This window comes from Azospirillum oryzae (genome assembly GCF_008364795.1).
Taxonomy (GTDB): Bacteria; Pseudomonadota; Alphaproteobacteria; order Azospirillales; family Azospirillaceae; genus Azospirillum; species Azospirillum oryzae.
Genome location: NZ_VTTM01000001.1, coordinates 449,788 through 562,060, shown reverse-complemented (window position 1 = coordinate 562,060; position 112,273 = coordinate 449,788). Strand labels below are relative to the sequence as shown.

Annotated in this window: 105 protein-coding genes and 5 tRNA genes (2 of these 110 running past the window's edge); 66 read left to right on the top strand and 44 right to left on the bottom strand. The window is 67.9% G+C overall.

The window, feature by feature from the left end; all coding sequences use genetic code 11:
* The 5 genes from FZ938_RS02655 to FZ938_RS02635 all read right to left on the bottom strand — a co-directional run.
* Positions 1-375: the beginning of a sulfurtransferase gene (locus FZ938_RS02655; RefSeq protein WP_149197120.1), read on the bottom strand. 528 nt of this gene lie to the left of the window's left edge; 375 of the gene's 903 nt are visible here — the first part of the coding sequence; the start codon lies at positions 373-375; the stop codon falls past the left edge of the window.
* A gap of 65 nt (positions 376-440) precedes the next feature.
* Positions 441-1,148: an alanyl-tRNA editing protein gene (locus FZ938_RS02650; RefSeq protein WP_149197119.1), complete on the bottom strand. Its 708-nt coding sequence runs from the start codon at positions 1,146-1,148 to the stop codon at positions 441-443.
* A gap of 17 nt (positions 1,149-1,165) precedes the next feature.
* Positions 1,166-2,167, bottom strand: a complete 1,002-nt coding sequence (locus FZ938_RS02645) for a cysteine synthase A (RefSeq protein ID WP_149197118.1) — start codon at positions 2,165-2,167, stop codon at positions 1,166-1,168.
* A gap of 156 nt (positions 2,168-2,323) precedes the next feature.
* Entirely contained in the window at positions 2,324-2,935 is a 612-nt protein-coding gene (locus FZ938_RS02640) for an NUDIX domain-containing protein (RefSeq protein ID WP_149197117.1), read from the bottom strand.
* A 92-nt stretch (positions 2,936-3,027) separates the two neighbouring features.
* A complete protein-coding gene (locus FZ938_RS02635) occupies positions 3,028-4,056 on the bottom strand; it encodes a S1C family serine protease (RefSeq protein ID WP_149197116.1) in 1,029 nt (342 codons plus the stop codon).
* 229 nt (positions 4,057-4,285) lie between these two features.
* On the opposite strand from FZ938_RS02635, the gene FZ938_RS02630 reads away from it, so the two are divergent.
* On the top strand, positions 4,286-4,465 hold the full coding sequence (locus FZ938_RS02630) for a hypothetical protein (RefSeq protein ID WP_149197115.1): 180 nt from the start codon (positions 4,286-4,288) through the stop codon (positions 4,463-4,465).
* 105 nt (positions 4,466-4,570) lie between these two features.
* Positions 4,571-4,813 carry a hypothetical protein gene (locus FZ938_RS02625; RefSeq protein WP_085089261.1) on the top strand — a complete coding sequence of 81 codons (243 nt, stop codon included), beginning with the start codon at positions 4,571-4,573 and terminating at the stop codon, positions 4,811-4,813.
* A gap of 7 nt (positions 4,814-4,820) precedes the next feature.
* Here the strand turns inward: FZ938_RS02625 and FZ938_RS02620 are convergent, their stop codons facing one another.
* The 3 genes from FZ938_RS02620 to FZ938_RS02610 all read right to left on the bottom strand — a co-directional run bounded on the left by FZ938_RS02620 (position 4,821) and on the right by FZ938_RS02610 (position 5,716).
* A complete protein-coding gene (locus FZ938_RS02620) occupies positions 4,821-5,066 on the bottom strand; it encodes a hypothetical protein (protein WP_246457462.1) in 246 nt (81 codons plus the stop codon).
* 268 nt (positions 5,067-5,334) lie between these two features.
* A tRNA-Asn gene (locus FZ938_RS02615) sits at positions 5,335-5,410 on the bottom strand.
* 232 nt (positions 5,411-5,642) lie between these two features.
* Positions 5,643-5,716, bottom strand: a tRNA-Cys gene (locus tag FZ938_RS02610).
* A gap of 320 nt (positions 5,717-6,036) precedes the next feature.
* On the opposite strand from FZ938_RS02610, the gene FZ938_RS02605 reads away from it, so the two are divergent.
* From FZ938_RS02605 to FZ938_RS02585, 5 genes are all read left to right on the top strand, one after another.
* Positions 6,037-6,693, top strand: coding sequence for a protein-L-isoaspartate O-methyltransferase family protein (locus FZ938_RS02605; RefSeq protein WP_149197113.1), 657 nt, complete (start codon positions 6,037-6,039; stop codon positions 6,691-6,693).
* A 102-nt stretch (positions 6,694-6,795) separates the two neighbouring features.
* Complete coding sequence (locus FZ938_RS02600; protein WP_085089264.1) at positions 6,796-7,122, top strand: rhodanese-like domain-containing protein; 327 nt, start codon at positions 6,796-6,798, stop codon at positions 7,120-7,122.
* 2 nt (positions 7,123-7,124) lie between these two features.
* Positions 7,125-8,528: a TolC family outer membrane protein gene (locus FZ938_RS02595; RefSeq protein WP_149197112.1), complete on the top strand. Its 1,404-nt coding sequence runs from the start codon at positions 7,125-7,127 to the stop codon at positions 8,526-8,528.
* Positions 8,529-8,624: 96 nt separating this feature from the next.
* The gene (locus FZ938_RS02590; RefSeq protein ID WP_149197111.1) at positions 8,625-9,314 is read left to right on the top strand and encodes a DUF2497 domain-containing protein; all 690 of its coding nucleotides are present in this window, start codon (positions 8,625-8,627) and stop codon (positions 9,312-9,314) included.
* 66 nt (positions 9,315-9,380) lie between these two features.
* On the top strand, positions 9,381-12,029 hold the full coding sequence (locus FZ938_RS02585; protein WP_174757294.1) for a valine--tRNA ligase: 2,649 nt from the start codon (positions 9,381-9,383) through the stop codon (positions 12,027-12,029).
* 52 nt (positions 12,030-12,081) lie between these two features.
* On the opposite strand, the gene FZ938_RS30415 is transcribed toward FZ938_RS02585, so the two are convergent.
* From FZ938_RS30415 to purM, 3 genes are all read right to left on the bottom strand, one after another.
* Positions 12,082-12,225, bottom strand: a complete 144-nt coding sequence (locus FZ938_RS30415; protein ID WP_158282093.1) for a hypothetical protein — start codon at positions 12,223-12,225, stop codon at positions 12,082-12,084.
* Positions 12,226-12,350: 125 nt separating this feature from the next.
* A complete protein-coding gene (purN, locus tag FZ938_RS02580) occupies positions 12,351-13,004 on the bottom strand; it encodes a phosphoribosylglycinamide formyltransferase (RefSeq protein ID WP_149197109.1) in 654 nt (217 codons plus the stop codon).
* Positions 13,005-13,038: 34 nt separating this feature from the next.
* A complete protein-coding gene (gene purM, locus FZ938_RS02575) occupies positions 13,039-14,100 on the bottom strand; it encodes a phosphoribosylformylglycinamidine cyclo-ligase (RefSeq protein WP_149197108.1) in 1,062 nt (353 codons plus the stop codon).
* A 142-nt stretch (positions 14,101-14,242) separates the two neighbouring features.
* Between purM and FZ938_RS02570 the strand changes: the two genes are divergently transcribed.
* From FZ938_RS02570 to FZ938_RS02540, 7 genes are all read left to right on the top strand, one after another.
* Positions 14,243-15,544 carry a DUF2066 domain-containing protein gene (locus FZ938_RS02570; RefSeq protein ID WP_246798988.1) on the top strand — a complete coding sequence of 434 codons (1,302 nt, stop codon included), beginning with the start codon at positions 14,243-14,245 and terminating at the stop codon, positions 15,542-15,544.
* A complete protein-coding gene (locus tag FZ938_RS02565) occupies positions 15,541-16,101 on the top strand; it encodes a CDP-alcohol phosphatidyltransferase family protein (protein ID WP_149197106.1) in 561 nt (186 codons plus the stop codon). The genes FZ938_RS02570 and FZ938_RS02565 overlap by 4 nt, the downstream gene beginning before the upstream one ends.
* A complete protein-coding gene (locus FZ938_RS02560; protein ID WP_149197105.1) occupies positions 16,098-17,165 on the top strand; it encodes an AI-2E family transporter in 1,068 nt (355 codons plus the stop codon). The genes FZ938_RS02565 and FZ938_RS02560 overlap by 4 nt, the downstream gene beginning before the upstream one ends.
* A 13-nt stretch (positions 17,166-17,178) precedes the next feature.
* Positions 17,179-17,901: an HdaA/DnaA family protein gene (locus FZ938_RS02555; protein ID WP_149197104.1), complete on the top strand. Its 723-nt coding sequence runs from the start codon at positions 17,179-17,181 to the stop codon at positions 17,899-17,901.
* Between the two features lie 40 nt (positions 17,902-17,941).
* Complete coding sequence (locus FZ938_RS02550; RefSeq protein ID WP_149197103.1) at positions 17,942-18,721, top strand: SDR family oxidoreductase; 780 nt, start codon at positions 17,942-17,944, stop codon at positions 18,719-18,721.
* 242 nt (positions 18,722-18,963) lie between these two features.
* Positions 18,964-19,446: a MarR family transcriptional regulator gene (locus tag FZ938_RS02545; RefSeq protein ID WP_246457460.1), complete on the top strand. Its 483-nt coding sequence runs from the start codon at positions 18,964-18,966 to the stop codon at positions 19,444-19,446.
* Between the two features lie 633 nt (positions 19,447-20,079).
* Positions 20,080-21,612, top strand: coding sequence for an ATP-binding protein (locus FZ938_RS02540; RefSeq protein ID WP_246457457.1), 1,533 nt, complete (start codon positions 20,080-20,082; stop codon positions 21,610-21,612).
* A 93-nt stretch (positions 21,613-21,705) separates the two neighbouring features.
* On the opposite strand, the gene hutG is transcribed toward FZ938_RS02540, so the two are convergent.
* The gene (gene hutG, locus FZ938_RS02535) at positions 21,706-22,530 is read right to left on the bottom strand and encodes an N-formylglutamate deformylase (protein ID WP_149197102.1); all 825 of its coding nucleotides are present in this window, start codon (positions 22,528-22,530) and stop codon (positions 21,706-21,708) included.
* Positions 22,531-22,898: 368 nt separating this feature from the next.
* Between hutG and FZ938_RS02530 the strand changes: the two genes are divergently transcribed.
* From FZ938_RS02530 to FZ938_RS02510, 5 genes are read left to right on the top strand one after another with little or no spacing between them, the layout of a single operon-like run.
* Complete coding sequence (locus FZ938_RS02530; RefSeq protein WP_149197101.1) at positions 22,899-23,414, top strand: hypothetical protein; 516 nt, start codon at positions 22,899-22,901, stop codon at positions 23,412-23,414.
* A gap of 31 nt (positions 23,415-23,445) precedes the next feature.
* Complete coding sequence (locus FZ938_RS02525) at positions 23,446-24,678, top strand: hypothetical protein (RefSeq protein ID WP_246457454.1); 1,233 nt, start codon at positions 23,446-23,448, stop codon at positions 24,676-24,678.
* Positions 24,679-24,721: 43 nt separating this feature from the next.
* Positions 24,722-25,975, top strand: coding sequence for a glycosyltransferase family 4 protein (locus FZ938_RS02520; protein WP_246457452.1), 1,254 nt, complete (start codon positions 24,722-24,724; stop codon positions 25,973-25,975).
* Positions 25,968-26,969: a GumC domain-containing protein gene (locus tag FZ938_RS02515; RefSeq protein ID WP_149197099.1), complete on the top strand. Its 1,002-nt coding sequence runs from the start codon at positions 25,968-25,970 to the stop codon at positions 26,967-26,969. The genes FZ938_RS02520 and FZ938_RS02515 overlap by 8 nt, the downstream gene beginning before the upstream one ends.
* Positions 26,966-28,027: a glycosyltransferase family 2 protein gene (locus FZ938_RS02510; RefSeq protein WP_246457449.1), complete on the top strand. Its 1,062-nt coding sequence runs from the start codon at positions 26,966-26,968 to the stop codon at positions 28,025-28,027. Before FZ938_RS02515 ends, FZ938_RS02510 begins: the two co-directional genes overlap by 4 nt.
* Here FZ938_RS02510 and FZ938_RS02505 read toward each other — a convergent pair.
* The 3 genes from FZ938_RS02505 to FZ938_RS02495 all read right to left on the bottom strand — a co-directional run bounded on the left by FZ938_RS02505 (position 27,937) and on the right by FZ938_RS02495 (position 31,990).
* Positions 27,937-28,404: a helix-turn-helix domain-containing protein gene (locus tag FZ938_RS02505; protein WP_085089280.1), complete on the bottom strand. Its 468-nt coding sequence runs from the start codon at positions 28,402-28,404 to the stop codon at positions 27,937-27,939. The genes FZ938_RS02510 and FZ938_RS02505 overlap by 91 nt on opposite strands.
* Positions 28,405-28,538: 134 nt before the next feature.
* Positions 28,539-29,333, bottom strand: coding sequence for a glycosyltransferase (locus FZ938_RS02500; RefSeq protein ID WP_149197098.1), 795 nt, complete (start codon positions 29,331-29,333; stop codon positions 28,539-28,541).
* Positions 29,330-31,990, bottom strand: a complete 2,661-nt coding sequence (locus FZ938_RS02495) for an SLBB domain-containing protein (RefSeq protein WP_246457447.1) — start codon at positions 31,988-31,990, stop codon at positions 29,330-29,332. Before FZ938_RS02495 ends, FZ938_RS02500 begins: the two co-directional genes overlap by 4 nt.
* Positions 31,991-32,490: 500 nt before the next feature.
* Between FZ938_RS02495 and FZ938_RS02490 the strand changes: the two genes are divergently transcribed.
* Both FZ938_RS02490 and FZ938_RS02485 read left to right on the top strand, forming a co-directional pair.
* Entirely contained in the window at positions 32,491-33,525 is a 1,035-nt protein-coding gene (locus FZ938_RS02490) for a histone deacetylase family protein (RefSeq protein ID WP_149197096.1), read from the top strand.
* A gap of 116 nt (positions 33,526-33,641) precedes the next feature.
* Positions 33,642-34,226 carry a putative metalloprotease CJM1_0395 family protein gene (locus FZ938_RS02485; protein WP_246457443.1) on the top strand — a complete coding sequence of 195 codons (585 nt, stop codon included), beginning with the start codon at positions 33,642-33,644 and terminating at the stop codon, positions 34,224-34,226.
* Between the two features lie 53 nt (positions 34,227-34,279).
* On the opposite strand, the gene aguB is transcribed toward FZ938_RS02485, so the two are convergent.
* Positions 34,280-35,188 (bottom strand): N-carbamoylputrescine amidase, encoded by a 909-nt coding sequence (gene aguB / locus FZ938_RS02480; protein WP_149197094.1) that lies wholly within the window; start codon positions 35,186-35,188, stop codon positions 34,280-34,282.
* 536 nt (positions 35,189-35,724) lie between these two features.
* On the opposite strand from aguB, the gene FZ938_RS02475 reads away from it, so the two are divergent.
* Positions 35,725-36,240, top strand: a complete 516-nt coding sequence (locus tag FZ938_RS02475) for a MarR family winged helix-turn-helix transcriptional regulator (protein ID WP_149197093.1) — start codon at positions 35,725-35,727, stop codon at positions 36,238-36,240.
* A 99-nt stretch (positions 36,241-36,339) separates the two neighbouring features.
* Here FZ938_RS02475 and FZ938_RS02470 read toward each other — a convergent pair whose 3' ends face one another.
* Positions 36,340-37,653, bottom strand: coding sequence for a pentapeptide repeat-containing protein (locus FZ938_RS02470; RefSeq protein WP_149197092.1), 1,314 nt, complete (start codon positions 37,651-37,653; stop codon positions 36,340-36,342).
* Between the two features lie 188 nt (positions 37,654-37,841).
* Here FZ938_RS02470 and phoU point away from each other — a divergent pair, with 188 nt between their 5' ends.
* On the top strand, positions 37,842-38,561 hold the full coding sequence (gene phoU / locus FZ938_RS02465; protein WP_149197091.1) for a phosphate signaling complex protein PhoU: 720 nt from the start codon (positions 37,842-37,844) through the stop codon (positions 38,559-38,561).
* Positions 38,562-38,837: 276 nt separating this feature from the next.
* Entirely contained in the window at positions 38,838-41,084 is a 2,247-nt protein-coding gene (locus tag FZ938_RS02460) for an anthranilate synthase (protein WP_149197090.1), read from the top strand.
* A gap of 51 nt (positions 41,085-41,135) precedes the next feature.
* Here the strand turns inward: FZ938_RS02460 and FZ938_RS02455 are convergent, their stop codons facing one another.
* Positions 41,136-41,384, bottom strand: coding sequence for a DUF2312 domain-containing protein (locus FZ938_RS02455; protein WP_012973951.1), 249 nt, complete (start codon positions 41,382-41,384; stop codon positions 41,136-41,138).
* A 385-nt stretch (positions 41,385-41,769) separates the two neighbouring features.
* On the opposite strand from FZ938_RS02455, the gene FZ938_RS02450 reads away from it, so the two are divergent.
* The 8 genes from FZ938_RS02450 (at position 41,770) to FZ938_RS02420 (ending at position 48,169) form a co-directional block, all read left to right on the top strand.
* Entirely contained in the window at positions 41,770-42,918 is a 1,149-nt protein-coding gene (locus FZ938_RS02450; protein ID WP_149197089.1) for a Re/Si-specific NAD(P)(+) transhydrogenase subunit alpha, read from the top strand.
* Between the two features lie 26 nt (positions 42,919-42,944).
* Positions 42,945-43,364 carry an NAD(P) transhydrogenase subunit alpha part 2 gene (locus tag FZ938_RS02445; RefSeq protein WP_149197088.1) on the top strand — a complete coding sequence of 140 codons (420 nt, stop codon included), beginning with the start codon at positions 42,945-42,947 and terminating at the stop codon, positions 43,362-43,364.
* A gap of 4 nt (positions 43,365-43,368) precedes the next feature.
* Positions 43,369-44,763, top strand: a complete 1,395-nt coding sequence (locus FZ938_RS02440; protein ID WP_149197087.1) for an NAD(P)(+) transhydrogenase (Re/Si-specific) subunit beta — start codon at positions 43,369-43,371, stop codon at positions 44,761-44,763.
* Positions 44,764-44,862: 99 nt separating this feature from the next.
* A complete protein-coding gene (locus tag FZ938_RS02435; protein WP_149197086.1) occupies positions 44,863-45,150 on the top strand; it encodes a DUF1330 domain-containing protein in 288 nt (95 codons plus the stop codon).
* A gap of 143 nt (positions 45,151-45,293) precedes the next feature.
* Positions 45,294-45,422, top strand: coding sequence for a hypothetical protein (locus FZ938_RS31295; RefSeq protein WP_256379244.1), 129 nt, complete (start codon positions 45,294-45,296; stop codon positions 45,420-45,422).
* A gap of 183 nt (positions 45,423-45,605) precedes the next feature.
* Positions 45,606-46,631, top strand: coding sequence for an ABC transporter substrate-binding protein (locus FZ938_RS02430; protein WP_149197085.1), 1,026 nt, complete (start codon positions 45,606-45,608; stop codon positions 46,629-46,631).
* Between the two features lie 12 nt (positions 46,632-46,643).
* Positions 46,644-47,414 (top strand): ABC transporter permease, encoded by a 771-nt coding sequence (locus tag FZ938_RS02425; protein WP_413340217.1) that lies wholly within the window; start codon positions 46,644-46,646, stop codon positions 47,412-47,414.
* Complete coding sequence (locus FZ938_RS02420; RefSeq protein ID WP_149197084.1) at positions 47,402-48,169, top strand: ABC transporter ATP-binding protein; 768 nt, start codon at positions 47,402-47,404, stop codon at positions 48,167-48,169. Before FZ938_RS02425 ends, FZ938_RS02420 begins: the two co-directional genes overlap by 13 nt.
* Positions 48,170-48,181: 12 nt before the next feature.
* Here the strand turns inward: FZ938_RS02420 and FZ938_RS02415 are convergent, their stop codons facing one another.
* The 3 genes from FZ938_RS02415 to FZ938_RS02405 form a co-directional block, all read right to left on the bottom strand.
* Entirely contained in the window at positions 48,182-49,396 is a 1,215-nt protein-coding gene (locus tag FZ938_RS02415; protein WP_149197083.1) for a threonine ammonia-lyase, read from the bottom strand.
* A complete protein-coding gene (locus FZ938_RS02410) occupies positions 49,393-52,197 on the bottom strand; it encodes a penicillin acylase family protein (RefSeq protein WP_149197082.1) in 2,805 nt (934 codons plus the stop codon). The genes FZ938_RS02415 and FZ938_RS02410 overlap by 4 nt, the downstream gene beginning before the upstream one ends.
* Before the next feature lie 142 nt (positions 52,198-52,339).
* Positions 52,340-54,655 (bottom strand): hybrid sensor histidine kinase/response regulator, encoded by a 2,316-nt coding sequence (locus tag FZ938_RS02405; RefSeq protein ID WP_246457442.1) that lies wholly within the window; start codon positions 54,653-54,655, stop codon positions 52,340-52,342.
* A 209-nt stretch (positions 54,656-54,864) separates the two neighbouring features.
* Between FZ938_RS02405 and FZ938_RS02400 the strand changes: the two genes are divergently transcribed.
* Positions 54,865-55,458, top strand: a complete 594-nt coding sequence (locus tag FZ938_RS02400) for a hypothetical protein (RefSeq protein WP_246457441.1) — start codon at positions 54,865-54,867, stop codon at positions 55,456-55,458.
* A gap of 4 nt (positions 55,459-55,462) precedes the next feature.
* Here FZ938_RS02400 and cbiB read toward each other — a convergent pair whose 3' ends face one another.
* A complete protein-coding gene (gene cbiB / locus FZ938_RS02395) occupies positions 55,463-56,425 on the bottom strand; it encodes an adenosylcobinamide-phosphate synthase CbiB (protein WP_149197080.1) in 963 nt (320 codons plus the stop codon).
* A 68-nt stretch (positions 56,426-56,493) separates the two neighbouring features.
* On the opposite strand from cbiB, the gene cobD reads away from it, so the two are divergent.
* The 4 genes from cobD (at position 56,494) to FZ938_RS02375 (ending at position 60,884) form a co-directional block, all read left to right on the top strand.
* Positions 56,494-57,588: a threonine-phosphate decarboxylase CobD gene (gene cobD / locus FZ938_RS02390; RefSeq protein ID WP_149197079.1), complete on the top strand. Its 1,095-nt coding sequence runs from the start codon at positions 56,494-56,496 to the stop codon at positions 57,586-57,588.
* A gap of 136 nt (positions 57,589-57,724) precedes the next feature.
* Positions 57,725-59,356 (top strand): diguanylate cyclase, encoded by a 1,632-nt coding sequence (locus FZ938_RS02385; RefSeq protein ID WP_149197078.1) that lies wholly within the window; start codon positions 57,725-57,727, stop codon positions 59,354-59,356.
* Positions 59,357-59,387: 31 nt separating this feature from the next.
* On the top strand, positions 59,388-59,693 hold the full coding sequence (locus tag FZ938_RS02380) for an STAS domain-containing protein (protein ID WP_149197077.1): 306 nt from the start codon (positions 59,388-59,390) through the stop codon (positions 59,691-59,693).
* Positions 59,694-59,696: 3 nt separating this feature from the next.
* Positions 59,697-60,884 (top strand): PP2C family protein-serine/threonine phosphatase, encoded by a 1,188-nt coding sequence (locus FZ938_RS02375; RefSeq protein WP_149197076.1) that lies wholly within the window; start codon positions 59,697-59,699, stop codon positions 60,882-60,884.
* On the opposite strand, the gene FZ938_RS02370 is transcribed toward FZ938_RS02375, so the two are convergent.
* Both FZ938_RS02370 and FZ938_RS02365 read right to left on the bottom strand, forming a co-directional pair.
* A complete protein-coding gene (locus FZ938_RS02370; protein ID WP_149197075.1) occupies positions 60,847-61,767 on the bottom strand; it encodes an ATP-binding response regulator in 921 nt (306 codons plus the stop codon). The genes FZ938_RS02375 and FZ938_RS02370 overlap by 38 nt on opposite strands.
* Before the next feature lie 132 nt (positions 61,768-61,899).
* Positions 61,900-65,547 (bottom strand): response regulator, encoded by a 3,648-nt coding sequence (locus FZ938_RS02365; protein ID WP_246457440.1) that lies wholly within the window; start codon positions 65,545-65,547, stop codon positions 61,900-61,902.
* A 280-nt stretch (positions 65,548-65,827) separates the two neighbouring features.
* On the opposite strand from FZ938_RS02365, the gene FZ938_RS02360 reads away from it, so the two are divergent.
* A complete protein-coding gene (locus FZ938_RS02360) occupies positions 65,828-66,562 on the top strand; it encodes a substrate-binding periplasmic protein (protein ID WP_149197074.1) in 735 nt (244 codons plus the stop codon).
* An 82-nt stretch (positions 66,563-66,644) separates the two neighbouring features.
* Entirely contained in the window at positions 66,645-67,271 is a 627-nt protein-coding gene (locus FZ938_RS02355; protein ID WP_149197073.1) for a glutathione S-transferase family protein, read from the top strand.
* 67 nt (positions 67,272-67,338) lie between these two features.
* Here FZ938_RS02355 and FZ938_RS02350 read toward each other — a convergent pair whose 3' ends face one another.
* Genes FZ938_RS02350 through FZ938_RS30905 form a run of 3 tightly spaced genes read right to left on the bottom strand, consistent with a single transcriptional unit; the run spans position 67,339 to position 69,420 of the window.
* Positions 67,339-67,665: a DUF1244 domain-containing protein gene (locus tag FZ938_RS02350; protein WP_149197072.1), complete on the bottom strand. Its 327-nt coding sequence runs from the start codon at positions 67,663-67,665 to the stop codon at positions 67,339-67,341.
* Positions 67,666-67,697: 32 nt separating this feature from the next.
* On the bottom strand, positions 67,698-68,924 hold the full coding sequence (locus FZ938_RS02345) for a DUF2478 domain-containing protein (protein WP_149197071.1): 1,227 nt from the start codon (positions 68,922-68,924) through the stop codon (positions 67,698-67,700).
* Positions 68,925-68,970: 46 nt separating this feature from the next.
* Complete coding sequence (locus FZ938_RS30905; RefSeq protein ID WP_246457885.1) at positions 68,971-69,420, bottom strand: sulfurtransferase TusA family protein; 450 nt, start codon at positions 69,418-69,420, stop codon at positions 68,971-68,973.
* Between FZ938_RS30905 and FZ938_RS02335 the strand changes: the two genes are divergently transcribed.
* Both FZ938_RS02335 and FZ938_RS02330 read left to right on the top strand, forming a co-directional pair.
* Positions 69,383-70,405, top strand: coding sequence for an SDR family oxidoreductase (locus FZ938_RS02335; protein WP_149197070.1), 1,023 nt, complete (start codon positions 69,383-69,385; stop codon positions 70,403-70,405). The genes FZ938_RS30905 and FZ938_RS02335 overlap by 38 nt on opposite strands.
* A 104-nt stretch (positions 70,406-70,509) precedes the next feature.
* The gene (locus tag FZ938_RS02330) at positions 70,510-71,760 is read left to right on the top strand and encodes an Hsp70 family protein (RefSeq protein ID WP_149197069.1); all 1,251 of its coding nucleotides are present in this window, start codon (positions 70,510-70,512) and stop codon (positions 71,758-71,760) included.
* Between the two features lie 39 nt (positions 71,761-71,799).
* Here FZ938_RS02330 and apbC read toward each other — a convergent pair whose 3' ends face one another.
* The gene (apbC, locus tag FZ938_RS02325; protein ID WP_149197068.1) at positions 71,800-72,954 is read right to left on the bottom strand and encodes an iron-sulfur cluster carrier protein ApbC; all 1,155 of its coding nucleotides are present in this window, start codon (positions 72,952-72,954) and stop codon (positions 71,800-71,802) included.
* 172 nt (positions 72,955-73,126) lie between these two features.
* Here apbC and hflK point away from each other — a divergent pair, with 172 nt between their 5' ends.
* From hflK to FZ938_RS02310, 3 genes are all read left to right on the top strand, one after another.
* On the top strand, positions 73,127-74,380 hold the full coding sequence (hflK, locus tag FZ938_RS02320; protein ID WP_149197067.1) for an FtsH protease activity modulator HflK: 1,254 nt from the start codon (positions 73,127-73,129) through the stop codon (positions 74,378-74,380).
* A gap of 13 nt (positions 74,381-74,393) precedes the next feature.
* Positions 74,394-75,329 carry a protease modulator HflC gene (gene hflC / locus FZ938_RS02315; protein WP_149197066.1) on the top strand — a complete coding sequence of 312 codons (936 nt, stop codon included), beginning with the start codon at positions 74,394-74,396 and terminating at the stop codon, positions 75,327-75,329.
* Positions 75,330-75,532: 203 nt separating this feature from the next.
* Entirely contained in the window at positions 75,533-77,185 is a 1,653-nt protein-coding gene (locus FZ938_RS02310; protein WP_246457439.1) for a DegQ family serine endoprotease, read from the top strand.
* Between the two features lie 113 nt (positions 77,186-77,298).
* On the opposite strand, the gene FZ938_RS02305 is transcribed toward FZ938_RS02310, so the two are convergent.
* Entirely contained in the window at positions 77,299-77,526 is a 228-nt protein-coding gene (locus tag FZ938_RS02305; protein WP_149197065.1) for a hypothetical protein, read from the bottom strand.
* A 473-nt stretch (positions 77,527-77,999) separates the two neighbouring features.
* On the opposite strand from FZ938_RS02305, the gene FZ938_RS02300 reads away from it, so the two are divergent.
* Complete coding sequence (locus FZ938_RS02300) at positions 78,000-78,689, top strand: LuxR C-terminal-related transcriptional regulator (RefSeq protein WP_149197064.1); 690 nt, start codon at positions 78,000-78,002, stop codon at positions 78,687-78,689.
* Between the two features lie 131 nt (positions 78,690-78,820).
* On the opposite strand, the gene FZ938_RS02295 is transcribed toward FZ938_RS02300, so the two are convergent.
* Together FZ938_RS02295 and FZ938_RS02290 are read right to left on the bottom strand one after the other, a co-directional pair.
* Positions 78,821-80,131, bottom strand: a complete 1,311-nt coding sequence (locus FZ938_RS02295; RefSeq protein WP_246457883.1) for an ATP-binding protein — start codon at positions 80,129-80,131, stop codon at positions 78,821-78,823.
* A gap of 72 nt (positions 80,132-80,203) precedes the next feature.
* Positions 80,204-80,905, bottom strand: coding sequence for a response regulator (locus tag FZ938_RS02290; RefSeq protein ID WP_109074764.1), 702 nt, complete (start codon positions 80,903-80,905; stop codon positions 80,204-80,206).
* A 168-nt stretch (positions 80,906-81,073) separates the two neighbouring features.
* Between FZ938_RS02290 and FZ938_RS02285 the strand changes: the two genes are divergently transcribed.
* Entirely contained in the window at positions 81,074-81,349 is a 276-nt protein-coding gene (locus FZ938_RS02285) for a hypothetical protein (protein ID WP_246457438.1), read from the top strand.
* Positions 81,350-81,384: 35 nt separating this feature from the next.
* Here the strand turns inward: FZ938_RS02285 and FZ938_RS02280 are convergent, their stop codons facing one another.
* Together FZ938_RS02280 and mbfA are read right to left on the bottom strand one after the other, a co-directional pair.
* Positions 81,385-81,897 carry a MarR family winged helix-turn-helix transcriptional regulator gene (locus tag FZ938_RS02280; protein ID WP_149197063.1) on the bottom strand — a complete coding sequence of 171 codons (513 nt, stop codon included), beginning with the start codon at positions 81,895-81,897 and terminating at the stop codon, positions 81,385-81,387.
* A gap of 113 nt (positions 81,898-82,010) precedes the next feature.
* The gene (gene mbfA / locus FZ938_RS02275; protein WP_149197062.1) at positions 82,011-82,967 is read right to left on the bottom strand and encodes an iron exporter MbfA; all 957 of its coding nucleotides are present in this window, start codon (positions 82,965-82,967) and stop codon (positions 82,011-82,013) included.
* Positions 82,968-83,247: 280 nt separating this feature from the next.
* Between mbfA and tpiA the strand changes: the two genes are divergently transcribed.
* The 10 genes from tpiA (at position 83,248) to FZ938_RS02225 (ending at position 94,404) form a co-directional block, all read left to right on the top strand.
* Complete coding sequence (tpiA, locus tag FZ938_RS02270) at positions 83,248-84,003, top strand: triose-phosphate isomerase (RefSeq protein WP_149197061.1); 756 nt, start codon at positions 83,248-83,250, stop codon at positions 84,001-84,003.
* Between the two features lie 167 nt (positions 84,004-84,170).
* Positions 84,171-84,494 carry a preprotein translocase subunit SecG gene (gene secG / locus FZ938_RS02265; RefSeq protein WP_085089319.1) on the top strand — a complete coding sequence of 108 codons (324 nt, stop codon included), beginning with the start codon at positions 84,171-84,173 and terminating at the stop codon, positions 84,492-84,494.
* 202 nt (positions 84,495-84,696) lie between these two features.
* Positions 84,697-86,328, top strand: a complete 1,632-nt coding sequence (gene pyrG / locus FZ938_RS02260) for a CTP synthase (RefSeq protein WP_149197060.1) — start codon at positions 84,697-84,699, stop codon at positions 86,326-86,328.
* Between the two features lie 168 nt (positions 86,329-86,496).
* The gene (locus FZ938_RS02255; protein ID WP_174757293.1) at positions 86,497-88,326 is read left to right on the top strand and encodes an autotransporter domain-containing protein; all 1,830 of its coding nucleotides are present in this window, start codon (positions 86,497-86,499) and stop codon (positions 88,324-88,326) included.
* Between the two features lie 74 nt (positions 88,327-88,400).
* Positions 88,401-89,096: a dienelactone hydrolase family protein gene (locus FZ938_RS02250; protein WP_149197058.1), complete on the top strand. Its 696-nt coding sequence runs from the start codon at positions 88,401-88,403 to the stop codon at positions 89,094-89,096.
* A gap of 250 nt (positions 89,097-89,346) precedes the next feature.
* The gene (gene kdsA, locus FZ938_RS02245) at positions 89,347-90,174 is read left to right on the top strand and encodes a 3-deoxy-8-phosphooctulonate synthase (protein WP_136705560.1); all 828 of its coding nucleotides are present in this window, start codon (positions 89,347-89,349) and stop codon (positions 90,172-90,174) included.
* Positions 90,175-90,294: 120 nt separating this feature from the next.
* On the top strand, positions 90,295-90,732 hold the full coding sequence (locus tag FZ938_RS02240) for a DUF192 domain-containing protein (RefSeq protein ID WP_246457437.1): 438 nt from the start codon (positions 90,295-90,297) through the stop codon (positions 90,730-90,732).
* An 84-nt stretch (positions 90,733-90,816) separates the two neighbouring features.
* Positions 90,817-92,463, top strand: a complete 1,647-nt coding sequence (locus FZ938_RS02235) for an efflux RND transporter periplasmic adaptor subunit (RefSeq protein ID WP_149197057.1) — start codon at positions 90,817-90,819, stop codon at positions 92,461-92,463.
* Entirely contained in the window at positions 92,453-93,175 is a 723-nt protein-coding gene (locus tag FZ938_RS02230) for an ABC transporter ATP-binding protein (RefSeq protein WP_281399604.1), read from the top strand. The genes FZ938_RS02235 and FZ938_RS02230 overlap by 11 nt, the downstream gene beginning before the upstream one ends.
* Positions 93,172-94,404, top strand: a complete 1,233-nt coding sequence (locus FZ938_RS02225; RefSeq protein ID WP_149197056.1) for an ABC transporter permease — start codon at positions 93,172-93,174, stop codon at positions 94,402-94,404. Before FZ938_RS02230 ends, FZ938_RS02225 begins: the two co-directional genes overlap by 4 nt.
* Here the strand turns inward: FZ938_RS02225 and FZ938_RS02220 are convergent.
* A complete protein-coding gene (locus FZ938_RS02220; RefSeq protein WP_149197055.1) occupies positions 94,373-94,777 on the bottom strand; it encodes a hypothetical protein in 405 nt (134 codons plus the stop codon). The two genes, FZ938_RS02225 and FZ938_RS02220, sit on opposite strands and share 32 nt — an antisense overlap.
* Positions 94,778-94,932: 155 nt before the next feature.
* On the opposite strand from FZ938_RS02220, the gene FZ938_RS02215 reads away from it, so the two are divergent.
* The 4 genes from FZ938_RS02215 (at position 94,933) to FZ938_RS02200 (ending at position 97,248) form a co-directional block, all read left to right on the top strand.
* A tRNA-Pro gene (locus FZ938_RS02215) sits at positions 94,933-95,010 on the top strand.
* 77 nt (positions 95,011-95,087) lie between these two features.
* Positions 95,088-95,384 (top strand): ETC complex I subunit, encoded by a 297-nt coding sequence (locus FZ938_RS02210; RefSeq protein WP_014247573.1) that lies wholly within the window; start codon positions 95,088-95,090, stop codon positions 95,382-95,384.
* Between the two features lie 29 nt (positions 95,385-95,413).
* Positions 95,414-95,490 (top strand) — tRNA-Arg (locus tag FZ938_RS02205).
* 198 nt (positions 95,491-95,688) lie between these two features.
* On the top strand, positions 95,689-97,248 hold the full coding sequence (locus FZ938_RS02200; RefSeq protein ID WP_149197054.1) for a calcium-binding protein: 1,560 nt from the start codon (positions 95,689-95,691) through the stop codon (positions 97,246-97,248).
* Positions 97,249-97,276: 28 nt separating this feature from the next.
* On the opposite strand, the gene FZ938_RS02195 is transcribed toward FZ938_RS02200, so the two are convergent.
* From FZ938_RS02195 to FZ938_RS02180, 4 genes are all read right to left on the bottom strand, one after another.
* Positions 97,277-97,352 (bottom strand) — tRNA-Lys (locus tag FZ938_RS02195).
* A 142-nt stretch (positions 97,353-97,494) separates the two neighbouring features.
* Entirely contained in the window at positions 97,495-98,058 is a 564-nt protein-coding gene (gene coaD / locus FZ938_RS02190) for a pantetheine-phosphate adenylyltransferase (RefSeq protein ID WP_149197053.1), read from the bottom strand.
* A gap of 23 nt (positions 98,059-98,081) precedes the next feature.
* The gene (gyrA, locus tag FZ938_RS02185; RefSeq protein ID WP_149197052.1) at positions 98,082-100,865 is read right to left on the bottom strand and encodes a DNA gyrase subunit A; all 2,784 of its coding nucleotides are present in this window, start codon (positions 100,863-100,865) and stop codon (positions 98,082-98,084) included.
* Positions 100,866-101,011: 146 nt separating this feature from the next.
* Entirely contained in the window at positions 101,012-102,370 is a 1,359-nt protein-coding gene (locus FZ938_RS02180) for an MATE family efflux transporter (protein ID WP_149197051.1), read from the bottom strand.
* A 295-nt stretch (positions 102,371-102,665) separates the two neighbouring features.
* Here FZ938_RS02180 and FZ938_RS30775 point away from each other — a divergent pair, with 295 nt between their 5' ends.
* Both FZ938_RS30775 and FZ938_RS02170 read left to right on the top strand, forming a co-directional pair.
* Positions 102,666-102,851 carry an entericidin A/B family lipoprotein gene (locus FZ938_RS30775; RefSeq protein WP_085089334.1) on the top strand — a complete coding sequence of 62 codons (186 nt, stop codon included), beginning with the start codon at positions 102,666-102,668 and terminating at the stop codon, positions 102,849-102,851.
* Between the two features lie 39 nt (positions 102,852-102,890).
* Entirely contained in the window at positions 102,891-103,079 is a 189-nt protein-coding gene (locus FZ938_RS02170; protein WP_149197050.1) for a hypothetical protein, read from the top strand.
* A 61-nt stretch (positions 103,080-103,140) separates the two neighbouring features.
* Here the strand turns inward: FZ938_RS02170 and FZ938_RS02165 are convergent, their stop codons facing one another.
* Positions 103,141-105,126, bottom strand: coding sequence for a lytic transglycosylase domain-containing protein (locus FZ938_RS02165; RefSeq protein ID WP_246457436.1), 1,986 nt, complete (start codon positions 105,124-105,126; stop codon positions 103,141-103,143).
* A 36-nt stretch (positions 105,127-105,162) separates the two neighbouring features.
* On the opposite strand from FZ938_RS02165, the gene dapA reads away from it, so the two are divergent.
* Genes dapA through FZ938_RS02150 form a run of 3 tightly spaced genes read left to right on the top strand, consistent with a single transcriptional unit; the run spans position 105,163 to position 107,569 of the window.
* On the top strand, positions 105,163-106,038 hold the full coding sequence (gene dapA, locus FZ938_RS02160) for a 4-hydroxy-tetrahydrodipicolinate synthase (RefSeq protein WP_149197048.1): 876 nt from the start codon (positions 105,163-105,165) through the stop codon (positions 106,036-106,038).
* A 30-nt stretch (positions 106,039-106,068) separates the two neighbouring features.
* Complete coding sequence (gene smpB / locus FZ938_RS02155; RefSeq protein WP_042704640.1) at positions 106,069-106,542, top strand: SsrA-binding protein SmpB; 474 nt, start codon at positions 106,069-106,071, stop codon at positions 106,540-106,542.
* Between the two features lie 4 nt (positions 106,543-106,546).
* Positions 106,547-107,569 carry a class I SAM-dependent methyltransferase gene (locus FZ938_RS02150; RefSeq protein ID WP_149197047.1) on the top strand — a complete coding sequence of 341 codons (1,023 nt, stop codon included), beginning with the start codon at positions 106,547-106,549 and terminating at the stop codon, positions 107,567-107,569.
* Positions 107,570-107,607: 38 nt separating this feature from the next.
* Here the strand turns inward: FZ938_RS02150 and FZ938_RS02145 are convergent, their stop codons facing one another.
* Positions 107,608-108,591 (bottom strand): aldo/keto reductase, encoded by a 984-nt coding sequence (locus FZ938_RS02145; RefSeq protein WP_149197046.1) that lies wholly within the window; start codon positions 108,589-108,591, stop codon positions 107,608-107,610.
* 95 nt (positions 108,592-108,686) lie between these two features.
* Here FZ938_RS02145 and FZ938_RS02140 point away from each other — a divergent pair, with 95 nt between their 5' ends.
* The gene (locus FZ938_RS02140) at positions 108,687-109,337 is read left to right on the top strand and encodes a TetR/AcrR family transcriptional regulator (RefSeq protein ID WP_149197045.1); all 651 of its coding nucleotides are present in this window, start codon (positions 108,687-108,689) and stop codon (positions 109,335-109,337) included.
* On the opposite strand, the gene FZ938_RS02135 is transcribed toward FZ938_RS02140, so the two are convergent.
* The 4 genes from FZ938_RS02135 to FZ938_RS02120 form a co-directional block, all read right to left on the bottom strand.
* On the bottom strand, positions 109,309-110,178 hold the full coding sequence (locus FZ938_RS02135; protein WP_149197044.1) for a helix-turn-helix transcriptional regulator: 870 nt from the start codon (positions 110,176-110,178) through the stop codon (positions 109,309-109,311). The genes FZ938_RS02140 and FZ938_RS02135 overlap by 29 nt on opposite strands.
* A 43-nt stretch (positions 110,179-110,221) precedes the next feature.
* Positions 110,222-110,779 (bottom strand): YbhB/YbcL family Raf kinase inhibitor-like protein, encoded by a 558-nt coding sequence (locus FZ938_RS02130; RefSeq protein ID WP_425492007.1) that lies wholly within the window; start codon positions 110,777-110,779, stop codon positions 110,222-110,224.
* A gap of 91 nt (positions 110,780-110,870) precedes the next feature.
* Positions 110,871-111,875, bottom strand: a complete 1,005-nt coding sequence (gene hemB / locus FZ938_RS02125; RefSeq protein ID WP_246457435.1) for a porphobilinogen synthase — start codon at positions 111,873-111,875, stop codon at positions 110,871-110,873.
* A gap of 117 nt (positions 111,876-111,992) precedes the next feature.
* A protein-coding gene (locus FZ938_RS02120) for a metallophosphoesterase family protein (protein ID WP_246457434.1) crosses the window boundary here: on the bottom strand, positions 111,993-112,273 show its end. The gene runs 643 nt beyond the window's last position; 281 of the gene's 924 nt are visible here — the last part of the coding sequence; its start codon lies beyond the right edge, outside the window — the gene reads right to left on this strand; its stop codon occupies positions 111,993-111,995.

The following is a 112,273-nucleotide window of genomic DNA, read 5'->3' as shown; positions in this document are numbered from 1 at the left end:
CGCCACCCGGTCGAAGCCGAACAGCCGGAACAGCCACCAGACGCGCGCCGCCGCGGTGGCCATGCCGGCGCTGTCATAGACCACCACCGTATCGCCGTCACCGATGCCCAGTGCGCCGATCTTCGCGGCGAAAGTCGCCTCGTCGGGGGCCATGTGGGGCAGGGGGGCGGTGTTCGGCGCCGCGACCTCGTCGACATCGCACAGCCGGGCGCCGGGGATATGGCAGGCGGCGAAGTCCGCCCGGATGTCGCGCTTCAGGGCCGGCATATGCCAGGACCCGTCGAGAATCTTCAGGCCGGGCCGGCTCAGATTGCGGGCCAGCCAGTCGGTGGAGACGACGGGGCCGGTCAGCGATTCCACAGTGCTGTCGCTCATTCTGCGCGTCCTTAAATGGGGTCCGTCAGCTGGATCCGCCGGTCGGAAGATCGGGGGTGACGGGATCAGTCCTTCAGCGCGATGACGACGCGCCGGTTCTGCTTTCCCTTGTTTTCGATCTTCGTCACCTCGATTCCGCCGATCTCGCCGGTGCGGGCGACATGGGTGCCGCCGCAGGGCTGCAGATCGACGCCCTCGACATTCAACAGGCGCACCCGGCCGCTGCCGGTCGGCGGCTTCACCGACATGGTGCGGACCAGTTCCGGCTGCGCCGCCATCTCCTCGTCGGAGATCCAGCGGGTGTCGACCGCCGTGTCGGCAACGATCAGCCGGTTGACGGCCTCGGCGATGGCATCCTTGTCGAGGGATTCGGCGGGGACGTTGAAGTCGAGCCGGCTCTTGTCCGCTCCGATCTGGCCGCCGGTGACCGACCCCGGCACCACGGCGCACAGCAGGTGCAGGGCGGTGTGCATGCGCATGTGGCGATAGCGGCGGTCCCAGTCGATCTCCGCCTCCACCGCGGTGCCGGGGCCGGGCAGCTCCTGCCCGTCCTCCGGCACATGGATGACGTCGTCGGGGCCGCCGTCGCCCTTCACCGTGTCCTTGATGCGGACTTCGAACCCGTCGAAGCGCAGGACCCCGCTGTCACCCGGCTGGCCGCCGCCGGTCGGGTAGAAGACGGTGCGGTCGAGCCGGATGCCACGCTCGTCCACCGCCGTGACGGTGGCGATGCAGTTGCGGGCGTAGGCGTCCTCGCGAAAAAGCGCGTCCATATCCCCCTCGAGAAGAATCAGGCCAGCCAGTCTGGCACCGGAAGATTCTTCTCACGGAGGAAGTCAGGATTGAAGAGCTTCGATTGGTAACGCTGCCCCCCGTCGCACAGGATGGTCACCACGGTGTGCCCGGGGCCGAGGTCGCGCGCCACCCGCATCGCCGCGGCGATGTTGATGCCCGACGAGCCGCCCAGCACCAGGCCCTGGGTCTTGATCAGGTCGAAGATGATCGGCAGCGCCTCTTCATCCGGGATCTGCAGGGCATCGTCGATCGGCGCCTGTTCCAGGTTGGCGGTGATGCGGCCCTGGCCGATGCCTTCGGTGATGGAGCTGCCTTCCGACTTCAGCTCGCCCTTGGTGTAGTAGCTGAACAGCGCGGCGCCCATCGGATCGGCGAGGGTGATGCGGATGTTGGGGTTACGCTCCTTCAAGGCCATGGCGATGCCGGCCAGCGTGCCGCCGCTGCCCACCGCGCAGGTGAAGGCGTCGACCTTGCCGCCGGTCTGCTCCCAGATCTCCGGGCCGGTGGTGGTGCGGTGGCCTTCGCGGTTTGCGGTGTTGTCGAACTGGTTGGCCCAGACGACGCCATTCGGCTCGGTCTTCGACAACTCCTCGGCCAGCCGGCCGGAATAGCGGACGTAGTTGTCGGGGTTGGAATAGGGGACCGCCGGAACCAGCCGCAGGTCGGCGCCGATCAGGCGCAGCATGTCCTTCTTTTCCTGGCTCTGCGTCTCCGGCATCACGATGACGGTGCGATAGCCAAGCGCATTGCCGACCAGCGCCAGCCCGATGCCGGTGTTGCCGGCCGTCCCCTCGACAATGGTGCCGCCGGGGCGTAGCAGGCCGCGCTTTTCCGCGTCGCGCACGATGGCGAGAGCCGCGCGGTCCTTGACCGATCCGCCGGGATTCAGGAACTCCGCCTTGCCCAGGATCTCGCAGCCCGTCGCCTTCGATGGCCCTTCCAGGCGAATCAGCGGCGTGTTGCCGATGGCGCCGATAAAGCCGTTGCGGATGTCCAAGACGGGTACTCCCAAGGTCAGGTGTGGATTGCTGACGATACTATCAGGTCGGGGAGCGGCGGTTTCAAGGCGGCGGTGTGAAATGCAGCATTGAACGAGTTATGCATGTGAATTCGGTGATGGCGGGAGGACGTCGATTGCCGACGCCCGTCACATTCACCCCTGACCGAGCCAGCGCTTGCGCAAACCCTCGCGGTGGCGGGCGAGCCAGCCGACGGCGATGATGGCGACGGAGTTGCGCAGGCGGTTCTCGTCCATCAGGCGGATCGCCTCGTCGGCCGGCAGGGCGAAAATCCGGATGTCCTCATGCTCCTCCTCCAGGCCGCCGGTGGCGGCGAGGTTGCGGCTGTCGACCCGGCCGCAGAAGACGGTGACGACTTCGGTGAAGGCGCCTGGGCTGACGTAGTAATCGCAGATCTGCTCGATCTCCTGGATGGCGCAGCCGGCCTCCTCCAGCGACTCGCGGCGTGCCACCTCCTCGGGGCTCTCGCCCTCGCCGACCATGCCGGCGACGATCTCCGTCATCCAGGCCGGTCCGCCGGCCGCGGCGGAGCCGACGCGGAACTGCTCGATCATCACGACGGTGTCGAGATCGGGGTCGTACAGCAGCACGGCCACCGCCGCGCCACGGTCGCACACCTCGCGCGGCGGCAGCACGTCGGTCCAGCTTCCGTCGAACTTCTTGTGGCGCAGGCGGTAGACGTCGATGGTGAGGAAGCCCTTGTAGGGGGTCTTCTTGTCGACGATCTCGATGTCGGGATGGTTCATGGTCGGCGCGGTCCCACGGATGGCTGTTTTCGACAAGGTGCTACGCCGCCGCGCCCACCACAAGCGCCCACCCACAGGCGCAGGTGCGGGTGTCACAGCGTCGGGTTCAGCCGCAGGAAGCGCACGCGGTCGGCCGAGGTCACCGGGACGGGGGTCAGAGTGGCGCCGCGCATCACCTCCAGCGGCACGACGACGCCGGCCGGCCCCAGGCCCCAGAGCTTGCGGTAGAAATCCGCCAGTCCGCTGAAGCGCTGGCCGCCGACTCCGACGATCCAGTCGCCCGGACGCAGGCCGGCCGACTCGGCGGGACTGCGCGGCGACACCTTTTCCACCATCAGCCGGCCCAACTCCTCGCGCAGGGTAACGCCCAACCACGGCCGGGCCGGCTCCTGGCGGCGGCCATAGGCGAGCAGGTCGGCGAGGATCGGCTCCAGCGCCGACACCGGGACGAACATGTTGCCGGGCAGGCCGCGGCCCTCCACCGCCTCCATCACCAGAAGCGATCCGATGCCGACCAGCCGGCCTTCGCGGTTGACCAGCGCGGCGCCGTTGAAGGCGCGGATCGGCGGGAAGGTGAACAGGGCCTCGTCCAGCAGATATTCCCAGTAGCCGGCGAACTCGCGCTTGCTGACCAGCTTCACGGCGGTGGCACTGCGATTGTCGCCGCCGCTGAGCGCCAGCAGCGTGTCGCCTTCCTTGACCGCATCGGCGGTGGCCAGCCGCAGCCAGGGGGCCGTGAACCCCATCTCCGCCCGCAGCAGACCGAAGCCGCTGACCGGGTCGTAGGCGACCATGCTGGCGGGATAGCTGCGCCCGTCGGCGGCGGTGACCTCTATCTGCGAGGCCTCCATCACCGTATAGCCGATGGTCAGGATCAGGCCGGACCCGTCGATGACCACGCCGCTGCCCTCGCGGTCGGTTCCCAGCGTACGCGCGCTCTGGCTGTCCGGCGGCACCACGGCGCTGATGCCGACGACGGAGCGGACGACGCGATCCGGATCAAGTTGCTCGGGGTCCGCCGCCTGCGCCGGGCGGGCGCCGAGCACGCCCAACTGAATACCGACAAGGACAAGGATGGCGGCCGCCAACCGCGGCACGACCGGTGCTGAGATGACCCGCATGACACCGCACTCCCGCGCAAGGCAGGGCCAAGGGCACCCCCGCGGTCGCGCGGCCCTGTCCGTCGCGACTCGGGTGACACTGACATGACATTGCGCTCGAGTCGCGGCTCATCAAGCGGCTGGGAGGCGCTGGCTGGGCCTTCGAGGGAGGAAACATACCGCCGCCGGGCGGTGTTGTGCTGTCCGAGACCGGAATTCGGTCCGGACAATGAAGAGGAAAGGCGACAGCATGCCCATCAACAGCGAGCAGGAACTGGAACAGGCCGTCCAGGAATTCCAGCGCCTGACCGACGCTCCGGAGGGCTCGGAGGACGGACGCCGCCGCAGTGTTCTGGACGCGGACATCAAGGCGTATTACGCCAGATGCGCCGACACGATGCGGCCGGGCAAGCCGCCCTCCACCAACTGACGGAGGACGGGCGCGGATCCGGGTGGTCTGGCGGTGGAGGGCGGCCCAGTGGGGGGCGGCATGGCCGGCCGGCAGAAACGGCGATTATGAGGAGACCGGTCCGCGATGAAGCGACTCGACACCTGTTACACCTGCCGCTTCTGGGAGGGGCAGGGGCTCCGCCAGCGCGGGCCGAAGGGGACCTGCCGGCGCTATCCGCCGGTGGTGACCCCGCGCAGTCCCGAAGGCGACTTCCCCATCACCCTGTCCACCGACTGGTGCGGGGAATGGAAACGCGTGGCCGTTGCCGCGGTCGGGGGCGATCCGTCGGAGTCCGGCGATACCATCTATGACGATCTGGTGGAATAAGGCCGCCTCACCGCGGGTGGGGCGGAATTACCAGGACCGGGGTGTTCTCGTAGGCCTGCGGCCGGCTGTCGGTGGCCGGACCGTTCCAATCGGTGCTGAAAGCCAGCAGGGCGACAAGCACCGCCGCCAGGAACAGCAGGACCGCGGTCACGCAATCCACCGTCCGCACCGGATGGTCGTCGGGTTCGGGCGAACCGCGCCCGGTTCCGTCGACCGGTGGAGCGGTGCGAAGACGTTCTGACTGGAATGGCATAAGCACGGCGATCCTCCATGGCTGGAGACGCCCGGTCCAAGACTGGGTCCGGATTGTTATCAAGTCTAACGCCGTGCGGCCGGGGGCGGCATTTCGCTTCCGGCAAATCAGGATCGTCTTTTGGGACTAGTTCTTGTCACATTGGGCGACCGTCGGTCCTAGCCCGACTGCTTTAAACCGAATTCGGTTACTTAACCGCCACAGTCAAGGCGCAATGACGCGAAAAGAAGAAAAGGCCGGATGCGTGTGGCATCCGGCCTTTTCGATCTGGCTCCCGGTGCTGGACTCGAACCAGCGACAAGCGGATTAACAGTCCGCTGCTCTACCAACTGAGCTAACCGGGATCGGTGACTGACCTTTCGGCCGCCGCCGTTGTTGGCGTGGCGGGTGTATAGCCGAACCATCCGGCCCTGCCAAGCCAATTCCGACAGGAAAATGAATTTTCTTGCCGCAAGGATCGAAGGGGCGTGCGGGGGCAATCCGTCAACGAAAACAAGGCCCAAACGCAAAAAACCCCGCCGGGGGGGCGGGGCTGCGTTCGAACCGGTTGGTCGTCTGCCAAACTGTCGTCAGGTATGGAGGCACGGGCGGGAATCGAACCCACGTACACGGATTTGCAGTCCGCTGCATCACCACTCTGCCACCGCGCCATCCTGACCGGCACCGGCGCGCCGTTTCCGGTGCGCCCTCGGTGTGGAGCGGTGGTATAGCGGCACGGAACGGAGCGGTCAAGGCGAATGGTGACGATTTTTGAACATCATTGATCGGGCCGTCCAGGCAGCATCCTGCCGGGAGTTCGGCCGACAGTTTTCCCGGTACACGGCAAAGGCCGGACGCCCATCGCTCGTGGCCCCATCGCTCGTGGCGTTGTGTTCGCCGAGCCTTTGCGGCTATATACCGCCATGGCAGGAAGCCGTTCGCTGTTCGGCTTGGTGCCGGTGTCGTCACAACACATCAATAAGCGACCGCCATGACCGATTTCGCCGCCGCACGCTATTTCATGGTCGAGGGACAGATCCGCCCCAACAAGGTGACCGATCAACGTCTCGTCGATGTCCTGTCGGAGCTTCCGCGCGAAGCCTTCGTTCCTGAGACGGCGCGCGGCGTCGCTTATGTCGATGACGACCTCCCCATCGGCAAGGGCCGTTTCCTGCTAGAGCCGATGGTCTTCGCCCGCATGCTGCAGGCCGTCGCCGTGCAGGAGACCGACCGGGTGCTCGACGTCGGCGCCGCCGGCGGCTACTCCACCGCGGTGCTGGCCCGCCTCGCCTCGTCGGTGGTCGGCATCGACTGCGACGAAGGGCTGACCGCCGCTGCCACCGCCGCGCTGGCCGGGCAGGGCATCACCAATGCCAAGGCCGTCACCGGCCCGCTGGCGGAGGGGTACGCCCAAAACGCCCCTTACGATGTCATCGTCGTCGAAGGTACCGTGCCGGAGGTGCCGGCGTCGCTGACCGACCAGTTGGCGGAGGGCGGACGCCTCGTCGCCATCGTCCACGGCAAGGGCGCCGTCGGGGAGGTCCGCCTGTTCCAGCGGGCCGCCGGCGTGGTGTCGAGCCGCATCCTGTTCGAGGCCCAGCCGCATGCGCTGCCGGGCTTCGAAAAGAAGGCGTCCTTCGTGTTCTGACCGGATTCGCCGGTTGGACAGGTCTTGAACTGAACCGTGCAGTTTACCTCTGCGCGGTTCTGCGCTACCGTCGCCGTCGCCCTTGCACGAAAGTGAGCACCCATGGCCGCGCCGTTTGAGATCGAGGTGGAAGAGCTGGACCGCCGCCGCAAGGCCGGCGACGATCCGGTCGTCCTCGACGTGCGCGAGCCGTGGGAGTTTGCGCTGTGCGCCATCGACGACAGCCTGCACATCCCGATGAACGGGCTTCCCGGCCGGGTGGATGAGCTGCCGAAGGACCGCGACATAGTCGTCGTGTGCCATCACGGTGGCCGCAGCGCGCAGGTCACCATGTGGCTGCGTTCCAGGGGCTTCGACCGCGCCATCAACCTGGATGGCGGTGTCGATGCCTGGGCGCGCCGAATCGACCCGAACATGAAGGTCTACTGAACATGACCGTGCGAAGCCGTTTTGCGCGCCGCTGGCTGCTGGCGACGGCCCTGACCCTGACCGCCACGATGGGCACAGCAGTGACCGGCGGTGGTACGGCCCAGGCGCAGTCCCTGGAACAGGCCCTCGCCCAGGCCTATGCAAACAACCCGACCATCGGCGCCCAGCGCGCCCGTCTGCGCGCCGTCGACGAAGGCGTGCCGCAGGCGCTGTCCGGCTACCGCCCGACGGCCCGCGTGACCGCCGGCATCTCGCGCTCGACGGGCGAGAGCAAGTATGACGGCGGTTCGACGGGGTCCGAGAGCAATCCCAAAAGCGTCGGCATCACCGCCACCCAGCCGATCTACGACGCCACCGTCGCCCCGGCCGTCCGCCGCGCCGAGCGGCTGGTCGAGGCGCAGCGCGCCACCCTGATCGCGTCGGAACAGTCGGTGCTGCTGGCCGCCGCCCAGGCCTATCTGGACATCGTCCAGAACCAGGCCATCCTGCAGCTGCAGATGAACAACGAGCAGGTGCTGCGCCGTCAGCTGGACGCCGCCCGCGACCGCTTCCGCGTCGGCGAATACACCCGCACCGACGTCAGCCAGTCCGAGTCGCGCCTGTCGGCCGCCATCGCTTCCAAGATTTCGGCCGAAGGCACGCTGCGTGCCTCGCGCGCGACCTACGAGCGTCTGGTGGGCTCCGCCCCCGGCGAGCTGAAGGCGCCGAAGCCGGCCTTCCGCCTGCCGAAGAACCTGGACGAGCTGGTCGAGCTGGCCCGCGCCAACAACCCGAACGTCCTGTCCGCCTCCTATAGCGAAGCGGCGCAGCGCGAGGCGGTGGATCAGCAGTACGGCCGCCTGCTGCCGTCGGTGAACCTGTCGGCCTCCGGCAGCCGCACCTATGATCCCGGCCGCTCCTCCGGCATCGACCTGAACCGCTCCGACAGCGCGCAGATCACCGCCCAGGTGACCATCCCGCTCTATCAGGCCGGTCAGCCCGAAGCACTGGTCCGCGAGGCCAAGCAGACGGCCAATCAGGCCCGCCTGCAGATCGAGGAGGCCCGCCGTCAGGTGACCGAATCGGCGGTCAGCGCCTGGCAGTCCCTGCAGACCGCGCGCGCCAGCATCGAGTCCTACTCGGCGCAGATCAAGGCGGCGCAGATCGCCTTGGAAGGTGTCCGTCAGGAGGCGCAGGTCGGCTCGCGCACCGTGCTCGACGTGCTGAACCAGGAACAGGAACTGCTGAACGCCCGCGTTTTCCTGGTCCGCGCCCAGCACGACGAAATGGTGGCGGCCTTCAATGTTCTGGCGTCCAGCGGACAGTTGACCGCCGACCGGCTCAACCTGCCGGTCCAGAAATACGACCCGCAATCGAATTACGACAAGACGCGGGGCAAGTGGTTCGGAACTTCGGTGACCGAATGAACGAGACGGCCCGCGAAAGCGGGCCGTTTTTGTATTATGGCTTTTTTGTCAGCACTGCCCTAGGTTTGGGTCAGGTTGACGTCTCGGGTTGCCACGATGAGCGATAAGGGCCAGCAAGAACCTTCGATGGAGGAAATCCTCGCCTCCATCCGGCGGATCATTTCCGAGGACGGCGAGCCTGCCAAATCGGAAACCCAGGCGCCTTCGCCGCCTCCACCGCCGCCACCCCCTCCGCCGCCGCCTCCGCTACCCCCAATGGTGGAGGAGGACGACGACGTCCTGGAATTGACCCAGATGGTGGAGGATGAGCCGGACGAGCGGCCCGACTTCGGTCAGCAGGACCCCGACCCGTGGCCGGAGGAACCCGCCTTTCCGGAACCGTCGCCTCCGCCGCCGCCGCCCCGTTGGGACGAGCCGGAGCCCGAGCCGATGCCGCCGCCGCGTCCCGCCGCCCGGCGGCCGGCGCCGGTATTTGACGATTTCGAGGATGACGAGCCGCCCCCCCCGCCGCGGCCGCGCCGCCGCGTGGTCGATCCGGATGACGGGCTGATCTCCCGCCGGACGGCGGAGGATGCCTCGCACCACCTGACCCATCTGGCGCGCGAATTGGGCGACGACCTGTCCATCGGCCCGATGCCCATCGGCATCCGCACGGTGGAAGAGGTCGTGCGCGAGCTGCTGAAGCCGCTGCTGAAGGAATGGCTGGACGAGAACCTGCCGACGGTGGTCGAGCGGCTCGTGCAGCAGGAAATCGACCGCATGATCCGGCGGTCGCAGAAGTTCTGATCCTGTCTTCCTGAGCCCCGCCTTTTTGAGCCCCGGTTGAGACGTTTCTAGCGAAAGTTCGTGGTGATGTTGGAAAAGACGTACCGGCCCGCCGAGGTCGAGGAGAAGCACTACCGCCTGTGGGAAGAGTCGGGCGCCTTCGCCGCCCAGCCGCAGGGGAACGGCAAGCCCTACACCATCATGATGCCGCCGCCGAACGTAACCGGCAGCCTGCACATGGGCCATGCGCTGACCTTCACCATCCAGGACGTGCTGACCCGCTACAACCGCATGCGCGGCCGTGACGCTCTGTGGCAGCCGGGGACCGACCATGCCGGCATCGCCACCCAGATGGTGGTGGAGCGCAACCTGGCGAAGGACGGCAAGACCCGTCACGATTTCGGCCGCGACGCCTTCATCGACAAGGTGTGGGAATGGAAGGCCGAATCAGGCGGCACCATCACCCGCCAGCTGCGCCGCCTGGGTGCCTCGCCGGATTGGCCGCGCGAGCGTTTCACCATGGACGAAGGGCTGAGCCGCGCCGTCCGCAAGGTGTTCGTCGAACTACACCGCCAGGGGCTGATCTACAAGGACAAGCGTCTGGTCAACTGGGACCCGAAGCTGCACACCGCGATCTCCGACCTCGAGGTCGAGCAGAAGGAGATCAAGGGCAACCTCTGGCACTTCCGCTACCCGATCGACGGGGAGGAGGGCCGCTTCATCGTGGTCGCCACCACCCGTCCGGAAACCATGCTGGGCGATACCGGCGTCGCGGTGCATCCGGAGGATGATCGTTACAAGGACCTGATCGGCAAGATGGTCCGGTTGCCGCTGGTCGGCCGCCTGATCCCCATCGTCGGCGACGAATATGCCGATCCGGAGACCGGTTCGGGCGCCGTGAAGATCACGCCGGCCCACGACTTCAACGATTTCGAGGTCGGCAAGCGCTGCGGGCTCGAGCAGATCAACATCATGGACCGCGACGCCCGGCTGAACGACAACGTTCCCGAGGCCTATCGCGGGCTGGACCGCTACGAGGCGCGCAAGAAGGTCGTTGCCGAACTGGAAGCGCTGGAGCTTCTGGAGAAGATCGAGCCGCACACCCACATGGTCCCGCATGGCGACCGTTCCGGCGTCGCCATCGAGCCGTGGCTGACCGACCAGTGGTACGTCGACGCCGCGACTCTGGCCAAGCCGGCGATCGAGGCGGTGGAGACCGGCAAGACGGTGTTCGTGCCCAAGCAGTGGGAGAACACCTATTTCGAATGGATGCGCAACATCCAGCCCTGGTGCATCAGCCGCCAGATCTGGTGGGGCCATCAGATTCCGGCCTGGTACGGCCCGGACGGCACCTTCTTCGTCGAGGAGACGGAAGAGGAGGCCCGCGCCGCGGCCCGGACGCATTACGGCCGGGACGTCGAACTGACGCGCGACGCCGACGTGCTCGACACCTGGTTCTCGTCGGCGCTGTGGCCGTTCTCGACGCTGGGCTGGCCGGACCAGACGCCGGAACTGGACCGCTATTACCCGACCGACGTGCTGGTGACCGGCTTCGACATCATCTTCTTCTGGGTCGCCCGGATGATGATGATGGGCCTGCACTTCATGAAGGATGTGCCCTTCCGCACCGTCTACATCCACGCCCTTGTCCGTGACGAGAAGGGCCAGAAGATGTCGAAGTCGAAGGGCAACGTCATCGATCCGCTGGAGATCATCGACCAGTACGGCACCGATGCGCTGCGCTTCACCCTGTCGGCGATGGCGGCCCAGGGCCGCGACATCAAGCTGGCGGTGAACCGGGTCGAGGGCTACCGCAACTTCGCCACCAAGCTGTGGAACGCCGCACGCTATTGCCAGATGAACGGTTGCGAGCCGATCGCCGGCTACAAGCCGGTCGGGCTGACGCAGACGGTCAACCGCTGGATCGTCGGCGCGCTCGCCGATGCGGCGAAGAAGGTCGCCGAGTCGATCGACGCCTACAAGTTCAACGAGGCCGCCGGTGCCGCCTACCAGTTCACCTGGGGCACCTTCTGCGACTGGTACATGGAGTTCACCAAGCCGATCCTCGCCGGCACGGACGAGGCGGCGAAGGCCGAGACGCGGGCGACCACCGCCTGGGTGCTGGACCAGATTCTGCACATCCTGCACCCGCTGATGCCCTTCATCACCGAAGAGCTGTGGGAGCAGCTTTCTCCGGCCCGCGCCAACCGCCTGATCTCGGCGGAATGGCCGGAATTCGCCGCCGACGTCATCGATCCGGCGTCCCGCGACGAGATGGATTGGGTGGTGCGGCTGATCTCCTCGGTCCGCTCCATGCGGTCGGAGATGAACGTTCCGCCGGCAGCGCAGATCGAACTGAAGCTGAAGGATCCGAACGCGGTCAGCCTGAAGCGGCTGGACACCCACCGCGACCTGATCCTGCGCATGGCCCGCCTGTCGAGCGTCGATCCGCTGCAGGGCGACGTGCCGAAGAGCAGCGTCCAGGCGGTGCTGGACGAGACCACGCTGGTTCTGCCGCTGGAAGGCATCGTCGATCTCGACAAGGAGAAGGCGCGCCTGTCCAAGGAGATCGACAAGCTGACCGGCGAGATCAAGAAGATCGACGCCAAGCTGTCGAACGAGCAATTCGTCGCGAAGGCTCCGGAAGAGGTGATCGAGGAGCAGCGCGACCGCCGCGAGGCCGCCGACCAGGCCCGCGACAAGCTGCAGAAGGCGCTGGAGATGCTGGCTGGGTGAGTTTGGGGGGAGGGGGCGGCTTTGAACGCCCCCTCCCTAACTTCCTCGTGTTCTACAGCGTAAAGATCGCCAGCAGCACCAGCACCGCGATGACTCCGGCGATGCTGAGCTTCATGAACTTGGTAAAGGCGATCCAGTTCGCCTGATGTGCGCGGACGGTCTCTTCACTGACCGGGTTCGGACTGACGGCCGCCATTTCGATCAACCCTCCAACAGTTTCTTTTGCCCGCAATTTTTGACGCGGACGCACGGAAACGCAACAGATTCCGAGCGGAACCGTCAACTATGCCGGAAGAGGAATGATCGGAAGGAAGAGCGCGCCTAGAGCGGCGGGTTCACCACGGCCGCAAGGTCCGGAACCGTGCCTTCGATCCGCACCAGATCGCCGTCGACTCGGGCGCGGCCCTCGGCGATCAGACGAACGGCGTGCGGGTAGAGGCGATGTTCCGATTCCAGCACGCGGTCGGCCAGACGGTGGGCATCGTCACCGGGAAGGACCGGAACGGCGGCCTGGGCGATGATCGGGCCTTCATCCATCTCCGGCCGCACATAGTGCACGGTGCAGCCATGGAAACGAACGCCGCTGTCCAGCGCCCGCTGATGGGTGTCCAGCCCCTTGAAGGAGGGCAGCAGCGACGGGTGGATGTTGATGAGCGCGTTGTGCCACTGCCCGACGAACCAGGGCGACAGCAGGCGCATGAATCCGGCGAGGCAGACCAGATCGACACCCGACTCGCGCAGGGTGGCGTCCATCGCCGCCTCAAAGGCCGGCTTGTCGCCGGGATAGTCGCGGTGGCTGACCACCGCCGTGGCGATGCCGGCCTTGGCCGCCCGCTCCAGGCCGAAGGCATCGGCCTTGTTGGACAGGACCAGCGCGATCTCGGCCGGGAAATCGGGCGCGGCGCAGGCGTCGATCAACGCCTGCAGATTGCTGCCGCGCCCCGAGATCAGGACGCCGAGCTTCAACTTGCTCATCTAACGATCCTTGGGACTTTTCCGGGGGCGTCCCTTACGCGGTCCAGGCCGCGTCCATGCCATTGACGGTCACACGGGCCTCGCCGTCCTTCAGCGCGGTGACGGTGCCGACGGTGTAGACCGTCTCGCCGCCCTCGCGGAGGATGTCGATGGCATCCTGCGCCTTGTCGGCGGGAACCACGACGACCATGCCGAGGCCGACGTTGAAGGTGCGCGCCATCTCGTACGGGGCGATGCCGCCGGTCTTCATCAGCCAGGAGAAGACGGGGGGCAGGGTCCAGGTCGAGGCGTCGAGCACCACGCCCAGCCCATCGGGCAGGACGCGCGGAATGTTCTCGATCAGGCCGCCGCCGGTGATGTGGGCCATGGCACGGACCGTGCCGGCGCGCACCGCCTTCAGCGTGCTCTTCACATAGATGCGGGTCGGCGTCAGCAGCGCCTCGCCCAGCGTCTTCGACTCGTCCCACGGGCAGGCGGAGTCGTAGCCGAGGCCCGACTTCTCGACCAGCTTGCGAACCAGCGAATAACCGTTGGAATGCACGCCGGTGGAGGCGAGGCCGAGAACCACGTCGCCCGCCTGGACGGCGGAACCGGTCAGGGCATGCTGGCGTTCCACAGCACCGACGGAAAAGCCCGCGAGGTCGTAATCGCCTTCCGAATACATTCCCGGCATCTCGGCGGTCTCGCCGCCGACCAGCGCGCAGCCGGCCTGACGGCAGCCTTCGGCGATGCCGGCGACGATGTCGCGGCCGGCGGCCACGTCGAGCTTGCCGGTGGCGTAGTAATCCAGGAACAGCAGCGGCTCGGCGCCCTGCACGACCAGATCGTTGACGCACATGGCGACGAGGTCGATGCCGACCGTGTCATGACGGTTGGCGAGAATCGCTACCTTCAGCTTGGTGCCGACACCGTCGGTCGTCGCGACCAGAAGCGGATCCTGGTAGCCGGCGGCGCGCAGATCGAACAGCGCGCCGAAACCGCCCAGGCCCGCGTCGGAGCCTGAACGCGCGGTGGAGCGGGCAAGGGGCTTGATCGCTTCGACAAGCGCGTTGCCCGCATCGATGTCCACACCGGCCTGCTTGTAGGCGTCGGACATGTTATAGGACTGGGTGCTGATGGTATCCTCGCTTGGGCTGAGCTATATACCGGGCCTTGGGCTCGGGCCGAACATACTCGAATCGGAAGGCTTTGCAATGCTCCACCGCCGCCGCGCGCCGCTCCTCGCCGGTCTTGCTGCCATGTCCACCGCTCTGGTCCTGACCATGACCGGGCCGGCGGGGGCGCAGACCGGTACCCTGCCGCCGGCCGCCGTCTCGTCCGCCGCCGATCCCTTCGCCGTGTCCGGCGTGAATGTCGACATCAGCGGCGGCAATCCGACCACGATCCGCGATCAGGCGATCCGCGAGGCGCAGGCCAAGGCCTGGGCCGAACTGTACCGGCGCCTCGTTCCCGGCGGAGGCAATCCGCCGCGCCTGTCGGACAACGAGATCGCCAGGATGGTCCAGGGATTCGAGATCGACGAGGAGAAGGTGTCGGGCAGCCGATACGTCGGCGCCATCACCGTGCGCTTCCGTCCGAACGCGGTGCGCGACGCGCTCGGCCAGAGCGGCGGCGCCGCCCAATATGTCGAGCCGCCGTCGCGCCCGTTCGTCATCCTGCCGGTGACCCAGAGCGACGGCCGCACCATCCTGTGGCAGGACCGCACCCCCTGGCGCGCGGCATGGGAGGCGCGGCAGTCCGCCGCGTCGCTGGTGCCGCTGGTGGTGCCGGACGGCGAGCTGTCCGACGCCCAGGCGATCAGCGGCGAGGACGCGATCGCCGGCAATTCGGAAGCGCTTTCCCGCATCGCCCAGGCCTATAAGGCCGGCGGAGTCGTGGTCGCCCGCACCGACATGCCGGCGAACGGGCCGGACCCGGCGCGCGGCCTGACGGTGGACGTCACCCGCTATGGGCTGGACGGCACCCGCGACAGCCAGACGGTTCAGGTGAAGAGCGGCGGCAGTGCCGACGAGCTGATGAACCGTGCTGTCGCGGCGGTCGGTACCCAGATCGACGACTCGTGGCGGCGCCAGCACACCACCGCCACCGGGCCGGAGCAGAACACCATCGTCAGCGTTCCGCTGACCGCGGTGAACGATTGGGTGGAGACGCGTAAGCGGCTGTCCGCCGTTGCCGCGGTGAGCCGCACCAGCCTGATGTCGATCAGCCGCAACGAGGCGCTCATCACCCTGACCTATCGCGGCGATCCCGATCAGCTGGCTCAGGCGCTCGCCCGCCAGGATCTCGGATTCGCGCGGTCGGCCGCCGCGCCCGCCGGCTATCCGGGGGCGCCGCTGCCGGTGCAGTCGGCCGATTGGCAGCTGACCCTGCTGCCGCGCGGGTCGGGTGCGGCCTCCGCCGGTGCGGTTCCTTCCGCTGCCTCGCCGATGGCGTCGCCGACGTCGCTGGCGCCGTCGGCGCCGATGGATGCCGGCGGTCCGGCCACCATGGGCGCACCGCCGCGCAACCTGGGCACGCTGCCGGCCAAGAGCATCCCGTGAGCGTTCCCAACATCATCACGTTCCTGCGCATCGTGGCGGTTCCGGCCGCGATGTACATGATCCTGACCGGCAACATGGAATGGGCCTTCGCCCTGTTCGTCGCCGCCGGTCTGTCCGATGCGCTGGACGGCGCCATCGCCCGCATGTTCCGCGCGCGTACGGTGCTGGGGGGATATCTCGATCCGCTGGCCGACAAGGCGCTGATCGTCGGGGTGTATGTGGCGCTGGCCTGGGTCGGCGCGATTCCGCTGTGGCTGGCAATGATGGTGGTGTTCCGCGACATCATGATCATCGGTGGAGTCATCCTGCTGTTCACCCTGAAGGAGACGCTGGCGATGCAGCCGCTCTACGTCAGCAAGGTGAACACGGTGGTGCAGATCGCGCTGGCCGCCGCGATTCTGGCGCCGCCGGCGCTGGGGCTGCCGGACATCCGCCTGTACGGGTGGGAACTGGTCGATGTGCTGGTGTACGCCTGCACGGTGACGACGGTGCTGTCCGGCGTGCTGTACGCGCGGCGCGGCGCCCTGCTGTTCAACCGGCTCGGCGGCGTTCCGTGACGGCGGCCAAGCAGCTCCGCTTCTGGCTGATCGGGCTGGGGCTGTTCGTCCTGGCGCTTTGGCTGCTGTCGGACATGCTGCTGCCCTTCGTGGTCGGGCTGGCCATCGCCTATCTGCTCGACCCGGCGGTCGACCGGCTGGAGGCGGCGAGGCTGCCGCGCTGGCTCGGCACCACGCTGGTGCTGCTGGGATTCGTCCTGGTCATGGTGCTGATGGCCCTGCTCCTGCTGCCGCTGGTGCAGGGGCAGGTCTCCCATCTGCTGGAGGTGCTGCCGACCTACGCCACGCTGGTGAAGGAGCGGTTGATCCCGGCGCTCGACCGCTTCATCCACCGCCTGCCGGCCGACGATGTCGAGCGGCTGCGCGCCGCCGCCGGCACCTATGCCGGGGAGGTGGCCGGGCTGGTCGGCCGCATCGTCACCCGCATCCTGTCGGGCGGGCTGGCGCTGTTCGACATCGTCACGCTGATGTTCATCACGCCAATCGTCGCCTTCTACATGATGCGCGACTGGGACCTGATGGTGGGGAAGGTCGATTCGTGGCTGCCGCGCCAGCATGCCGAGACGGTGCGCGAGCAGGCGCGCGAGGTGAACGTCACCCTGTCCGGATTCGTGCGCGGGCAGGCGACGGTCTGCGTCGTGCTGGGCGTCTTCTATGCGCTGGCGCTGTCGGCGGCCGGGCTGGACTTCGGTCTGGTGATCGGTCTCGTCGCCGGGTTGCTGTCCTTCATCCCCTATGTCGGCAGCCTGTTCGGCTTCGTCGCCAGCACCGGTCTCGCCCTGCTGCAATTCGACGAGTTCTGGCGCGTCGCCATCGTGGTCGGCATCTTCCTGTTCGGCCAGACGGTGGAAGGCAATGTGCTGACGCCGAAGCTGGTCGGCGACAAGGTTGGACTGCATGCGGTCTGGGTGATGTTCGCGCTGCTGGCCGGCGGCAGCCTGTTCGGCTTCGTCGGCGTGCTGCTGGCGGTGCCGGTGGCCGCGGTGATCGGCGTGTTGACCCGCTTCGCGTTGCGACAGTATCTCTCGAGCCCGTACTACCGCGGCACCGACGCGGAACGCTGATGGGTGTGTCCGCATGAGCTTGCCGGCGCAGATACCGCTCGACCTCGGGCACCGGACGGCGATGGGCTGCGAGGATTTCCTCGTGGCGCCCAGCAACGCCGATGCCGTGGCGTGGCTGGACCGCTGGCCGTCCTGGCCGGCCCCGGCGCTGACCCTGTTCGGCCCCGCCGGCTGCGGCAAGACCCATCTCTCCCAGGTCTGGCGCGCCCGCAGCCATGCGGTGGTGACCCGTGGCGATGCCCTCGATTCGGGCGTTGTGCCGTCCCTGCTGGCCCCCGCCAACGCCGTTGTGGTCGAGGATGCAGACGCCGTCACCGGCAAGCCCGAGCGGGAAGAAGCGCTGTTCCACCTCTACAACCTCGCCCGTGAACAGCAGGGGCATCTGCTTCTGCTGTCGCGCAAGGCGCCGTCGCGCTGGCGCACCCGGCTGCCCGACCTGCGCTCGCGCATCAAGGGCGCACCGGCGGTGGAGGTCCGGCCGCCCGACGATGCGCTGCTGGCCGCGGTGCTGGTGAAGCTGTTCGCAGACCGCCAGCTGCGGCCGGGGATGGAGGTCATCACCTATCTGCTGGCGCGGATGGAGCGGTCACTGGATTTCGCCCGCCGTCTGGTGGCGGCGCTGGACCATGCATCGCTGGCCGCCCATCGTGGCGTGACCGTGCCGCTGGCGCGCGAAGTCCTTTCGGATCTGCAACGGACGGAACCGCAACGATCCGGTTCCAAAACGACCCTCTGATGCCAATAGGCCATCAGATTCAGTAAGGGAAGAGACGACCATGGATTTGGGAATCGCCGGCCGCCGTGCCATCGTCTGCGCCGCCAGCAAGGGGCTGGGCCGCGCCTGCGCCTTCGCGCTGGCCCGCGAGGGCGTTCACGTCACCCTGACCGCCCGCAATGCCGAGGCCCTGGAGGCGACCGCCGAGGATATCCGCAAGGCCACCGGCGTCGCCGTCACCACCGCCCCCGGAGACATCGCGACGGAGGAGGGGCGGGCCGCGGCGCTGGCCGCCTGCCCGGAACCCGACATCCTCGTCAACAATGCCGGCGGTCCGCCGCCGGGCGATTTCCACGATTGGGACCGCGACGACTGGATTCGCGCGCTGGACGCCAACATGCTGGCGCCGATCTTCCTGATCAAGGCGACGGTGGACGGCATGATGTCCCGCCGCTTCGGCCGGATCGTCAACATCACCTCCGCCGCGGTGAAGGCGCCGATCCCGATTCTCGGTCTGTCGAACGGCGCGCGCACCGGCCTGACCGGCTTCGTCGCCGGCCTGTCGCGGCAGACGGTGAAGCACAACGTCACGATCAACAACCTGCTGCCCGGTCCCTTCGAGACCGACCGTCTGCGCAAGACGATGGAAGGCGGAGCCAAGGCCGCCGGCCGCAGCATTGACGAAGAGATGGATCTGCGCCGCAAGACGAACCCGTCCGGCCGATTCGGCGATCCGGAGGAATTCGGGGCCGCCTGTGCCTTTCTCTGTGGCGCCCAGTCCGGATTCATGACCGGGCAGAACATCCTTCTGGATGGCGGAGCCTTTCCGGGCACCATGTAATCTGCCGGTTATTGCAGGCGGCGGGGGCCGGAACACCCCCGCGTCTCAAGTTTGTCCCTCCAATTCGCTACAAAATCCGCCCATCGTCACAGGCCATTAAGAAACGGCGACGGGAAGGGGTGTCGAGGCACCCTTTCCCCGGTCCGCCGGTCGGCAGGCACGGGACAGTGCCGCGCCAACCGGATAACGGCGTTTGCAAAGCATTTGGGCTTTTGCAGGCCACTGGCACAGGAATGATGAGCATGCAGCAGAGTGTGGCGGCCCCCGCGGTCTACACCGACCTTGGCCGCGTCATGGAAAGCATCACCCGGCGCTTCCTGGACGTGCTTCGGATGGAACTGGCCCGTATCGGCGTGACCGACCTCAGCCCGACGCAGGCGCTGATGCTGCTGCACATCGGAACCGAGGAGCTTTCGGTCCGCGACCTGCTGGAGCGCGGCTATTACCTCGGCTCCAACGCCTCCTACAATCTGAAGCATCTGGTGGAGGCCGGCTATGTCGACCGCAGCCCGTCCCAGCGCGACCGCCGGGCCGCCCGGCTCAGGCTGTCCGACCAGGGGCTGGCGACCTGCGAGGCGCTGAAGAAGCTGGAAGCGATGCGTGCCGACAGTCTTTTGCGCACCGACAGCGACGGTGCCGATTTCGAAACCACCTATCGCACGCTGCGCCGGCTGGAACGCGCCTGGACCGACCTGATCCGCTACGACGACGCCGATCCCGCCTGAAACTCCTCGCTTTCGACACGTAACTTTCTGACCACCTGTCCGTTCGATCTGTGTCCGGAATGGAACACCTGAGTCCATAACAGGAACATAGGCGGAACTGTGCGGTTGCCGTTCCGCGTCCGTTCTGGTAGCTCTATCGGAACAAGACGCGAACAATGGAGGGTGGCATGTCGGTTCTGGCTTTCCTGCGTGAGTGCGTGACTCTCGCCCTGTTCCTGGCGGTGCTCTATGGCTGGGCCACGGTCGGACCGATCCTGATCGGTTGAGGATGGTCGAAGCGCCCAATATGCGGTCCACGGCAGGGTGGGGCGGCGCAACCCTTCGGAAGAGGTCTCCGGACGGAGGATGCCGCGTCGGTATTATATCCGAAATCCCAGCCCACCCCGGCCGGCACAACGCTTACATCGGGAACACGCGGAACCGTCCCTGGCCCATCAGAGAAGCCGAAAGGGGGCCGGTTCCGCGAACGCCGACAACGCGTGGGGATTGGGACGGATGCGGAATTTCTTTCGAAAGCGTCGATCGGCCGCCATGGCGGACGAGCGACTGCCGGCTGCCGGCGCTGCCGGCATGGGTAGTCCCGGCATCACCGGCGGGGGTCTCGGGTCTGGCCCGTTGACCGGAGGACCCGGCATGACCGCCGGGAGTATGAACGGACCGGGAGCCGGCGGATTTTCCAACGCGCCGGGAATTGCCCGGCCCGGCGGGCTCCATCTGCGTCCGGTCGACGGCAATGCGGGTGGAAATCCTGTTGGTGGGCCTGTCGGTGGACGGGCAGGGTTCGAGGCGATGCGAGGCCCTGCCGCCCCGCGTCTGCCCGACGTCATCGACAACGAGGCCACCGGCGACCGCCGCGGCTACATGTTCCCGCAGCCCGGCGGCCGTGATGCCGACGGCGAGCACGACCTGCCGCGCTTCACCATGTCGGTCAATGGCGGCTACCGCGGCGGCTTCGGGGCCAATGGCGGCGCCAACGCGCCGGCGATGCTGAAGGGCCTGACGCCGGAGCTGAACGGACTTCTGCGCGAAGCCTTCACCCCGACCCGGCCGAAGCAGCAGCTGAACGGCCTGTTCATCGGCCGCAACGACACCCTGCGCCGCATCATCTCGGCCATCGAGGAAGAACGGGCGCACGTCATCCTCTATGGCGACCGTGGCCGCGGAAAGACCTCCGTCGCCAACGCGATCGAGAAGATCGCAGGGCAGGCGGGCTATCTGTCGCTGAAGCTGACCTGCAGCGGCGAACTGAGCTTCGAGGATATCTTCCGGCACTTCCTGAAGAAGATTCCCTCGACCTATTACCGCTCGGCGCTCGACAACCCGTTCGCGGCGCGGCGCAACTTCGCCAGCTTCAACGAGTTGCTGCCGGAGGGCGCCTTCAGCGTCACCGAACTGAACGAGGTGCTGTCGGGGATTCACGCCACCCATGTGCTGCTGATCCTCGACGAATATGACCGCGTCACCGACGAGGATTTCCGCAACAAGCTGGCGGAGCTGTTCAAGAACCTGACCGACAGTTCGATCCCCGTCACGCTGCTGGTGGTCGGCGTCGCCGAGAATCTCGACCAGCTGCTGGGCAAGCATCCGTCGATCCAGCGCTCCCTGGTGCCGGTGCATCTGCCTTTGATGACCGATCAGGAAATCGGCCGCCTGATCCAGGCGGGGGCGCAGAATGCCGGAATCGAGTTCGCCGCCGACGTGGTGCGGCGGATCGCCGAATTCGTGCGCGGCCTGCCGTACTATGCGCAGCTGCTGGGCCTGCATGCGGCGCGCAGTGCCGTCAGCCGCGGCAGCAAGCTGGTGGAGCGGCCGGATCTCGGCTACGCCGTCGCCCGCTGCCTGCAGGAGGCCGAACGCGGCATCGTCGAAAGCTATGCCCGCGCGCTGGCCGCCGACCGCCGGGCCGAGTTGGAGGATGCGCTGCTGGCTGCGGCGCTGTGCCCGGCCGACGCCTATGGCGTGTTCGATCCCAACGATCTGGCGGGCGACAGCGGCGAGTTGCCGAGCGCCGCGACGCTCGACCTGCTGAAGCGCCTGACGCGGGAAGACCATGGCGGCATCCTGGCCCCGGTGGTGGAGCCGGGACTGGAGCGCTACCGCTTCCGCAACCAGATGATGCGCCAATATGTCCTGATGCGTCAGGCCAGCGAGCGCGGCCAGATCTGATCCATCCCCGATCAGGCCGTCCTTCGGCCCTTCCCCGGCGACGGGGAAGGGCCACTCTTTGGTGGAAGCCGAACGGTCGAGTCGTGGGTGGTGTTACAGGTACGCCGCACGCCGCTGTCCGCTGGCCTTCTGCCACGCCCACTCGACGACGACGCTCAGCAGCCGCTCCAGCGACGGCTTCACCTCAGCCGCCAGATCGGGACGGAACTGATAGGGCGCATCCTCGTCCATATAAGTGGACTGGGTCAGTTCCAACTGGATGGCGTGGATGTTCTCTTCCGGCTGGCCGTAGCTGCGGATGATGAAGCCGCCGCGCAGGCGGCCATTCAGCGCGGCCGAATAGCGTTCCGACGCCGAAAGCACGTTCATCAGCCGGACGACCAGCGGCTGGGCGGTGCTGCTGCCGTCGCCGGTGCCCAGGTTGAAGTCGGGCAGGGTGCCGTCGAAAAAGCGCGGGACCCGGCTGCGCACCGAATGGGCATCGAACAGGACGGCGACGCCGTATCGGTCGCGGAGCGCACGCAGCTCGCTGCGCAGCTGCTCGTGGTAGGGGCGCCAATAGGCGCCGACCCGCCGGTCGATCTCCGCCTGGTCGGGTTCCCGCCCCGGCTGATAGATCGGCTGATGGTCGAAGGTGGTCAGCGGGCAGATTTCGGTCGGGTCGAGGCCCGGCTGCGCCATCGCACCGTCGGGGTCGCGATTCAGGTCCACCACGTAACGCGAACACAGCGCCGTCAGAAAACCGATTCCGAGCGCGGGGGCGAAGTGGTACAACCGGTCCAGGTGGCGGTCGACGTCGGGCTGGGTCAGCCCTTCCGGCGTCATCGTGGCTGCGATGTCCGGCGGAATCATCGTCCCGACATGCGGAATGCTGAGCAGGACCGGGGTTTCGCCCGGCTGGAAGCGAAAGGTTTCCATGGCTCGTCTCGTCATCGGAACGGCTTGCGCGGGACTGTGTGCAGTGCGGCACGGCCAGTGCTGGGACTATGGAGTGCGGTGCCGCACCCCGTCAAACAGATTGCGTTTTTTTGAATGCGCCGGGATAGCGTGCCGCGAGAAACCTGTCCTAACGCGCCTGTATTCCGCGAGCGTTCCAGAGAATTGCCGGTTGACCGCGGGCCGCGCTTGCCGGAGACTTTCGCGCAATCGGCGACCGCCCGGCAGAAGGCGTCGCCCCGCACCGGACAAAGCTGTTCCCTGGCGACCGGACCAAAGACTTCCACAACACACGGCGCCCCGATTTCGCAGCCCCGGTGACGAAGCAACGCAGCAGGGGAGAAGCGACCATGAACACCGCCACCCGTTTTGGTGCGGCCCTGGGCACGGCCATGCCCGGCCGGCGCCAGATTCTGTTGCCGCTTGCGCTCGCTCCCGTCGCCGGCTGGGCCGTTTGGGCCGCCGGATCGGCGGATGCGCCGAGCCATCCCGCCGGCCCCTTCCACCTGCCGCTGGACGAAACAACGGCGATCTGGCGCGATCTGGGCACCGTGCGGTTCGGCGGCCTTGCCGGCAATCCGCAATTTCCCGTGAAGGTTTCGGCACTGGACGGCCGGCCGGTCACCGTTCGCGGCTTCATGGTGCCGCTGACCGACGGCGCCACCCACAACCGCTTCATCCTGTCCGCCAATCCGCTGGGGTGTCCCGCCTGCGAGAATCCCGGGCCGGCGACCATGATTCACGTCCACACCGCCATCGCCCTGCCGGCGACGCGGGAACCGCTGACCCTGACCGGAACGCTGCGCCTGCGCCCGCAGGAAGGGCTGTTCTACCGCCTGGACCGCGCCGAGCAGCGCTGGGCCTGAGCCCACCAGGCTCTCGTTCCGGAGTCCAGTCGTGACGGTGGTCGCCGGCAGACTCGGCTCGCTGTCAATGGTGGCTGCCCTGCTGCTCTATGGCGGCCTCAGCGTGCCGGCGCCGCCCGCCTTGCGCGGGGTCGAACTGTCCATCGGCCTTCTGATCCTGGCCGCCGTCGGCTGGAAATGGCCGCTGGCGGTGGCGAGCGGTCATGCATTGCGGACGCCGTCGGGCGTCGTGCAGCCGGATGTGCGCTGGATGCCGGTGGCGGTCGCCGCGTTCACTTGGCTTCTGTGGGTGCCGCTGCTGCGCGGGGCGGCGCTGGGATGGGAGGCGGCCGACATCCTGCGTGACGTCGTGCCGCTGGTCTTTCTGTTCCTTCCCGTGCTTCTGGTGCCGGCATTGCGGAGCGGCGGCGACAGGGCGGTGCGTGCGCTGGCGGGCGGGCTGACCATGGCCGGGCTGCTGCTGGCCTTGCGCTGGTGGCGGCAGGCCGATTGGGGATTCGGCGCCATCGGACGGCGGGCGATGGCCGATGGCGGCGTCTATCTGCTGAACGCGCCGTCGGTGCTGTTCGCCGCGGTGCTGCTGCCTGCGTTGTCGTTGTCGCTGGTGGCCGTCGGCGGGCGGATCCGGTACTGGATGGCGGCGATTCCCTGTGCCGCCGGTGGTGCGCTTTGCCTTGGCGCGCTGGCCGGCGCGGTCCATCGCACGGCTTTGGGACTGGCGGTGCTGTCGCTCGCTCTGACGGCCCTGTGGTGGGCGCGGCGGCGGCCGTGGTTGGCCTTGCCGCTGCTGCTGGGATTCGGCTTGCTGACGGTGGCCGGCGGCGATGCCCTGGTCGGCGCATGGCAGCAAGCGGCGGAGAAGACGCGGCTGACCGGCGCCAATGCCCGTTGGGAGGAAGCCGCGGCGGTGATCGACCATGTCGTCGCCACTCCCTGGGCCCTGCTGTTCGGCGACGGCTGGGGGGCGCGCATCGCCAACCCGGCGGTGGGCGGCTGGCGGGTCAGCTACACCCACACGCTGGCCAGCTACAGCCTGCTGAAGACCGGGCTTTTCGGCATGATTGCCCTAGGGGCCTATCTGGCGGCGCTGGTCTGGCCCTGGTGCCGGCTGCTGGGGGCCGATCCGCCGCTGGCCCTTGCGGTGGTGCCGCCCCTGCTGATGGCGCTCTGCCTCCACACCAGTTTCAAGTATCTCGACACCGGCGTCATCCTGTCGCTGATGCTCGTGGCGGCGGAGTGCAGGAAGGGGTTGTCGGCGCCTTAGCGGATATGCATACTTTCGCGTGCAATTCACGCATCGGTGCGCCGTGACGTTCGATCCGCCGTCCATCCTGTTCGTCAACCGGGTGTTTCCGCCGGACCGCGGCGCGACCGGCCGTTGCCTGTCGGACCTTTCCGGCCGCATGGCGGATGCAGGCTGGCGGGTGACGGTGGTCGCGGACGGGGAGCGGTCGGACTGCCATGCTCCTGCCGGCGTAACGCTTTGCCGAACCGGTGGCATGGTTGCGGCCAGGGAGAAGGCGAGGGAGCGGCCGGATGCCCGCGCCTATCTCGATTCGCTGTGCCGGCTGACCGGCCGGGCCTTGCGCCTGCCGCGCCATGACCTTGTGGTGACGATGACCGACCCGCCGCTGCTGGCGCTGGCCGGTTCGGTTCTGGCCGCCCGGCATGGGGCGGCGTCGCTGCACTGGTGCCAGGACCTGTACCCGGACCTGCTGCCGGTGTTGGGCGTGCGGATGCCGGCGATCCTCCGGCGGATGGCCGGCCATGGCATGGCGCGGGCCTTGCGCCGGCAGGACGGGGTGGTCGCCATCGGGCGCTGCATGCGCAAGCGTATCCTGACGGCCGGCGTGCCGGCCGGCCGGGTGACCCTGCTGCCGAACTGGCCCGATCCGGCGATCCGCCCACTGCCGAAGGAGGGCAACCGCCTTCGCCGGTCGCTGGGCATGGAGGAGGGCGACGGCCGGTTCCTGGTCGCCTATTCCGGGACGCTTGGGCTTGCCCACCCGATGCAAGGCGTTCTGGAGGCCGCGGCCCGGCTGCAGGACAGCGATCCCGCCGTGCTTTTCCTGCTGGTCGGGGAGGGGAGGGGATTTGCCTCGGTAGAAGAGGCCGCGCGCCACCGGGGCCTGCGCAACCTGCGCCGGCATCCCTGGCAGCCGGCCGAGCGGCTGGCGGAGTGCCTGTCCGCCGCCGATCTGCATCTGGTGTCGATGGACCCGGCGGCGGAGGGGATGCTGGTGCCGAGCAAGCTGGCCGGAGTACAGGCGGCGGGGCGGCCTTGCCTGTTCCTGGGGCCGGCGGGAAGCGAGGCGGCGGCGCTGGTCGAGGGCTGCGGTCTGGTGGTCGATCCGTTCGACGGTCCGGGCATCGCCGACGCGATCCGCGCCTATGCTGCCGATCCCGGCCGTTGCGCGGCGGAGGGAGCGCGCGCGGCACGGCTGTCCGCCGCCTGGACCGCCGACCGGGGCACCGCGGCCTTCGTCGGGATTGCCGAACGCCTTGTGGCGGAACGCAAGCTTGCCCCGCCGGTGATGGGAAGGCCGCTGCCCCATGCCTGACGGCATCACCTCACCAAGCCAACGCCGGCCCCAGCCGCAGGCCCTGACCCTGGTCCTGCCCCCGTCGGGCGGGGAGGGCGACCTGCGCGCCTTCGTTCGCACCTTGCGGATGGGGTGGCGCTGGTTGCTGGCCGGCTGGTTGGGCGGGCTGGCGCTGGCAATGGCGGGGCTGTGGACGGTGACGCCGGCCTATACCGCGGCGATGGTGATCGGGCCGACGGCGCGAGTCGGATCGGCCGCGATGGGCGCCCGGGTGCCGACTCTGAGCGGCCGGGACTCCGCCGGTGTCGCCGAACCGGGGGCGGGTGACGAATCGCTGTCGGACTTCGCCCGCTATCTGGAATTGTTCGGATCGGGTCCGGTTGCCGAGCGTCTGGCGCGCGACCCCGACATCCTGCGTGCCCTATTCCCCGACCGCTGGGATGCGGAGGAGGGGCGCTGGCGACCGCCGCCGGGGCTGCTGCCGATGCTGAAGCGGGGGCTGCTGGCGCTGGTCGGACGCGAGGATTGGGTGGAGCCGGACGGCGACCGCGTGACGCGGGCCCTGCGCGAACGGCTGGTGGTCGACATGCTGCGGTCGGGGCCGATGCGGCGCATCACCTTCCGCCACGCCGACCGGGCGACGGCGGTCGATCTGCTGGGGCGGATCGCCGCGGCAACCGACGCCCATCTGCGGGCCGAAGCGGCCCGGCGCAGTGCCGCGCAGATCGCCCACATCAAGCTCCGGCTCGGCGCCGTCACCGTGGCGGAGCACCGGCAGGCACTGAGCGACCTGCTGCTCGACCAGGAGCGGGTGGCGATGATGATCGGCGTCGACCTGCCCTTTGCCGCGGACCTGATCCAGCCGCCGACCGCCGGCGCCCTGCCGGATTGGCCCAATCCTGCCGTCGTGGTGCCGCTGGCCGGGCTGGTCGGGCTGGTCGCCGCCGCCTTCGGCCTGTCGGCGCGCCAGGCGCTGAAGGACCAGGGCATCGGCGTGGAGGCGGTGCCGTGACGGCCATTCCGGTCTCCGCCATTCCGGTCTCGGTCGTGGTGATGACGCGCAACGAGGCGGCGAACCTGCCCGTTTGCCTGCCGTCGCTCGCCCTTTTCGCCGAATGCTTCGTGGTTGACAGCGGCAGCGGCGACGGGACGCCGGACATCGCCCTGTCCCACGGCGCGCAGCTGGTGCCATTCCGCTGGAATGGCCGCTATCCCAAGAAGAAGCAGTGGTGTCTGGACACTCTGCCCTTTGCCCATGACTGGGTTCTGTTCGTCGATGCGGACGAACGGCCGACCGCGGAACTGGTGGAGGAGATTGCCCGCCTGATGGCGGCGTCCTCAGCCGACGGACCGCGCCATGCCGCCTATTGGATCGACGGCCGGCCGGTCGTCCATGGCCGCCCCCTGCGGTTCGGCTGCTGGAACCGCAAGCTGGCTCTGGTCCACCGGCGGCGTGTGCGCTTTCCCGAACCGCCCGACCTGGATGTCGCGTCCATGTGGGAGGTGGAGGGGCATTACCAGCCGCAGGTTGCCGGCACGACCGGCCGGCTGCGCCAGCCGATGCACCATGACGACGCCAAGCCGCTCTCGGCCTGGTTCGACCGCCACAACCGCTATTCCGATTGGGAAGCGGCCCTGCGCGCCGATGGCCGGATGGAGCGGCTGATCGATGGCGAGCCGGACATCGCCCCGTCACGCTCCAAGCGCCTGTGCGGAATCGCGGGCCGGCGGGCACAGAAGCGGCTGTTCCAGCGCCTGCCCGGCCGGCCGCTCTGGGCCTTCCTGCATGCCTATGTGCTGCGCCTGGGGTTCATCGATGGCGCAGCAGGGCTCGACCACGCGCTGTCGCGCGCGTTCTACTATTGGCAGGTCGGGTTCAAGATGCGGTCGGCCGCACAGGTGCGGGAGGCGGCAGCCCGTTTCCCGTCGGTCGGTACCTTTCCTGAAAATCCACCGATCGTGCGACCGGGGAGCGATCCTTACTCCTCGAGCAATGCGATGCGGTCGCCGCCCAGCGCCTTCAGCAGGTCGAAGGTGCGCTTGCGCACGCCCGGATCCTCGATCCGGTAATAGGCCCGGACCAGTTCCAGGGTCTCGCGACGCGCCATCGATTCGAATTCGTCGGTCTCGCTCATGCTCTCGGCAGGGGACTCGGCGGTGATCTGGTCGGGCGACGGCATGTCGTCGAAAAAGTAGCTGACCGGCACGCCCAGGACCTGCGAAAGGTTGTAAAGGCGGCTGGCGCTGATGCGGTTCGACCCGCGCTCATACTTCTGCAACTGCTGGAAGGTGATCCCGACCGCCTCGCCCAGTTTCTCCTGACTCAGGCCGAGCAGGGTGCGGCGAAGCCGCAGGCGGGCGCCGACATGGATGTCGATGGGGTTGGGACCTTCGCCGCGGCGCGACAGGGTGTGGGCGGGGGCGAGTTTGGTCTTGGTCGCGCTCATAAGTCGTACCTCGAAGGGAAAGCCGGAGGGAAGGCGCCGCGAGAATGCTTAGTTCAGAAAGTAAATTCTATGCAACCATTTGTGCGTATCAATGGCCCGTTCGGGTGGAAGTGGAGGGACATATATAAAAGACGTTATGTTTCCGGGCGGCGGAAACGTAATTTCGCGTATGCTGAAGGGAAATGATGCCGCACTGCCAGTGCGACTCGCTGAGCCGCGGCGACGGCCGCCACGCCTGCCGCTCCACAGCGGTAATGGCGTCGGCGAATCGCGGACTGTTCCCGCCGGCCGGCGGCGGCATCGCGTTGCGACAGGCCGCCGGGGGCGAACAGGCAGACGGGCCAGCTCAGCCGCACCGCCTCGCCGAGGCCGAGGACGGCAAGCGTGAAGGCGTAATCGGCCGCGATCCGATAGCGGGGGTCGAAGCGAAGGTCAGCCAGAGCGGAAACCCGGTAGATCATGGCCTGATGGTGGGTGAACATACCCAGCGGCGCCCAGCGGTGTGACCGGGCGCGCTTCAGGAGGATACGTCCGTCCCCCTGCCGCTCCAGCGCATCGCCGTAGAGAAGGGCGCAGCCGGGGTGCCGGGCGATGACCCGCAGCAGGCGACGCGCGCTGTCCGCCGCCGCCAGCCGGTCGCCGGCGTTCAGAAACAGGGCATGGCTGCAGCCGAGCCGGCGGGCAGCGTCGAGCAGGTCGTTCATCGCGTCGTACAGCCCCGAGTCGGTGGACGACCGCCACCAGGTGGGAATATCGGCATGGGCGGCCAGCCACTCCGCGGTTCCGTCGGTGGAGGCGCCATCGGCCACCAGCCAGACGACATCGCGGTCCAACTGCCCACGCAGGCTGTCATAGGTGTCGGCCAGCCCGGCGCGGTCGTTGCGGACCACCGTCAGGATGGCGAGGCGGGGAGGGTTGGGCGCCATCATCGCGTGATCACCGAGATCGAGGCGGCGGTGATCGCCAGCTGGCTCAGGATGTTGCCGATCGCCTTGGTGGCGTCCAGCCCGTCGAAGGGGCGCGGATCGCGCGGCACCACCAGGATCGAACCCGGAGGAATCGCGTCGACCCGATGGTTCCAGGAGGACAGTGCCAGCGGCCGTGCCCGCCCGTCGGGAAGGACCAGGAAGCTGCGGCCGGTGTCGGCATCGCGGGTGGCGCCGCCGGCCTCGCCGAGATAATCCTCCGCCGTCTTGCCGCTGACGAACTGCGCGGCGGTGGGGTGCAGCACCTCGCCCGAGACCGCCACGGTCAATGGCCGTTTCGGGATCAGGATGCGGTCGTCGGGCTCCAGAAGAGGGTCCAGCTCCGGCCGGCCGCGAAGGACGGCGGGATCCGCCTCGACCACCACGCGGCCGAGCGGATCGGCGCCGCGGAGCTGGGCCGCGAGCTGGCGGGCCAGCGCGACATTCTCCGCCTTCACCGGCTCGCCTTTCTCCACCTCCAGCGCCAGCGTCCGTTCCAGCTCGCGCGCCTGCCGCTGGAACTGTTCCTTCTCGCGGCGGCGCTCGCTCTCGCGGGTCAACACCGCCCCGGCGGGATAGGCGTCGTCCAGCAGGCCGCCGGCCCGCGCGATCAGCGATGACAGCGTCTCGCCGCGTCCGATGTCATAGCGGCCGGGACGGCGCACCGCCCCTTCGATGGCCACGGCACGCGATTCCAGCGCCTGTGGCCGCGGATTGATCCGCAGCGCATCGCCGGGCCCGACCGATCGGGATCCATCGCGGGCGAGGTCGATGCTGCTGCGTGTGCCGTTGACGGCGGTCAGTTCCGCCACCGCCGGGTCGGCATCGGCGGACAGCCCGCCGGCGGCGGCGATCAGCGAGGCCAGCGGCGTGCGGTCGGCGACCGGGTAGCCGCCGGGATCGCGCACCGCGCCGCGCACCTGGACCGTCCGCTCGCCGACCACCGCGACGATGGCGGGATCAAGCACGGCCGCCAGCATCGGCGGTTCGCTTTCGCCGTTCGTCTTGTCGTCGGCCGCCGCCGCGGTCGGCTTTTCCAGGCTGCGGATGTCGTCGGCGGCGAACAGGTGGATGCGGTCGCCGTCGGCCAGTCCGCGGTCCGCCCGCCCGGCGGCAACCTCCTGCGGAGAAAAGGGCAGATAGAGCCTGGTCAGGGTTCGCCGGTCGTATCGCTCGACGATGCCCAGCAGCGGATAAACATCGCGCTTCAACAGCTTGCCGTCGGCCAATGCCTTGCGCAGCGTGGTTCCGGCGGACAGCCGGCGGGTGCCGGGGTGACGGACATGGCCGATCAACTCGTACCGCGGCGCCTCCGACTCGACGATGGTCTCGCGGGCGTCGGCGCCTTCCGTCCCGTCGGCCACCGGATAGAAACCGGGGCGCGGCACGCCGGTCAGGCGCAGAACCGAATGGCGCAGGGCCAGCGGCAGCAGGTCGGGCACCGCGGCGAACAGCGGCGGACAGGGCGTGCGGGCACCGGTCAGCGTGGCTGCGGCGCGTGCCTGCGGCCCGGTGGCGAGCGGCCCATCCGGTTCCGCCGCCAGCGTCCTGGCCAGCGCGACCAGTCCGGGGCAGGCATCCTGCGGCGGCTGCCGGTCGCCGCGCAGGATGGTCAGCACCGGCTCCGAGGTCAGGAAATCGACGTCCGCCGCCCCCAGCACATACAGCGTGTCGCCTTCGGCCAAGTCGCGGCGGTCCTTGCCATTCAGCACGGCGGACAGGGCGACCGGCCGCAGGGAACGCGCGCCGGTGGCGGGGATGGTGCTTTCCAGGGCGGCGAAGGGCAGATAGGGATCGGGACGCAGATCGGTTCGGGACATCAGTCCGGGCAACGTCTTCGCCCGGCTCCAGGCACGCGGTCCGGGCCGCAGGACATGCCCCTCCAGCCGCACCTCGCCACGGCGGTCCTCGCGCTGCGGGGCGAGCAGCAGCAGGTCGCCGTCACCGAAGCGCCTGGCGTCGGCGTCCGCGACCTCCTCCGTCGTCTCCTCACCGGCGGGACCGATGCCGAACCGGACGAGCCGCCCCTGGCCGGGCCGCAGCGAGCCGCCGGCAAGGTCGCGCAACTCCGTTGCGGACAGCGGGCCGCCGCCGGGCGGAAGTTCGTAGATACCCGGCCGCTTCACCGGGCCGGCGACAGCGACCGTGGCGCCCAGCGGCGGGACGAACAGGCGATCACCGTCGCGCAGCGGCAGGTCCGCATTGCCGGAGGCGCCGGCGATCTGCAGGGCGTAGAGGTCGATGGTCACGCTGCCGCCCGCCCGCATCAGCCGGACGGCGCGCAGGCTGCCGCCACGCTCCACCCCGCCGGCCGCGGACAGGGCGTCCAGCGCGGTGGCGAAGGCGCTGATTTCCTGCCGGCCCGGCCGGCGGACGGCGCCGGTGACCAGAACGCCGATCCGCCGCACCTCCGCCAGCGAGGCGAAGGCGTCGGTGCTCGGCCATGTGGCGGCAGTGGCGGCGGCAAGGTCCCGACGCAGGGCATCCAGCGTCAGGCCGGCGGCGGTCAGCGGGCGCAGGTCGTCCACCACCAGCTGACCGTTGCGGTCGACGGTGAAGCGCTTGCTGAAGGATTTCTGGCCGCGCAGGGTCACCAGGACTGCGTCGCCGGTGTTCAGCACGTAATCGCCCTGGATGGCGCCGGGGGCCGCGTCCGACCCCGCGGCATCAGTGCCAGGGACGAAAAGGTCATATCCGAATTGGCGCAGCGGCTCGCCGGCGCGGGACGAGAAGGCGGCTTCGAGGGGGGAAGCGGAAGAGCCCGCATGGAGGGAAGCCGGAAGCTGCGGCGATGGAGAATCGCCTCGCGTCGGCCCTGCGGCCAACACGGCGCACGTCCACAGAATCGGCACCGCCCCCGGCGCCAGTCGGGCGAATATCCTGCACGCAGCAGCCAGCATCGATGTCCAATAGCCCAATCCACCACTCGCACAGCGCGAGCGATAGGTAATGAACACTATTGTGTGTATTCGGCCGAAAGGCAATGGTCCGCATCCGGGTCGCCATGCAAAAGGGCATCATCCGCCGTCGCTTCGGCAGGGCTATGATGGACCGGACATGTGCCGGCCCGGACGGCTCCTGGCAGCGGAACAGTCGTGGAACAGTCAAGGAAACCAGTGGCGTGATCGTCATTCACAGCGAAGAGCATCGGCTGCAGGCCGGCCGGTCCGAACTAAACGACGGCCAGCTCGTCCCCTGCTACGAGAAGCCTGCCCGTGCCGATATCGTCCGGGCGCGGATCGAGGCGGTGGAACTGGGCCCGATCGTGGAACCCACCCGTCACGGCATCGGGCCGCTGGAACGCGTGCATGACGCCGGCTATCTCACCTTCCTGCGGACCGCCTGGGACGACTGGGTGGAGGAACATGGCGCCGACATCGACGCGCTGCCGCTGAACTGGGTGGCGCCGGGCATGTCGCGGCGCCGGGTGCCGCGCTCCATCGACGGGCGACTCGGCTTCTATTCCTTCGATGCCGGGACGCCGATCACCGCCGGCACCTGGAGGGCCGCCACCGCCGCCGCCGACAGCGCGCTGACCGGCGCCGACCGCCTGAGGGCCGGCGAGCGCAGCGCCTTCGCCCTGTGCCGTCCGCCCGGACACCATGCCGGCCATGCCTTCTACGGCGGCTATTGCTTCCTGAACAACGCTGCGATTGCGGCGCAGTCGCTGCGGGACGGCGGGGCCGCCCGGGTGGCGGTGCTGGACGTCGACTATCACCACGGCAACGGCACGCAGGAGATTTTCTGGGAGCGCGGCGACGTGCTGTTCGTGTCGATCCATGCCGATCCGGCGGACGAATTCCCCTATTTCTGCGGCCATGCCGACGAGACCGGAGCCGGGGCGGGGGAGGGAGCGAACCTGAACCTGACGCTGCCCTGGGGGACCGATTGGGACCGCTATGCTCAGGCGCTGGCTGCCGCGGCGGCGCGCATCCGCGCATTCGGTGCCGACGCGCTGGTGCTGTCGCTGGGGGCGGACACCTATGGCGGCGACCCGATCTCCCGCTTCCGGCTGTTGTCGGAGGATTTCCTGCGCATGGGGGCGGGAATCGCCGCCATCGGCCTGCCGACCCTGTTCGTGATGGAGGGCGGCTATGCCGTCGACGACCTCGGCGTGAATGTCGCCAACGTCCTGACCGGTTTCGAGCAGGGCTGAATAGAGCGGGGTCGGGGGTGGCAATCGCGGCGCAACGGCGGTCGCACCGTTGCCGGTGCGGCCGAATCGTCCTAAATTGAAGGGAAGTTCGGCCTTTTTTCTTGAGGGTGAGGGCGGTGGCTGCCGACCTGTCCATCACCAGCCCGTCCATCGGGACCTATGCCGCCCCACGCAGCCAGCCGCTGCGGCGGGATGGAAAGGACGCGTCGGGCGGCGGGAAGGGCATTGCCGAAGGAAAGGGCCAGGGCGGCGGCTCCACCGACACCGTCACCCTGTCCGACGCGGCGCAGCAGCAGGTCCAGAAGCTCAAGCAGGCCGACACCAGCGTCCGCCAGCACGAGGCGGCGCATCAGGCGGCCGGCGGCGCCCAGGCCGGCGGCTCCTCCTTCACCTTCACCCGCGGGCCGGACGGCAAGAACTACGCCACCGCCGGCGAGGTGCCGATCGACGTCAGCCCCGAATCGGAGCCGGCCGCCACCGTCGCCAAGATGGAGCAGGTGAAGGCCGCGGCCCTTGCCCCGGCCGACCCGTCACCGCAGGATTTGCGCGTCGCGGCCCAGGCGGACGCCGCGAAGCTGCAGGCCCAGTCGGAACAGCGCCGACAAGGTGGGGACACCGCCTCCGGACGGGCGGCTGCCGCCTATGGCGCGGCGCAGGCCCTGGGCAATTCCGCCGGAGCGGGGAGGGGGCTGACGGTCTGACGCCGCGCGGCGTCGGCACCGGCCGCCGTTCCAGATTCCCCCTCCCGATCCGATCAGCGACGCGGAGTCGTCTCGCCGTCTAGCGTCAGCAGGGCGCCGTACAGCTCGGGACGGCGGTCGCGGAAGAGGCCCCAGGAGGCGCGCTGTGCCGCGATCCGGTCAAGGTCGAAGGTCGCGGTCAGCACCGTCCGGCTCTCACGGTCGGCCTGCGCCACGATCTCCCCCTGCGGCCCGGCGATGAAGGACGAGCCGTAGAAGGTCAGCGCGCAGCTTTCCCCCTGCTCCACCCCGACGCGGTTGGAGGCGACCAATGGCATCAGGTTGGCGCCGGCATGGCCCTGCATCACCCGCGTCCAATGACCCTGGCTGTCGATGGTGGAATCCTGCGGCTCCGACCCGATGGCGGTGGGATAGAGCAGAACCTCCGCCCCCTTCAGCGCCATGACGCGGGCGGTCTCCGGGAACCACTGGTCCCAGCAGATGGCGCAGCCGACGGTGGCGTAGCGGGTCTTGAACACCTGGATGCCGGTGTCGCCGGGGCTGAAATAGAACTTCTCCTGATAGCCGGGGCCGTCGGGGATGTGGGACTTGCGGTAGACGCCCAGCAGGCTGCCGTCGGCATCGACCATGGCCATCGAGTTGTAATAGGCGTTGCGCGCCTTCTCGAAGAAGCTGACGGGAATCACCACCGACAACTCGCGGGCCAGCGCCTGCATCCGTTCGATCACCGGATGCCCCTCGGCGGGAGCGGCCAGTTCGAACAGCGACTGCTTCTGGTCCTTGCAGAAATAGGGGGTCTCGAACAGCTCCTGCGGCAGGATGATCTGCGCGCCCTTGGCGGCGGCCTCGCGAATCAGCGATTCGACGCCGTCGACGTTGGCGGCACGGTCCCAGCTGCAGGCCATCTGGGTGGCGGCGACGGTGACGGTACGGGACGAGGGAACGGTCGTCGAAGCGGTCATTGCGGGTTCGGGGCTCCTGTGGAAGACGGGTCGAGAGGTGTGTGACCAAAGGTCGCGGCGAATACAAGCAGTTGGAAGGGATTTATCAACAATTTAGCGAAATATTCACATTGCCGGGTCCGTGCTGCACGAACTGTCAAATAAAACCGATCCAATCGGCAATCATCATGTCGATCATCATATGCGGATATGGTGCCTGTCCACGGCGCCAAAAAGATGGGCGTGACACAAGGCGGCCATGCGAAGAGTCGGGCTGGAGGTTCTGTTTACGCTTACGGCGATTTGGCGCCTCCGGGGTGACATATCATTGCATGTCGGCGGTCACGGGGCGCGCAATTGATTTGCGCTTTGCACACAACACGTTATGATTGGATGACGCAGCCATGCCCGCTCGTGTCAAGGTGGTGTTACCAGACTGGCATGGACCCGACGGACACGATGCCGCAGCGTCGCCTCGACAGGTGACTGCCCGGCGGTCGGGGCCGGTCGGCGTGGATGGTTGCGGCCACGGGAACGACGGCAGAGAGATTGTCGGTATGGAGGCGTCTGTCAAGGGGTGGGGGCCTGAACGCCCCGGCGAGTCGGAGGACGCGGCCGGTTCGGCCGATGGTGCTTTATCGTTCGTCGTCCGGGAAGTGAATCGCGCTTTCGCCCGCGCCCTGCAGACGCGCATCGCGCGGTCGGGGGTCAGCATGGGGCAATGGTTCTTCCTGCGCGCCTTGTGGGAGGAGGACGGCCTGACCCAGCGGGAGTTGAGCCACCGCGTCGGCATGATGGAGCCAACCACCGTCACCGCGGTCAACGTGATGGAGGCGCAGGGGCTCGTCCAGCGTGTCCGCAACAGCCACGACCGCCGCAAGATGAACGTCTTCCTGACGGACAAGGGCCGGGCGCTGCGCGAGACGATGATGCCCAGCGCGTCCGAGATCGCCCAGATCGCCATCGACGGCATCGCGCCGGAGGAACTGGACGTGACGCTGGACGTGCTGCGCCGCGTCGGTGCCAACCTGAATGCCGCCTGCGCGGCCGCCCGCGAGAGCGAGGAAGGGTAGGGCCGGCGGCGGCAGACAGCCGTCGCCGCTTCGGCGGATCAATCGCCGTCCAGATCACACGCCGCCAGATCACATGCCGCCAGATCACATGCCGTCGGATCAATCGTCATCCGGATCCGGCGGCGGCGGCAGGCTGGCGCCGGTCAGGTTGGCGCCGGAGAACTTCGCGTCGCGGATGTTGGCGTCGCTCAGGATCGCCCCGGTCAGGTTGGCATTGCTGAAGTCGCAGTCCGACAGGTTGGCCCCGCGCAGGTTGGTGCGGACGCAGGAACTGCCGGTCAGCCGCGCTCCGGTCAGGTTCGCTGCCCAAAGTCGTCCGGTCGGCTGGCCGTCCGGTCCCTTGATGTCGACCCAGCCGACTCCCGCTCCGTCCAGCCGGATCCCGTCCATGTTGGCGCCGCGCAGATTGGCGCCGTCCAGGATCGCCGCGCTGAAGTCGGCGTCGGCCAGCACCGCTTCGGAGATGTCGCACATGATCAGCAGCGCCTCGCGCATCTTGGCGCCGCTGAGGTTGGCCCGCTTCAGGTTGGCGCCCGACAGGTTCACGCCCGTCAGGTCGATGTGGCTGAGGTCGGTGCCGGTCAGGTCGGCCCGCGCCCCCATGGTGCCGTTGGTGTTGATCCAGGTGTAATGGCTGTGCAGGGCCTGCTGGATCTGGACGGAGAAATTATCCGCCGACCGGGCCAGATTGGCGCCGGTGGTGTCGGCCCCGGCCAGATCGGCACCCTCCAGCTTGGCGCCCTGCAGATCGGCGTTGCGCAGGTTGGCGCCGGCCAGCATCGCGCCGGTCAGGTTCGCGTCGCGCAGCACCGCGCCCTGCAGGTTCACGCCGGACAGGTTGCTGCCGCGCAGGTCGGCGCGGGCGAGATTGCAGCTCTTCATGCTGGCGCGCATCAGCGTGGCGCCGGTCAGCAGCGCGCCCTCGCAATCCGCCCCGTTCATCGACACGTCGGTCAGGTCGGCGCCCGACAGGTTGGCGTTGGTCAGCGATGCGTCGTCGAAATCGGTTCCCGACAGGTCGGACCGGACGAAGTCCAGCCCCTTGCCGCTCTTGCCGCCCTGTCCGCCATACAGCAGGGCGCCGCCGCGCAGGTCGGCTTCGCGCAGGATGGCGCGTTTCAGCTTGGCGCCGCGCATGTGGGCGCCGCGCAAATCGGCGCGGTACAGGTTGCAGCCGGACAGATCCGCCTTCGTCAGATGGGCGGCGAACAGGTCGGCGGTGCTGAGATTGGCGTTGGACAGGTCGCAATGGGACAGGTTGGCGCCGGACAGCTTGCCCTGCGCCAGGTTCACCCCGGACAGGTTCGAGCCTTCCATGTTCGCCATGGTCAGGTTGGCGCGCGAACCGCCCGACTTGTTCTTCAGCCAGCGCTCGTGCTTTTCCAGCACGGCAACCAACTCGTGCGGTGTCATCGGTCCTGCCCGGTCTGCATGGTTGCGTGGTCCATCGATAGACCAGTGTCCGGAAATAATCTATGCCAAAGGTTAAAGTCGCCTCCAGTGCAGAGGCGGCTTGGCGCGGGCGGCACCGGGCCCCATCTGCGGGGCACCGGGCGCAGTACCGCCTGCAACAGCCCAGTCATATAGGGGAGTTGGGGATCATGTCGGGTGGACACACGCTTGCGGCTTTCGATACAGAACTGGCGGCCCTGCGCAGCGCCATCGACCGGATGGGCGAACTGGTGGAGCGCCAGGTCGGGCTGGCGCTCGATTCGCTGGCCGGTCCCGACGCCGAGATCGCGGGCGAGGTGCTGAAGGGCGACGCCGAGATCGACCGGCTGGAGATGGAGGTGGAGGCGATGACCGTCCGCCTGCTGGCCCTGCGCCAGCCGATGGCGAAGGACCTGCGCGAGATCGTCGCAGCGCTGAAGATCGCCTCGAACCTGGAGCGCATGGGCGACTTCGCCGGATCGGTCGCCAAGCGGGCGGTCACGCTGGCCACCCTGCCGGTGGCGCCGCCGGTGGCCTCGCTGGTCCGCATGGGCCGGATGGTGCAGGCGATGATCGGCGACATGCGCCGCGCCTACACCGAACAGGACGCCGACCTCGCCGCATCCGTCCGCGATTGCGACGGGGAGGTCGATGCCGCCTACACCGCTCTGTTCCGTGAATTCCTGACCTACATGATGGAGACGCCGGCGCAGATCACCGGCTGCACCCATCTGCTGTTCGCCGCCAAGTCGATCGAGCGCATCGGTGACCACGCCACCAACGTGGCGGAGAACATCAGCTTCCTGGTCAAGGGTCGCCTGCCGTCGGACGAGCGCCGCAAGGAGGATCTCAGCAGCTACGCCGTCGCCCCGCCGCGGGATGGAGCCTGACAGGGAATGCTTGACAGGCAACCCCGCCCTGTGGTGCGGTTGCAGCCATGAACATGTCCTCGCCCCTCCTGTCGCAGCATTGGTGGTGGCCCGTCTCCCACGGGCCGGCCTGGCAATGCGCGTAAGCGTGGATTGAGAACGAAAGGCCGCCCGGTGCATCCGGAGCGGCCTTTTTCCTGACCCGACACAGCGGGTCATCCAGCGGAAGAACGGACAGGCAGGCGGAAGCACCGGGTGGCGTCACCGACAAGACGCCCGAACCGGAGCACCGCCGTCATGATCCCGTCCCACCTGTTCCTCGCCGACCCCGCCTTCCTCGACCCCGTCGCCGCCGTCACCGGCGGTGGTCTTGGTCTGCGCCGCACCGCCGAGCCGATGGCGATCGCCGAGTCGGTCGATGCGCTCGTGACCGCGCTCGACGAGCGGCGCGGCCTGCTGCTGTCGGGCGGGGTGGAGGCGCCCGGCCGCTACCGGCGTCAGGCGCTGGGGTTCGTCGATCCGCCGCTGTCGGTGACCGCGCGCGGCCGTGCCGTGCGCATCGACGCGCTGAACCCGCGCGGCCGGCTGCTTCTGCCCGCCGTCGCCCGCGCTCTGGACGGGCACGAGGCGCTGGTCGGGCTGGAGGTCACCGCCGGGCGTGTCACCGCCCTGATACGCCGCCCGGCCGGCGTCTTCAGCGAGGAGGAGCGCAGCCGCCAGCCCTCCGTCTTCAGCGTGCTGCGTGCACTGATGGCGCTGTTCGCCTGCCCGGAGGAGCCGTTCCTGGGGCTTTACGGCGCTTTTGGTTATGATCTCGCCTTCCAGTTCGAGCCGATCCGCCGCCGGCTGGAGCGGCCGGACGACCAGCGCGATCTCGTGCTGTATCTGCCCGACCGGTTGCTGGTGGTCGACCATGCCGCCGGTGTGGCGCGGCGCTTCGCCTACGAGTTCGTGGTGGATGGCGTCTCGACGGAAGACGTTGACGGCGGCGGACGGGTGCACGGCTATCGCCCCGATACCAACGCCGCGGCGGAATGCGATCATGCCCCCGGCGAGTACCAGCAGGTGGTGCGGGCGGCGAAGGAGGCGTTCAATCGCGGCGACCTGTTCGAGGTGGTCCCCGGACAGACCTTCGCCGAGCCCTGCGCCGACAGCCCGGCCACCATCTTCCGCCGGCTGCGCGCCGCCAACCCGGCCCCCTACGAGGCGCTGATCAATCTGGGCGACGGCGAGTTCCTGGTCGCCGCCAGCCCGGAAATGTATGTGCGCGTCGGCGGCCGACGGGTCGAGACCTGCCCGATCTCCGGCACCGTGGCGCGCGGTGGCAACGCGCTGGTCGATGCGTCGCAGATCCTGACGCTGCTGAACTCCGCCAAGGATGCGGCGGAGCTGACCATGTGCACCGATGTCGACCGCAACGACAAGGCGCGGGTGTGCGAGCCCGGTTCAGTCCATGTGATCGGCCGGCGCATGATCGAACTGTATTCCCGCCTGATCCACACCGTGGATCATGTGGAGGGACGGCTGCGCGAGGGGTTCGACGCGCTGGATGCCTTCCTCACCCACAGCTGGGCGGTGACGGTGACCGGTGCGCCGAAGCGCTGGGCCATGCAGTTCCTGGAGGATACCGAACGGTCGCCGCGCCGCTGGTACGGCGGGGCCTTCGGCCGCATCGGCTTCGACGGCGGAATGGACACCGGGCTGACCCTGCGCACCATCCGCATGAAGGACGGCGTCGCTTTCGTCCGCGCCGGCGCCACGCTGCTGTCGGACAGCGATCCGGATGCGGAGGATGCCGAATGCCGGCTGAAGGCGTCGGCCTTCCTCGACGCCGTGCGTGGCGAGGTCGCGGGGCCGCGGCTGTCGGTGGTCCAGACCGGGGCGAAGAGGAGCGGGGAGGGCAGGCGGGTGCTGCTGGTCGATCATGACGACAGCTTCGTCCACACGCTGGCCGATTATTTCCGCCAGACGGGGGCCAGTGTCACCACCCTGCGCCACAGCCATGCGCGTGCGGCCCTGCGCAGCGACCCGCCCGACCTGCTGGTTCTGTCGCCGGGACCGGGGCGTCCGGCCGATTTCGATGTCGGCGGCAGCGTGCAGGCGGCGCTCGACCTCGGCGTGCCGGTGTTCGGCGTCTGCCTGGGACTGCAGGGGATGGCCGAGCATTTCGGTGCGGAACTGGAGCGTCTGCCGGAGCCGATGCACGGCAAGGCCTCGACCCTGCGTCACCAGGGTGGTGGGCAGCCTATCGGGCTGTTCGAGGGGCTGCCGCAGGGGATGCGGGCCGGCCGCTACCACTCGCTGGTGGCGCGTCGCGACAGCCTGCCGCCGGACCTGCGGGTGACGGCGGAGACGGAGGACGGCACGGTGATGGCGATCGAGCACCAGACGCTGCCGCTGGCCGCGGTGCAGTTCCATCCCGAATCGATCCTGACTTTGGACGGGGCGGCCGGTGGCGGTTCCGGATTGGCGCTTGTCGCCAACGTGATGGAACGGTTGGCCGGGCGCGTCGGCGCGGTGCCGGAACGCGAAGCGGCGGCCTGAAGGGGCCGCCGCTGCGTAACTCCGGTGAACAGGAGAGTGACGGGAAATCCGTCACTCCACCATGCCCAGCGCTTCCTTGTAGAGCTCCAGGATGGCTTCCTGCTCCTGGCGGTCGGCCTTGTCCATCTTCCGCAGGCGGATGATCTGCCGGATGATCTTGGTATCGAAACCGGTGCCCTTCGCCTCGGCGTAGACTTCCTTGATGTCTTCCTGCAGACCGCGCTTTTCCTCTTCGAGACGCTCGATGCGCTCGACAAAGGACTTCAGGCGATCCGCCGCGATGCCGCCGACGTCGGACATGGCAAAACCTCAAACGATGGGGGTGTTCGGGAACGGGGCGGGACAATATCGGCGGGCGGGGGGAATGGCAAGCCGGCGATGCGCCGCGGGCACGCACGGCAGAGGTCCGGCTGCGTCATCGGGTCGCGGCCATTCCTTAGTACAAGCGTGACCGTCGCCGGGATTTGAACAGCTCGTGGCTGATTTGTCTTATTGTATGAAACAATCGTACGATGGACCTAGGTAGCCATTCACTTTGTTGCGGCGCACCCAATAGGCTGGTATTACCATCGGTGGGTTCGGCTTCACAAAGACGCATGGATACGTCATGTATGCGCGTCGTCTGGGCCGATAACCCATGGGGGATGCCGGGATCGGCGTATCTGAGGCAGGGGAGTTTTATCTAATGAAAGTCGCCATTCCAAAGGAGCGACGTGCGGGCGAACTTCGCGTGGCCGCCTCACCGGAAACGGTGAAGAAACTGAAGGGTTTGGGACTGGACGTGGTGGTGGAGAGCGGGGCCGGTCTCGGCTCCAGCATCACCGACGCGGCCTATGAGGCGGCGGGGGCGTCCATTGCGGCCGACGAGGTGTCGGCGCTGGCCGATGCCGACATCGTGCTGAAAGTGCAGCGCCCGCTGATCGCCGGTGAGGGCGATGTGGACGAGCTGGCGCTGATGGCCAAGGGCGCCCTGCTGTTCGCCATCCTCAACCCCCACAACAGCCGCGACCATGTGAAGGCCTACGCCGATGCCGGCGTCAACGCCTTCGCCATGGAGTTCATGCCGCGCATCACCCGCGCCCAGGTCATGGACGTGCTGTCCTCCCAGGCCAACCTCGCCGGCTACAAGGCCGTGGTGGATGCCGCCAGCGAGTATGGCCGCGCCTTCCCGATGATGATGACCGCCGCCGGCACCGTGCCGCCGGCCCGCGCCTTCATCATGGGCGTCGGCGTCGCCGGTCTGCAGGCCATCGCCACCGCCAAGCGGCTCGGCGCCATCGTCTCGGCCACCGACGTGCGCCCGGCGGTGAAGGAGCAGGTCCAGTCGCTGGGCGGCAGCTTCGTCGCCGTCGAGAACGACGAGTTCAAGCAGGCGGAAACCGCCGGCGGCTACGCCAAGGAGATGTCCGACGACTACAAGCGCCAGCAGGCTGCCTTGGTCGCCGAGCACATCAAGAAGCAGGACATCGTCATCACCACGGCGCTGATCCCCGGCCGCAAGGCGCCGATCCTGGTGACGGCGGAGCATGTGGCGTCGATGAAGCCGGGCTCGGTCATCATCGATCTGGCGGTGGAGCAGGGCGGCAACGTCGAAGGCGCCAAGCTGGGCGAGGTGGTGACCACGGCCAACGGCGTGAAGATCGTCGGCCATGCCAACTACGCCAGCCGTATCGCCGAGAGCGCCTCGCTCCTGTACTCCAAGAACCTGCTGGCGCTGTTGACGTCGCTGCACGGGAAAGAGACCGGCGTGGCCGTCAACTGGGACGACGAGATCGTCAAGGCCATCGCGCTGACCCGCGACGGCGCCGTCGTCCACCCCGCCTTCGCCGGCTGACCGGGCGCCTGAGGAGACTTACCGCAATGGATCAGACCCAACTGTCCGCCCGTATTGCCGAGCTCAAGGCGAACCTCGCGGCGCTCGGCCAGCAGGCCGATCTGCTGGCCGCCCAGGTCGCGCACAGTGCGCAGCCCGTCACCGAGGCCGCCGGCGGTCACGGCAGCTTCTTCGTCACCGGCCTGACGGTGCTCGTGCTGGCCTGCTTCGTCGGCTATTACGTCGTCTGGCGCGTCACCCCGGCCCTGCATTCGCCGCTGATGGCCGTCACCAACGCCGTGTCGTCGGTCATCATCGTCGGCGCCCTGATCGCCGCCGGACCCGCGGGGTTCGACTTCTCCAAGGTCCTGGGCTTCCTCGCCGTCATCTTGGCGTCCGTCAATATCTTCGGCGGCTTCCTCGTGACCCAGCGCATGCTCTCCATGTTCAAGAAGAAGGGCAAGTAAGACCATGGAAACCTTGTCGGCCCTTCTCTATCTGGCAGCCTCCATCTGCTTCATCATGGCGCTGCGCGGGCTGTCCAGCCCGGAGACCTCGCGCCAGGGCAACATCTACGGCATGGTCGGCATGACCATCGCCATCCTGACCACGCTGGCCTCGCCCATCGTGCAGTCCTATTGGATGATCGTGCTCGGCATCGCCATCGGCGGCGCCATCGGCTACGTCGTCGCCAAGAAGATCGAGATGACGGCGCTGCCGCAGCTGGTCGCCGCCTTCCACTCGCTGGTCGGTCTGGCCGCCGTTTTCGTGGCGCTGGCCGCCTTCTACTCGCCGGAGGCCTATGGCATCGGCGTTCGTGGCGCTATCGCCAAGGGCTCGCTGATCGAGATGGCGCTCGGCACCGCCATCGGTGCGATCACCTTCACCGGCTCGCTGGTCGCCTTCGCCAAGCTGCAGGGTCTGGTCACCGGCAAGCCGCTGGTCTTCCCGATGCAGCATCCGCTGAATGCGGCGCTGGGCGTGCTGACCGTCATCCTGATCATCTGGCTGGTGCAGTCGAACTCGGCCGCCGCCATGTGGCTGATCATCCTGGTGGCGCTCGCTCTCGGCTTCCTGCTGATCCTGCCGATCGGCGGCGCCGACATGCCGGTGGTCATCTCGATGCTGAACAGCTACTCCGGCTGGGCGGCCTGCGGCATCGGCTTCACCCTGCAGAACAACCTGCTGATCATCACCGGCGCGCTGGTCGGCTCCTCGGGTGCGATCCTGTCCTATATCATGTGCAAGGGCATGAACCGCTCGATCTTCAACGTCATCCTCGGCGGCTTCGGCGGCGAGAGTGCCGCGGCGGGCGGCCCCGCCAAGGGTCCGCAGGGCTCGGTCAAGGCCGGCTCGGCCGAGGACGCCGCCTACATCATGAAGAACGCCCAGTCGGTCATCATCGTCCCCGGCTATGGCATGGCGGTGGCCCAGGCCCAGCATGCCCTGCGTGAAATGGCCGACGTGCTGAAGCACGAGGGCGTGGATGTGAAGTACGCCATCCACCCGGTGGCGGGCCGCATGCCCGGTCACATGAACGTGCTGCTGGCCGAGGCCAACGTGCCCTACGACGAGGTGTTCGAACTGGAGGACATCAACCGCGACTTTGGCACGGCGGATGTGGCCTTCGTCATCGGCGCCAACGACGTGACCAACCCGGCCGCCAAGACCGATCCGACCTCGCCGATCTACGGCATGCCGATCCTGGATGTGGAGAAGGCCAAGACGGTGTTCTTCATCAAGCGCGGCATGGCCGCCGGTTACGCCGGCGTCGAGAACGAGCTGTTCTTCCGCCCGAATACGATGATGCTGTTCGGCGACGCCAAGAAGGTCACCGAAGAGGTCGTGAAGGCGATGGAAGCCTGACCGGCATCCATAGCAGTTGACCGGAGCGGGCGCGGGAAGCAAGGCTTTCCGCGCCCGTTTCTTTTGGGCCGAAAAACGACAAGAGAGGATGCGGAAACCATGACCGCCTACATCATCGCCGACGTGCGCGTGACCGACCCCGTCGCCTATGAGGTCTACAAGTCGCTGACCCCCGATGCGATCGCCAAGAACGGCGGACGCTTCATCAGCCGCGGCGGCGAGACGGCGGTGCTGGAAGGCGACTGGCAGCCCAACCGGATCGTGATCCTGGAATTTCCGGACATGGCGGCGGCCAAGGCCTTCTACGACAGCCCGGAATACCGCAAGGCGCGCGAGGCGCGTCGCGATGCCGCCGATTTCAAGATGATCGTGGTCGAGGGTCTGTAACGGACAGCCGGCGCCGTTACCGTCGGTTACACAACATCGTCCACGGGACACACCGCAGCAACACGGCCCCGCTATCGCTTACCGTCACCGAGAGACGGCGGGTGGCCCCCCGCCGTCCTCCCCACAGTGACGGATGTCAGGCCATGGACGATGACGATCTCTGCGAACCGTTCGATTCGCACCTCACGCTCTGGACACGCATCGCGGTGGCGATCCTGTTGGTGGGGGTATCGCTCTGCGGCGTGTCGCTCTACCTGCTGACGGAGAGCTGACGCCGTACCGCCCAAGCCGCCCCGAACCCACAATTTCCGCGGCTTTTCGGCCGAAGCCGATGCGTTAATAACAAAATATTTATGTGTGATATTGAATTCCCTTTCCCAGTTATGTGGAAATCGCTCTTCTCCATCCGCGCAATCGTGCTAAATAGCCTCGGAACCCCAGTCGAGGATGATCCGATGCTCCGCACCACCCGCCGCTTCACCCTTGCCGCCCTGGTTGCCCTTGGGGCTGCCGCCGTGATGCCCGGCACCGTGCGCGCCGCCGATCCGGTGAAGCTGGAAATCGGCTATATTCCCATCCTGGCGGCGTCGCCGCTCTTCATCGTCGATGGGCAGGGCTGGGCCAAGGATGCGGGGATCGAACTGAAGCTGACCCGTTTCGAATCCGGCCCGCACGCCATCCAGGCGATGGCCGCCGGCAAGATCGACCTGCTCTATGCCGGTGTCGCCCCGGTGCTGGTCGCCCGCACCAAGGGCGCCGACATCTCGGTCATCGCCAATTCGGCGGTGGAGGAGATGGTGGTTGCCGCGCGCGGTCCCTTTGCCAAGGCGGTGGGCGCCAACCCGACCGCGGAATCCTTCAAGAAGTACGCCGCCGAAACCGGCCGCAAGCCGAAGATCGGCACCCAGCCGCCGGGCTCGGTTCCCGACACCGTGCTGAAGCACTGGCTGTTCAAGGTGGTGAAGGTCGATCCGGCCGATGTGGAGCTGGTGCCGATGGGCATCGAGAAGACGCAGCAGGCCCTGCTGGCCGGCGCGCTCGACGCCGCCACCATCCGCGAGCCGACGGTGACCGTCACCCAGCAGATGGACCCGAATGTCGTGCTGGTCGCCACCGGTGCCCAGATGTTCCCGGACCAACCCGGCACCGTGGTCTCCGCCCGTGCCGAGGTGCTGAAGGCTCATCCCGACGCCATCAAGGCGCTGGTCAAGGCCCACATCCGCGCGGTCGAGCTGATCGCCAAGGATCCGGCCGGTTCCGCCAAGATCGTGAACAACTATCTCGGCAAGGGTCTGATGGAGCCGGCGACGCTGGAAGCCGCCTTCAAGGGTCCGGGATCGAAGTTCGTCGCCGATCCGCATTCGGTCGTGCCGGCGGTGGAAAAGATGATGGCTTTCACCAAGGAAATCGGCTCGGCCAGCGAGACGGTTCCGGTGGCCGAGGCCTTCGATTTCAGCTTCTACGACGCTGTCGCCAAGTAAGCCGGCCGACCGATGCAGACCGACAAGCCGATGAAGTCCTATCAGAAAGTCGCCCTATCGGCGCTGGGCGTGCTCGTCTTCCTGCTGGCGTGGGAAGCGGTGGCGCGCAGCGGCGTCGTGCCGGCCCGGCTGCTGCCGTCGCCTAGCGCGGTGCCTGCCGCCTTCCTGACCGAGTTCAAGAGCGGCACCTGGCAGGAGATGGTGCTGGCCAGCCTGTCGCACTATCTGGTCGGGCTGTCGCTGGGTACCTTCCTCGGCGTGTCGTTCGGCACGGCGGCGGCGCTGTGGGGCAAGTGGGACGCCTTCCAGGCCTGGGTCGTGCGCATGCTGCGCCCGATCCCGGCCATCGCCTGGATCCCCTTCGCCATCATCTGGTTCGGCGTCAGCGAAGGGGCGGCGTCCTTCCTGATCTCGCTGACGGTGTTCTGGATCAACTATTACGCCAGCTACGCCGCGGTGCGCGGGGTGGACAAGGACCTGATCGAGCTTGGCCATGCCTTCGGGCAGGGCGGGCTGATACCGCGCCTGTTCAAGATCATCCTGCCGGGCGCCCTGCCGGGCATCCTGTCCGGCATGCGCGCCGGGCTTGGGCAGGGCTGGATGACGGTGGTCGCGGCCGAGCTGTTTGGCATCTCCGGCCTCGGCATGCGGATGATGGAGGCCTCGGGCCTTTTGGCGACCCACATCGTCGTGCTCTACATGGTCACCATCGCGCTGCTCTACGGCGTGTCGGATTTCCTGTTCATGCAAGTTCAGTCGCGGGTGCTCTCATGGCAGCGGTGACCCTTTCCAAGACCGCCGCCGCGTCGGTCATCGACCTCGAGGACGTGTCCATCGGCTATGGCAAGGACGCGCCGCCGGTGCTGGTCGACGTCAACCTGTCGGTCGAGCGCGGCAGCTTCGTCGCCATCGTCGGCCCGTCCGGCGTCGGCAAGTCGACGCTGCTGCGCGTCGTCGCCGGCCTGCACACCGCGCGGAGCGGCGGCGTCACCATCCACCAGGACCGGCGCCCCGGCCATCGCCCGGTCGGGCTGGTGTTCCAGGATTCCCGCCTGCTGCCCTGGCGCCGGGTGATCCGCAATGTGGAGTTCGGGCTGGAGGGCCTGCCGGTCAGCCGCGACGAGCGCCGCCAGCGTGCCGAGGCGGCGTTGAAGCTGGTGCGGCTCGACGGTTATGCCCGCCGCTGGCCCTACGAGCTGTCGGGCGGCCAGCGCCAGCGCATCGGCATCGCCCGCGCCATGGCGGTGGACCCGGACATCCTGCTGATGGACGAGCCGTTCGGCGCGCTCGACGCCATCACCCGCCACAATCTGCAGGACGAGCTTCGCCGCATCCATCAGGAGACCGGCAAGACCGTGCTGTTCGTCACCCATGACCTGGAAGAGGCGGTGCATCTGGCCGACCGCATCATCGTGCTGGGCGGCACCCCGGCCCGCGTGGTGCGCGACGTGCGCAACAGCGCCGGCCGGGACGGCTCGGTGTTCCGCGATCAGGTGGAACAGCTGCGGTCGGAGATCGCCGACAATTACAGCATCTGAGGGGTGGGGTTCCTACCCCACCTCCACCATCAGGCTGGTCGGATAGCCCGCGTCCTTCATCCGCGCGATCAGCGCATCGACATGGGTCTGGTTGCGGGTTTCCAGCACCACGTCCACCTCGGCCATCTTCACCGGCACATTGTGGAACAGGCGCTGGTGGTGGACCTCGACGATGTTGGCGCCGGCCTCGCCCAGCAGGCGGGTGACGCGGGCCAGTGCGCCGGGGGCGTCGGTGATGCCGATGCGCAGGCGGACGATCCGCCCCTCATAGACCAGGCCGCGCATCAGCACCTGCGCCATGATGCGCGAGTCGATGTTGCCGCCGGACAGCACCATGCCGACCTTGCGGCCGCGGTAGCGCTCCGGTTCCTCCAGAATGGCGGCGAGCGCCGCGGCGCCAGCCCCTTCGGCGACCAGCTTCTGCATTGTGGCGAGGCGGTAGACCGCCTCCTCCAGCCGGGCTTCGCCCACCTCCACCACATCGTCGACCAACGCGCGGATGATCGGCAGGGTCAGGGCGCCGGGCGCCTTCACCGCGATGCCCTCCGCCACCGTGGCGCCGCCGCAGGTGATCGGCTGGCCGGCCAGCGCCTGGCGCACGGCGGGATAGAGGCTGCACTGCACGCCGACGATCTCCAGGTCCGGCCGCAGCGCCTTGGCCGCCGTCGCCATGCCGGCGATCAGCCCGCCGCCGCCGATGGGGATCACCAGCACGTCCAGGTCCGGCACATCCTCCAGCAGTTCCAGCGCCGCGGTACCCTGGCCGGCCGCCACCAGCGGGTCGTCGTAGGGATGGACGAAGATCAGCCCGTCGCGCGCCGCCAGATCATGGGCGAAGGCGGCGGCCTCGCTCAGCGTCTCGCCATGCAGTTCGACGGTTGCGCCCAGATTCTCCGTCCGCTCCACCTTGGTGAAGGGGGTGAAGGCGGGCATTACGATGGTGGAGCGGATGCCCAACCGCGTGGCGTGGCAGGCCACCGCCTGGGCATGGTTGCCGGCGGACATGGCGATGACGCCGGCGCGGCGCTCGGCCTCGCCCAGCGACAGCAGCTTGTTCAGCGCGCCACGCTCCTTGAAGGAACTGGTGGCGTGCTGGCTCTCCAGCTTCACGTGCAGCCGGCAACCCGCCATGTCCCCCAGGCGGGGCGCCGGAACCGTGGGCGTTCGGGACAGATGCCCCGCGATGCGCGCCGCCGCGGCGCGCACGTCCTCCAGAGTGATGGTCATTTCTTGGTTGTCCCGGTGTTGCGTGGTGTGAGTGTCAGCACCTCCGCCCCTGCCGAGACCAGCGTGCCACGGTCGCCGGCCAGACGCAACGAGCCGCCATCGCGCCAGAGTTCGACCAGATCGCCCCAATGGCGGGACCAGATGTTGCCGGACTGGCCGGTGGCGATCACGAACCGGGAATTGTCCAGATCGGCCAGATCATAGACCGCGCGTAACCCGGCGCCATGGACATGGCGGAAGGGGTTCGCCGGATCGCGGGTCGAGGTCGTCCCGCGGTTGACGGTGAAGAAGCCGCCGTCCGTCTCCACCGACAGATCGGCGGTGCCGCCGATCAGCGGCAGGCGGCTCAGCATCCGGTGGACCAGCGCCGCCTTGTGGTCGTCGCCCCAGCGCCAGCTTTTCGGGCTGGAGCCGTGACGTTCGGCCAGCATCGCCACCGCCGCCTCCAGCGACCGGCCGATCATGTCGGCGCAGCTTTCCTTCTGCGGGGTGGTGATGTCGTCGCACCACTCCGGCCGCTCGCTCAGGACATGGCGCAGCGCCTCCGGACGAAGCTCCCAGTAGGAGGCGAAATCGGGGCCGAGTTCGTCGGCGAAGACTGCGCGGACCAGTTCGCGCATCCAGGCGGTGAAGATCAGCGGTTCCGGCCGGTTGCGGTCCATCTGGCCGTCCCAGCTGCGCAAAAGCGCCGCGGCATCGCTGGCGACGCCGGGCGGGGCCGGATATTTCAGCAGCTCGGGGAGGAAGTCGCGGGCGGGAATCGAGACGATGTCCATCTGCTGGCGCGCCACATCCTCGACGGAAAAGCGCCCGGTGCCCAGCATCTCGACGATGCGCTTGGCGCGCGACGGATCCGGCCATTCGGTGGCGAGGCGATAGGGATAATCGCGCCCGACCACCGCGTTGTTGGCGTTGACGAACTGCCCCGACGGCGGGTTCACCGACTGCGGCAGGGCGTAGTAGGGCAGGAAGCCGGTCCAGTCATACTCGCCGGTCCAGCCGGGAACCGGCACGCGGCCGTCGCCCTTGCGGCGGATCGGCACCCTGCCGGCGGAGATGAAGCCGACCGTGCCCGCCACATCCGCATAGACGACGTTCTGCTGCGGAGCGACATGCAGGCGCAGCGCCTCGCGCGCCGCCTCCGCCGATTCCGCATGGTTCAGGCGGTAGAGCGCCTCCGCGCTGGTGTCGTCGCCGGCAAGGCCGGGGAAGGACAGCGCCAGCACCGGACCGGGCGCGGTGCTGGCGGGCGCGATGCCGGCGGGCGCGGCGTCGAGGTCGGAGATGACCGGGCCGTGCCGCGTGCTGCGCACGGTCAGCGTCTGCGACGGCTCGCCGGCGATGGCGATGGTCTCGGCGCGCGTCTCGAAGGGCTGACTGCCGTCTGGGGCCAGATAGCGGGCGGGGTCCTGCGGGTCCGGCTTTTCGACGAACAGATCCTGGGTGTCGCTGTGGGTGGTGGTGAAGCCCCAGGCGACCTTGCCGTTGTGGCCGAGGATGGTCAACGGCACGCCCGGCACCGTGGCACCGGTGACGGTGAAGTCGGGCGTCACGATGCGGGCAAGATACCAGAGGATCGGCGCCTCAAGCCCCAGATGCGGGTCGTTGGCGAGGATCGGCTTGCCGGTGGTGGTGCGGGCGCCGGTCAGGACCCATTCGTTCGACGCGGTGTCGAAACCCATCTGCGGCAACGCCGCCAGGGTGCGGCGCACCGTTTCCCGCAAATCCATTCCGCGCAGGTCGGTCGCCAGCGTCGTGGGGGCGCCGGGGGCGTCGGGCGGGAACAGGTCGTCGACCTGGACCGGCGACAGCCGTTCCAGCACACGGGAGCGGAACAGCTCGTCGCGGTAGTTGGCGGACAGCTGCAGCGCCATCAGCTTGGCCCAGACCAGACTGTCGGCGACCGTCCAGGGCTCCGGCGTGTGGCGCAGAAGCTGGAATTCGACCGGCAGCGCCTCCGACCGCGTGGCGAGATAGGCGTTCACGCCCTCGGCATAGGCCTCGAAGGCGGTGCGGGCGTCCGGCGACAGGGTGGCTTCCATCGCCTCCGCCGAGCGGCGGACGCCCAGCGTGCGCATCAGCCGGTCGGTGCGCAGGGCAAAGTCGCCGTATTTGGTGCCGATCAGCTCGGCCAGCCGGCCAGCGCCGGCACGGCGCATCGACTCCATCTGCCACAGCCGGTCCTGGGCGTGGGCGTAGCCCAGCGCGCGGTAGGCATCGCGCTCCGTCGCCGCGAAGATATGGACGACACCTTGGCGATCGCGGACGATTTCCGCCGGGGCGCCGCCGCCGGGGATGGCTATGGTGCCGCTGGTCTGCGGCTGCTGCGCCCGCATCCACCAATAGGTGCCGACCAGCGCCACTGGGGGAAGCAGAACCAGCACGCCGGCGACGACCGCCACCTTGCCCCAGCGCCCGCGCGGCAGGCGGAATCGCGGGCGTCCCGGCGGCCGGCTGGAAGGCGCGGCTTGGGGGCGATGCTGCGGGGGCGGGGCGTAGGGGGGGACCGCTTGCGGCGGCTGCACGCCGTAGGGCGGCGCCGGCTGCTGCGGATAGGTGCCGGGCGGGTAACCGTCGGGCGGATAAACCGGCTGCTGCGGAGGCTGCGGGTAGGGTGCGCCGGGATATGCTGCGCCAGGGTACTGGACCGGTGGCTGCTGCGGGGGCGACGGATGGCCCGCATGTGGTGGTGCGGCAGGAGGAGCAGCAGGAGGGCCAGGGCGGGACAGCGCACGCGCCAGGGCGGCGCGGAGATGGAAAGCGCAGGTCTCGCCGGCGCGGATCAGGGAACGGCGCAGCATCACGGTCCGTGAGAGAGAATGGGGCGGCGACGGGCGGGGGCCGCCGGGGGGCTCGTTCGGGTGGCGGATGCTAGTCCGCCGGCCGCTGGCCCGTCCAGGGTTGCTTCGGTGGAGTCGGGCGCTTTTTCCGGCGGCGTCCAGCCTATGCTGCCGCGGTCAGGATCTCGCGCAGCATCGGGGCGGACACCGGCTTGTGGATCAGGCGGTGGCCGCTGCGCTGCACCTCGGCGATGCGGGCGGGATCGGTGTCGCCGGTCAGAACCACGGCGGGAACGCGCACGCCGCAGACTCCGTAGATGTCGCGGATCGCCTCCACCCCCGTCCGCCCTTCGCGCAGGCGATAGTCCGCGACGATCATCGCCGGCTGCCGGCCGAGATTCAGCAGCGACGCGATCGCCTCGTCGGCCGACACGGCGGCGACCACCTCGTATCCCCATTCCTCCAGCATCGCCCGCATGCTGAGCAGGATGATGGTGTCGTCGTCGACGACCACGATCAGCCCCTTGGCGTCCGGCAGTTCGGCCGGGCAGCGCACCGGTTTCGGGACTGGGCGGGGAACCGCCGTCGGCAGGTCGAGGAAGAAGCCGCTGCCGCGGCCGGGGGTCGAGCGCACCGCCACCCTATGCTCCAGCAGCCCCGCCAACCGCCGCACGATGGCCAGCCCCAGGCCTAAACCCTTGCGCCGGTCGCGCTCCGGGTTGGCCAATTGGGTGAACTCCTGGAAGATGTCCTCCGTCCTGTCGCCGGGGATGCCGATGCCCTGGTCGATCACCGCCAGCCTCAGCGTTCCGCCACGGTGCAGGCAGCCGACCAGGATGTGGCCGCGCTCGGTATAGCGGATGGCGTTCTCGATCAGGTTGCGCAGGATGCGCTCCAGCAGGGCGGGGTCGCTGCTGGTCCAGGCGGAGGTCGGGACATGACGCAGCGCCAGCCCGCATTCGGTGGCGCGGATCCGGTATTCCTCGGCAAGCCGGTCCAGCAGGGGCCCGAGCGCGAAATCGGTGACGCTGGGCTTCACCACGCCGGCATCAAGCCGCGACACGTCCAGCAGGCTGTCCAGCATCACCCGCAGACCGTTCAGCGATTCGGTCATGCTGGCCAGCAGCGGCGACGCGGGGTGGTCCTGCAGTTTGTCGGATAAGGCGTGGGCGAAGAAGAACAGCGACTGCAGCGGCTGGCGCAGATCGTGGCTGGCGGCGGCCAGGAACTTCGTCTTGGCGCGGTCGGCGCGCTGGGCGTCGTCGCGGGCCCGAACGGCCTCGATCCTTGCCGCCTCCGCCTCGTCGCGGGCACGCAGGATCGCGTCCTCGGCGGCCTTGCGCGCGGTGATGTCGCGCATGATGCCGGTGTACATGCGCCGCTTGCCGACATGCCATTCACCCACCGACAGGTCAAGCGGGAAGGTGGAGCCGTCCTTGCGCAGACCTTCCACCTCGCGGCCGATCCCGACGATCCGCCGCTCTCCCGTCCGGTGATAGCGGTCGAGATAGCCGTCATGGGCGCTCCGGTACGGCTCCGGCATCAGCATGTTGACGTTGCGGCCGATCACCTCGTCGGCGCGGTAGCCGAAGGTCTTCTCCGCCGCATGGTTGAAGGATTCGACCGTGCCCTGGTCATCGATCAGGATGATGGGGTCCACCGCTGTGTCGACGATGGCGCGATAGCGCGCCTCCTGCTCCGCCGACCGCTCGGCCTGCTGGCGGCGGTCGAGCAGCGACGACAGCATCGCCAGCGAGAGCAGAAGCAGCGTGCCCACCCCGGTCATGATCGCCAGCAGCGAGGGGGACAGCGCCATCCGCTGCCCGGAGGAGGTCATCACATGAGTCGGCATGGCGTGGTGAGTGCCCATGCTGTCGAGCGTTGCTGTGCTCACCTCCGTTATCGGCTCCATCCCGGCCGCGGCCATGCCGGTGTAGTGCATCGTCACCACGCCCAGGCCCAGCAGGACGGCGCCGGCGGCACGCTGCAGCGGGCGCCGGGTCCGGAAGGCCAGCCACAAGGCCGCGGTGGAGGCGACGATGGCGACGGCGACCGAAACGGCGACCAGAATGACGTCGTAGGACAGGTTCATGTCCATGCGCATGCCCGCCATCCCCACATAATGCATGCTGACGATGCCGAGCCCCGTCAGGGTTCCCGCCACCGGCAGGGTGTAGCGGCGGGGGCGGTTGCGGGCGACGGCGAACAGGCCGGCACCGGAAACGGCGACCGCCAGCACGAAGGACAATGCGGTAAGCCCGGCATCGTAGCTGATCGGTATGTCGCTGCGATAGGCGAGCATTCCGATGAAGTGCATCGACCATATCCCGGCCCCGAGGGCGAGCGCCGCACTCCCCAGCCGCCGGCCATCGCCCGGACCGCCGCCGGAGCCGTCGCGACGGTTGGGCGCAATGGAGTGGCTGGCCATGCCGTTGCCGCTGTGATGGGCGAGATCCAGCGCCACATAACCACCGAACACGGCGATTACGTATGACAACGCGACGAGGAGGGGATCGTAATGGCCGGGCACGGTGGGCTTTGCTGTTGTGGGACTACGTTCGGGGAAGGAGCAGACCTGATCGTGCGTGTACAGGAACAATTTGGGTGAAGGTGCCAGCCCCTTCCTACAAACGAAAGGCTCGCCTTGGTGGTAGACAGGGACCTAGGACGTCCGTCGGGATATTTCGAATGAACAGCAAGCTCCCGCCCGGCCCCATCCCAGGGGCAGACAAGCGTACCGCCTCGTCGGTTCGGCCGACGCAGCCGCGGCGGCTGTTGACCCGGCTGTTGCGTCCGGTCGCGTCCCTGCTCGCGGTCGGATATTTCCTTCTGGATGCGCTGGCCTACTGGGTGGTGCGGCCGGTGGTTCGTCGGATCGCCCGGCTGCCGCTGTTCGGGCGGATCGGCCACTGGGTCGCCGGTCTGGGACCTTACCCGTCGCTGATCCTCGTCCTGGTGCCACTGGCGTTGCTGGAGCCGGCGAAGCCCGTCGGGGCATGGCTGTTCGCCACCGGCCGGCCGATGGCCGGCGTGGCCGTGATCGTCGGGGCGGAACTTATCAAGATCACCCTGGTGGAGCGGCTGTTCCACGTCGCCAAGCCGAAACTGCTGACCATCGGCTGGTTCGCCTGGGGCTATGTTCGGGTGACGGCCTGGCTCGCCTGGCTGAAGGAGACCGCCCCCTTCCGCGCCGCCCGCCGTCTGCTGTACGGTCTCCGCCGCCTCGGCCGCCGCGTCCGGCGGCGGCTGTCACTGATGATGCGGCGGGTTGCGCGGGGGTGAATGCCTATCCCAGCGCCGCCAGCACCAGTGCCGAGGCGATCAGCAGGGCGCAGGCGCGGCGATAGAGCACCAGCGCGCGGCCGATGTCGCCGGGGGTGGCGGCGGTGCGGCCGGGGCCCAGCCAGACATCCTCGATCCGGGTGGCGCCATAGACCCGCGGGCCGCCCAGCCGCAGGTCGAGCGCGCCGGCCATCGCCGCTTCCGGCCAGCCGGCATTCGGGGAACGGTGGCGGTGGGCGTCCCGCCGGACCGACGCCCAGGCCTGCCCCGCGTCGGCCCCGCCGGTCATCCGGGCGGCCCCCACCAGCAGAAGGGCGGTCAGGCGCGATCCGGGCAGGTTGACCAGATCGTCCAGCCGCGCCGCCGCCCAGCCGAACGCTTCGTGGCGCGGGGTGCGGTGGCCGATCATGCTGTCCGCTGTGTTGACCGCCTTGTAGAGCGCCAGACCGGGCAGTCCGCCCACCAGTAGCCAGAAGGCCGGCGCCACCACCCCGTCGGAGAAATTCTCGGCGAGGCTCTCGATGGCGGCGCGGGCGACGGCGGGCTCGTCGAGCGTCGCCGGATTGCGGCCGACGATCATCGACACCGCCTTGCGCGCGCCCTCCAGCCCGCCGGTGCGGAAGCCCTTGGCAACGGCCGCCACATGGTCGTGCAGGCTGCGCTGGGCCAGCAGGGTGGAGGCCAATACCGCCTCGACCAGCCAGCCGAACGGCAGCAGCCGGCAGACCCAGGCCACCGCGACGGCGACACCGCCCACCGTCAGCAGAAGCACCACCACCGCCAGCACGCCGAACGCCTTGCGGCGGCCGAAGCCGTCGGTCTCATGGTTGAGCGTACGGTCAAGCTGGGCGATAAGCGCTCCGATCCACACGACCGGGTGACGGATGCGGGCGTAGAGTGGATCGGGATAGCCCGCCAGCGCTTCGACGATGAGTGCTGTGGCGAGCAGGAAGGGATGCAGCGGCACGGGTGGGACGTTCCAGGCAATGGGGCGGCCGCCGGCCGCGCGTCGGTGAATGAGGAAGAGGCACGATCATGGCCGAAGACAGGCCGGCGACCAAGCCGTGCGTGACGGACGAACGGCGGACGGGGCAGGAGGCCCCGGCGGGAGGCACCCTGCTGCATGGCGGCGACCTGGACGGCGCGCGCGCCGCATTTCCCGGCGCGCCGGAGCCGTGGGTCGACCTGTCCACCGGCATCAACCCCTGGCCCTACCCGCTGCCGCCAGTGCGGCCGGACGCCTGGAGCCGGCTGCCCGGCCGCGGAGAGGAGGCCGCGCTGCGGAGCGCAGCGGCGGCCTGCTATGGCGCGCCGTCGGCCGATGTGGTGGCCGCGGCGTCGGGATCGCAGGCGCTGATCCAGTTGCTGCCGCGGCTGCGCGCACCCGGCCGCGTCGCCGTCCTGGGGCCTACCTATGCCGAGCATGCCCGCTGCTGGTCGTTGGCCGGCCATGACGTCCGGATGGCGGAGGGGGTGGAGGAGGCCGACGTCCTGGTGATCGTCAACCCCAACAACCCCGACGGCCGGCGCTGGCCCGCCGTGCGGCTGCTGGAGCTTGCCGAAGCACAGGCGGCGCGCGGCGGCTGGCTGGTGGTGGATGAGGCCTTCGCCGACATGCGGCCGGAGGACAGCCTCGCGGCGCATGCCGGCAAGCCGGGGCTGGTGATCCTGCGGTCCTTCGGCAAATTCTTCGGGCTTGCGGGGCTGCGGCTGGGCATCGCACTGGCGCCGGCCGGATTGGCGGCGGCGCTGCGCGAGGCCATCGGGCCTTGGGCGGTGTCGGGACCGGGCCTGGCCATCGCCACGGCGGCGCTTGGCGACCGCCGTTGGATCGAGGCGACAAGGCGGCGGTTGGCGGCGGCGGCGGCGGAACTGGACCGACTGCTGGAGGGGGCCGGCCTGCGGGTGATCGGCGGGACCGAACTGTTCCGTCTCGTCGAGGACCCGCGGGCACCGGCGCTCTATCGCGCCCTGGGCGAGGCCGGACTCCTCGTGCGCCGATTCGAACAGCGGCCGGATTGGCTGCGCTTCGGGTTGCCGGGCGCGGCCGAGGACCGGCAGCGGCTTGATGTCGCATTGGCTGCGGAAAGAAGCCGGGCACTGCAACCGCGTGAAACGTCAGCGTCTTGAACAATCGGCGAAAATTTTATACACTCAACCGTTTTTAGAAATCCGGCTGTTATACTTCGACCCTGTCGGAAGTCGCCGGCGTTGCGGGGACATAAAATTCTATGAAACACTCTCGGCCATGCCGGTACCGGGTTGCATGGTGATGATCTCAGGCCGTGGTGTGGATGACGGGCGCGAAACCGCGTTTTCAGTCTTCGACCGTCTGCCGGTCGGGATTTGCCTCGTCACGGCTTCGGGGATCATCCACCATGCGAATCCGGCCCTGCATGACCTGCTGGGTTGCGAGGCGGGCGGCCTGCCGGGCCGCAGCCTGTGCGAATTCGCACTCGACCATTGTGGCCCCGGCGGCGCACAAGGTTCGGGAAAGCCGCTCCGCGTCCTGCGGAACGACGGTTCCACACGCTGGGTGACGGTGGCGGAAAAGCCATGGGACAGCGGGGCAGGCGGCGAGGACGGCATGCAGCGGCTGCTGACCGTGACGGACGTCGATGCCGTTTGCCGGCAGGCCGATGGGGTGAAGGACGACGCCCCACGCGCCGAGATGCCGGTGGTTGACGCTCTGCTGGAAGCCTCGCCGCTGCCGCTGTTCGTCAAGAACGCCGCCGGACAGTACATCGCGGTCAACCACGCCTTCTCCCGCCTGACCGGCATCGCCCGCGACGAGATGCTGCTGCGGACCACCTTCGCGCTCACCGGGCCTGACATGGCGAGGGAGCATGCCGGCCACGACCGTGACCTGCTGGAGCATGACGGCAGCGTCCAATACGAAGCGCCGATCTGCACGGCCGAAGGCGCGATGCGGACGGTCAACCTCACCAAGACCGCCTTCCACGACGGATCGGGCAAGCCGGCCGGCATCGTCGGCGCCATCCACGAACTGTCCGGATCGCGCCCGAACGAGGAGCGGCTGGAGGCCATCCTCGAACAGAGTCCGATCGGCGTTTCGGTGTCCAGGCGCGACGATGGCCGGATCATCTTCGTCAACACCCGCTTCGCCGAACTGATCGGCCTGCCGCGTGAAAAACTGATCGGCAGCCGCGCCCGCGACTATTACCTGGACAGCCACCAGCGCCTGCGCGTCCTGGAACGGCTGCGCGGCGGTGGCGGCGTCACCAATATGGAGGTCCAGTTCAAGCGGGCCGACGGCTCGCCCTTCTGGACGCTGTTCACGGTGAATCAGGCGGTGATCCAGGGCATGGAGGTCAATCTCGCCTGGATCTACGACTACACCGAGCGCCGCAGCATGGAAGAGGCGCTGCGCGACATGGCGTCGCGCGATCCGTTGACCGGCATCTACAACCGCCGGTCCTTCATGGACATGGCGCGCGCCCAGCTGGCCCGAGCCCACCGGTTCCACGAGCCGCTGTCCGTCTTCGTCCTGGACGTCGACCATTTCAAACGCATCAACGACACCTTCGGCCATGCCACCGGTGACGACGCGCTGCGCATGGTGGCGGCTGGCTGTCAGGCGATTCTTCGAGAATACGACATTCTCGGCCGGCTGGGCGGGGAGGAGTTCGTGGTGGTACTGCCCGGTGCGACCGCCGACGAGAGCCGGGTGGTGGCCGAACGGGTGCGCCGCCATCTGGCCCGCATGCCGATCGAGGCGACCGACGGCACATTCCGCCTGACCGCGAGCATCGGCATAGCCGGGCTGGAGGGGGCGACCGACACGCTGGAGCGGGCGATCCACCGTGCCGATCTGGCGCTCTATCGGGCGAAGCACCTCGGCCGCAACCGCGTCGCGGTGTTCGAGCCGGGAATGTAGGCCGGCAGCGTTTTCAACGGTGGATCTGGTGATGGACTATACGGTGCGCGACAACGGCGGCGTGCGCGAACTGGAACTGCGCGGGCAGATGACGTTCGAGGCCGACGCCGGGTTCCGGGAGATCCTGGCGGAGTGGGAGAAGGGCGGCGTCGCGGAATGCGTGCTGAACCTGTCGGCCGTCGAGTACATGGACTCCGCCGGGCTGGGGCTGCTGGTCCTGGCGAACAATGCGGCCAAGCGGACGGGGGTCGTCTTCCGCCTGAAGCATCCGCGCGGTCAGGTCCGCGAGTTGATCGAGATCTCGGAGTTCCACACCCTCATCCCCTGCGAGTTCTAGCCGGTGAGCGGCGGCCCGCCCGTCTTGATCGGCCATCCGCGTCCCCATGCCGCCGGGCCGTTGCGCGATGTCCTGGGCCGGTTGGGGGTTCGCGACGTCACGGTGGTCGACGGCGGCGGGCTGGCCGGGGCACTGGCGGCCGGGGCGCCGCAGATGCTGCTTCTGCATGCCGGCCTGCCGGGATTTGGGCCGCAGCTGATGGCGGAACTGCGGACAGAGGCACATCTGCGCGACCTGCCGATCCTCGCGCTCGGCCGCTTCCCCGGCGGGCGGGCGCGGGCGGAGCTGCTGCGGTCGGGCGCGACCGATCTGTTGGCGCGTCCGCTGACTTTGGCGGAACTGTCGGCCCGCCTGTCGCCGCATCTGGAAAACCGCCGGCTCGACCGCTCGCTGCAGGAGGTGATCCGCAGCCTGCGCAACCACCACAGCGACGCCGTGCAGCGGATGGCGCTGGCGCGCGACATGCAGTTGGACCTGCTGCCCGATGCCACGCTCTGCCGGTCGCTGGAGCGGCGCTATGGCATCGCGCTGGACAGTCATTTCGAATCAAGCTCGGAGCTTGGCGGCGACCTGTGGGGCGCGCGGCCGATCGACGATCGGCGCTTTGCGCTGTTCCTGTGCGATTTCACCGGCCATGGCGTGGCGGCGGCGCTGAACACCTTCCGGCTGCATGCGCTGCTCGCCCGCAGCGATCTGCCGGCCGACGACCCGGCCGAGACGCTGCGGGTCCTGAACGGCCTGCTGGTCGGGCTGCTGCCGGAGACGCAGTTCGCTGCGATGTTCTATGCCGTGGTGGATGTCGCCGCCGACCGGCTGGTCTATGCCACGGCCGCCGCGCCGAAGCCGCTGGTTCGCCGCCCCGATGGCGGGCTGGATGTGGGGCCGAGCTGCGGCCTGCCGCTGGGCGTCGCGGCCGAGGCGCGCTACCGCAACCAATGCCTGGACTTTCCGCCGGGCTCCGCCCTGGTCCTGTTCAGCGATGCCTTGTACGAGGCGCGCGGCTGGGACGGGCGGATGTTCGGCTATGGCGGTGTGACCGATCTGGTGCGCGGCCTGGAGGATGACGCGCCGGACCGGCCGCTGCGCTGCCTGCTCGACCGCTATTTCACGGCAATGCCGCGGCTGCTGGCCGACGACCTGACGGTGCTGTGGGTCAGTCGGACAGGCCGTCCGACGCCCGGTCCAGATTGACGATGCCGACCACCCGGTTGCCGTTGCCGACATAGGTCAACTGGTCGAATCCGACCATGCGGGCCAGCGCGATCCCGCGGCCATGGGTGGCGTTCGATTGGGAGGCATCGACCGACAGGTAACGGTTGAAGTCGAAACCCGCCCCCATGTCGGTCACGGTGAAGATCACGCGGCTGTCGCTGCGCTCCACATGCACGGTGGCGTATTTGTCGCGATGCTCGGCCGACGCCAGCCGCGCCTCGATCTCGCGCGCCAGCATGCCGCTGGCCTTCAGCCGGCCCTTCGCCTCGAACCCGATGCCGAGGTTGCCGTGCTCCACCGCATTCACCAGGATCTCCGACAGGCCGAAGGTCAGGCTGTGGGCGGTGGCGGCGACGGACGACAGGGTGATGGCGAGATTCTGTGCCTCCTGCAGGGTGCGGAAGCGGAAACGCCCGTCGCGCAGCAGCCCGATGGCGTCGGAGCGGGAGCGCAGATCGCCCTGCAGGCTTCTCAGCCGCCCGGTCGTCTCCTCCGCCGCACGGACGACGGAGCGCAGCAGCGCACCGTCATAAGGCTTGATGAGGTAGTAGAACACGCCGGCACGGATGGCGGCCGCGATCTCCGAACTGCTGTCGGAGATGGTCTGGACGATGACGGGGATGTCGGCCAGATGCGGTTCCTGCTTCATCCGTTCGTACAGTTCCAGCCCGTCGCCGTCGGCGAGCCGCCGGTCGAGCAGAACGACATGGATCGCTGACCCGCTGGAGGACAGGATTTCCCACGCCTGCGCCTTGGTCTCGGCCTCCAGCGTGCGGTAGCCGATGCGGGAGAGATAGCCGGCAACGATGGCGCGGGTCATTTCCTCGTCATCGACGACCAGAGCGGTGACGGCATCGGCCATGGTCGGCGTCTACTCCAACGGTTCGGGGAGCGGGATCGTAAAATCCGCGGCATTTTACTGAAACTGACGCTATTGCACAATCACCGGCGGCACTGCGTCGCAGCATGGGCGCCCGGCGACCCGGTCGGGGGCTCAGCCGACGGATGCCTCCAGTGCCGCCGCGGCCTTCCGTGCGGCGGACAGCTCTGCGGCGACCTGTTCGCCGGCGGTGGCGGTCAGGGCGTCAAGGTCGCGGTTGCGGGCCGCGGCGACCAGATGATGCGCGGTGGCGGCCAGCCGGTCGAACCCGACATTGGCGGCGGAACCCTTCAGGATATGCGCCTCCCGTTCGATGCCGGCGCAGTCGCCGCGCGCGATGGCGGCACGCAGCAGATCGAGATGCTGCGGGCTGTCGCTGAAGAAGGTTTCCAGCAGCAGCGCGAACCCGTCACCGCCCAACGCGTCGCGCAGCTCATCGATCTTTTCCGCATTGACGGTGGCCGGTTCCGGTTCGGACGGCGGCCGTTGCGGGGCGGGGGCTTGCCCGCCGCTGTCGGCAGCGCCGTCGGCGGCCGGAGCGACGAAACGGGCGATGGTATCCAGCAGCTTTCGGGCATTGATCGGCTTGGACAGATAATCGTCCATGCCGGCTTCCAGACAGATGGCGGCGTCGCCCTGCATGGCGTTGGCGGTCAGCGCCACCACCGGGATGCGCGCGGCGGGGCCGGACAGCCGGCGGATCCGCCGTGTCGCCGTCAGTCCATCCATCACCGGCATCTGCACGTCCATCAGGACGAGGTCGTAGGGCCGGGCCGTCACCGCCTCCACCGCTTCCTCGCCGTTCGACACCGCTTCCGCGCTGTGCCCGGCGCGGCGCAGCAGGGCCAGAGTCAGCTGCTGATTGACCGGATTGTCCTCCGCCACCAGAACGCGGGCGCGCGGCTTCGCCTCCGGCTGCGCGGCGCGCGGGGCGTCGGTCCCGACGACGGTCGACATTTCGGCCGGCCCGCGGATGGGGAGGGACGCGATTTTGGCGGTGGCCGACCCGGCATCCTGGCCGCTTCCCGGAAGCGGATGGGGCCAGGATGCGAGGCTATCCGCAGCCGGTTGCGGTTCCAGCAGCCGGGCGAGGCATTGGCACAACGTGCTGAAGCGGATCGGCTTGGGCAGGTGGGTATCGACCGGCGCCCGATCCGGCTCCTGTCCCTCCAGCCTCTGCGACGAGGCGAGCGCCAGCCGGATGCCGGCCAGTTCGGGAATGGACCGGATGCGCCGGGCCAGTGCGGGACCGGTCAGGCCCGGCATGCGGTGATCGAGGATGGCGGCATCGAAGGGCTTGCCGTTTCGGGCGGCGGCGATCAACCGGTACAGGGCCTGCTCGCCGTTCTCCGCCGTTTCGGTCACGATGCCGAAGCCGTCGAGTTGCCGGGTCAGCAGGTCGCGGTTGACGGCGATGTCGTCGACCAGCAGCAGGCGGCGCCCGGCCCAATCGCCGGCCGGCGTCGGCGGATGGGCGCTTCCCGCGCCGCGCTTCAGCGGGATGGTCACCCAGAAGGTGCTGCCCGATCCCGGCTGGCTGTCCACGCCGATCCGGCCGCCCATCAGTTCCGCCAGCCGCTTGCAGATCGCCAGCCCCAGCCCGGTGCCGCCATGGCGACGGGCGGGCGAGGAATCCACCTGGGTGAACATGGCGAACAGGCGTGGGCGCTCCTCCTCCGGAATGCCGATTCCGGTATCGCGCACCTCGAACCGGACGCAGACGCCGTCGGGTTCGGAACCGGCGGAAGCGGGCTCCTCGCTCAGCAGGATGGTGACGCTGCCGGTATCGGTGAACTTCACGGCGTTGCCGGCGAGGTTCAGCAGGATTTGCCGCAGCCGCCCGGCATCGCCCAGCAGCGGGCCGCGCAGGCCGGGCGGCACGTAGCTGGCGAGGTCCAGCCCCTTGGCCGCGGCGCGCGGCGCCAGGATCTCCGCCACGCTTTCGACCATCGGCACCAGTTCGAACTCGCCGATCTCCAGATCCAAACGGCCGGCATCGATCTTGGAGAAGTCCAGGATGTCGTTGATGATGACCAGAAGCGATTCGGCGGAATCGCGGATCGTCTCGGCATAGGTGCGCTGTTCGGCCTCCATCGGCGTGTCGAGCAGCAGCCCGGCCATACCGATCACGCCGTTCATCGGCGTGCGGATCTCGTGACTCATGGTCGCGAGGAATTCCATCTTGATGCGCTGGCCGTCCTCCGCCCGTTCCTTGGCGTCGCGCAGGGTATGCTCCAGCCGCTTCTCCTCCGTCAGGTCGCGCAGGATCGCGGCATAGAGCGGCCCGGCCCCGGTCCTGACCAGCGCCATCGAATAGGCCAGCGGGAAGCTTTCCGCCTCCCCGCTGCCATTGGGCGCCGACGGCCGCAGGGCGATGGTCTCGCCCCGCGCCGCCCGACCCATGCCGCGGCGGCCCTGTGCGATCTCGTCCATCGCACGGGCGGCATTGGTTCGCATGTCCGGCGGCAGCAGATCCAGCACCGACCGTCCGATCAGCCCGCCCGGCGCGCAGCGGAAGATGGCGTGAGCGGCCGGATTGGCCGCCTCGATCACGCCGTCCGGCCTTGCGGTGACGATGCCCTCCGCCGCGGTGTCGACGATGGCGGACAGGCGGGCGTTGGCTTCTTCCAGTTCCTTGCCCTGCCGGCGTTGCGCCGCCAGAGAACGGGCAAGCATCAGCCCGAACATCCCCAGCAGCACGATCATCCCGCCGGACAGCAGGGTCGCCGTCCACAGATTGTCGCGCCACCCGGCCAGCACCGCGTCCTTGCGCACGCTGACCGTCAGGACCAGCGGCCAGACCGGCGTCGTCCGGTAGGCGACGATGCGCGTGTCGGGACTTGCGCCGATATCCGTCCCGGAATGGCGGAACACGCCATATTCGGCCTGCGGCAGATGGCTTCGGAACAGCGGCGTCGCCGCGAAGGAGCGGGCGATCTCCTCCCCGGCCTGCGGCTGGACGGTCAGCAGGGTGCCGTCATAGCGGTACAGCGCGATGCGGTCGCCCACGCCGGTGACGCTGCCGCCGACTTGGCCACCGACGTGGCCGCCCTGGACCGCGCGGTACAGTCCCTGGAAGTAATCCGGGTTGACGGTGGCGACGACCACCGCCTGCAGCGTGCCGTCGGCGTCGCGCAGGGCGCGGCTCATCGGCAATATCCAGCGTCCCGAGCGCTCGCCCCCGTCGGCGCGGTCGATCAGGCTGCGCCCCGGGCGAGGATCGCCGATCACCAGCCCGCTGCCCTGGCCGGACGTTTGCAGGCGGAAGACGTCCAACTCCGTCAGATAGAGGCCGGCGGGACGCGTCCCCTCGGTGGTTGCGACGATGCGGCCGGTGCGGTCGAGCAGCGTCAGCCCGCGCAGGTGCGGCGAGCGGCGCAACCGGTCGGTCAGCATGGCGGTCGGGTCGGGATCCGTCGCCCCATCCTCGCCGGTCCAGCTTGCGTCGGACAGCGAATCGACGATGGAGGACAGGGTCACGTCCACCGACTGAACCGTGCGGGTGGTCGATACCTCGAGCGCCGCAGCGAGGCTCGACAGACTGGTCTCCGCGGAATCGAGCGCGGCCTGCCTTGCGGCGATCAATTGCTGGCCCTGGATTATCAGCAGGGCGAAGACCGCCAGCAGGGCGAAGGCGATGACGCCGCCCCGCTTTTCGAAGAGACCCTTCAGGTCCGCTTTGGCTGGGGACAGGGACAGGACTGCGTTCCGGACGGTCAGATGTGGTCGAGCGACCCGGCATGTTTCGCGGACCCGACCCACAACCGCCTCCGGATTGCAGTCGAATCAAGGCGCTGGACGTCGGCCGTGGTCGAAGTTTGTGTTCGGGATAATAGCAGGGACAGATGGCGGACGCCAAGCATTCGCTGCCGTCAATGCCCGTGTGATGCTAAGATATCAGCGCCGCTTTGCGGACTTGTGTTTGCGGTGTGAAGAACTGGGGCGGTTGGTTAACGAAAGGTGTGACATGTCGACGCGGGTCTCTTGGGCAATTGGTGCAGCAATTCTGTCGGTTTTATCGGCTTCCATCGCCGAACCGGTCATGGCGGCCGATGGGAAACTTCAGAAAATTGCAGAGCAGAAGCAACTTCGTGTCTGTTCCTGGCCCGATTACTATGCAATCTCGTTCCGGAATCCGCGCACCGGCGCGCTGGAGGGGCTGGATGCGGAACTGGCGCAGGCCTTCGCCGACGATCTGGGCGTGCGGCTGGCCGTGGTGGAGAGCAGCTTTCCCCGCTTCATCGACGATCTCCTGGCCGACCGCTGCGACATCGGCATGTTCGCTATCGGCGCCACCCCGGCGCGGGCGGAGCGCGTCGCCTTCAGCCAGCCCTATCTGCGCAGCGGCATCTATGCGGTGACCACCCAAACCAACGAGGGCATCCGGAAGTGGGAGGATCTCGACCGCGCCGGCAACGTCGTCGTGGTGCAGAAGGACACCTACATGGACGGCTACGCCCGCTCCGCCATGAAGGCCGCACGCATCGTTGCCGTCACCCGCCCGCAGGAGCGCGAGGAGGAGGTGCAGTCCGGCCGCGCCGACGCCTTCCTGACCGACTATCCCTATGGGCAGCGCATGCTGGCATTCCACCCCTGGGCGCGGCTGATCGTGCCCGACGTGCCGGTACAGCCGACGCCCTATGCCTACGCGGTGGCGCCGGGCGATGCGGCTTGGCTGGAGCGGGTCAACGCCTTCGTCGCAGCGATCAAGGCCGACGGCCGGCTGGAGACCATCGCCGCCCGCTACAAGCTGACCCCCATCGTGGCGCGGGACTGAGTCGCGTCGGACGAATGCGGCCACGGGACAAATCCGTATTAGGATTGGTGACGTCTTCCAGCAGTCAGCAGGGAAATCGTCGATGATCCTGATCGGACAGTATGACTCGCCCTTCGTACGCCGTGTCGCCGTGGCCCTGCGCCTCTACGACATGGCTTACGAGCACCGACCCTGGTCGGTCTTTTCCGACGCGGCGGAGGTCGCGCGCTTCAACCCGCTGAAACGGGTGCCGACCCTGGTGCTGGACGATGGCGAGGTGCTGATCGAAAGCGGCGCCATCCTCGACCATCTGGACGAGGTCGCCGGGCCGGATCGTGCGCTGATCGCCCGCCAGGGGCCGGACCGTCGCCGGGCGCTGAAGCTCTGCGCGCTTTCGACCGGATTTGCCGACAAGGCAGTAAGCCTCGTCTATGAGCGGGTGCTGCACAAGGAGCGGTCCGACCTGTGGGTGGAGCGCTGCACCGGCCAGATCGGCGCGGTCCTGGATGTGCTGGAGGCCGATCGCGCCGCCGCGTCCGGGCCGTGGTGGTTCGGCGAGCGGATCAATCACGCCGACATCGCCGCCGCCTGCGCCCTGCGCTTCGTCGGCGAGGCCCATCCGCAGGTGTTCGACCGGTCACGCTGGCCGGCGCTCGCCGCCCATTCCGACGCCTGCGAGGCTATGGCGGAGTTCCAGGCGGTGGTGCAGCCCTTTTCGGTGAGCGCCTGAGGCGGTGCCCTCTCCCATTCCCTGCCTCAGCAGCGGAAGGGAGGGGGCGGCAACCCGTCGCGTCACCTCACCGGTGCCCGCTGATCTCCGCGTGCAGCGGCTTGGTGTCCTCGAACGTCTTCTGCTGTTCGGGGGTGGCTTCCTTCTGGTGCTTCTGCTTCCATTCGGAATAGGGCATGCCGTAGACGGCGATGCGTGCATCCTCGTCCGACAACTCCACCCCGCGCTCCCTGGCCGCCGCGGCGTACCATTTGGACAGGCAGTTGCGGCAGAAGCCGGCGAGGTTCATCAGGTCGATGTTCTGCACGTCGGTGCGCTTGCGCAGATGCTCGACCAGGCCGCGGAAGGCGGCGGCTTCCAGTTCTATGCGGGTCTGGTGATCCAGATCGGCCATGGGGTCTCAACTCCTCCGGTTTTCTTGTTCAGTTAAGAATGGGGTGGCCGGTGCAGCGTGACCATCCGGCCATGGGGATGAAAATCGCGCGACCCGCCACCGCCGGCGATGGTGCGCACCACGGCCTCGCGGTCGACGGCGACGAAGCCGGCCAGCGAATGGACGCCGTAGTCAAACAGGCGCGGGGTCATTGGCGTGCCTGGGCCGATCATCGCCACCGTCGCGCCGGCCGAAACCCGCAGCAGGCGGGGCAGGGTACGGTTGGCGAAGGCGGACGCGGTGATGGCCACCGCCTCGGCGCCCGGCAGCAGCCAGTCGCAGGCGGCCTCCGGGTATTCGCCATCCTGCGGGTTCAGGTCGATCACCTTGGCGCGGGGCAGACGGCGGGCAAGCTGGGGGAAGCCGCCGATCACCACCACCCGGCCCTCCACCGAGGCGAACAGGTCGAGCCCGTTGCCGGGCACGCCGGTGACGTCCGGCCGGTTGTAATGCGCGTTCAGCGCCGCGACGCCGACGGCGATCTCCAGCGGATCCCAGGATTGGGCGGCCATGGCGGCCAGATCGCGCAAACCCCGGCCGGCCCAGCGCTGCGGATCGTCCCCGGCCGCCGGCGCCTGCCGTGCGGCGACGCCGAGGCCGTCGGCCGTCTCCACCAGCACCCATTTGTCGCCGGTGACGACGCGGTGCACCTCGGCATCGGCGACGCCCTGGACCAGATCCCGATACATCCGCTGCGGCCCCCACCAGCGCCACAGCGCGTCCGGCACCGGCGACAGCAGGTCGCAGAATCCGCCGGTGGCGGTCTGCCATTCGTTGAGATAGCGGCTGCCGACGCTGGTCAGCACGGGGATGCCTTCGGCGATGGCCGTCAGCATCTCGTCCGACAGGCCGTCGCCGTGCGATTCCAGTCCGGCGAACTTGTTGACCACCAGCAGGTCGACACCCGACGCGACGGCGGTGCGGATCGCCTGGCTGGCCTCGGCCACCCCCGTCGGGTCGACGCGGCAGGACTGCGATTCCCGCCCCAGCTTCTGGGTGATGTCGTAGGCGCGGCCGGTGGCGACATCGACCAGTTCCATCCGCTCGGCGCAGTCGTCGCCCGGCCCGTGGTTGCGCTGCACCAGCCCGCCGACACGAAAGCCGCGCCGTTTCAGTTCCGCCGAAAAGCCGTCCAGCAGCGCATCGACGCCGTAGGAGCCGGGGCCATGGATCACGGCACCGGGGCGCAGCGGCGGCAGGGAGGCGGGGGGAAGCGGCATCGGGATGGACCTTTCGCGGGACGGCGGGCGGGCGGCGACGGGCGCCTCAAACGCCGCGGCGGATGCGGTAGATGAAGACCGTCTTGTGGACCTCGTCCGGCTGGGTCTCGTGCGACAGCAGCGCGTTGTCGGTCGTGTTGCAGAAATGCCGGAAGTCGATGACGGAGGCCGGATCGGTCGCATAGACCACCAGTTCCTCCCCGGTCTCCATCCCGTTCAACAGGGCGCGGGTGCGCAGGATAGGCAACGGGCAATGCAGCCCCTTCACGTCAAGCTCTCTCGCCGGCACCGCGCCCGCTCCACGTTGATTGAGGACGAAATCCTTACCAGACCCGTGACTGTAGCGGGTTCGCGCCCGCTTCTCCAGACCGGCGGCCGAAAGGTCGCATCCGGGATTTTCGCCGACCGGCGCTGTTGTACGGCGCAATCGACGAAATCGGAATGAAAGGACGGCGGTCATGGCGAAGCGTTCCATCGACGACAAGGTGGTGGTCATCACGGGCGCCTCCAGCGGCATCGGTCGGGCGACCGCGCTGGAATTCGCCCGCCAGGGCGCGGCGGTGATCCTTGCCGCCCGGCGGATGGCGGCCCTGCACGAGGTGGCGGAGGAATGCGTCGAGGCCGGCGGCCGGGCCATGGTGGTGCCGACCGACGTGACCGACCAGCGTGCCATGCAGCATCTGGCCGACCGCGCCATCCAGGCGTTCGGCGGCATCGACGTCTGGGTGAACAATGCCGGCGTCATCGCCTTCGGCCGGTTCGAGGACATCCCCGACGAGGTGTTCGAGCAGGTGGTGCGCACCGACTTCTTCGGCATGGTCCATGGCTGCCGCGCCGTGCTGCCCCATTTCCTCGACCGTGGCGAGGGCGTCATCATCAACACCGCGTCGATGGTGTCCAACATCGGCCAGCGCTATGCCACCCCTTACACCGCGGCGAAGTTCGCGGTTCGCGGCTTCTCCGAATCCCTGCGGCAGGAGTTGGTGGACGAGCCGGACATCCATGTCTGCATGGTCATGCCGGCGTCCATCGACACCCCGCTGTGGCAGCATGCCGCCAACTACACCGGCAGGGCCGTGAAGCCGCTGAACCCGATCCATCAGCCGGAGGAGGTCGCCGCCGCCATCCTGTCGCTGGTCCGCAATCCGCAGCGCGAGCTGTTCGTCGGTGCCGAAGGCCGCCTCGCCGCGGTCGGCAACGCCATGGCGCCGCAGATGACCGAACGGGCGCTGGCCCACACCATCGAGCGCGACATGTTCCAGAACCGCTCTGCCCCGGCCACGTCCGGCGGGGTTATGACCGCCATGCCCGAGTATCAGGGCGCCAGCGGCGGCTGGATGGAACGGCGGCAGGAGCACGGCCGGGGCAGGGAGGACGGGCGGGAGCGCACCTTCTCCTGGGCCAACCTGTCCCTGTTCCTGCTGCCGGTGGTGCTGGCGAGCCGTCCGCTGGGTGCCCGGCGGATGCGCCACTCCTGGTGAAATTCAGGCGCGGTGCTTGATCCGGCGCTCGGGAGCCGTTATAGGCTCGCCCCTTTTCCGGTGCGGCGGGTGGCCGCACCGGTCATTCGGGCAGGAGGCGGGACATGACGGCGTGCGGGCTCGATTTCGGCACTTCGAACACGACGCTGGGCGTGCAGGACGCGGACGGCTTCCGGCTGCTGGCGCTGGACGGCACGCGCACGACCCTGCCGACCGCGGTGTTCTTCGACTTCGAGCATGACCGGACCACCATCGGCCAAGCCGCCATCGACGGCTATGTGTCGGGGGTGGAAGGGCGTCTGATGCGCTCCATCAAGTCGATGCTCGGCACCGACCTGATCGACGCCGACACCGCGCTGCGCAAGGGCCGCATCAGCTTCCGCGCGGTGATCGGCACCTTCCTCGATCTGGTGAAGAAGCGGGCGGAGGAGGCGATGGGCGGCGAACTGGGCGACGTGGTCGTCGGCCGCCCGGTCCATTTCGTCGACGGCGACCCGGCCGGCGACGCCGCGGCGGAAGAGACGCTGGGGCAGATCGCGCGGGCCGCCGGATTCCGCAACGTCTCCTTCCAGTTCGAACCCATCGCCGCCGCGCTCGATTACGAGCAGCAGGTCGCGGGGGAGGAACTGGCGCTGATCGCCGACATCGGCGGCGGTACCTCTGACTTCTCCGTCGTGCGGATCGGGCCGGAACGGCGCGGCAAGGCCGACCGGGCCGGCGACATTCTGGCGAATGACGGCATCCGCGTCGGCGGCACCGACTTCGACCGCGACCTCAGCCTCGCCACCGCAATGCCGGAGCTGGGGCTGGGCAGCGCCATGAAGCGCGCAGGGTTGCTGGCGCCACGCAGCATCTATTTCGATCTGGCGACCTGGGCGAAGATCAACTTCCTCTACACCGCCAAGGCGATGGCCGAATTGGAGCGCCTGCAGCGCGATTCCGCCGAGCCCGAGAAGATCGAGCGCCTGATCGGCGTGGTCGAGCACCGCCAGGGCCACGCGCTGGCGATGGCGGTGGAGCGGACCAAGATCGCCCTGTCCGACCATGAGACGGCGCAGCTGGCGCTCGATTGGGGTGACGGGGATCTGGCGCTGGCGGTGGACCGGGATGCGCTGAACCGCGCCACCGGATCGCTGGCCGCCCGCATCGGATCGCGCATCCGTGACTGTCTGGCGGACGCCGGAGTGACCGCCGACCGCATCGACGCGGTGTTCCTGACCGGCGGCTCCACCCTGCTGCCCCAGGTCCGCGCCGCGATCCTGGCCGAGGCGCCGGGCGCGCGGGTGGTGGAGGGCAACATCTTCGGCTCCGTCGGCCTGGGGCTGACGGTGGAGGCGCTGCGGCGGTATGGGTAAGGGGGACGGGGGTGGGATGTCATACCCACCCCCAAGCGACTACTGCACCACGATGCGCGGCGCGGCACGGCCGCCGGTGCCGCCGCCGATCTTCTCCCACAGGCGGGTGGCGATGCGGCGATAGGCCTGGGCGTGCTCGGAGTCGGGCTGCGACACCACGATCGGCTGGCCCTGGTCGGAGGTCTCGCGGATCGACAGGTGCAGCGGGATCTCGCCCAGGAACTCCATGCCGAGATCGTCGGCCTCCTTGCGGGCGCCGCCGTGGCTGAAGATTTCGGTGCGGTGGCCGCAGTTGGGGCAGCAGAAATAGCTCATGTTCTCGATGATGCCCAACACCGGGACATCGACGCGGCGGAACATGTTCAGGCCCTTGCGGGCATCCAGCAGGGCGATGTCCTGCGGGGTCGAGACGATCACCGCGCCGGCCAGCGGCACCTGCTGGGCCATGGTCAGCTGGGCGTCGCCGGTGCCCGGCGGCATGTCCACCACCAGGATGTCGAGCGTGCCCCAATTCACGTCGCGCAGCATCTGCTGCAGCGCGCTCATCACCATCGGACCGCGCCAGATCATCGGCGTGTCCTCGGCCACCAGGAAGCCCATGGACATCACCTTGATGCCGTAATTCTCCATCGGCTCCAGGCGCTTGCCGTCGGGGCTGTTGGGGCGGCCGGAGATGCCCATCATCCGCGGCATCGACGGGCCGTAGATGTCGGCGTCGAGCAGACCGACCTTCAGGCCGTTGGCGGCCAGCGCCAGCGCGAGGTTGGCGGACGTGGTCGATTTGCCGACACCGCCCTTGCCGGAGGCCACCGCGACGATGGCCTTCACGCCGGGGACAAGCGGCTTTTGCGGATCACCCTGCGGCGCACCGCCATGTGAATGTCCGTGAGAGTGACCATGCCCCGCATGCGAATGCCCCTGTTGCGGCGCACCCTGGGGCGCGGCGCGATGGGCGGTCAGCACCGCGGTGACCGACAGGACGCCGGGCAGGGCGTCGACCGCCTTCTCCGCCGCGTGGCGCAGGGGTTCGGCCTGGGCGCCGCGTTTCGGGTCGACTTCGATGGAAAAAGCGACATGGCCGTCGCGCACCACGAGGCCCGACAACATGCCCAAACTGACGATGTCGCCGCCCCGGTCCGGGTCGATGACGGTCTTCAGCGCCTGCATGACTTGAGCTTCGCTGATCTGCGCCATGGTTGAAAACTCCGCTGTCTTCCCGATATTGGCGGATATCCGTTGGTGGAATCCTTGCCGAAGGGTAAGGGGGACTATAGGACCGACGGACGAGATCGGTAAAGGGATGCGCGGGGCTTAAGCCATTGCGCTTCCACATGATGGGACGAATCGCAGAGGGGGACACAGTCGGATGCCGTGGAACAATCAAGGTGGGGGCGGCGGTGGCGGTCCCTGGGGTCCCCCGCCGGGCAACAACGGCCCGGGCAACCCGTGGGGGCGTCCCCAGGGCGGGGGAAATGGCGGCGGTGGCGGTGGCCCGCAGCCTCCCGACCTTGAGGATCTCCTGCGCCGCAGCCAGGATCGTCTGCGCCGCGCCATGCCCGGCGGCTTCGGCAGCGGCCGTGGCGTCGCGCTGGTCGCGGGCGTGCTCGGCCTGATCTGGCTTGCCAGCGGCATCTACCGCGTCGAGGCGGACGAGCAGGGCGTGGTCATGCGCTTCGGCCAATGGGTGCGCACGGAGCAGCCCGGCCTGCGCTACCGCCTGCCGTCGCCGATCGAAACGGTGCTGTTGCCCAAGGTGACGCGCGTCAACCGGATCGAGGTCGGTTACCGCTCCTCCGTCGGCGGCGGCCGCACCGACCGCGACGTGCCGGACGAGTCGCTGATGCTGACCGGCGACGAGAACATCATCGACATCGACTTCACGGTGTTCTGGGTCATCAAGGACGCCGGCAACTTCCTGTTCAAGATTCGCGAGCCGGAAGTGACGGTGAAGAAGGCCGCCGAAAGTGCCATGCGCGAGGTCATCGGCCGCACCGACCTGCAGCCTGCACTGACCGAGGCCCGCCAGCAGATCGAAACCTCGACCCGCCAGCTGCTCCAGACCATGCTGGACGAGTATCAGGCCGGCATCGAGATCACCCAGGTCCAGCTGCAGAAGGCCGATCCGCCGCAGCCGGTCATCGACGCCTTCAACGACGTGCAGCGTGCCCGCGCCGACCGCGAACGCGCCCGCAACGAGGCGGAAGCCTACCGCAACGACATCATCCCGCGCGCCCGCGGCGAGGCGGAGCGGCTGGTGCAGGAGGCCTCGGCCTACCGCGAGCAGGTGGTCAGCCTGGCGCAGGGTGATGCCGACCGCTTCCGCAAGGTGTACGAGGCCTATGCGCTGAACAAGGACGTCACCGCCAAGCGCATGTATCTGGAAACCATGGAGGAAATCTTCCGCGGCCGGAACAAGATCATCGTCGACGGATCGGCGCAGAACGTCGTTCCCTATCTTCCGTTGAATCAGCTCGTCCCGCACGCGGTGCCCGCGCCGCAGCAGCAGGCGCCGCGCCAGTCGCAGCCGAACCAGAGCGGCAGCCAGGGCGGCGCACGGTCCGGCACGCAGACGCAGCCGCTGTCCTCGCTGCCCCAGAATCCGTCAATGTCCGGCCAGTGAGGAGGATCGCATCATGAAACGCACCCTCGCCATCGCCGGCATCGCCATCGTGGCACTCGGCGTCGTCGCGTCCTCCGCCCTGTTCACCGTCAACGAGGCCCAGCAGGCGCTGGTCCTGCAGTTCGGCGAACCCCGCCGGGTGATCCAGGATCCGGGGCTCAAATTCAAGATCCCCTTCATCCAGGAAGTCCGGCTGCTCGACCGCCGTGTGCTCGACCTCGACCCGCCGGTGGAGCAGGTCATCCTGGCCGACCAGAAGCGCCTGGACGTCGATGCCTTCGCCCGCTACCGCATCCACGATCCGCTGCGCTTCTACCAGACCGCCGGGACCGAGGCGGTGGCCGAAACGCGCCTGAACTCCATCGTCAACTCCGCGCTCCGTCGTGTGCTCGGCAATGTCACGGTGCTGGCCGTCCTGTCGGACGAACGCGCCCGGATCATGACCGACATCAAGGGGCAGGTGAACGACGAGGCCAAGCGCTTCGGCATCGAGATCGTCGACGTCCGCATCCGCCGCGCCGACCTGCCGGAGGAGACCAGCCAGTCGATCTTCGCCCGCATGCGCTCCGAACGCGAACGCGAAGCGTCGGAGGCCCGCGCCCAGGGTCAGGAACAGTCGCAGCAGATCAAGTCGCGCGCCGAACGCGAGCGTACGGTCATCATCGCGGAGGCCCAGCGCGATGCGCAGATCCTGCGCGGCGAAGGCGACAACACCGCGCTGAAGCTGATCGCCGAGGCAACGTCGCAGGACCCCGGCTTCTATGGCTTCTACCGGTCGCTCGAAGCCTACCGGAAGTCGCTGAACGGCAACGACACCACCATGGTGCTGTCGCCGAACGGGGAGTTCTTCCGCTACTTCAGCGGTCCGGGTCCGCAGGCGGGCGGTGGTCCGGCCGCCAATGCGGCTCAGGCTCCGGCCCCCGCGCCGGCCCCCGTGCCGGCGCAGTAAGCCCCCGCAACGCGGGATCGACGCGCTCTTGCGGCCGGGTCGGGGTCATCCCCGATCCGGCCGCAGGCATGTTCGGCAAGCCTGTATCCACGGCAGGCGGTCCGCAGCATTGTTTCAATGGAAATCCGAAGGCTTAAGATTTCCACTGGTGCCGACTGGACCGGCACGCCATCTTGCGGCCATACTCGTGGCCCAACACATATATGGCCCAGAACCGGGCGGCCGCTCCCGCCCACGGAATCGGCCGGACGTCTGGTAGGGAGAGCACGTTGATTCGCATACCCAACTTCGAACCCGCCACGCGCGGCGCCGTGGCCGAAGCCCGGCCTCGCAAGGCGGGCGTCCGGCCGCTGGTCGCCGCCATCGTCTGGGGCATGACCTCGGTCATGGCCGGCGGTGCCGTCATCGGCGCGCTCGCCGGTGCCGCCCCCGCCCAAGCCCAGGCGGCGACACCGCCCCGCAACGCGCCCGGAAGCTTCGCGGATCTTGCGGAAAAGCTGCTGCCGGCGGTCGTCAACATCTCCACCAGCCAGAACGCGCCGCAGCGTCCGCAGGGCCAGCGGCCGGAGATCCCGCAATTCCCGCCGGGTTCGCCCTTCGAGGATTTCTTCCGCGACTTCTTCGACCGCCAGCAGCAGCAGGACCAGCCGCAGCGCAAGGCGACCTCGCTGGGCTCCGGCTTCGTCATCGACGCCAAGAACGGCTACGTGGTCACCAACAACCATGTCGTTCAGGACGCCGACGAGATCACCGTCATCCTGCAGGACGACACCAACATCAAGGCGGAGCTGGTCGGCAAGGACAGCAAGACCGACCTCGCGCTGCTGAAGATCAAGACCAGCCACCCGCTGGTCGCCGTTCCCTTCGGCGACAGCGACGCCATGCGCGTCGGCGACTGGGTGCTGGCCATCGGCAACCCGTTCGGTCTGGGCGGTTCGGTCACCGCCGGCATCATCTCGGCGCGCCAGCGCAACATCGACGCCGGCCCATATGACGATTTCCTGCAGACCGACGCCTCGATCAACCGCGGCAATTCCGGCGGCCCGATGTTCAACCTGAACGGCGAAGTCATCGGCATCAACACCGCGATCTTCTCACCGTCGGGCGGGTCGGTCGGCATCGGCTTCGCCATCCCCTCCAACCTCGCCAAGCAGGTCGTGGCGCAGCTGAAGGAATACGGCAAGACCCGCCGCGGTTGGCTGGGGGTGCGCATCCAGGCGGTGACGCCGGAGATCGCCGAGAGCCTTGGGCTGCCCAACCACAAGGGCGCGCTGGTCGCCTCCGTCACGCCGGAAGGTCCGGCCGCCAAGGGCGGCATCCAGGCCGGCGACGTGGTGACCAAGTTCGACGGCAAGGAAATCGACGAGATGCGCCGTCTGCCGCGCGTCGTCGCCGAGACCGGCATCGACAAGGCCGTTCCGGTCGAGGTGTGGCGCAAGGGCAAGTCGCAGACCGTCCAGGTCAAGGTCGGCGAACTGGAAGCCGCGGAAGAGCAGGGTCTGCTCGCCGCCGGTCCGGATGAGAAGCAGCAGCCGAAGGACAAGGCCCCGGCCCAGAAGCCGACCGAAACGCTCGGCATGAAGCTGACCGCCATCACGCCGGAGCTGCGCCAGCAGTACGAGATCAAGCCCGACATGAAGGGCGTGGTCATCACCGAGGTGGCCGGCAACTCCACCGCGGCGGAAAAGGGCCTGCGCGCGGGCGACGTCATCATCGAGGTCGGCCAGGAAGAGGTCCGCAAGCCCGAGGACGTGACCGCCAAGGTCCAGAAGGCCAAGGAGCAGAGCAAGAAGTCCGTCCTGCTTCTGGTCGACCGCAAGGGCGACCTGCGCTTCGTGGCGATCCCGCTGAGCTGATCGGCCGCGGCGAAGGAAAAACGCTTCCGAACAAGGGCGTCGGCGGGAAACCGCCGGCGCCCTTTCTTATTGGGGCGGTAAGGAGTTGGGGGCGAGGACGCGGCTGAGCGGTGCTATGTCCGGTCCAGCAGCATCGCCAGGGCCACCGCGCCGGCCAGCAGTGCGCACAGGGCGGCGACGATGGCGAGGCTGCGCAGGAACTGACGGAACTCACCCTGCTTCCACGCACTGCGCCCCAGAAGCGCCAGATAGCCCGCCATGGCGGCGACGATGATCTGCCAGCCCATCCCGTCCTCGTCCTGTACCCGCCCCGGGCGGCGGAAGCCGGCAGAAATGCGCATGGGCGGCCAGGGCCGGTCAAGCGGTACGACCATGGCCGCAGCCGCGTCTATATCGAAAGTGTAGCCTCTCCATTCGGGTTATCTGTTGGCATCACTACGTCGGCGGCTGCGAATGCAACTTCGTGTGAGAAAATTGTGCCCTTCCTCGCTTAAGAGAGGCCGGCTTACGCAAATAAGTGGTGGTTAACAAAACAGTTAACGCCTTCGAGCGCGTCAATGTTCGCTACTGTGATATCTTTGGAACCGGCAATCTTGGAGAGGCTTTGCGCATATGCCCAATGCGTTCTTCTTTTAACTCCGGAGAGTGGTACCGTAGGACACGACACGGGGGTAACCTCCCCCTAAATAACGGCCTGCCGAAGCTATCCAGGGGTAATCGCCGAATCGCCAATGCGTCGGGACCTTCCTCTGTACGACGGCCTCCACCCTGGCCACGACGTCATGACGATCGACCAAAATTGCGGGAGCGGACGATGGACTCAGTGCGCGCTTTTCTTATCGACTCGAACAAACTGTTTCGCGAGGGGCTGAAGCGCCTTCTCGAAGATTCGCCTTTCCAGATCGCTGCCGAGGCGGGAAACCTGCGGGAGGCGCTGGGGTCGGTTGAAAGCGGCTTGCGGCCTCAGCTTGTTCTTCTGGATCTGCAGAATGGCGGCGACGAGGAAGCCGACGGGATGCGCCGCCTGCGCGCCCTGCTTCCGGAAACCCGCATGGTCATCCTGACCAGCGACCTGTGCACCCGCCGCCTTGCCAATGCGCTGGAAGCCGGTGCCGACGGCTACCTGATGAAGGATCTGTCGTCCGACGCGCTGGCCCAGTCGCTGAAGCTGGTGATGATGGGCGAGAAGGTGTTCCCGACCCATCTGGCGGCGCTGCTGATCTCCGGCCGCGTCAACGGCAACGGCACCGAGATGCCGGTGTCGCGCAAGGGCCTGTCGCAGCGCGAGGTGCAGATCCTGCGCTGCCTGCTGAACGGCGACAGCAACAAGATGATCGCCAACCACCTGAACATCACGGAAGCCACCGTGAAGGTTCACCTGAAGAGCCTGCTGCGCAAGATCAACGCCTCCAACCGCACCCAGGCCGCCATCTGGGCGCTGAATAACGGCATCGGCGGTGAACTGGCCGGCGCCAACGTGGTCGCGGCGGCGGCGAATCAGTAAAGACACACCCGTCCATTGCCCCCATCCCCACCTTGCCTGTCCGCAGGGAAGGTGGGATGAGGCCGTTGCTGCATGACATGAATTGCCCGCCTGAATGAAGGCGGGCTTTTTCATGGAATCACGTCATTGGATCATACCGGCAGCCGGATCACCGCGCGCAGGCCGCCATAGGGGCTGTCGTCCAGCGTTATGTCGCCGCCGTGGCCGCGCGCCACATCCCGCGCGATGGTCAGCCCGAGGCCGGACCCGCCGGTGTCGAGATTGCGGCTGCTGTCGACGCGGAAGAAGGGCTTGAAAACGTCGTCGCGCAGATAGGCGGGGATGCCCGGTCCATCGTCGTCCACCGTGATCTCGATCACGCCGTCCTTGCGCTCGGCCTTGACCCAGGCGGTGCCGGCATGGCGGCCGGCATTGACCAGCAGGTTGGCGATGCAGCGGCGGACCGCGTTGGGGCGCAGCGGCAGGGTCAGACCCTCCGGTGCGGTCAGCGTCACCTCGGTGCCCTCGCGGCGGGCGCCGGCGGCGACCTCGTTCAGCAGGCGGGTCAGGTCGGTCGGCTGCACCGCCTCCGTCCCCTCGCCGCGGGCGAAGGCGAGATAGCCTTCGATCATCTCCTCCATCTCGGCGACGTCGGCCTTCAGCTCCTCCACTTCGGGGTCGAGGTCGGGATCCTCGATCATGTCGAGCGCCAGCTTCATCCGGTTCAGCGGCGTGCGCAGGTCGTGGCTGACGCCCGCCAGCATCTCGGTGCGCTGGTTGATCTGGCGCTGGATGCGTTCGCGCATCAGCAGGAAGGCGGAGGCCGCCTGCCGCACCTCGGTCGCGCCCTCCATCTTGAAGTTGGAGACGTCACGGCCCTTGCCGAGCGCGTCGGCGGCGATGGCCAGCCGCTTGATCGGCCGGATCTGGTTGCGCATGAACAGGATGGCGACCGCGAACAGAACGATGGCCGACCCGACCATCCACAGGATGAAGATATAGCTGGTCGGCGTGAACAGCCGGCGTTCCGGCGACATCACCGACAGCACGCCGTCGGCCATCTGCACCCGGATCTCGTACCATTCATGGGCGACGCGGGTGTTGATGGTGAAGGGGCGGCCGACCCGCTCGTCCAACGCCTTGCCCAGCGTGCGTTCCAGCAGGCCACTCAGCTCTCGGCGCTGGTCCGGCAGGGTCTGGTCCGGCTCCACGGTGACGATCAGGTCCGTGGTGCGGGCGGCGGTGGCCAGCGTCCAGTCGCGGCCGTCCTGCGACGGGTCGCGCTCCAGCATGGCGATGACGGTGGCGATATCGCCGGCGACCGCATAGGCCAGCCGGTTGGTCACCGTGTCCCAATGGCGGTCGTAGAAGATCCAGGTCGCCACCGCCTGGGCGAGGATCACCGGCGTGACGATGATCAGCAGCGACCTGCCGAACAGGGTGCGCGGCAGGAAGCGCTTCAGGAACGGCGTACGCCGCCGCCGCCCGGCCGGCCGCCGCGCCGTCGGCGCCGGCCCGTCCGCTGCCGGTGGCGGTCACGGATCCGGCCTCAGCACATAGCCCTCGCCGCGGACGGTGTGGAGATAGCGCGGCTCGCGCGGGTCGGCCTCGATCTTCCGGCGCAGGCGGGTCACCTGGACATCGACGGTACGGGCGTTGCCGGCGACCTTGCTGCGTTCGGTCAGTTCGTCACGGGTGAAGGTCACGCCGGGGGAGGCGGCGAGGATGCGCAGCAGGCTGGCCTCGGCCGTGGTCAGGCGGATCACCTCGTCGCCGTGGCGAAGCTCGTCGCGGTCGGGCAGATAGATGAGCGGACCCAGCCGAACGGGAACCGCCGGCGGGGCTGCCGGCTCCGGCGGGCGCGTCGCCTGCCGGCGCAGGATGGAGTTGATGCGCAGCAGCAGTTCGCGCGGATTGAAGGGCTTGGCGAGATAATCGTCGGCCCCCGCCTCCAGTCCGGCGATGCGGTCGTCCGGCTCGTCGCGGGCGGTCAGCAGCAGGATCGGCAGGTCGCGCTCGCGCCGCAGCGATTCGGTCAGCGACAGCCCGGACTCGCCCGGCATCATGATGTCGAGCACCAGCAGGTCGAAGGCGAGCCCGCCCAGCTGCGCCCGCGCGTCGGCGGCGTCGCGGGCCGTGCTGACCAGAAAGCCGTTGCCGGCGAGATACTTGCGCAGAAGTTCGCGCAGGCGGGTGTCGTCGTCGACGACCAGGATATGAGGCTGATCTTCGGTCATGACAGGACTATAACGCGGGTCCCCGCAATCGACATAGAGGCGCCATGCGGGACATACCTAGGGTATGCATGGCGGGCAGGCGTGTAAGCGTTTGGCCGTTTCGGCCTCGATCCGTGTTATCCTCCATATGTCCTCTACGAGGGCCGAGAGACACGAGGAGCGATCACGATGGCCGACCACCACAGGTCCAACGACCCCCGGGACCTGGACGCCCAAGACCTCGCCGATATGACCCGCGCCTTCCTCGCGAAGGGTGGGAACATCGTCCAATGCCCGCCGGGCGCCTCCGAGAACGTGGTTTACCGCAAGGGCGGCTTCCGCCGCCGCAATCCCAACGAGGCAAAGGCGGCCGCTGAAAAGCCGGCTGACGGCGCAACCGATGGCAAGCCGGCGGAAACCCAATCCGCAACGCCGGTGGAGACTACCGAATCGAAGACCGGCTGATCCGGTCCAGCGTTTCCAGACTTAGGTTTCCAGACTTAGCGTTTGACGGCAAGACGGGCGGGGGGAACGGGCGGAGCGAATTTCGCCCGGTCCTCCTCGTCCAGCATGCCCATCATTACCTTGCGGAATCCCTCCACCGCCTCGGCCCCCGCCATACGATAGGCGCGGGCGATGCGCTGACGCTGGGTTTCCGACAGCTGGCGCTCCAGCTCCACGCCCTTTTCCGTCAGCTCCAGCAGCCGTTGCCGCCGGTCGCGGGCGCCGGTCTGCTGGTCGATGAAGCCCTGGCGCACCAGTTCGCCCAGCACGCGCGACAGGCTCTGCTTGGTGATCTTCAGGATCGCCAGCAGTTCCGACACGGTGATCTTGGGATAGCGGCCGACGAAGTAGATCACGCGGTGATGCGCGCGGCCGAAGCCGATTTCCCCCAGAATTTCATCCGGTTCGGCGGTGAATTCGCGGTAGGCGTAGAAAAGCAGCTCCATCCCGGTACGGAGTTCCTCCTCGCGGAGGAAGAGCTGGTTCACGCCCGCTTTAAGGTCAGCCATGGCACGCGGTTGGTTCGATTTGTTCTAATTAGGACAGCAAGTCAGACATAAACAATCGTGCGCTCGGTTACAAGAACAAGCTCATTCCCGCAAACGGCTTTTCTCGCCGTCGCTCAGGCACTGCCGATCAGGATGCCGGTGGCGAAAACCAGCAGCCCGCCGACCACAACCTGGAAGGCGGCGGACAGCAGCGGCGTGTCCATATAGCGGTTGCGGATCCAGGCGATGATGGCCAGTTCGACCACCACCACGGCGCCGGCGATGGCGGTCGCGGTCCAGAAATGCGGAATCAGATAGGGCAGGGCGTGGCCCAGCCCGCCCAGCGTGGTCATGGCGCCGCAGACCAGCCCGCGCAACCAGGGACTGCCGCGCCCGGTCAGCGACCCGTTGTCGGACAGCGCCTCGGCGAAGCCCATCGAGATGCCGGCGCCGATCGAGGCGGCCAGACCGACCAGGAAGGTCTCATGGCTGTCCTGGGTGGCGAACGCGGCGGCGAACAGCGGGGCCAGGGTGGACACCGACCCGTCCATCAGCCCGGCCAGACCCGGCTGCACGACCTGCAGCAGGAACAGGCGGCGTTCCGATTCGTGTTCCTGCTCCCGAACTTCCGGCGAGACGTATTTCGCCTCCAGCCGTTCGGCCTTGGCCTCGTGCCGCCGCTCCTCCTCGGCGAGATCGCCCAGCAGCTGGCGGATGGCGGCATCCTGCGACCGCTGGGCGGCGCGGGTGTAGAAGCGCTTGGTCTCCGCCTCCATCAGTTCGGCCTGACGCCTCACGGTGTCGAGGCCCAGCGGCCGGGTCAGCCAGACCGGCTTGCGCTCCACGAATCCCTTCACGTCCTGGCGGCGGATCAGCGGGATGTGGTCGCCGAAGCGCGCGCGGAACAGCTCCAGCAGCCGGTGCCGGTGACCGTCCTCCTCCGAAGACATGGCGCTGAACAGTTTGGCCGTGTCGGGATAATTGTCGGAGAGGGCGTGGGCGAACTCGTCATAGATGCGGCTGTCCTCCTCCTCCAGCGCGATGGCGAGCGCCAGCAGCTCCTTTTCCGTCAGGTCCGAGAAGTTCTTCATAGGGGTCAGGCCTTCGCCACGGGGGAATGGTGCGTTGCGAATGATGCTATTCCGTAAAAGGGCATCTGCAACATGGCACTTCGTCTGGTCCGGCTCCGCCGTGGGTCCGACGGGCCTCCGCCTGGGGACTGCTACAAGATGTCTCTTATGGCTTTCGGGGGGCGTTGTGCCGGTCGGGTGAGTGGAAATTCCGCGGCGGGCTTGCTATGGGCTTGGGTTACGAGAGGCCAAGAACGTTCCACAAGTTCCCATATAAAGCCGAGACAAGAAGGAAACGACCATGACCGCCAACCGGAAGCTGATCGCCGGAAACTGGAAGATGAACGGGTTGAAGGCCGACGGGCTGGATCTCGCCTCCGACCTCGCCGGTCGGCTGAAGGGCGCCGGTCCGGTCGTTTTCGACATGCTGGTCTGCCCGCCCTTCCCGTTGCTGTTTCCGGTGGGCGAGGCGATCGCCGACAGCCCGCTGGCGCTGGGCGGTCAGGACTGTGCGCCCAAGACGTCCGGCGCCCACACCGGCGACGTGGCGCCGACCATGCTGAAGGATGCCGGCTGCCGCTTCGTCATCCTCGGCCATTCGGAGCGCCGCGCCGACCATGGCGAGAGCGATGCCATGGTCAACGCCAAGGCGGTGGCCGCCCACAAGGAGGGTCTGGTCGCCATCATCTGCGTCGGCGAGACCGAGGCGCAGCGCGACGCCGGCCAGGCGAACGCCGTGGTGTCGGGCCAGCTTGCCGGCTCCATCCCGGCCGGCGCGACGGCGGAGAACACCGTCATCGCATATGAGCCGGTCTGGGCCATCGGCACCGGGAAGACCGCGACTCCGGACGACGTGAAGGCGATGCATGCCCACATCCGCGCCGAGCTGAACGGCAAGATCGCCGAATCCGCGAAGGTCCGCATCCTCTATGGCGGCTCGGTCAAGCCGAACAACGCGGCCGAACTGATGGCGGTGGAGAATGTCGACGGCGCGCTGGTCGGCGGTGCGGCCCTGAAGGCCGACGATTTCTGGGCCATCGCCACCGCCTGCCGCTGATACGCCGCGCTGGTGTCAGCCATGCCGCCAATGGATATGCCCTGGGTATTTTGGCGCTGGCATATCCCGCGGCGGCGCGGTACAAACAATGGGCGCGCGCCACGGGCCCTTAAGACGGCCTGTGGCGCGCTATTCGATTTTTGGGATGGGCGTGGGGTGAGCATCGCATGGAATCGGTGATTCTGGTCATTCACCTGCTGATCGCCGTCGGGCTGGTCGGCGTGATCCTGATCCAGCGGTCGGAAGGCGGCGGACTCGGCATCGGTGGCGGTACCATGGGCGGCATGATGAGCACCCGCGGCACGGCAAACCTGCTGACGCGGACCACCGGCATTCTGGCGGGCTGCTTCTTCGCCACCAGCATCGTGCTGGCGATCCTGGCCGGCGGCCATTCGCGCCCGGCGTCGATCATCGACACGCTGCCGGCTTCTCCGGCGGCTCCGGCGCAGCCGGCCGCTCCGGCCCAACCCGCGCCGCCGGTGTCCCAGTAAAGGGACAGTTCCCAGCGCACGGGTACGAAGCGGACAGCGAGGCGGCCTCCCCGAAGCCGCCTCTTTCTTTTGAGGGCCGACGACCGCGACGTGAGTTTCGGCGCCGACCCCTCGGGGACATGAAATATCCGCCCCCTATGGGGGCAGGAAACATGCGTCCCCTTCGGGGACATGGAACAGCTCTCAAGCTCTTCGGACGGACATGACTCGCTACATCTTCATCACCGGTGGCGTCGTTTCTTCGCTGGGCAAAGGTCTGGCATCGGCGGCGCTTGGGGCGCTTCTCCAGGCGCGCGGCTACAAGGTGCGGCTGCGCAAGCTGGATCCGTACCTGAACGTCGATCCCGGCACGATGAGCCCCTATCAGCACGGCGAGGTCTTCGTGACCGACGACGGGGCTGAGACGGACCTGGATCTCGGCCATTACGAGCGCTTCACCGGCGTTTCGGCCCGCAAGGGCGACAACATCACCACCGGCCGCATCTATTCCACCGTGATCGCGAAGGAGCGTCGCGGCGATTACCTGGGCGGCACCGTCCAGGTCATTCCGCACATCACCGACGAGATCAAGGAGTTCATCCGCGCCGACGCCACCGACGAGGACTTCGTCCTGATCGAGATCGGCGGCACGGTGGGCGATATCGAGTCGCTGCCCTTCCTGGAGGCGATCCGCCAGTTCGGCAACGAGGTCGGTCAGGAGAATGTCCTCTACATCCACCTGACCCTGCTGCCCTACATCCCGACCGCCGGCGAGCTGAAGACCAAGCCGACCCAGCATTCGGTGAAGGAGCTGCTGAGCGTCGGCATCCAGGCCAACATCCTGCTGTGCCGCGCCGACCGTCCGATTCCGGAGAACGAGCGCAAGAAGATCGCGCTGTTCTGCAACATCCGTCCGGAGCGGGTGATCGCGGCGCTCGACGTCGATTCGATCTATCAGGTGCCGATCAGCTACCATGAGGAAGGCTTCGACACCCAGGTCCTGAGCTATTTCAGCCTGCCGACCGACAAGGAGCCGGACCTGTCGCGCTGGACCCGCATCATGGAGCGGGTGCGCAAGCCGCAGGGCGAGGTCACCATCGCGGTGGTCGGCAAGTACATCAGCCTGCTTGACAGCTACAAGTCGCTGGCCGAGGCGCTGACCCACGGCGGCATCGCCAACAACGTCAAGGTCAACCTCGACTGGATCGATTCGGAGATCTTCGAGGACGACGACGCGGCGGTGAAGCGGCTGGAGAACGTCCATGGCATCCTGGTGCCGGGCGGCTTCGGTTCCCGCGGGACGGAAGGCAAGATTCGGGCGGCCCAATTCGCGCGTGAGCGAAAGGTGCCGTACTTCGGCATCTGCTTCGGCATGCAGATGGCGGTGATCGAAGCCGCCCGCAACATGGCGAAGATCGAGGATGCCGGCTCCACCGAGCTGGGCAAGCCGGGCAACCCGGTCGTCGGCCTGATGACGGAGTGGATGCGCGGCAACACGCTGGAGCGTCGTGCCGAGGTCGGCGACCTGGGCGGCACCATGCGGCTCGGCGCCTATCCGGCCAAGCTGCTGGAAGGCAGCAAGGTCGCCGAGGTCTACGGCACCACCGACATCTCCGAACGGCACCGTCACCGCTATGAGGTGAACGTGTACTACAAGGAGCGTCTGGAGCGCTGCGGCATGCGGTTCAGCGGCCTGTCGCCCGACGGGGAACTGCCGGAGATCGTCGAGATCCCCGATCATCCCTGGTTCATCGGTGTGCAGTTCCACCCGGAACTGAAGTCCAAGCCGTTCGAGCCGCACCCGCTGTTCACGGCCTTCATCAAGGCGGCCATCGACCAGAGCCGGTTGGTCTGACGGTTTCCTAAGCGACCTATTCAAGCCTGATCGCGCCCCGCCCCACAAAGGCGGGGCGTTTTCATGTCCGGAGCCTTCCCTATACGTCAGCTTCCTTGCGCGTCCGAAAACCATGTGCGACGATCCGCGGAAAATCGCACAACCAAACAATCGGATCGGGGAGTGACCATGAATCGCGTCAGGATCGCCGCGCTCGCCACCTGCCTGACCGCGCTCGCCGCGGTCCCGGCCACCGCGGCGGACTATTCCTCCACCATCTTCTTCGGCGACAGCCTGACCGATAGCGGGGCGTTCCAGTCGCTGGTGCCCTTCGGCGGCAAGTTCACCACCAATCCGGGGCCGGTATGGGCGGAGAACGTCGCCGGCGCGTTCGGCACCTCCGCCACCACCGCGGCACGGGGCGGCACCGACTATGCGGTCGGCGGCGCGCGGGTGAACACGTCGGTCGGCGTCCCGGCGACAGGCCCGACGGCCCTGGCGCCCAGCGTCGCGACTCAGGTCTCCGACTATCTCGCCTCCACCGGCGGACGGGCAGATCCGAACGCGCTCTACACCGTCTGGGGCGGAGCCAACGACATCTTCGCGGCACTGAACAACCCGGCGACCGCCCAGGCGACGGTGACGCAGGCGGCCGGCGATCTGGTGACGCAGGTGGCGAGGCTGCGCGCCGCCGGTGCGCGCACCATCCTGGTGCCGACGGTGCCGGATATCGGATCGACCCCGTTCGGTCAGGCGCAGGGCGCGACGGCGGCGGCGCAGATCACGCAGTTGGTCAGCGGCTATAACCAGCTGGTCACGCTGGGACTGGCGAATGCCGGCGTCTCGGTCATTCCGATCGACACCTATTCGCTTCTGCGGGCGGCGGTGGCCAATCCGGCCTCCTTCGGCTTCGCCAATGTGACCGGCACCGCCTGCACCACCAGCAGTTCGCTGCTCTGCACCTCCGCCTCGCTGGTGACGCCGAACGCGGCGGAGAGCTACCTGTTCGCCGACGGCGTCCACCCGACCACGGCCGGGCATCGCGCAGTGTCGGACTTCGTGCTGAACGCGCTGACCGCCCCCGGCAACGTGGCGCAGCTTGCCGAATCGCCGATCCACACCCGGGACCGCCTGACCGCCACCATCCTCGCCCAGGCGGCGAACAGCCTGTGGAGCCGCAAGCCGGGCACCAGCGGCGCCTGGATCAGCGGCGGGGTCGGCCGGCTGACCAGTGACCGTACCGGCGATCCCGGCATCGGCGGACAGGCGGAGGTGCGCGGCACGCCGCTGTCGGTCAGCGTCGGCATCGACAAGCGCTTCACCGAGAATCTGCTGCTCGGCGTGGCCGGCACCGCGTCGCATTACCGCGGCAGCTTTTCCACCGGCGGCGACTACAAGCAGCGGGAGTATGTGCTGAGCGGCTACGGTGTCTATCGCATGGGCGGCGCCTTCGTGAATGGCGTCGGGTCCATCGGCTTCACCGATTACGACCTGCGTCGCGGCGTGACCATCAACGGCACCGACCATTCCACCGGCGGCAGCACTGAGGGCTTCAACGCCTCCATCGGCGCCGAGGGCGGCTATGAGTTCATGACCGGCGGGCTGACCCATGGTCCGGTGCTGGGCCTGCGCTACCAGCATGTCGAGGTGGAGGGGTTCAGCGAGGACAGCAGCCTGTTCGGCTTCACCTATCGCTCGCAGACCCGCAACTCGCTGGTCGGCAGCGTCGGCTATCAGGCCGCCTATGATTTCGGCAGCGTCCTGCCCTATGCCAAGGTGACGCTGAACCGGGAGTTCAAGGACGACCAGCGCAGCATCACGGTGGAAAGCCGCAGCATCTCCACGCTCGCCTACGACGTGGCGGTGGCCAAGCCCGACCGCAGCTATGTCGATCTGACGGCCGGCGCCTCCTTCAAGCTGGCGGAGTCGGTGACCGGCACGCTCGGTCTGAATGCCCGACTGGGGGAGGAGAACCGCCGCGATTACGGTGGTTTTGTCGGTCTCAGCGTCGGTTTCTGACGAATGGCGGGATGACCGGGGGCAAGTCCGCTCCATATCAGGGGCGGATTTGCCAACGGGAGGATAACAAAGCCATGTCCGACGTGATGATCGACGCCGCCGATGGCGGCCGCTTTTCGGCCTATGTCGCCAAGCCCAAGGTGACGCCCGCCGGCGGGCTGGTGGTGATCCAGGAGATCTTCGGCGTCAACGCGGTGATGCGGGAGCAATGCGATTGGTACGCCTCGCAAGGCTTCCTGGCGGTGTGCCCGGACCTGTTCTGGCGCCAGCAGCCGGGCGTGCAACTGACCGACAAGACTGAAGCGGAGTGGAACAAAGCCTTCGCCCTGCTGAACGGCATGGACCAGGACAAGGCGGTGGAGGACCTGAAGGCGGCGCTGGCCTGGGTGCGCGGGCAGGATGGCTGCACCGGCAAGGCCGGCAGCGTCGGCTACTGCCTGGGCGGCCGGCTGGCTTTCATGATGGCGACGCGGTCGGACGCCGAGGCCAATGTCGGCTATTACGGCGTCGGGCTGGAGGGGCTGCTGGGCGAGGCGGGCAACATCGGCAAGCCGCTGCTTCTGCACATCGCGGAGAACGACAAGTTCTCCAGCCCCGAAAAGCGCGACGCAGTTGTGGCCGGTGTGAAGGACAACAGGTGGGTGACCGCGAAGGTCTATCCCGGCATGGACCACGCCTTCGCCCGGCCGGGTGGCGAGCATTACGACCAGGATGCGGCCGACGAGGCCAACCGGCTGACGGTGGAGTTCTTCCGCACGCATCTGGCGTGAGGGTTATCGATTTCTGAGGTGCTTTTGCCCCCTCCCTAACCCTCCCCCGCTTTGCGGGAGAGGGAACTCCGCCGCTCATGCGCTCAGCTCCCTCTCCCGCAAAGCGGGGGAGGGTCGGGGAGGGGGCATTCGGCAAGCGCCTAAGTGGCTTGCAGCGCGCACCGCCGCCCGCCATTGACCATCCCCCCATTTAATGGGATGCAAAGGCCCACGGGCGCCCTCTCGCCCGTTTTCGTTTTGGAGCACTCCGATGACCACGCCGCGCCCTGTCCAGATCGGCGACCTGACCGTTGCCAACGACCGTCCCTTCGTCCTGATCGCCGGCCCCTGCCAGATGGAAAGCCGCGACCATGCGATGGAGACCGCGTCCGCGCTGGTGGAGATGACCCGCGCGCTGGGCATGGGGCTGATCTACAAGTCGAGCTTCGACAAGGCCAACCGCACCTCCATCACCACCGCGCGCGGCCTGGGCATGGACAAGGCGCTGCCGATCTTCGCGGAAATCCGCGAGCGCTTCGGCTGCCCGGTCATCACCGACGTGCATGAATCGACCCAGTGCGCTCCGGTCGCCGAGGCGGTGGACGTGCTGCAGATTCCCGCCTTCCTCTGCCGCCAGACCGACCTGCTGATCGCCGCCGCAGAGACCGGCCGCGCGGTGAACGTCAAGAAGGGCCAGTTCCTGGCGCCGTGGGACATGAAGAACGTCGCCGCCAAGCTGGTCGCGTCCGGCAACGAGCGCGTCCTGCTGTGCGAGCGCGGCGCCAGCTTCGGCTACAACACGCTGGTGTCGGACATGCGGTCGCTGCCGATCATGGCGGAGACCGGCTTCCCGGTGGTGTTCGACGCCACCCATTCCGTCCAGCAGCCGGGCGGGCAGGGCACCACGTCGGGCGGCCAGCGCGAGTTCGTCCCGGTTCTGGCCCGTGCCGCCATCGCGGTCGGCGTCGCCGCAGTCTTCATGGAGACGCACGAGAACCCGGACTGCGCTCCCAGCGACGGCCCGAACATGGTCCCGCTGAAGGACATGCCGGCCTTGCTGGCCAAGCTCCAGGCCTTCGACCGTCTGGCGAAGTCCTAAACAGGCTTAATTGGATTTGGGAGGCGTGCCGTGTTTCATTGGCGCGCCTCCCGGTTTTTCGGGCCGGTTCAGCCTTCGGGGACAGTCATGATGGTCGGTCGGAGTTTTCGGGGTGCGGTCGTGGCGCTCCTGCTGCTGGTGGTCGCCGTCCCGGCGATGGCGCTGGAGAGCTTTCAGAAATCCAAACTGACCGTCGAGACGTCGGGCGGCGGCAAGTTCCGCTTCGACGTCGAACTGGCGCTGACCCCCGGCCAGCAGGCCCAGGGGCTGATGTTCCGCCAGTCGATGCCGGCCGATGCCGGGATGCTGTTCGTCTACGACCGGGTGCAGCCGGCCAGCTTCTGGATGAAGAACACGCTGATCCCGCTCGACATGCTGTTCATCGCCGCCGACGGCCGCATCGTGAACATCCACGAGCGGGCGGTGCCGGAATCGCTGGACTCCGTCAATTCCGACGGGCCGGTGAAGGCGATCCTGGAACTGAACGGCGGCATGGCCTCGCGGCTGGGCATTCGTCCCGGCGACCGCGTGGTCTCTCCCGACATCGCCAAGCCCTAAGCCAATAGATGATCCGTCGCCCATGACTTTCGCGTAAACTCGCCCAGATCAATCGCGCGGGCTTGGGCGGCGCGGAGGGCTGGGATGGCCAAGAGAGCAAGCGGCCGGTCGGCGATCTTCCTCGGACTGGTGCTCAGCGCCGTGGCCGGCCTGTCCGCCTATGTCGTGCTGGCGCGGGCGGAACCGGGGCCGGCCTATCGGCTGGCGCGGGTCGAGCAGGGCCCCCTGGTCAGCGCCATCACCGCCACCGGCACGATGAGCGCGCTGGTGACGGTGGAGGTCAGCTCCCAACTCTCCGGCCAGATCGCGGAGCTGTATGCCGATTTCAACAGCCGGGTCACCAGCGGCCAGATCCTCGCCCGGCTGAACGGCGACCAGTTGGCCGCCCGTCTGGCCCAGGCCGGCGCCGATGTCGATTCCGCCAAGGCGGCACTCATCCAGCAGCAGGCGCTGCACGACAAGGCGCGGGCCGATCTTGCCAGCGCCAAGGCCAGCGTCGCCAATGCCGACGCCCAAATCGTCCGCGCCGACCTTGCCCAGCGTGACGCGGAGCGCGACCTGCGGCGCCGGCGCGACCTGCAGGGTCGTGGCGTCGTCGCCGCCGCCGACCTGGAGAAGGCGGAAACCGCCGCCCACAGCGCCCAGGCCCAGTTGATCGCCGCCCGGGCCCAGAAACGGCAGGCCGAGGCGGCGGAGGCGTCGGCCGATGCCTCGCTGGCGGTCGCCGCCGCCCAGGTGGAGGTCGCCCGCGCCCAGGTGGCCCAGCGCGAGGCGGCCCTGCAACTGGTCCGCGTCGACCTCAACCGCTCCGTCATCCGCTCGCCCATCGACGGGGTGGTGGTGAACCGGGCGGTCAGCACCGGCCAGACGGTGGCGGCCAGCCTGTCGGCTCCCACCCTGTTCACCATCGCCCAGGATCTGCGGCAGATGGAGGTCTTGGCCAACATCGACGAGGCCGACATCGGCCGGGTGCGCGAAGGCATGCCGGTACGCTTCACCGTCAACGCCTTCCCCGGCGACAGCTTCACCGGGCGGGTGGCGCAAGTACGGCTGGCGCCGAAGGAGGACATGACGGTCGTCACCTACATCGTCGTCATCACGGTGGAGAATCCGGAACTGCGGTTGCTGCCCGGCATGACCGCCAACCTGCGCATCACGGTGGACGAGCGGCCATCGGCGCTGAAGCTGCCCAATGCCGCCCTGCGCTTCCGCCCGCCGGGAGCTGAGCCCTCGACGGATGCGCCGACGCCGACCACCGGCGGCACCAATGGCGGGCGCGGTGCCGCGGCGCTGGAGGCGGCGGCCAAGCGGGCGATGGACGGGCTGATGTTGGATGAAACCAGGCGCCGCGACATCACCTCGCTGGTCGCGGAGGCCCGCGACCGCTTCGCCGCTCTGGACGCCGAGGGCGGCGACCCGGAACGCCGCCGGGTGGAGGCCAATGCCATCCGCACCGCGACCCTGGAGCGAATTGCCGGGCTGCTCGACCCGGAACAGCGCGACCGCTTCGAGGCTCTGGTGGCTCCCGGTCGGGCGGCGGAAGCGATGCGGACGGTCTGGGTGCCCGGTCCGGGAAATGGCGGCCCGGTCGGCATACTGCTGCGGCTCGGCATCGGCGACGGCAGCTATACGGAGGTGGTGTCCGGTGATCTGCGTGCCGGTCAGGAGGTCATCACCGGCATCCTTGCTCCCGACCGCGACAGCCGCCGGGGACCGCGCCTTGGCTTCTGAGTCTGCTCCACCCCAACCCCTGATCGCTGTCGAAGGCCTCAGCCGCCGCTACCGCATGGGGCCGCAGACCGTCCACGCGCTGGACGGCGTGACCGTCGCCATCCGCCGGGGCGAGTTCGTTGCGGTGATGGGGCCGTCCGGGTCGGGAAAATCCACCTTCATGAACCTGCTGGGCTGCCTGGACCGTCCCGATTCCGGTCGATACCGTCTGGATGGGCAAGAGGTCGCGGGCCTGTCCTCCGACGCGCTGGCGGCGGTGCGGAACCGCAGCATCGGATTCGTCTTCCAGTCCTTCAACCTGCTGCCGCGCCAGACCGCGCTCGACAACGTCATGCTGCCGATGGTCTATGCCGGCGTCGGCCATGCCCGGCGTGTGGAGCGGGCGCTGGCGGCCCTCGATTCGGTGGGGTTGCGGGAACGGGCAAGACACCGGCCGACCCAGCTTTCCGGCGGGCAGCAGCAACGCGTCGCCATCGCCCGTGCCCTGGTCAACGATCCGCTGCTGCTGTTGGCCGACGAACCCACCGGCGCGCTCGACACCGCCACCAGCCTGGAGATCATCGGCCTGTTCCAGCGGCTGAACCGGCGCGGCATCACCGTCGTGCTGGTGACGCACGAGCCGGAGGTGGCACGCTTCGCCGGCCGCGTCCTGCAGTTCCGCGACGGTCGCCTGCTCGACGATCTGCGTCAAGAACCGGAGGTCGCGCCATGACCGGCTGGGACGCCCTGCGCGCGGCGCTCGAGTCCCTGCGGGCGAACCCGTTGCGCAGTGCGCTGACCATGCTGGGCATCGTCATCGGCGTGGCGGCGGTGATCGCCATGGTCGCGGTGGGCGCCGGAGCCCGCGATCAGGTGCTGCGCCAGATCGCCAGCCTGGGCACCAACCTGATCCTGGTGGGGCAGGGCAGCATCGTCCGCAGCGGGGTGAAGCTGGGCGCCGGTACCGCGTCGTCGCTGACGGAGGACGATGCGCTGGCGGTGCTGTCGGAGATCCCCGGCGTGGTGGTGACGGCGCCGTCGGTGCGCTGGGGCTTGCAGATCGTGGCCGGCAACCAGAACTGGGGCACCGTTCTGTTCGGCATCACGCCGGACTACATGGAAGCCCGCGACTGGACCGTCGCGCTGGGACGCGGCCTGTCCGACGAGGACGTGGCGCAGGCGAACAAGGTCGTGGTCCTCGGTCAGACGGTGGTGCGCAACCTGTTCGGCGGCGGCGATCCGATCGGAGAGCCGGTGCGCCTGTTCTCCACCCCGCTGACCGTCGTCGGCGTGCTGGCGGAGAAGGGGCAGAACACGCAGGGTCAGGACCAGGACGACGTCATCTTCGTGCCGCTGTCCACCGCCAAGCGCAACATCCCAGGCATGGCGAAGAGCAACCCGCGCTTCATCCACACCATGGTGGTGAAGATGCGCGACGGCGCCGACATGGCGGAGGCGCAGGCGCAGATCCGCGACCTGCTGCGCCAGCGCCACCGGCTGATCCCCGGCCAGGACGACGATTTCTGGATGCGCGACCTGTCGGAGGTGTCGGCCACCCGCGACGAGTCCTCGCGCGCCCTGTCCTTCCTGCTGGCCGCCGTGGCTGCGGTCTCGCTGCTGGTCGGCGGCATCGGCATCATGAACATCATGCTGGTGTCGGTGACCGAGCGCACGCGGGAGATCGGGCTGCGGCTCGCCATCGGGGCGCGACGGCGCGACATCTTGGTGCAGTTCCTGATCGAATCGATCACCCTGTCGCTGATCGGTGCCGCGGTCGGGGTGACGCTGGGCATCGGCACCGCCGTCGCGGTTGCGGCGCTGGCCGGCTGGCCGACTCTGATCCGGATCGATTCGATCGTGCTGGCGGTGGTCGTCAGCGGGCTGGTCGGCGTGTTCTTCGGCCTTTATCCGGCGCGTCGGGCCGCCGGCCTCAACCCCATCGAGGCGCTGCGGCACGAATAGCCGCGAAATCCGTCTCCGCATCGCCCTCCAGCACGACAAGCCGCGCATCGCTGCGTCCCAGCCACAGCGCGAGCCGCCCGACCCATGACACGTCGCGCGGCAGGGCGAGCAGTGACGGCTGCCGTTCCGCGATCACACGGGCCAGAGCCAGGGCCGAGGTCGCGGCATGACGCTTGGCGAGGTCGATCTGCCCGACGGCCGGGTTCAGCGCCGCGCGCAGCGGTCCCCCGCCCATCGGCACCACCACATCCACCGCAACGCCGGCGCGCAGCAATCCATGGGCGAGGTCGACCGTCGAGCGGCGATCCGGCCGGTCTTCCAGGTCGGGCAGAAACAGGGTGATGGCAAGCGGAGCGGGGGCGAGCGATGGCAACGAAACGGATCCGGAACGGTGTTGGAGACAGGCTGTCGAGCGACGGAACGCCGCACCAAATGCCCAAGGCGGCAGGCCGGATGGAAAAGACCGCAGATGCGGTGCGCCGTCCGCTTGCCGTGGGCGTGGCGTTCGTGTATCTCACAACGCGGCGACGGGGCGTAGCGCAGTCTGGTCAGCGCGCCAGTTTTGGGTACTGGAGGCCCCCGGTTCGAATCCGGGCGCCCCGACCATCGCCAGGGGACAACTCCGCGTCCAGGCCATCCGCGCCCGGGACGTTACCGCAGGCATTTGGGGAGACGAGCGAGCCATGAACGTCCGGATCTATCAGCCGAGCAAGACGGCCATGCAATCCGGCCGGGCCAAGACTCACCGTTGGATGCTGGATTACGAGATCGAGACGCCGCGCCGTCCGGAACCGCTGATGGGCTGGACCAGTTCCGGCGACACGCTGAACCAGGTGCGCCTGTCCTTCGAAACGAAGGAAGAGGCCATTGCGTTCGCCGAGCGTGAAGGCTGGAACTACACTGTGCAGGAAGCTCCGGTTCGCCGCGTCCGTCCGCGCAACTACGCCGACAACTTCCGCACCGACCGCCCGCGCTTCTGACTTCTTCATCGCGCTGACTTCCGTGACAGGGCCCCATAGCTCAGTTGGATAGAGCAGCCGCCTTCTAAGCGGCAGGTCGCTGGTTCGAATCCAGCTGGGGTCGCCACGGGAAACAGTTGCTTTTGATATGATCAAACCCCGCTCTGGCGGGGTTTTTTCTTGCCCATGTGCTGTCAGGCTACGCTCTCTGGTCGGCAGTGCATCTGCCATCGGGAGTGGGTAGGGTAATCTTATTTTCGAAGTTGGATTTTAAATTCCATCTTGTACCATAACACCCGAGGTTGTTGAAAATGGAGTGACTTCCGTGAATTACGTTTATCGTTTTTTCAACCAGAGATCGGGAGAGCATTTTTACACGTCCGACCCTGCTGAACGTAACAACATCATCTATCAGTTACCGGACTTCGGATACGAGGGGATTGCAATGACCATCCCCACCGGAGGCAGTATGCAGGCGGTTTATCGGTTCTATCGGAAAGATACGGGCACGCATTTCTACACGGCCAATGCGGCCGAACGAGATTCCATTATTTCAAATTTGAGTAACGTATATTCTTACGAAGGTCCTGCCTTCAACGCGGCCAGCACGCCAACAGGAACAGCCACGCAGGCAGTTTATCGCTTTTACGACGCGTCTCGGAGCGTGCATTTTTTTACGGCGTATGACTCGGAACGCGATGCCGTTCTCGCCAGTCTTCCCAATTACAGTTACGAAGGAATCGCTTACTACGCGGCGCCGCCACCGTCGGTACCGCGGAGCGGCGCACTCGACGAGGCATGGTATCTAGCGGCTTATCCTGACGTTCGTGACGCTGTGAATGCCGGTCTGACGACCGCATCGGCCCATTACGCTGCGTTCGGACAGCGTGAAGGCCGTCTGCCGAACTCCCCGGATGCCCTGGCGGGGGATAACAGCGTCGTCAGCGGCTACAGCGCGCCGAACTACGGCGACACGGTCAATGGTGGAGCCGGCAATGATATCCTCCAAGGCGGTGACGGCAGCGATGTCATTTTCGGCGAAACGGGAAACGACTATCTGTACGGCCTTCAGTCGGACATCCTGAATGGCGGTTCCGGAGATGATACATATTATGCCAACAGTGCTGGCGTGGTGATCACGGAAGGTCTGCATGCCGGCAACGATACCGTCTACATCGGGTTTTCAGGAACATTCAACCTCCCCGCCAATGTCGAAAATATCCGGCTGACTTACGGTTTTTCGTCTCCTCTGACCATTGTTGGCACGGCGTCAAGCGACGTGATTGCTCTTCCAGAGCAAAGGTACGACAGCGACAGTTTGGTTCCTTCGTCGATTGAGATACTTGGCGGTGCCGGCAACGACACCATCGTCGGGCTTCGCGACAGCTTGATCCATGGTGGAAGCGGCAACGACTTGATCTCTTCGAGCTATTGGCGTCAATTCCGCTATCAGGACAATGTGCTGACATCCGGAAGCGATACGCTTTACGGCGACGAAGGGAATGACACGCTGGTTGCCGGGGCTGGCATCGACTGGTTGAGCGGGGGCAGTGGCGCCGACGAGTTTCTTTTCGATTTCGCCACCACATCGCGCTATGCGGCCGTAACATTGGACAAGTCGACGGGATTTTCCGGCACCACGATAATCACCGATTTCCAGCCGGGCGAGGATCAGGTCCGATTGCTGGGAAGCTCGCTGAACGCACAGCAGGTCTTGGAGCGGTTTTCCGATTACAGTTCGACGACATCCGGCTATCCGAGCGGTGTGCGCGGAATCTTCAGTGCGTCCGATTTTCCGTTGGCCTATGGCGGCACGCTACTGACCATTGAATTGCATAACGTCAGCATGGCGCAATTGTCAGCGTCAGCCTTCACAATAGGCTAAGACAATAAGGAAGCGTCCAAAGGGAGTTTGGTGATCCGGGTGGGATTCGAACCCACGGCCACATGATTAAAAGTCACGTGCTCTACCGACTGAGCTACCGGATCATCCTCTCACCGCGGTGGGAAACTGACCACCGCCGGAAGTGGGCGCACCATAGAAAGACGCGCCCGAAAGGTCAACCATGGGCTTGATGGGAAATGCAGGATTTTGCCATCAAGCCGGCCTTTCAAGCCCATGATTCCGGGATCAGGTCTGGCTGGTCGTCGGCACAGTGCCGTTGCCGGCTTCAAGGGCGAAGCGTTCTGCCAGCCGTTCCGCGACGCGGGGTGAGACGAAATGGCGGATGTCGCCGCCAAGCCGCCCGATCTCCTTCACGAAACGGGAGGAGATGAATTGGTGCTTCTCCGACGACATAAGGAAGATCGTCTCGACCTTCGGGTTCAGCCGCGCGTTCATGCCCGCCATCTGGAATTCATATTCGAAGTCCGAGACGGCGCGCAGACCACGGATGATGACCCTGGCGTTCATCTCGATGGCGAAATGCATCAGCAGATTGTCGAACGCCCGCACCTCGATGCTGGCCCCGCTGGCGTTCAGCGCGGCCACATCCTCGCGAACCATGGCGACCCGCTCGTCCGTGGAGTAGAGCGGCCCTTTGCCGGCATTCCGGGCGACGCCGATGATCAGGTGGTCGACCTGACGGGCGGCGCGCTGGATGATGTCCATGTGACCGTTGGTGATCGGATCGAAGGTGCCGGGATAGACACCGATTCGACGACCTTCGCTGGTCTCGGTCTGGCTGGTCGCCATGGGTTCCCCTTTAGGCCCGTCCGTTATTCATTCGGCGCGGCGGAGCTGCCGGCATCACCGGTGGGCTCGACCGAACCGTTGGCGTCATCGCCAGTCTCAACGCCGGTATCCACGCCGTTCTCGCCTTCTTCCTCGGCGATGGTGGCGACGGACACCACACGCTCCTCCGCCCCCACGCGGAACAGCGTGACGCCAAGCGTCTTGCGGCCGGCCACCCGCACATCGTGCAGCGGCATGCGGATCACCTGGCCGCCGTTGGTGACCATCATCACCTGATGGTTCGATTCGACGGGGAATGCGGCGACGATGGAGCCGTTGCGCTCGCCCATCTCCATGTTCCAGATGCCCTGGCCCCCGCGTCCGGCGGTGCGATACTCGTAGGACGAGCTGCGCTTGCCATATCCGCGGTCGGAGACGGTCAGAATATACTGTTCCTTTTGTTTCAGTTCTTCGTACCGCTCCTGCGACAGGGTGACGCTGTCCGCCGGCACGTCGTCGGCTTCCGGCGCAGCCTCGCCTTCCATCTCAAGCCCTTCGTCGCGCTTCATCTTGAAGAAGGCGGCGCGCTCTTCGGGCGTGGCATCGACATGGGTCAGGATCGACAGCGACACCACCTCGTCCCCGTCGGCCAGCCTGATGCCGCGCACGCCGGTGGAGGTGCGGCCGGCGAAGACGCGCACGTCGTCGACCGGGAAGCGGATGCACTTGCCGCCGCGGGTCGCCAGCAGGACATCGTGGGTCTCGGAGCAGGTGTGGACGCCGATCAGACGCTCGCCCTCCTCCTCCAGCTTCATGGCGATCAGGCCGTTGGAGCGGATGTTGGCGAAGTCCGACATGCGGTTGCGTCGCACGTTGCCCTTCGACGTGGCGAAGACGACGTGCAGATCGGCCCAGGCGGCCTCGTCCTCCGGCAACGGCAGAACGGTGGTGATGGTCTCCCCGTCGATCAGCGGCAGCAGGTTGACGAAGGCCTTGCCGCGCGCCTGCGGGTTGCCCAGCGGCAGGCGGTAGACCTTCAGCTTGTAGACCATGCCGCGGTTCGAGAAGAGCAGCAGCGGCGTGTGGGTGTTGGCGACGAACAGGTCGCTGACCGCGTCCTCCGCCTTCATCGACATGCCGGCACGGCCCTTTCCGCCGCGCTTCTGCGCACGGTAGGTCGACAGCGGCACCCGCTTCACATAGCCGGACTGGCTGACGGTGACGACCATGTCCTCGCGCTGGATCAGGTCCTCGATGTCGGCCTCGAACTCCAGATCCTGGATTTCGGTGCGGCGCGGGTTGCCGAACCGTTCCTTCATCTCCACCAGCTCGTCGCGCAGGATCCCCATCAGCTTCGGCCGGTTGGCGAGCGTGGCGAGGAAATCGGCGATCTGGTCGGTGACGTCGGTCAGTTCGGCGCCGATCTTGTCGCGCTCCAGCCCGGTCAGGCGGTGCAGACGCAGGTCGAGGATGGCGCGGGCCTGGACTTCCGACAGGCGGTAGGTGTTCTGCGGGCTGACGCCACGGCCGGGCTCGTCGATCAGCTCGATCAGCGGGCCGACGTCGTGAACCGGCCATTCGCGGTTCATGATCTCCTCGCGCGCCCAGACGGGGTCGGGTGCGCTGCGGATCAGCTGGATCATCGCATCCAGGTTGGCGACGGCGACCGCCAGACCGACCAAGGTGTGCGCCCGCTCACGGGCCTTGCCCAGCAGGAACTCGGTCCGGCGGGTGATGACCTGCTCGCGGAAGCGGATGAAGGCGGTGATGATCTGCAGCAGATTCATCAACTCCGGACGACCGCCGTTCAGCGCCAGCATGTTGACGCCGAAGGAGGTCTGGAGCTGGGTGTGGCGGAACAGCTGCGCCAGCACGACGTCGGGAACCGCGTCGCGCTTCAGCTCGATCACCACGCGCACGCCGTCGCGGTCGGATTCGTCGCGCAGGTCGGAGATGCCCTCGATGATCTTGTCGTTCACGACCTCGCCGATGCGTTCCATCAGCTTGGCCTTGTTGACCTGATAGGGAATCTCGGTCGCGACGATGGCGGTGCGGTCCTTGCGCACCTCCTCGAAATGGGTCTTGGCGCGCAGGATGACCGAGCCGCGCCCGGTCTGCAGCGCCGCCCGGCTGCCCGACCGGCCGAGGATCAGGCCGCCCGTCGGGAAATCGGGGCCGGGCACATGCTCCATCAACTCGTCGAGCGTGATGTCCGGGTTGTCGATGTAGGCGCAGCAGGCGTCGATCACCTCGCCCAGATTGTGGGTGGGGATGTTGGTCGCCATGCCGACGGCGATGCCGCCGGCGCCGTTCACCAGCAGGTTCGGGAAACGGGCCGGAACGACGGTGGGCTCGCGGCCCGAATCGTCGTAGCTCGCCTGGAAGTCGATGGTGTCCTTGTCGATGTCGTCCAGCAGCGCTTCCGCCGCCTTGGCCAGACGCGCCTCGGTGTAGCGCATCGCCGCGGGCGGATCGCCGTCCATCGAACCGAAATTGCCCTGGCCGTCGATCAGCGGCAGGCGCATGGAGAAGTCCTGCGCCATGCGGACCATGGCGTCGTAGATCGCGCTGTCGCCGTGCGGGTGGTATTTACCCATCACGTCGCCGACGATGCGCGCCGACTTCTTATAGGGCTTGGTCGAGTCGTACCCGCCCTCCTTCATCGCGTAGAGGATGCGCCGGTGCACCGGCTTCAGCCCGTCGCGGACGTCGGGCAGGGCACGGCTCACGATCACGCTCATCGCGTAGTCGAGATACGATTTCCGCATCTCGTCTTCGATGTTGATCGGCGCGATGTCGGAGGCGGGAGGAAGGGGCGTATTGCTCAAGCAGGACACTCATTCTTCGAATGCGCCGCCGCTTAGGAATCCGCGGCAGTCACTGGCCTTGCGGGCCGAAGGTTTTGCCCAGGAAATATAGCAACTCTCGCAATTGCACACAATGATTCGGGGCGAAAACCCCCGCCGCCGGCGGTTCAACGCCGGCTGAGATGTGCGAACCGCAGGGAGAGGATGGTGACCGACACCAGACTGGCGATGAGAATTCCCTCGAACAGCCCGTGGGCACCGTGGCCGAGACCGAAGACCAGGAAGGCCGACACCGGGATCATCACGACCGCGTAGGAGAAGAAGTGCAGCGCGGTCGGAACCCAGGCGTCATGCCGGCCGCGCAGCGCGTTCGCCATCACCGTCTGGCCGCCGTCGGCGATCAGGATCCAGGCGGCGAAGGCGATCAGCGGCGCCACCGCCTCCAGCAGTTCCGGATTGTTGGTGTAGATGGCGCCCAGCGCGTCGGGCAGGCTGCGATAGAGCACGCCGACGCAAGCCAGGATCGCGCTTGTGACGCCGAGGCCGGTCCAGCCCGCCAGCGCCATGTCGCTGCGGTCGCCGCGGCCATAGGCGACGCCCACCCGCACGGCGGTGGCCGACGCCAGACCGACCGCCGCCATGAAGGGCAGGGCGGTCAGATTCAGTCCGACCGTGTAGGCGCCCAGCGCCAGCGGCGAGATCATGCCGGCGAACAGGCCAAGCGCCGCGAAAGCGCCGCTCTCCACACCGATGCTGAGCCCGGCGGCATAGCCGAGGTGGCGCTGGCGCGCCGCTCCGCTCCACCAGCCGGACACGGGCAGGCGGACCTGCCAGCGCTCATGGTCGTGCATCCACCAGACATAGGCGACCAGCCCCAGCCCCATGCCCCAGCGCACGATGGTGGTGGCCCAGGCGGACCCGACGGCGCCCAGCGGTTCCAGCCCGATATGGCCCCACACCAGCGCCCAGGCGAGCGCGGCATTGACGAGATTGCCGATCACCATCGCCACCATTCCCGGCAGCGGGCGCTTGATGCCCTCCAGGAAGAAGCCGGTGGTGATGTACAGCATCATGCCCGGCGCCCCCAGCCCCAGCACCGCCAGCACATGGGCGCCGCCCGCCGCCATCTCCGGAGTCTGGCCGCCGGCCTGGAACAGCGGATCGCCGAGAAGAGAGATCAGCGCGAACAGCACGCCCAGCAGCAGAGCGTAGGGAACCGACCGACGCCACGCCCGGCCGCACTCCACGTCGCTGCCGGCGCCGAAGGCATGGGCGGTGATCATCACCGTCCCCATCAGCAGCCCGACGCCGGTGCCGACCATGATATTGCCCGGCAGGTGGGCCAGCCCGTAATAGGCCAGCTCCTGGGCCGAGAAGCGGCCGACGATGGCGGTGTCGACCGCCATCATCACCATCAGTCCGGCGCGGGAGACGATGACCGGCGCCGCCAGCCGCAGCAACTCGCCGATGTGGGCGGCAAGACGCACGCGCAACGGCTCGGGGGCGGGCAGGGTGGCGGTGCTCATGACTGGACCTGTGGCGACGGAGGGATGACGGCGGCCCGTGCCGCGCCGCCGGACCGTAAGGCTTGGCCGGAAAGCGGGCAGACTGCGCAAAAGCTGGTCATCTTGCCCGGTGGTTGTACCGCGTCAAGGATTTCAGGCGCCCCGAAAGGACCGTTGCATTCTCTGCATGGCGGCGCCGGTGGGTGCGGAACCAAGCCGTCGCAGCCCCGTTGTCGAAAGCAGAGACGAACGACACCCAGGCCATCGCTCATTTCCTTACAACCCCAGTCCCCTCACCCCAGACCGGAGAGACACCATGCAGCACGCCAAGAACCGCCGGCAGCGCGCCACCGCCCGCGCCATCCCGTTCCCCGCGCGCGAGGTGGTGATCCTGACCTTCCTGATGGCGCTCGCCGCCATGCTGACCGGCTGCAACACGGTCGAGGGGGCCGGGCAGGACCTCCAGTCCGGCGGCCGGGCGATTGAACGGACGGCCGAGTAAAGCGTTATCCGAGGGACCCACCTTATCAGGAGTTGCCGCATGAGCGATCCGCAGAAGCCGTCCACCCCCGGCGAGATCCCGCCCCCGTCCAATCCGAACCCGCCGCAGCCCGGCCGCCCGACGACGCCCGATCCCTACCCGGTGCCGGACAATCCGGGCATCCTGCCGGAAGTTCCCCCGCCGGCGGACGAGCCGATGCCGGGAATGCCGAATCCGACGACCGCGTGATTGGCCGAAGGGGAACGCGAGAGATCGGCGAGTCCGATCTCTCCCATCCTTCCCACCACCCCTAGCGCCGCAGGTCCTTGTCCAGGTTCGGCTCCGCACGGTCGCCGTTCAGGCGGGCGCGATAGACCTGGACGGCCTCAAGCACGCGCTGGACATAGTTGCGGGTTTCGGAGATCGGGATCAGCTCGATCCAATCGACCACGTCGATGGATTCGGTTCGCGGATCGCCATAGGTCTGCAGCCATTGGCGGACACGGTTCGGACCGGCGTTGTAGCCGGCGATGGCCAGCACCCAGGAGCCGTTGAAGCGGTCGATCAGTTCGGACAGATAGGCCGATCCCAGCGTGACGTTATAGCCGGGGTCGGACGTCAGCCGCGCGTTCGTGTGCTTCAGCCCCAGCTTTCCCGCCACCAGCTGCGCCGTCGTCGGCATCAGCTGCATCAGCCCGCGCGCGCCGGCGGACGAGACGATGGTCGGGTTGAAGGTGCTTTCCTGCCGGATGATGCCATGGACCAGCGCCAGTTCCGGCGCCGACGGACGGGCGTCGATCATCGGATAGCCGGCCTCGACCAGGAACACGTCGTTCTGGGCGGCATCCTTCGCGGCAGCCACGGCAAGATCGCGGCGCCCGACTTCGCTCGCCAGCCTCGCGGTCAGGACATAGTCGGCCGGCGTCTTGGCATCCAGGCTGATGCGGCGGACGAAGCCGGTCACCTGATCGGCGGCGTTCCCGCCGATTTCCGACAGCAGGCGGGCGACGCGCACCACCTCACGCTTGTTGAAGGCGGCCGCCTCGGCGCTGGACACCGACGGCGGGGTGGGCAGGGTGACGGCGCCACCGGAGACATGGCGGAAGGCCAGCTGACCATAGAAGGTGGTGGGGTAGGTCGCGGCCTTGGCATACCACTCCCGCGCCGGACCGGTCTGGCCCAGCGCTTCCGCAGCGCGTCCGCACCAATAGGCGCCGCGCGCCTTGCTGATCGGTGCACTGACCGACCGGTACAGCTTGTGGAAATGAGCGAAGGCTTCGGACGGCTTGTCGAGGAAGCGCAGGGCCAGGAATCCCGACAGGAACTCGGCGTCGGCGAAGGCGCTGCCCTCGCTCATGCCGTTGGCGCTGACCAGACGGTAGGCGAGGTTGTAGTCGCCCCGCTCCATGGCCCGACGGGCCAGCAGATGGCGTTCCGACCACCAGGCCTGCGGGCGGCCCATGTCGGCGCCGGCCTGGGCGATGATCTCCAGCGCGCCGGCATCGTCGCCCTTGCGCCGCAGGTAGCGGGCGCGGTCGAACATCAACCCCGGATCGTTCAGCAGGCTGGGCGGCACGCGCGCCAGAATTGCATCGGCACCCGCGCGGTCGCCGTCCAGCGCGATGCGTGCCTCGATCAGCATGTCATAGGCCTCGTCGAAGAAGGGCAGCATCCGGCGCACCGGAGCCTCCTGCTTGGCCCACAGCAGCCGGTCGATGCGCGCCTTGTGATCCTGTTGGCGCAGATAGGGCGTGTAGTGGGCGAGGAAGGTCGCCTCCTCGTCGGCGGTGAAGGTGCCGTCGGCCCACTGCTTGCGGATCAGGGTGGTCGCGCGCTCGGCGCTGCCGGTCGCGATCAGCGCGTCGGCATAGCGGACGAAGCCGTCGTTGGTCAGCGGCGGGTTCTGGCGGAACCACTCCACCACATCGGCGGGCGGGATGTCGGGCATCGCCATTTCCGCCTGCCGGCGCAGCGCCGCCATGTTCGGCCAATCCGGATTCTCGCGGATGAAGGCGGTGATGTCGCTGAAGCTGCCGCCGCCGGGATTGGCCAGCGCGATCCAGCGCAGAACCTTCGCCGGTAACGGATCCTGCGCGCGGGACGCCGCGGCCAATGCGTCGGCCAGCCGTTCGTCATCGGCGAGCTTGAAAGCCTCGCGATAGATGGCGATGTCCTGCTGGCTCAGCGCCGCGGCGGGAAGGGCGCCGGGAAGTGCCGCGAAAAGGGTGAGGAGACCCGCGAAAACAGAGATCCGGGCGCTCTTGCCGAGGGCGGCGGGGAGGGATAATGTGCGCAACTCTTTTTTCCAGCTAAGCCGACTGAGGAGGCAGCCATGTTCCACGGTTCCATCGTCGCCCTTCTGACTCCGTTCAAGGGCGGGAAAGTGGACGAGAAGGCCTTCCAGTCCTTCGTGGAGTGGCAGGTCGCCCAGGGCACCCACGGTCTGGTGCCCTGCGGCACCACCGGCGAATCGCCGACCCTGTCCCACGAGGAACACAACCGCGTCGTGGAGCTTTGCATCGAGGCGGCCGGCGGCAAGGTGCCGGTCATGGCCGGCACCGGTTCCAACTCGACCGACGAGGCGATCGCCCTGACCCGCCATGCCAAGCAGGCAGGCGCGCAGGCGGCGCTCGTGGTCACGCCCTACTACAACAAGCCGTCTCAAGAGGGTCTGTACCAGCATTTCAAGGCGATCCATGACGCGGCGGATTTGCCGATCTTCATTTACAACATTCCGGGCCGCAGTGTCGTGGATATGTCTGTGGCGACGATGGCGCGGCTTGCAAAGCTGCCCAACATCGTCGGCGTGAAGGATGCGACCGCCGATCTGTCCCGCCCGTCGCGCCTGCTGCAGGAGGTCGGTCCCGACTTCATCCAGCTGTCGGGAGAGGACGCCACGGCGCTGGCCTTCAACGCGCAGGGCGGCGTGGGCTGCATCTCCGTCACCGCGAACATCGCGCCGGCGCTGTGCTCCGCCATGCAGACCGCCTGGGCCAAGGGCGACCTTCAGGAAGCCTTCCGCCTGCGCGACGTGCTGTCGCCGCTGCACGACTCGATGTTCGTCGAGACCAGCCCGGCCCCGGTGAAGTTCGCCGCCAGCCTGCTGGGCCTGGGCACCGACGAGGTGCGCCTTCCGCTGGTTCCGGCGTCCGACGCCGCCCGTACCGCTGTGCGTGGAGCCATGACCAAAGCCGGCCTGTTGTCCTGAGCGACGGAACGGGCCGTATAGGAGAGAGATTTGGCGACGCGCGAAGAAGCTAAAAAATATGCGGCGCAGAACCGCCGCGCGCGGTTCGACTTCTTCATCGATGATGTCCTCGAGGCCGGGATCATGCTGACCGGGTCGGAGGTGAAGTCGCTGCGCGGCGGCCGCGCCAGTGTGAACGAGGCCTATGCCGGCCTGAAGGGCGGGGAGCTGTACCTGTTCAACGCGTACATCCCCGAATATCTCCAGGCCGGCCGCATCGATCAGCACGAACCGAAGCGTCCCCGCAAGCTGCTGGTCCGCCGCCGCGAGCTGGACAAGCTCGCGGCCGGCATCAAGCAGAAGGGCGTCACGCTGGTGCCGATGTCGGTCTATTTCAACGACCGCGGCTACGCCAAGGTCGAGATCGGTCTCGCCACCGGCAAGAAGAAGCATGACAAGCGCGAGAGCGAGAAGGAACGCAGTTGGCAGCGCGACAAAGCGCGGCTGATGCGCGACAAGGGTTAAGTCGTTGGCACGTCTCGACAACCGGGCCACGGACCGCGACCAGACCGTCGCCGCCGTGGCCGCCGAAGCCTTGTCCGAAATCCGGCCACAGGGCCGGATTCTCGTCGCCTTCGACAGCGACGGCGCCATCGCCGAGGCGCTCCGTGACGGCGGGGCCGAGGTGGTGGTTTGGAACCGGCTCGCCACAGGTGGGCAGAACGCCTCGCCCTGGCCGGCGGAGGGCGCCTTCGACGGCGCCGTCCTGCGCCTGCCGCGCGGCTGGGCCGGGTTCGAAATGGCGCTGCACGCGCTGGCCTCCCGCCTCGCCCCCGGCGCCCCGCTGTGGATCGCCGGCGGCAACGACGAGGGGGTGACCAGCGCGCCCAAGCATCTCGACGGGCTGGCGGAAGAGCCGGAAACCCTCATCATCAAGCGGCGCGCCCGTTTGCTGCTGACCCGCCGCACCGATGCGCCGGCCAAGGGTGGGCTGGAGGACTGGCGGCAGACCGTCACGCTGACGCTGCCCGATCGGACGCTGGATCTGGTGTCCTATCCCGGCCTGTTCGCCCATGGCCATCTCGATGCCGGCACCGAATGCCTGCTGAAGGTGCTGCCGGAGGTGGCGGCCGGCACCCGCGTGCTGGATTTCGGCTGTGGCGCCGGGGTGATCGCGCGGGCCGTGCGCGAACGCCAGCCGGATGCGCCGTTGACCCTGCTGGACATCGACGCGGTGGCCCTGCACGCCGCCCGCCAGAATGTACCGGATGCCGAACTGGTGCTGAGCGACGGTCTGGCCGGGCTGGGCACCCGCGAGCGCTTCGGCCTGATCCTGTCCAACCCGCCGCTCCACCGCGGCAAGGACGAGGATTTCGGCATGCTCGACGCGCTGGTCGCGGGGACGAAGCAGTACCTGAAGCTGCGCGGCACGCTGGTGGCGGTAACCCAGCGGACGGCCGGTGTGGGCAAGCTGTTCAAGACCGCCTTCGGCCACAGCGACATGCTGATGGAGACCACGCAGTTCCAGGTCTGGGCGGGGACGCCGAAGTAGGGAGAGCAGGGGCCTTGCTTGGCAAGGCCCCAATCCGCTCACACATTCACCCCCCGCATCCCCTCCGCCGTATAGCGATCCCCCGCCGCGACACCCGGCGGCAGCGCATCGCTCAGCGCCTTCACCTCGGCATCGGACAGCGTCACCGCGGCTGCGCCGACATTCTCCTCCAGATACTTGATCCGCTTGGTTCCCGGAATCGGCAGAATCTCCGGTCCCTGGGCCAGCAGCCACGCCAGCGCCACCTGTCCAGCCGTGCAGCCCTTCTGTGCCGCCAGCGCCTTCACCTGCTCCACCAGTGCCAGATTGCGGTCGAAATTATCCCCGGCGAAGCGCGGCGCGATGCGGCGGAAGTCGTTCTCGGCGAACTGGTCGGGACTGCTGACGGCACCGGTCAGCATGCCGCGGCCGAGCGGGGCGTAGGCGACCAGTGAGATGCCCAACTCGTGGCAGGCCGGCAGCACCGCCGCCTCCACGTCGCGGGTCCACAGCGAATATTCGCTCTGCACCGTGGCGATGGGGTGAACGGCGTGGGCGCGGCGCAGGGTGGCGGCCGACACCTCCGACAGGCCGAGCGCCCGGACCTTCCCCGCCTTCACCAGATCGGCCATGGCGCCGACCGTATCCTCCACCGGGATGTCCGGGTTCACGCGGTGGGCGTAGTAGAGGTCGATGGTCTCCACCCCCAGCCGCTTCAGCGAGGCATCGCAGGCTTGCGCGACATAGGCGGGGCTGGTGTCGACCCGGCGGGCATACTCACCGGGCTGGCGGACGATGCCGAACTTGGTCGCGACCGTCACCCGGTCACGTTTGCCTGCCAGAAAGCGGGCGAGCAGCGATTCGTTGTGGCCGCTGCCGTACATGTCGGCGGTGTCGTAATGGGTGACGCCAAGCTCCAACGCCCGTTCCAGCGTGGCGAGCGATTGAGCATCGTCGGTCGGGCCGTAGAACTCTGACATGCCCATGCAGCCGAGCCCGATTTCGGAAACCGAGAGAATACCGCCGATATTGCGCTGTTTCATCGCTTTACCCCTCCCGTGCCGCAGCCGGGCGGATTACCCTGGGAGCCTGCGGCAACAACTACACTACACTGTGCAGTGTACTTAGAGGGTGGGGAATGTCAACGTCTCAGGCGGGAGGTGGCTCGCGCGGTTCGGTCAAGCGGGATGCGGTGGTCGAGGCGGCGACCCGCGCCTTCCTGACCCAGGGCTACGAGGCGTCCTCGATGGACGCCATCGCCGCCGACGCCAATGTGTCGAAACGCACCGTCTACAACCACTTTCCCGGCAAGCGGGAGCTGTTCCAGGCGGTGGTGTCCGGCCTGTACGAAGGGTTCCGCAGCGCCGACGGCCAGAGTCTGCTTTCCCACGACCAGCCACCGGAGCAGGCGTTGCCGGTCTTCCTGCGTTCCCTGCTGGTCCATACAGGGCGGCCGGAAGTGCGCGGCCTGCTCCGCTTGGTGATCGCCGAGCATCAGCGCTTTCCCGAACTGTCACAGGACTATCTGGAGGGTGGGAAGAGCCAGGCTTATGCGCTGCTGGACGACTACATCGCCGCCCAGCATGCGCGCGGCCGGTTGAATGCGCCCGATCCGCATGTGGTGGCGACCCAGCTGCTCGGCGGCATGAAGGAGGTGCTGTTCTGGCCGACCATGCTGGGGTTGCCGGTCACCGCCGATCCGGAGCGGGTGATCGCTGATTCGGTCGCGGCGTTGCTTCGCGCCTATGGCACCGCACCGGTCAGCGCCCCCGCAGGCCCGAAGGGTTGATGCCCACCGCCGCCCGGATGCGGCGGGCGAAATGGGAGCGGTTGGCATAGCCGCAGGCCTCCGCCGCCTCCTGAACGCTCAGTCCCTCGTCCTGCAGAAGGTCACGGGCGTGGGCGACCCGTTCCTCCGTCAGAATGCTGCGGACCGAGCAGCCCTCTTCGGTCAGGCGGCGGCGCAACGTGCCGGTGCTGAGGTTGAGCGCGCCCGCCACGCGCTCCGCGGTCCAGGGCATGTCCGGCTGGGTGCGCAGAAGCTGACGCACCGCGTCGGCGATTCCCATCGGCGCCACCGGACCCAGCCACCAGACGCCGTCTTCCAGGAGAGCCAGCAGGACCTCCATGCAGCGATGCTCCACCAGCTTGGACGGCAATGGCGGGTCGGCGGTCAGGCCGGCGGCGGCATGGTGGATGGCGTCGGTCAGGGCCGGCATCAGGGCGACATGCCAGTCACCGGGCCGGGCGCGCGGTGCCAGCCCATCGGTGCCATGGGCACGCAGCAGCCGCCGGACCATCTCCGCCGGGAATTCCAGCACCAAAGCCCGGTAGCGGCCACCGGTGCCGGGATCGTTCACCACCGAGCCGCACCAGCCCGGCGGCAGCAGCATGGCGCTGCCGGCCGGGAAGCGGCGGGTGGTGCCGGATTGGTCGGTCAGCTCCTTGGTGCCTTCCAGAACGGCAATCAGGGCGGTGCGCTCGATCCGCACATCGGCCAGACGTTCGCGGTCATGAGCGATGAAGGCCCACAGCTGCGGCCGATGCGGACGATCTCCGGCGCTGGGACGCAGGTCGCGGGCGGCGAAGCGGGACAGGCGGGCGAGCAGGTCCGGACCCGTGACGTTCATCCTTCTGGCCTTCGCACATCCTAGGACCGGCCGGCGCGACCGATCAACGGCCGTAGCGGGCGGTGAGCGTCGCCTTGGCCAAGCTGGCGGCATTCAGGTTGAAGCCGACCATCGCGCCTGACGTGTCGGCCGAAAGCGGAAGGTTGTCCACCTTCAGCGCATGCACGGTGACGACATAGCGGTGCGGCTTATCGCCCTGCGGCGGGCAGGGGCCGCCATAGCCGGGAGTGCCGAAATCGGTGCGGCTTTGCACGGCTCCTGCCGGCAGTGTCGGCTTTTCCGGATCGCCGGCCCCGGCGGGCAGGCCGCGGGTGTCGGCCGGCAGGTTGAACACCACCCAATGCCACCATCCGCTGCCGGTCGGCGCATCGGGATCATAGATGGTGACGGCAAGGCTGCGGGTGCCGGCCGGCGGCTCCGTCCAGCTGAGGGCCGGCGACTGGTTGGCGCCGGTGCATCCGAAGCCGGAAAATACATTCCGTTCCGGTATCGGCGCTTTGTCGGTGAAGTCGGGGCTGTGCAGTTCGAACGCGGCGGCGGGGGAGGCGGCCAGCAGCAGGGCGGCGAACAATGCCGGGCGGACGGGGTTCATCGGGCTCATCGGGGCGTCTCCGTTGATCGGGATGCCCAGACGATAAAGGGCCGCGGATCGCTCCGCGGCCCCGAACTGCTCAAAGATGGTCCCGAACTGTTCAGCCTTGCTTCAGCAGCTTCGCCGCGTCCACCGCGCCATAGGTCAGGATGGCGTCGCAGCCGGCGCGCTTGAAGCCCATCAGCGTCTCCAACAGCGCCTTGTCGTAGTTCAGCCAGCCGTTGGCGGAGGCGGCACGCAGCATCGCGTATTCGCCCGACACGTGATAGGCGAAGGTCGGCACCGCGAACTGGTCCTTCACCCGGCGGATGATGTCGAGATAGGGCAGGCCCGGCTTCACCATCACCATGTCGGCCCCTTCCTGCAGGTCGCAGGCGACCTCGCGCAGGGCTTCGTCGGTGTTGGCGGGGTTCATCTGGTAGGTGGTCTTGTCGCCCTTCAGGAAGCCGCCGGAATTCACCGCATCGCGGAACGGACCATAGAAGGCGGAGGCGTATTTCGCCGCATAGGAGCAGACGCGGGTCAGCTGGTAACCCTCGGCGTCCAACCTGTCGCGGATGGCGCCGATGCGGCCGTCCATCATGTCGGACGGGGCGACGATGTCGACGCCGGCCTCCGCCTGCGACAGGGCCTGGCGGATCAGGACCTCGACGGTCTCGTCATTCTGGATGTAGCCGTCGCGCAGGAGGCCGTCATGGCCGTGGGTGGTGTAGGGGTCGAGCGCGACGTCGCCCAGGATGCCGACCTCCGGCGCCGCCGCCTTCACCGCGCGGATGGCGCGGTTCATCAGGTTTTCCGGATTGTAGGCTTCCGCCGCGTCCTCCGACTTGGCGTCCGAGCCGACGACCGGGAACAGCGCGATGCAGGGGATGCCCAGCGAGCCGGCCTGCGCCACCGCCTCGCACAGCAGGTCGATGGTCAGCCGCTCCACGCCGGGCATGGAGGCGACCGGCTCCCGCCGGTTCTCACCTTCGATCACGAAGACCGGCCAGATCAGGTCGTCGACGGTCAGCGTGTTCTCGGCGACCAGACGACGGGTCCAGGCGTCGGCGCGGTTGCGGCGCAGACGGGTGCGCGGGAAGGCGGCGGGCAGGGTGATCGGCATCGGGGAGACCATGCACTTAGAACGAGTGCGGCGATCCTACGCCTTCCCGCATAGTGAACTCAAGCCGCGGCGGCGGCTCCAGTCCTTTGGGACCGGGCCGTCTGCCTTGCGCAGGTCTCATGCCCCGCCGTGGGCCTCCCCGCTTGCATGTCGAGCGACCTTGTCCCAATGGGCCGCGACCGGGCCGTCGGTTGCCGGCCCCACGGCGACAGGACGAAAGCCGGTGTCCTGCCCCTGCAGCGTCCAGAGGTTCCCCTGCTTGCGATAGCTCGAGGTCAGCCCGCCGGTAAAGGCCGCACCCTCCCACGACCGCACCTCGAACCTAACCGAAGGATGGTCAATGGTGATGAGGTTGTAGGCATTGGTTTCGTTCCGCAGCCGTGTGGAGGTGGCGGTGG

Excerpts from the sequence above, each read along its gene's own strand:
- FZ938_RS02585 (WP_174757294.1), top strand. The coding sequence starts at position 9,381 with ATGTTGGAAAAGACGTACCGGCCCGCCGAGGTCGAGGAGAAGCACTAC.
- FZ938_RS02455 (WP_012973951.1), bottom strand. The coding sequence starts at position 41,384 with ATGTCCGACGTCGGCGGCATCGCGGCGGATCGCCTGAAGTCCTTTGTC.
- FZ938_RS02505 (WP_085089280.1), bottom strand. The coding sequence starts at position 28,404 with ATGAGCGCGACCAAGACCAAACTCGCCCCCGCCCACACCCTGTCGCGC.
- FZ938_RS02460 (WP_149197090.1), top strand. The coding sequence starts at position 38,838 with ATGATCCCGTCCCACCTGTTCCTCGCCGACCCCGCCTTCCTCGACCCC.
- pyrG (WP_149197060.1), top strand. The coding sequence starts at position 84,697 with ATGACTCGCTACATCTTCATCACCGGTGGCGTCGTTTCTTCGCTGGGC.
- FZ938_RS02450 (WP_149197089.1), top strand. The coding sequence starts at position 41,770 with ATGAAAGTCGCCATTCCAAAGGAGCGACGTGCGGGCGAACTTCGCGTG.
- FZ938_RS02640 (WP_149197117.1), bottom strand. The coding sequence starts at position 2,935 with ATGAACCATCCCGACATCGAGATCGTCGACAAGAAGACCCCCTACAAG.
- FZ938_RS02300 (WP_149197064.1), top strand. The coding sequence starts at position 78,000 with ATGGACTCAGTGCGCGCTTTTCTTATCGACTCGAACAAACTGTTTCGC.
- FZ938_RS30775 (WP_085089334.1), top strand. The coding sequence starts at position 102,666 with ATGCAGCACGCCAAGAACCGCCGGCAGCGCGCCACCGCCCGCGCCATC.
- FZ938_RS02135 (WP_149197044.1), bottom strand. The coding sequence starts at position 110,178 with ATGAACGTCACGGGTCCGGACCTGCTCGCCCGCCTGTCCCGCTTCGCC.
- FZ938_RS02370 (WP_149197075.1), bottom strand. The coding sequence starts at position 61,767 with ATGGCCGATGCCGTCACCGCTCTGGTCGTCGATGACGAGGAAATGACC.
- FZ938_RS02130 (WP_425492007.1), bottom strand. The coding sequence starts at position 110,779 with ATGAGCCCGATGAACCCCGTCCGCCCGGCATTGTTCGCCGCCCTGCTG.
- FZ938_RS02625 (WP_085089261.1), top strand. The coding sequence starts at position 4,571 with ATGAAGCGACTCGACACCTGTTACACCTGCCGCTTCTGGGAGGGGCAG.
- FZ938_RS02605 (WP_149197113.1), top strand. The coding sequence starts at position 6,037 with ATGACCGATTTCGCCGCCGCACGCTATTTCATGGTCGAGGGACAGATC.
- FZ938_RS02410 (WP_149197082.1), bottom strand. The coding sequence starts at position 52,197 with ATGCTGCGCCGTTCCCTGATCCGCGCCGGCGAGACCTGCGCTTTCCAT.
- FZ938_RS02440 (WP_149197087.1), top strand. The coding sequence starts at position 43,369 with ATGGAAACCTTGTCGGCCCTTCTCTATCTGGCAGCCTCCATCTGCTTC.
- FZ938_RS02255 (WP_174757293.1), top strand. The coding sequence starts at position 86,497 with ATGAATCGCGTCAGGATCGCCGCGCTCGCCACCTGCCTGACCGCGCTC.
- FZ938_RS31295 (WP_256379244.1), top strand. The coding sequence starts at position 45,294 with ATGGACGATGACGATCTCTGCGAACCGTTCGATTCGCACCTCACGCTC.
- FZ938_RS02590 (WP_149197111.1), top strand. The coding sequence starts at position 8,625 with ATGAGCGATAAGGGCCAGCAAGAACCTTCGATGGAGGAAATCCTCGCC.
- aguB (WP_149197094.1), bottom strand. The coding sequence starts at position 35,188 with ATGACCGCTTCGACGACCGTTCCCTCGTCCCGTACCGTCACCGTCGCC.
- tpiA (WP_149197061.1), top strand. The coding sequence starts at position 83,248 with ATGACCGCCAACCGGAAGCTGATCGCCGGAAACTGGAAGATGAACGGG.
- mbfA (WP_149197062.1), bottom strand. The coding sequence starts at position 82,967 with ATGAAGAACTTCTCGGACCTGACGGAAAAGGAGCTGCTGGCGCTCGCC.
- FZ938_RS02210 (WP_014247573.1), top strand. The coding sequence starts at position 95,088 with ATGAACGTCCGGATCTATCAGCCGAGCAAGACGGCCATGCAATCCGGC.
- hflC (WP_149197066.1), top strand. The coding sequence starts at position 74,394 with ATGAAACGCACCCTCGCCATCGCCGGCATCGCCATCGTGGCACTCGGC.
- FZ938_RS02400 (WP_246457441.1), top strand. The coding sequence starts at position 54,865 with ATGAACAGCAAGCTCCCGCCCGGCCCCATCCCAGGGGCAGACAAGCGT.
- FZ938_RS02620 (WP_246457462.1), bottom strand. The coding sequence starts at position 5,066 with ATGCCATTCCAGTCAGAACGTCTTCGCACCGCTCCACCGGTCGACGGA.
- FZ938_RS02285 (WP_246457438.1), top strand. The coding sequence starts at position 81,074 with ATGGCCGACCACCACAGGTCCAACGACCCCCGGGACCTGGACGCCCAA.
- FZ938_RS02540 (WP_246457457.1), top strand. The coding sequence starts at position 20,080 with ATGACCGCCGGGAGTATGAACGGACCGGGAGCCGGCGGATTTTCCAAC.
- FZ938_RS02600 (WP_085089264.1), top strand. The coding sequence starts at position 6,796 with ATGGCCGCGCCGTTTGAGATCGAGGTGGAAGAGCTGGACCGCCGCCGC.
- FZ938_RS02630 (WP_149197115.1), top strand. The coding sequence starts at position 4,286 with ATGCCCATCAACAGCGAGCAGGAACTGGAACAGGCCGTCCAGGAATTC.
- dapA (WP_149197048.1), top strand. The coding sequence starts at position 105,163 with ATGTTCCACGGTTCCATCGTCGCCCTTCTGACTCCGTTCAAGGGCGGG.
- apbC (WP_149197068.1), bottom strand. The coding sequence starts at position 72,954 with ATGGCGCAGATCAGCGAAGCTCAAGTCATGCAGGCGCTGAAGACCGTC.
- FZ938_RS02475 (WP_149197093.1), top strand. The coding sequence starts at position 35,725 with ATGGAGGCGTCTGTCAAGGGGTGGGGGCCTGAACGCCCCGGCGAGTCG.
- FZ938_RS02470 (WP_149197092.1), bottom strand. The coding sequence starts at position 37,653 with ATGACACCGCACGAGTTGGTTGCCGTGCTGGAAAAGCACGAGCGCTGG.
- coaD (WP_149197053.1), bottom strand. The coding sequence starts at position 98,058 with ATGGCGACCAGCCAGACCGAGACCAGCGAAGGTCGTCGAATCGGTGTC.
- FZ938_RS02500 (WP_149197098.1), bottom strand. The coding sequence starts at position 29,333 with ATGATGGCGCCCAACCCTCCCCGCCTCGCCATCCTGACGGTGGTCCGC.
- FZ938_RS02425 (WP_413340217.1), top strand. The coding sequence starts at position 46,644 with ATGCAGACCGACAAGCCGATGAAGTCCTATCAGAAAGTCGCCCTATCG.
- FZ938_RS02545 (WP_246457460.1), top strand. The coding sequence starts at position 18,964 with ATGCAGCAGAGTGTGGCGGCCCCCGCGGTCTACACCGACCTTGGCCGC.
- FZ938_RS02430 (WP_149197085.1), top strand. The coding sequence starts at position 45,606 with ATGCTCCGCACCACCCGCCGCTTCACCCTTGCCGCCCTGGTTGCCCTT.
- FZ938_RS02415 (WP_149197083.1), bottom strand. The coding sequence starts at position 49,396 with ATGACCATCACTCTGGAGGACGTGCGCGCCGCGGCGGCGCGCATCGCG.
- FZ938_RS02330 (WP_149197069.1), top strand. The coding sequence starts at position 70,510 with ATGACGGCGTGCGGGCTCGATTTCGGCACTTCGAACACGACGCTGGGC.
- cobD (WP_149197079.1), top strand. The coding sequence starts at position 56,494 with ATGGCCGAAGACAGGCCGGCGACCAAGCCGTGCGTGACGGACGAACGG.
- FZ938_RS02305 (WP_149197065.1), bottom strand. The coding sequence starts at position 77,526 with ATGCGCATTTCTGCCGGCTTCCGCCGCCCGGGGCGGGTACAGGACGAG.
- FZ938_RS30415 (WP_158282093.1), bottom strand. The coding sequence starts at position 12,225 with ATGGCGGCCGTCAGTCCGAACCCGGTCAGTGAAGAGACCGTCCGCGCA.
- FZ938_RS02345 (WP_149197071.1), bottom strand. The coding sequence starts at position 68,924 with ATGCCGCTTCCCCCCGCCTCCCTGCCGCCGCTGCGCCCCGGTGCCGTG.
- FZ938_RS02235 (WP_149197057.1), top strand. The coding sequence starts at position 90,817 with ATGGCCAAGAGAGCAAGCGGCCGGTCGGCGATCTTCCTCGGACTGGTG.
- FZ938_RS02650 (WP_149197119.1), bottom strand. The coding sequence starts at position 1,148 with ATGGACGCGCTTTTTCGCGAGGACGCCTACGCCCGCAACTGCATCGCC.
- FZ938_RS02355 (WP_149197073.1), top strand. The coding sequence starts at position 66,645 with ATGATCCTGATCGGACAGTATGACTCGCCCTTCGTACGCCGTGTCGCC.
- FZ938_RS02420 (WP_149197084.1), top strand. The coding sequence starts at position 47,402 with ATGGCAGCGGTGACCCTTTCCAAGACCGCCGCCGCGTCGGTCATCGAC.
- FZ938_RS02445 (WP_149197088.1), top strand. The coding sequence starts at position 42,945 with ATGGATCAGACCCAACTGTCCGCCCGTATTGCCGAGCTCAAGGCGAAC.
- FZ938_RS02380 (WP_149197077.1), top strand. The coding sequence starts at position 59,388 with ATGGACTATACGGTGCGCGACAACGGCGGCGTGCGCGAACTGGAACTG.
- hemB (WP_246457435.1), bottom strand. The coding sequence starts at position 111,875 with ATGCCGATCACCCTGCCCGCCGCCTTCCCGCGCACCCGTCTGCGCCGC.
- FZ938_RS02360 (WP_149197074.1), top strand. The coding sequence starts at position 65,828 with ATGGCGGCCGATGGGAAACTTCAGAAAATTGCAGAGCAGAAGCAACTT.
- FZ938_RS02335 (WP_149197070.1), top strand. The coding sequence starts at position 69,383 with ATGGCGAAGCGTTCCATCGACGACAAGGTGGTGGTCATCACGGGCGCC.
- FZ938_RS02635 (WP_149197116.1), bottom strand. The coding sequence starts at position 4,056 with ATGCGGGTCATCTCAGCACCGGTCGTGCCGCGGTTGGCGGCCGCCATC.
- FZ938_RS02595 (WP_149197112.1), top strand. The coding sequence starts at position 7,125 with ATGACCGTGCGAAGCCGTTTTGCGCGCCGCTGGCTGCTGGCGACGGCC.
- FZ938_RS02170 (WP_149197050.1), top strand. The coding sequence starts at position 102,891 with ATGAGCGATCCGCAGAAGCCGTCCACCCCCGGCGAGATCCCGCCCCCG.
- hflK (WP_149197067.1), top strand. The coding sequence starts at position 73,127 with ATGCCGTGGAACAATCAAGGTGGGGGCGGCGGTGGCGGTCCCTGGGGT.
- phoU (WP_149197091.1), top strand. The coding sequence starts at position 37,842 with ATGTCGGGTGGACACACGCTTGCGGCTTTCGATACAGAACTGGCGGCC.
- kdsA (WP_136705560.1), top strand. The coding sequence starts at position 89,347 with ATGACCACGCCGCGCCCTGTCCAGATCGGCGACCTGACCGTTGCCAAC.
- FZ938_RS02280 (WP_149197063.1), bottom strand. The coding sequence starts at position 81,897 with ATGGCTGACCTTAAAGCGGGCGTGAACCAGCTCTTCCTCCGCGAGGAG.
- FZ938_RS02435 (WP_149197086.1), top strand. The coding sequence starts at position 44,863 with ATGACCGCCTACATCATCGCCGACGTGCGCGTGACCGACCCCGTCGCC.
- secG (WP_085089319.1), top strand. The coding sequence starts at position 84,171 with ATGGAATCGGTGATTCTGGTCATTCACCTGCTGATCGCCGTCGGGCTG.
- FZ938_RS02385 (WP_149197078.1), top strand. The coding sequence starts at position 57,725 with ATGGTGATGATCTCAGGCCGTGGTGTGGATGACGGGCGCGAAACCGCG.
- FZ938_RS02145 (WP_149197046.1), bottom strand. The coding sequence starts at position 108,591 with ATGAAACAGCGCAATATCGGCGGTATTCTCTCGGTTTCCGAAATCGGG.
- FZ938_RS02515 (WP_149197099.1), top strand. The coding sequence starts at position 25,968 with ATGCCTGACGGCATCACCTCACCAAGCCAACGCCGGCCCCAGCCGCAG.
- FZ938_RS02180 (WP_149197051.1), bottom strand. The coding sequence starts at position 102,370 with ATGAGCACCGCCACCCTGCCCGCCCCCGAGCCGTTGCGCGTGCGTCTT.
- FZ938_RS02550 (WP_149197103.1), top strand. The coding sequence starts at position 17,942 with ATGGATTTGGGAATCGCCGGCCGCCGTGCCATCGTCTGCGCCGCCAGC.
- FZ938_RS02350 (WP_149197072.1), bottom strand. The coding sequence starts at position 67,665 with ATGGCCGATCTGGATCACCAGACCCGCATAGAACTGGAAGCCGCCGCC.
- FZ938_RS02250 (WP_149197058.1), top strand. The coding sequence starts at position 88,401 with ATGTCCGACGTGATGATCGACGCCGCCGATGGCGGCCGCTTTTCGGCC.
- FZ938_RS02140 (WP_149197045.1), top strand. The coding sequence starts at position 108,687 with ATGTCAACGTCTCAGGCGGGAGGTGGCTCGCGCGGTTCGGTCAAGCGG.
- FZ938_RS02310 (WP_246457439.1), top strand. The coding sequence starts at position 75,533 with ATGGCCCAGAACCGGGCGGCCGCTCCCGCCCACGGAATCGGCCGGACG.
- FZ938_RS02555 (WP_149197104.1), top strand. The coding sequence starts at position 17,179 with ATGAGCTTGCCGGCGCAGATACCGCTCGACCTCGGGCACCGGACGGCG.
- FZ938_RS02530 (WP_149197101.1), top strand. The coding sequence starts at position 22,899 with ATGAACACCGCCACCCGTTTTGGTGCGGCCCTGGGCACGGCCATGCCC.
- FZ938_RS02570 (WP_246798988.1), top strand. The coding sequence starts at position 14,243 with ATGTCCACCGCTCTGGTCCTGACCATGACCGGGCCGGCGGGGGCGCAG.
- hutG (WP_149197102.1), bottom strand. The coding sequence starts at position 22,530 with ATGGAAACCTTTCGCTTCCAGCCGGGCGAAACCCCGGTCCTGCTCAGC.
- FZ938_RS02225 (WP_149197056.1), top strand. The coding sequence starts at position 93,172 with ATGACCGGCTGGGACGCCCTGCGCGCGGCGCTCGAGTCCCTGCGGGCG.
- purM (WP_149197108.1), bottom strand. The coding sequence starts at position 14,100 with ATGTCCGACGCCTACAAGCAGGCCGGTGTGGACATCGATGCGGGCAAC.
- FZ938_RS02290 (WP_109074764.1), bottom strand. The coding sequence starts at position 80,905 with ATGACCGAAGATCAGCCTCATATCCTGGTCGTCGACGACGACACCCGC.
- purN (WP_149197109.1), bottom strand. The coding sequence starts at position 13,004 with ATGAGCAAGTTGAAGCTCGGCGTCCTGATCTCGGGGCGCGGCAGCAAT.
- FZ938_RS30905 (WP_246457885.1), bottom strand. The coding sequence starts at position 69,420 with ATGACCACCACCTTGTCGTCGATGGAACGCTTCGCCATGACCGCCGTC.